The organism is Planosporangium mesophilum (assembly GCF_016863255.1).
In the GTDB taxonomy this organism is placed as follows: domain Bacteria; phylum Actinomycetota; class Actinomycetes; order Mycobacteriales; family Micromonosporaceae; genus Planosporangium; species Planosporangium mesophilum.
This window is the reverse complement of sequence record NZ_BOON01000024.1, coordinates 56,930-170,570: the sequence shown is the minus strand read 5'-3', so window position 1 is coordinate 170,570 and position 113,641 is coordinate 56,930. Positions and strand designations below refer to the sequence as shown.

The following is a 113,641-nucleotide window of genomic DNA, read 5'->3' as shown; positions in this document are numbered from 1 at the left end:
CGGCCGTGACCGGCGACCCGTCGGCGTGGTGGGACAGCCCGGGTGCCCGGGCGACGGCGGTGACCGCGAGCGGGTAGGCGATGCCGAGCAGCGCGGTGAGCACGAGCAGCGCCCGCAGCGCGGCCAGGTGCGCCGACAGCCAGTGCGGAAGTCGCATCGTCAGATCCCCGGGATGAGCTGGATGATCAGGTCGATGAGTTTGATGCCGATGAACGGCGCGACGATGCCGCCGAGGCCGTAGACGAGCAGGTTGCGCCGCAGCAGCGCGGCCGCGCTGCTCGGCGTGTAGCGCACCCCCCGCAACGCCAGCGGGATCAACGCCACGATGATCAGCGCGTTGAAGATGACCGCGGACAGGATCGCCGAGGTCGGGCTGTGCAGCCGCATGATGTCGAGCGCCGCCAGGCCCGGGTACACGGCCACGAACATCGCCGGGATGATCGCGAAGTACTTGGCGATGTCGTTGGCGATCGAGAACGTCGTCAACGCCCCCCGGGTGATCAGCAACTGTTTGCCGATCTCGACGATCTCGATCAGCTTGGTGGGGTCGGAGTCGAGGTCGACCATGTTGCCGGCCTCCTTGGCCGCCGACGTACCGGTGTTCATGGCCACCCCGACGTCGGCCTGGGCGAGGGCGGGGGCGTCGTTGGTGCCGTCGCCGGTCATCGCGACCAGCTTGCCGCCCTCCTGCTCTCTCTTGATCAGCGCCATCTTGTCCTCGGGCTTGGCCTCGGCCAGGAAGTCGTCCACCCCGGCCTCCGCGGCGATCGCCCGCGCGGTCAGCGGATTGTCGCCAGTGATCATCACGGTGCGGATCCCCATCCGCCGCATCGCGTCGAACCGCTCCCGCATCCCGGTCTTGACCACGTCCTTGAGGTCGATGACGCCCAGAGCCCGCGCCGGTCGGTCCTGCCGCGCCTCGGCCACCACCAGCGGCGTACCGCCGCTGGCGCTGATCCCGTCGACCACCGTGGCCACGTGGTCGCTGGTGTGCCCGCCGTTGTCGCGTACCCACTTCAACACCGCGCCCGCAGCGCCCTTGCGGATCCGGCGAACCTGTCCATCCTCGTCGAGGTCCACACCCGACATCCGCGTGGCCGCGCGGAACGGTACCCAGGTCGCGCAGTGGATCTGCCGTTCGCGCAGCCCGTAGCGCTGCTTGGCGTACACCACGATCGAACGCCCCTCCGGGGTCTGGTCGGCGAGGCTGGACAGTTGGGCGGCGTCGGCGAGCACCTTCTCGTCCACGTCGTCCACGGGTGTGAACTCGTTGGCCTGCCGGTTGCCCAGGGTGACGGTGCCGGTCTTGTCCAGCAGCAGCGTGTTCACGTCCCCTGCCGCTTCCACAGCACGACCACTCGTGGCGAGGACGTTGCGCTGTATCAGCCGGTCCATGCCGGCGATGCCGATCGCCGACAGCAGCGCCCCGATCGTGGTGGGGATCAGGCATACCAGCAGTGACACCAGCACGATGCCGCTGACGCCGTGCCGGGTCAACGCCTCGGTGTCGGACGCGAACGCCTGGACGCTCTTGGAGTAGATCGCCAGCGGCTGGAGCGTCGCGACCGCAAGCAGGAAGATGATGCTCAGCGCGGCGAGCAGGATGTTCAGCGCGATCTCGTTCGGGGTCTTCTGCCGGTTGGCACCCTCGACCAGAGCGATCATCCGGTCGATGAAACTCTCCCCCGGCTTCTGCGTGATCCGCACGACGATGCGATCACTCAGGACCTTCGTGCCGCCGGTCACCGCCGACCGGTCCCCACCGGACTCCCGGATCACCGGCGCCGACTCGCCGGTGATCGCCGACTCGTCGACGCTGGCGATGCCCTCGACCACGTCCCCGTCACCGGGGATGACATCACCGGCCTCGACCACCACGATGTCGCCGGGGCGCAGCAGTTGCGCCGGTACGGCCTCCTCGTCGCCACGCCCGTCGCCGTTCCGCCCGTCACCGCTCCCCCCGTCGCCCGGCCTCCAGCCGCGCAGCCGCCGGGCGACCGTGGCGCGGTTGGCCCGGCGCAGCGTCTCCGCCTGCGCCTTGCCCCGCCCCTCGGCGACCGCCTCGGCCAGGTTGGCGAACACCACCGTCAGCCACAGCCAGCCGGTGGTCAACCACGCGAACACGGTCGGGTGGAGCATCGCCAGCACGGTGGTGAACACCGACCCGATCTCGACGATGAACATGACCGGCTTGCGCCGCAGCGTCGCCGGGTTGAGCTTGCGCAGCGCGTCCGGCAGGGATCTGATCAGTTGCCTAGGGTCGAGCAGTCCGCCGCGTACCCGGTCCGGACCGCGCGGGGGCGGCAGTTGGGCCACCGGTGGCACCTTCGGCGCCATGGTCGACATCTCGGCTGTACTCCCGGTTGTCATGCGCCCTCGTGTCACTGGCCCTCGTGTCACAGGCCCTCGGCGAGGGGACCGAGCGCGAGGGCGGGCAGATAGGTCAGCGCCACCAGTACCAGGACGACGCCGACGACCATGCCGACGAACAGGGGTTGATGGGTCTTGAGCGTGCCGGCTGACGGCGGTACCGGCTGTTGCGCCGCGAGCGAGCCGGCCAGGCCGAGCACGAGGAGGATCGGCAGCAGGCGGCCGACCAGCATCACGGCACCGAGGGTGGTGTTGTACCAGGAGGTGTCGGCGGTCAGGCCGGCGAACGCCGAGCCGTTGTTGTTGGCCGCCGAGGTGTACGCGTAGAGCACTTCCGACAGCCCGTGCGGCCCGGAGTTGAGCATCGACGCCCGCGCCCACGTCGACGCCATCGCGGCGCCGGTACCGACCAGCACCAGCGCCGGGGTGGTCAGGAAGTACAGCGAGGCGAGCTTGACCTCGCGGGCGCCGATCTTCTTGCCCAGGTACTCCGGGGTCCGCCCCACCATCAGCCCGGCCACGAAGACCGTGATCACGGCGAGAACCAGGATGCCGTACAGGCCCGACCCGGTCCCGCCTGGCGCGACCTCGCCCAGCATCATGTTCGCCAGCGGAATCGCGCCGCCCAGAGCGGTGTACGAGTCGTGCACCGAGTCCACCGCGCCGGTCGACGTCAACGTGGTGGCTGCCGCGAACGTCGCCGACTGCGGAACGCCGAAGCGCACCTCCACCCCCTCGGCCGCCGCGCCCACCGCCTGCGGCACGGTCCCGCGGTGGGCCACCTGGAAGGCGTTGACCGCGACGACGCTGCCGATCGCGAGGATCGCCATGATGACCGCGATCGCGAGGCCCTGCCGGTTGTCACCCACCATCCGACCGAACGCCCGCGGCAGCGAGAACGCGACGACCATCAGCAGGAAGACCTGGAGCCAGTTGGTCCAGGCGGTCGGGTTCTCGAACGGATGGGCGCTGTTGGCGTTGTAGAAGCCGCCGCCGTTCGTACCGAACTCCTTGATGACCTCCTGGCTCGCCACCGGGCCGCCGGGGACGTGCTGCGTCGCGCCGGCGAGGGTGTGCGCGTCTCGGCCGGCCGACAGGTTCTGCACCGCGCCGGCGGCGACGAACAGCAGCGCGCCGATCACCGCGACCGGGAGCAGCACCCGCAGGCAGACGCGTACCAGGTCGACCCAGAAGTTGCCCACCAGGGTCGTGCGGCTTCGGGCGAAGCCGCGCACCAGCGCCGCCGCGACCGCGATGCCGACCGCCGCCGAGGCGAAGTTCTGCACCGTCAGGCCGGCCATCTGCACCAGGTGTCCCATCGTCGACTCAGCCGCGTACGACTGCCAGTCGGTGTTGGTGGTGAAGCTGACCGCCGTGTTCCAGGCCTGGTCGGGCCGGACCGGCGGCCGCCCGAGCGACAGCCACAGGTGGTTCTGCAGCCGCAGGAAGACGTACAGGAACAGCACCGACACCGCCGAGAAGGCCAGCACTGCGCGCGCGTACCCGCTCCAGGTCTGCTCGCCGTCGGGGTTGACGCCGACCACCCGGTAGACGCCGCGCTCCACCCGCGAGTGCCGGGCTCCGGTGAGGACCCGGTACAGGTAGTCGCCCACCGGCGCGTAGGCCGCGGCGAGCGCGACCATCAGGGAGGCGATGAACAGCACGCCCGCGCTCGTCGGGCTCATCTAGAACCGCTCCGGAAACAGCAGAGCCAGCACGAGGTACCCCACCAGCGCGACCGCGAGCACCAGACCGACGATGTTCTCCGGGGTCACAGCCGCTCCAACGCCCGTACCACGACGGCCAGGCCGGCGAACACGACCACGGTCAGCAACACGAACACCACGTCAGTCACCGCACCGCTCCTCCCCGGGGCGCCATGGGCGCTCCATGCGGCACAACTCACCGCACCGGTTGACGGGAAACCCGAAGACGCGCGTTTCTACCCGGCAGCGGCTCCGCGTCACGCGTTTCGCCGGCCACGATGCTGGGGCACGTGCATGATGGCTGTGCGGATCATGTGCCAGCGGATCTCATGTAACGGATCTCATGTATGGGAGGCTCCGATGCGCCGCCGACGCGACGAGAACGCCCGTCACGGCGTATCCGCACGACGGCGCGTCGCAACCTCGGGAGCGCTCGGGCTCGGCGCGGGCCTCGTGTCGATCGCCGTCCTGCCGTGGCAACTGGCTCCGCTGGTCGCCTGGGACGTCGCCGCGGTGACCTTCGTGTGCTGGGTCTGGGCCACCATCTGGAGGCTCGACGCGCGCGAGACCGCCCGCCACGCCGGGCGCGAAGACCCCACCCGCGCCGCCGCCGATGTACTGCTGCTGGCCGCCGCCATCGCCAGCCTCATCGCGATCGGCTACGTCATCGTGGCTGCCGGCCCGGGCGGGGGCCTGCGGGAGGGCCTACAGGTGGGCTTCGGCGTCGGGAGCGTGCTGCTGTCCTGGTCGGTGATCCACACGGTGTTCGCGCTCCGGTACGCCAGGATGTACTACGTCGACTCCGACGGCGGGGTCGACTCCGCCGTCGGGGTCGACTCCGACGGCGGGGTCGACCCCGACGGCGGAGTCGACTTCCACGAGGAGGCCGCGCCGCGCTACTCCGACTTCGCCTACCTGGCCTTCACCATCGGCATGACCTTCCAGGTCTCCGACACGGAACTGAACACCTCCGTTTTCCGCGCGACGGTACTCAAGCACGCCCTACTGTCGTACCTGTTCGGCACCGTCATCATGGCGTTGACGATCAACCTGGTGGCCGGACTGAGTAGATGAGGCTCAGCCGCCAACCGGCAGTCGGAGATCCGGGCTCAGACGCCGGCTCAGACTCCGGCCGGTGACGCCGACTTTTCGACGGCCACCGGCCGCAAGCCCTCCAGCCCCACCGGCAGCGGCTCCGTGTGCAGCACGCCGAGGCGCTGCGTCGCCCGGGTGAGCGCCACGTACAGGTCGCTGAGGCCGCGGGGCGACTCGGCCAGGATCCGGGCCGGCTCGACCACGACGACGGAGTCGAACTCCAGCCCCTTGGCCTGACGCACGGTCAGGACGACCACCCGGCTGGACAGGTCGGGCTGCTCCCCGACCGCCGCCTCGGGCACGGCCTTGGTCACGGCGGCGCCCAGCTCCTCCTCCTGACCGGCGGCGACGATCACCCCGATCCTGCCGTCGTCGACCTCGGCGACCTCGCGCAGGACGACGTCCACCAGCCCCTCGGCGAGGTGCTCCGGCTCCACCCGCGCGGCCCACGGCTCGACGCCGGTCGACCGTACCGAACGGGGCGGCCGCAGGGCCGGGTCGATCGCGGCCAGCAGCCCGCCGCCGACCGCCATGATCTCGGCCGGGGTGCGGTAGTTGACGGTCAGCTCCTCCAGGCGCCAGCGGTGGTCCACGTACGGCTCCAGCACCTGGGCCCAGGACGACGTGCCGGCCAGGTCGCCGGTCTGTGCCACGTCCCCGACGACCGTCATGGAGCGGCTCGGGCACCGGCGCATCAGCAGCCGCCAGGCCATCGGTGACAGCTCCTGCGCCTCGTCCACGACGATGTGCCCGAAGGCCCAGGTACGGTCGGCGGCGGCCCGCTCGGCCGGGGTCAGCCTCGCCTCCTCCCCGTGCCGCTCGGCGAGCCGCTCGGCCTCCAGCAGGTCGGTCGCGGCGAGGATCTCCGACTCGGCCTCGTCCTCGAACTCGTAGGAAGCCGAGCCGGACATGATCTCCAGGGCACCCTCGGCGTACGCGATCCGCTCCCGGCGCCGCTTCTCAGCGAGCGCGTCGACCGGCTTGTCGTGCGCGCCGAGCAGCTCGGCCGCCTCGTCGAGCAGCGGTACGTCGGCCGGGGTCCACCCGCCGCCCGGCTCGCGCAGCAGCAGGGCCCGCTCGGCGTCGGACAGGTCCGGCGCGGCGGTGGCGAGCCGGTCGGCCGAGGCGTACAGGTCGCTGAGCAGGTCCTGCGGGGTGAGGATCGGCCACATCCAGTCGAGCGCCGCCTTGACCTCGGGCTCCTCGCGCAGCTCCCGGCGGATCTCGGCGAGGTCGGCCTCCTCCAGGATCTGCGGGTCGCCCGGTGCGTCGTCGTCGCCCAGCGGGTCGTCGGCGTACGGGTCGGTGCCGATCTTCTCGGCCAGTTGGAGGGAGAGCGCGTGGATGACCTCGGTGTCGAAGATCGGCCGGGCCAGGTTGTGCAGCTTGCCGGTCCTCCGCGCCGCCGCCCGGGCGTCCTCGCAGATCGCCCGGTCCAGCCGCAGCATGTCCTGGTCGATGGTGAGGTCGATGTACTTCTCGGGCACCTGCTGCCGGTCGCGGATCGCGGCGGCCAGCACGTCGGTCATCTCCAGGCGACCCTTGATCGCGGCGGCCTCGGGCGGCTCCGGGCGCCGGGCGGTGATGCCCGGGTACAGGTCACCGACGGTGCCGAGCAGCACGCCGGTCTCGGCCAGCGACGGCAGCACCTGGGAGATGTAGCGCAGGAAGGTCTCGTTCGGCCCGACGACCAGCACCACCCGCGTGGACAGCTGCTGCCGGTACGTGTAGAGCAGGTACGCGACCCGGTGCAGCGCGACGGCGGTCTTGCCGGTACCGGGGCCGCCCTGCACGACGAGGGCCCCGCCGAGGTCGTCGCGGATGACCCGGTCCTGCTCGGCCTGGATGGTCTCGACGATGTCGCGCATCCTGCCCGTACGACCGGCGTCCAGCGCGGCGAGCAACGCCGCCTCCCCGGTCACGTCCTCGTGAGCGGAGCGCCGGGTGGCGGTCAGGTCGAGCACCTCGTCGTCAAGGCCGACAACCTTGCGGTACCGGGTACGGATGTGCCGGCGGCGGGTGACGCCCTCCGGGGACGCCGCGGTGGCCAGGTAGAACGGGCGGGCCGCGGGCGCCCGCCAATCCAGCAGCAGCGGCTCGTAGTCCCCGCTGTCGTCGAAGATCCCGATCCGGCCGATGTAGTGGCGCTCACCCCCGGAGAAGTCCAGCCGGCCGAAGCACAGGCCGTTCTCCACCGCGCTGAGCTGAGCCAACTGGTCGGTGTACAGGGTGATCGCGGTCTCGCGCTCCGCCCGCGCCTGCGGGGTGCCGCCGGTAGCCCGTAGCGACGCGTCGCGCCGGCGCGACGCCTGCTCACGCAGGTCGTCGAGGCGGCCGTACAGCATCGACACGTGCTCCTGCTCCCGGCCGCACTCGTCGGTCGAGCCGCCGTTGGAGGCGGCTCGGCTGCCGTCGGGGACGGCTTCGGTCAGCGTGCCGTCGGAGACGGTGCCGGCTCGATCGCTGTCGGAGACGGTCTCGGCTAGCTGGCCGTCGGAGACGCCGAAGCTTGACAAACTGACTCCCTGTCCGCTAATCTTTGAGTTCGAACGGCTGCGAAGTCGTTCTTTTTTTGTGCCCGAACCACTAAAGATAGCGTGTCTTCACGCGCGCGGGTCGCTCCATTGTCGCGCGCCGGCCACCCCGCGGGTCCGCCGGAAAAACGACTCAACCGGAAAGTCGACGGGTCAGACGCCGAACCGGCTCAGACGCGGCCCGGATCAGACGCGGCCCGGATCAGATCTGACCGGCGGTCCAGGCTCCCGGCGGTGGGCCGGTCCTGGCCGGCGCGTCGCCGTACCACTTGGCGTTCGCCTCGTAGCACTCCACTGACGCGGAGGGAAGGTCGAGCGAGCGCAGCAGGCGTGGGGCGTACCGGGGCTGCGACGTGAGCGCTTCGTAGCTGGACACCAGGTACGGCGCGTCAAGCTCGCGGATACCGGCGAAAATGTCGTGGTACGCGCGGCGGATGCTGGCCACGGCGGTCTCGGGATCGGCCGCGAGGCCGCGTGCCACCTGGCTGTCGATCATCGTGAACCAGTCTCGGGTCGTGACGACGACCCGCACGTCTTCGACGCCGAGGAGCGTCGCCAGCTCCGAGATCGTGAACCACCGGTGGCCGTGCGGCAGGCTGCGCCGGATCAGCGGCGGATGCCCGTCGAGCCGCAGCTCCGGGCCGTCGTCCCCACCGAGGATCTCCACCGACCGGCAGCCGGCCCGCCGCAGCAGCTCAGCGGTCAGTTTCGTACCGCTGGACTCCGGGCCGACCAGCAGGTAACCCGGCGTCATCCGCCGTACTCGCCGCCGCCCGTCCGGTCCGCGCCGGCGCCTTCCGCCGGGGCGCCGTCGGGTTCCTGGTCGCACCCTCCGACGATGGTGCCGCCGACGCTGCCGCCGGTCGTGGCGTCGCTGGTGGAGCCACCCACCGGGGTGCCCATCCCGCCGCTCGTCGCGTCACCTGTGGTCGGGTTGGCGACCTTGCCCGGGCCCTTCGGCTGCCGGTCGTGGTACGGGTGCGCGCTGGACTTGCCCGCGTGCCCGCCGGTGGTGGTCACCATCCCCGGCGTCTCCTGCGGGCCGCCGTCGCGGTAGATCTGAGGGTCGAGCGGGTGGTCGGCGACGTCCTGGCGGTCGGCCGCCTCCCGGGCCTGCCGCGCCTCGTCCTGCGGCTCGGTGATCTCGTCGAGATAACCGGGGCCGTAGAGCCCGCGTTCGTCCAGCGTCTGCTCGGTCTTCCTGCCAACCGGGCGCCGTTCCTGCGGGTCGTTCACGTTGATCACCTCACCGTGCTCGCACCGTGTCGAGCGGTGCCGTCTCACATCGGCGCTCTGTCGAGTCGGCGCCATGTCGAGTCGGCGCCGCGCCAATCGGCACCGGGTCGATCGGTGCCGTCTAAGACGTTGCCCACCGCGATCGACACGAAACCTGACCGCCCGTTCCGGCGAGCCGCGCCATTTATCGCGCGCGAAGGTGCGCGACTGGCGTACCGTCAAACGCACTGCGCATCGGTTGCGGTCGACCGCGATTCGACCGACGACACGGGCGGGGGGAATGGTGCGGTGGGGTCACTTCGAAAAACCAGTGTCTGGCTCGGGCTTGCCGAGGACAGCGAGGACGAGTTGGATCCGGACGTTGATCTGTACGACGACGGCCCGGTGGAGCACGAGGACCGGAGGTCGGGCCGGCGTGGTTCGGTCGACCTACGGATGGCGCGGCGTACCCGCGCGGCGCTGGTCGGCGACCTCGGCCCGGGTACGGTCGAGCCACTGCGCCCGGAGGCGACGGACAGCAGCTTCGAGATCGCCACTGTGCACGCCCACAGCTTCCACGACGCCCGTACCGTCGGCGAGTACTTCCGCCGCGACATCCCGGTGATCATCGACCTGTCCGGGCTCGACGACTCGGACGCGCGTCGCATCGTGGACTTCGCGGCCGGTCTGATCTTCGGCCGTCGGGGCGACATCCACCGGTTGGCGCGCGGGGTCTTCCTGCTGGCGCCCGCCGGCGTGGCCATCCTGACCGGCGGGCGGTCGCCGGCGGGGGGCGGCGAGCTCTTCGACCACTCCTGACGCCCGGGTCGGTGCAGACTCACCGTCCATGATGTTCAGACCGGTACCGTAGGTCCCGCAACCGGCAACGCGGACCACGTCACGCTCCGCGTACCCTGCGAACACTGTGGACGCTCGGGCGGTGCGTGGTGATGTCGGTGTGCGGCGATGTCGTACCGTCGGGACCATGTCGCTGCCTGACGCCCTCCTGGCCGCCCTTCGGGACTTCGCCGCGCGGATCGACGCGCTCGATCCGGCGGCGCCACTGGTGGGAGACCTCGAGGTACGCCTCGGCGGGCAGCAGGTGCGGCTGACGCTGCGCGCGCCGGTCGCCCGGGCGCTGGTGGAGGCGCTGCGCGCGTACCACGATCCGCGCGACCAGGGTCGCTGCGACCACTGCGGCGGCCGGCGGCTGGACGACAACTTCCTGTGCCGCGACTGCGGCCGACCCAATGGACTGTTCGGTCAGCTGCTCGCGGAGCGGGCCGCCCGGTACACCGAATCCGAGGCTATCGAGGCGCCGCCCGGTGGCCGGCACGCGCGCGACACGGCATGAGTACCGAGCGGGTCCGCGGGCGTGGCTGCGCGAGCGGGGAGCCAAGGCGATCGATCACCCCAGCGGCAGCGGCGGCGTCCCGCCGCGGTCCTTCGTGGACCTGGCATACGGGCGCCGTTCGCGCAGCTCGTTCACCAGGTTCCAAGCGGGCTGCGGGGCCTTGCTCGAAGGTGTGCGGGGCGTCCAGCCAGCCGACATTGAGCCGGTCGTGTCGGGGCCGGAATGTGAGCCATCCCCCGTCAAGCTCGATGACATCAGTCTTGCTGTAGGTGTAGCCGGTCAGGTCCGCGAAGTACGCCACTTGACGTTCGTACCAGAGCGGTCGGTACGCGGTCCCGGTCCCGGACGAGGCGCTGGTCGACTTCATCGGTTCGCTGCGCTATGTCGCCGAGGGTCCAGCTCTCGACCATCACCGGCTGGCTCCGACTCGCGCTGTAACCAGCTGTTTCAACCGCCCGGTTGACGACCGGGCGGCAAGCGTCTAGGTTGGCTTTCAACCAGGAAGTTGAAATGAGGAGTCGATGACCGCGGACACCCTGTCCAGGGTCTTCTCCGCCCTCGCCGATCCGACCCGTCGCGACATCGTGGCCCGGCTCGCCGAGGGTGACGCAACGGTGAACCAGCTGGCCGAGCCGTACCGGATGTCGCTGCAGGCCGTTTACAAGCACCTGCGCGTGCTCGAGGACGCCGGGCTGGTGAGCCGGCCGCAGGGACCGCAGCCTCGCTCGGTGCACCTGGAGACGCAGGTCTTCGACGTGATGGACGCCTGGATCGAGCGTTACCGGCGCCGGGCCGAGCAGCGGTACCGCCGCCTCGACGCCGTTCTGGCGGCGATGAACGCGACAGACAACGAAACCGAGAGCGAGAGCAGAACCGACGAGGAGGAAGCCGGCCATGACCGAGACCACAGGAACAACCATCGAGGCTGACCCGAAGCTTCCGGTCATCCGTATCACCCGCGACTTCACCGCAACGCCCGAACAGCTGTTCCGCGCCCACACCGACCCCGCACTGTTCGCCCAGTGGATCGGTCCGGACGGTCACGACACCCGGATCGAGCACTGGGAGGCGCGCACCGGCGGCAACTGGCGGTTCGTCTCGGCGCACGACGGCGCCGAGTACGGGTTCCGCGGCTGTTTCCACGAGGTACGTCCGGACCGGATCGTGCAGACCTTCACGTACGAGGGGGAGCCGGACGGCGTCGCACTGGAGACGTTGTGGTTCGAGGACCTCGGCAACGGCCGCACCCGCCTGCACGCGCAGTCGCTGGTCGACAGCTTCGAAGGCCGCGACGCCTGGCTGGCCGGCGGCATGGAGACCGGCGTCAACCAGGGTTACGCGAAGCTCGAAGGGATGATCGCCGATGGCGCTGTCTGATCACCCCGCCGAACGGCACCGGCAGGTAGCCCGGACGTTCACCGACCGGGTCCGCGGCACCCGGTCCTGGGATGCCCCGGCCCCGGTCGACGGGTGGGTCGCCCGCGACGTCGTACGGCATCTGACCACGTGGCTGCCCGCGTTCCTCTCCGCCGGCGCGGCTGTCGAACTGCCCAGCGGACCGCCCGTGGACGAGGACCCGGTCACCGCCTGGCAGGTCCACTGCGACGCCGTGCAAGCCCGTACTGGACGACCCGGCGACCGCGGATCAGACCCTGACCAATCCCCATATCGGCACGCTGCCGCTCGACCGCGCGATCGACCAGTTCTACACCTCGGACCTGTTCATGCACACCTGGGATCTGGCCCGTGCGACTGGCCAGGACGACCGGCTGGACCCCGACTTCTGCCGCCGGCTGTTGTCCGGGATGGAGCCCCTGGAACAAATCATCCGCTCCTCGGGACAGTACGGCGCCAGGGTCGAGGTGCCCGGCGACGCGGACCCGCAGACCGGACTGCTGGGCTTCATCGGCCGCGATCCTTTGTGGACAGCAAACGGAGCGTCACGACTGTGAACCACGGATGCCAGGCCGGCGCTGCCGCCGCGCCTGGCATCCGTGGTCGCTCCGAGTCGGAGTGGTCCGCCTGAGTAAGCGGTCGATGCTGCACAGCACGCAGTCACCGGAGCCGCCGCCGGCCGGTTCGAGCAAGAGCCTCGCGGCGGCCGGCGAGTCGAAGGCGTTGCTCATGACCGAAGCTGGTCTTGCCCGCAGCGGTCAGCCGATCGATCTTCACCCGAAGCGTCCGTCCCCGCAGGCCGGGATGCGAGACCGAGAGGCGCACCTGGCGCCACCGGATCCCATCGACCGAAACTACCCCGCGCGGATGAACCGGCAGGGTCTGCCAGCAGGCCTGTTCCCGGCGGGGCCACCGGCCCGTGCCAGATAACAGGCCGGCATGCGGTTGGCGGTCTGGTGCTGGGTATGACCGACCCGAGGGTGCCGGGTGGCTTCGACAACCGGTTACGCAGGGAAAACAGCGACGTGTCGGGGCGGCTCGGACGAAGACAAAGCGACCTTGACGGTGCTGGTGATCTGACTCGTCCAAAATGTGGGTCGTGTACGCGTGATCATCACCGATGGTGTGAGACAGCCTCGGCCGGCAAGGCCGGCCCGGGCTTCGAACGACGGGACCGAGGCGGTCACCGTGCGTTCGCCGGCTCGTGGTCAATGACCCGAGTATCCGGCGGCCCACCCCACCAGTTGGCGCCCCTATCGCCATGACGTTCGACACGTCCGGCGCCGCCACGCGGACGTCTCGCCGAGATCGTAGGCGTGCCCGGTCACGCCGGGCCGGGCGAGGGCTCACCGGCCGTACGGGCCTGGAGATCGGCAAGCGCCGGCCTGGGTCGCGCTTCGGAGGAACGTCGTGCTCGGTCTTGAACTCGTCGTCGTCCTCGGGGTCGCCGTGCTGCTGGGCGGGATGGCCGCGCACCGGCTTGGCGTTCCCGCTCCGGTGTTCTGGCTGCTCTCCGGTGTGCTGCTGGGGTTCGTGCCCGCGCTCCACGCCATCAGCCTGCCGCCGGTGGTGGTGCTGCTGCTGTTCCTGCCGGCGCTGCTGTACTGGGAGAGCCTGACCACATCGCTCCGCGAGATCCGCAGCAACCTGGTCCTCGTCGCGCTGGTCACCATCGGCCTGGTCGTCGCGACCGCCGCCGCCGTGGCGGCGGTCGCCCACGCCCTCGGCCTACCGTGGCGGCCCGCCTGGGTACTCGGCGGCGCGGTAGCACCCACGGACGCCGCCGCCGTCGCCGCGCTCGCCCGGAATCTTCCCCGGCGGCTGATGCACATCCTCAGCGCGGAGAGCCTGATCAACGACGGCACCGCGCTGGTCATCTACGGCATCGCGGTCTCGGCCACCGTCAGCGAGCAGCGGCTGCGCCCGGTCCATGTGCTGGGGCTGTTCCTGCTGTCGTACGCGGGAGGCGCGGCAGCCGGGTTGGTCACCGCCTGGCTGTCGCTGCGGGTGCGCCGCCTGCTCGACGCCCCACTGCTGGAGAACACCGTCAGCCTGCTGACCCCGTTCACCGCCTTCCTGCTGGCCGAACTGGTCCACGCTTCCGGAGTGCTCGCCGTCGTCGTCTGCGGACTCGTCCTCAGCCGGATCGGTCCTCTGGTCGTCCGCGCCGACACCCGCGTGCAGTCGTTCGCGTTCTGGAGACTGTCGAGCTTCGCGCTCAACGCCACCCTGTTCGTCCTCGTGGGGCTGCAACTGCCGACCGTGCTGCGGGACCTCACGAGCGTCCACCTGCGCAGTGCCGTCACCGCCGTGGCCGCCGTCTCGGCGGTGATCCTCGGGGTCCGAGTCGCGTGCCTGCTCGTCTCGGGACACCTCCAGCGATGGCTGGACCGGCTCACCGGGCGGCCCGCGCGGGAGATCTACGCCGGCGACTGGCTGATCGGCTCCATGTCGGGCTTCCGCGGTGCGGTGTCACTGGCCGCTGCCCTCGCCGTACCCGAGCGGGTGGCCTCCGGCGCGCCGTTCCCGGCCCGAGACGAGATCATTTTTGTGACGGCCGGAGTCATCGTGGTCAGCCTCCTGCTGCAGGGCCCGGCGTTGCCGCTCGTGGTGCGCTGGACCCGGTTGGTGGCCGACACCAGCGTCGAGGAGGAGCGCCACCTGGCCGAGACCGTGGCCACCGAGGAGGCCCTCGCCGCGATGGGCAAGATCGCCGCCGACCGCGGCATCGACCCGCGGGTCGTGGACCGGATGCGCGCCGAGTACGAGAAGCATCTCAAGGTGCTGCGCGCACACGGCGACGAGGCCGATCCCAACCCGGGCCGCCGGGCCGAGTCTGATTTCCGGTCCCTACGTCTCGGACTGCTCGACCGCAAGCGGCAGACCATCGTGCGGCTGCGCGATGAGGAGCGCATCGACGACACCGCGCTCCGGCAGATCCAGGCGCAGCTCGACGCCGAGGAGGTACGGCTCTCCCGGCGCGACCTCCCGGACTGATCCCTTGCGCTGCGCCCCTCTCGCGGCGCATGGGCGGATCAGCCGCCGTACATGGCCGCTCGCGTCGCCGCGTACGCGATCCGGACCCGCTCCCCCGCCTCCGCGTCGTCCTGCCCGAACTCCACAGCGGACTCCTCAGCGCTGGACTCGTCCGCGCGCCAGGTCGGCGGCTCGGCGCTCCCGGACAGCGCCCACGCCGCCTGCCGGGCGGCGCCGAGCGCCACGTACTCGCCCGGCTCGGGTACCACGACCGGCGCGCCGAACACGGTCGGCGCGATGGCGCGCACTGCGCGGGAGCGCGACGCCCCACCGATCAGCAGGACCCGGCGCACCTCGACGCCGAACACGCGCAGCGCCGCCAGTCCGTCGGCCAGGCCGCACAGCATGCCTTCGACCGCCGCGCGGGCCAGGTTCGCCGGCGTCATGTTGGTCCGTCGGAGCCCGGCGAGGGTACCGGTGGCGTCCGGCAGGTTGGGCGTACGCTCCCCCTCCAGGTACGGCAGCAGGACCAGCCCGTCGGCACCGGCCGGGGCTTCGAGCGCCAGCCGGTCCAGCCCGGCCAGGTCGGTGTCGAGCATCGCCGCCGTCGCGGTGAGCACCCGCGCCGCGTTGAGTGTGCAGACCAGCGGCAGGTACCCGCCGGTGGCGTCGGCGAAGCCGGCGACCGTACCGGAGGCGTCGGCGACCGGCGCGCCGTGTACGGCGAACGCGGTCCCACTGGTACCCAGGGATACGACGACGTCGCCGGGGCGGGCGTCCAGGCCGAGGGCGGCCGCCATGTTGTCACCGGTACCGGCGGACAGCAGCACCCCGGTCCGGGTCTCGCCGGCCGCCTCGGCCGGGCCCAGCACCCGGGGCAGCCGCGGCACCCGGCCGAACGCCCGCTCCAGGATGTCCTCGCGGTACTCGCCCGTCGCGGGCGACCAGTACCCGGTGCCGGAGGCGTCGCCCCGGTCGGTGGCCGGGGTCGACCCCGGCGCCAGCAGCCGCCAGGTCAGCCAGTCGTGGGGCAGCATCACGTCGGTGACCCGCGCGGCCAGGTCCGGCTCGTGCTCGGCAAGCCAGCGCAGCTTCGTGACGGTGAAGCTGGCGACCGGTACCGAGCCGACCGCCTCCGCCCACGCCGCCGGTCCACCGAGGTCACGGATGAGCTCCTCGCCGGCGGCCGCCGAGCGGGTGTCGTTCCACAGCAGCGCGGGCCGCACGACCTCCCCTGCCTCGTCCAGGGCGACGAGGCCGTGCTGCTGGGCGCCGACACCGATCGCGGCGACGTCGTCGAGCAGCCCGCCCGCGCTCGCCGCCGAGAAGGCCTCCCACCAGGCGTCCGGGTGTACCTCGGTCCCGTCCGGGTGGGGCGCGCTGGCCTCGCCGACGACCTTCCCGGTGTCGGCGTCACAGACCACGATCTTGGTCGACTGGGTGGAGGAATCGATGCCGGCGACTTTCGTCATGCCGACAGGTTAACCGGTACCCCGCCGTTCGCGATCACGTCGCGGTACCAGTACGCGCTGTCCTTGAGGGTGCGCCGCTGGGTGGCGTAGTCGACGTGGACGATCCCGAACCGCTTCGAGTACCCCCACGCCCACTCGAAGTTGTCCAGCAGCGACCAGACGAAGTAGCCCCGCAGGTCCACGCCGTCGCGCAGCGACTCGTGCGCGGCGGTGAGGTGCTCGCGCAGGTACGCCACCCGGTCCGGGTCATGTACCTCACCGGTCGGGTCCGGCTCGTCCGGGTAGGCCGCGCCGTTCTCGGTGATGACGATCGGGACATCGCCGTAGTCGGCCCGGATCCGCCCCAGCAGCTCGCGCAGCCCGGTCGCGTCGACCGACCAGCCCATGTCGGTGAGTGGACCCGGCGCCTGGTGGAAGCGCACGTGCTCGCTGCCCGGCCACGCCGACGCCGGACGCACCGCCTCGGGTGAGCCGACCGGGACCGGTCCGGGCGCCTCACCGGCGCCGACCACCATCGGCTGGTAGTAGTTGACGCCCAGCAGGTCGATCGGCGTGGCGATGATCCCCAGATCCCCGTCCCGCACGAAGCCCCAGTCGGTCAGGTGCGCGGTGTCGGCCCGCACGTCGGCCGGGTACTCCCCGCGCAGCACCGGGTCGAGCCAGATCCGGTTCATCAGACCGTCGATGCGGCGGGCCGCGTCGACGTCGTCCGCCCCCGTACTGACCGGGCGTACCGCGGTCGGGTTGATCACCAAGGACACCTGGGCGTCGGGGCGCAGCCCGCCCTCCCGCAGCGCCCGTACCCCGAGGCCGTGCCCCAGCAGCAGGTGGTGGGCGGCGGCCAGGGCGGCGGCCGGCTCGGTACGCCCCGGAGCGTGCTCGCCGGAGGCGTACCCGAGAAACGCCGAGCACCACGGCTCGTTGAGCGTGGCCCAGAGCGTGACCCGGTCGCCGAGGTGGCGGGCGACCAGCGCGGCGTAGTCGGCGAACCGGTACGCGGTGTCCCGGTTGGGCCAGCCGCCGCCGTCCTCCAGCTCCTGCGGCAGGTCCCAGTGGTACAGGGTGGCGACCGGTTTGATCCCGGCGCCGAGCAGGTCGTCCACGAGCCGGTCGTAGAAGCCCATGCCGGCGGGGTTGACCGGGCCGCTGCCGGCCGGCCGTACCCGTGGCCAGCTGATCGAGAAGCGGTAGGCGTTCAGGCCCAGCGCTCGCATGATGACGATGTCCTGGGCGTGCCGGTGGTAGTGGTCGGCCGCCACCGCACCGGTGTCCCCGTTCAGGACCTTACCCGGCGTGGCCGAGAAGGTGTCCCAGATCGACGGGGTACGCCCGTCCTCCGTCGCCGCGCCCTCGATCTGGTACGCGGCCGTCGCCGCGCCCCAGAGGAAGCCGGGTGGGAACTCAAGCCGCTCGATCGCCTCCGACGAGCCGGCCACGGACGCCTGCGCGCTCAACGCTTCACCGTCCCCCGCATGATTTTCTAGAGAATAATCCCGAACGTACCCACTCCGCAGCGCGGAGAGCGGTGCCGGGCGCGCCCGACCGGCCGGGGGCCGCCGTCGGGCGTCCGGCACGGCACGATGGAGGGAGCAGCCATCGCTGAGCGGGAGGACAGCATGAGCCTTGGGGCGCCCGGCCGCGAGCGGCCGACCCTGGAGAGCGTTGCCAGCCGGGCCGGGGTGTCGCGGGCGACGGCCTCCCGGGTCGTGAACGGCTCCCCGACCGTCGCACCGCACATCCGCGAGGCGGTCCTGCGCGCCGTCTCCGACCTCGGGTACGTGCCCAACCAGGCGGCCCGCAGCCTGGTCACCCAGCGCACCGACTCGATCGCCCTGGTACTGACCGAGTCCGCCGGCCGGGTCTTCTCCGACGACCCGTTCTTCCCCACCATCGTGCAGGGCGTGAGCCAGGTGCTCGACGCCGCCGGCAAGCAGCTCGTCCTGATGATGGTCAACTCCGCGGCGAGCCACGACCGGGTGGAGCAGTACGCGATCGGCGGCCACGTCGACGGCGTCATGGTCGCCTCCATGCACGGCGCCGACCCGCTGCCCGGCACGCTCGCCCGGCGGGGCATCCCGGTGGTGGTCAACGGCCGGCCCCTGGGCGGAACGACCGTGCCGTACGTGGACGTCGCCAACGCCGACGGTGCCCGGCTCGCGGTACGCCACCTCGTCGGCTCCGGCCGGCGGCGCATCGCCACCATCGCCGGACCGCAGGACATGGTCGGCGGGGTCGACCGGCTCAGCGGGTACCGCGCGGAGCTGCGGGACTCCGACCGCCGCTCGATCATCGCCATCGGCGACTTCACCCGCGAATCGGGTACCGAGGCCATGCGCCAACTACTCGCCGACGACCCGTCCCTGGACGCGGTCTTCGTCGCCTCCGATCTGATGGCGGAGGGGGCGATGCGGGCGCTGCGCCAGGCCGGCCGGCGGGTACCCGACGACGTGGCGGTGGTCGGCTTCGACGACACCGAGATCGCCCGCTACACCGAGCCGCCGCTGACCACGGTCCGCCAGCCGATCATGGACATCGGCCGTACGATGGCCCGCCAGCTGCTGCGGCTCGCCGGCGGGGAGACGATCGAGCGGGCCACGCTGCTCCCCACCGAACTGGTCGTGCGCGAGTCCGCCTGACGACGGTCGGCCTACCAACCGGCCAAAACCCCTCAGCACCGGACGGTACGGGCCGAAGAGACGCCTGGGATCGTAACTGTCCACATTGACGCGCATGCGTCGTGTCATTGGAGGAGTATGAGCAGGCTCGGGAATCGGGACCCATTCCTGACCTGTCTCGCGGTGGTGACAGGCGGTCTGGTCAGCAGCTACCTACTCGATCTCGGCGGAGCGACCTTCCAGGTCGCCAGCGCCTGGCTCGCCGTCGCCGTCTGTGCCTCCCTGATGGCCTACTACGCCTACCGGACGAGCCGACTCATGGACCGCGCCGACCCCGCGCGGCGGTTCTGGACGGCTTTCGGCCTCGCCGGCGCGGTGTGGGCCGCCGGCGAGTGGGCCCAGGTGTTCGCCGTCGCGGTCGACCCCACCTCGGCCGCAGCCCAGACCGGGACCGGGTTGGCCCGGACCGTCGCGCTCGCGGCCGGTTGCGTCATGTTGAGCGCCGCGGTGCTCACGTACCCGATTCCGCGCCGGTCGGCCCGCGAGCGCATCTGCTACTGGCTCGACCTCGCGATCCTGATCATGGCGGCCGGAACCTACGGTCTCTACCTGACCATGTCCGGTGTCCAGCTCGATCGGGGCAACCTGATCCACGAACTCGGCGCCGTGGCCGTCGGCCCGATGACCGCCATGCTGGCGGCGTTCGCGGTCGGCAGGCTGTTCATGAGCGGTACTTCCCCGTTCAGCTGGCATGTCGGGGTGATGGCACCGATCGCGGCGGTCGTCGAGGGCGTCGCCAGGGCGGTCGGCCCCGCGCTGGCCCGCGCCGACCAGGCACGATGGATCTTCGCGTCGGCGCTCGTCGCCCACGCGCTGCTGCTGACGGTCGCCTGGGTGCAGCACCAGCGGTACCTGCTCGGCCCCGGCATGCGGCGCGGCGCGCGCAAGCGGCCGTACAGTCGCCTGCCGTACTTCGCCGTCGCCGCCACGTACGGACTGCTGGCCGTCACTCTGGCCGTCAACGGGCTCGACCTGCGGGCATGGATCGCGCTGGCCGGCGCGATCATCTGCAACGGCCTCGTGATGGCCCGTCAGCTCGTCGCGTTCGCCGACAACGCGGACCTGCTGGCGGAGCGCGACGCCCTGGCGACGCGGCTGCGCGAGATCGCGTTCTCCGACAGCCTGACCGGCCTGGCGAACCGGGCGATGTTCCTCGACCGGCTCGGTGAGGCCATGGAGCGGGTCCGCCGGGACGGCGAGATCTCCGTCCTGCTCGTGGACCTCGACGATTTCAAACCGGTCAACGACCGCTTCGGGCATGCGGCCGGCGACGCCGTCCTGGTCGAGGTCGCGGCGCGGTTACGCGGCTGCGTACGGTCGACCGACGTGGTGGCCCGGCTCGGCGGCGACGAGTTCGCGGTCCTGCTCGAGCAGGCATCGCCCGACGGGCTCTCCGCGACGGCCGCGCGCATCGTACGGGCGATCGACGCGCCGTGCCGGGTGGCCGGGACCGAAGTCCGGGTCGGGGCCAGTGTGGGCGTCGCGTCGGCTCGGGCCGAGAACGGAGACGACGCCGGCGCCCTGCTGCAGCGGGCCGACGAGGCGATGTACGCGGCCAAGGTCCGCGGCAAGGGTGGGTTTCAGATCGCGACGGCGCCGGCCGCCTGAGCGACGGGCATCGGGCATCGGGCATCGGGCATCGGGCATCGGGCAGATCTCAGCCCAAGGGCGGGAACACCGGCTGGCGCCGCTCCACGAAGGCGGCCAGCCCCTCCCGTACGTCCGGGGAGTACCGCGACCTGCGCTCCCAGGGCTCGATCGCGGCCTGCGGATCGGCACCGGCGGCCACCGCGTTCACCACGTCCTTGACCGCACCGAGCGTCTGCGGCGAGCGCCCGGCGATGGTCCGCGCGAACGCGAGCGCCCGCTCGGCCAGCCCGCCGTCGGCCACCACCTCGTCGACCAGGCCGAACTGGGCGGCCCGGTCGGCGCTGACGAGGTCGGCGGAGAACAGCAGATACTTCGCCCGCGCCGGCCCGACCAGCCGTACCAGCCGGGCGGCCGGCACCGCCGGGTACACCACGCCCAGCTTCGCCGGCGTGATCCCGAGCCGGGCCCCGGAGTCCGCGAGGCGCAGGTCGCAGGCGACGGCGAGCTGGCATCCGCCCCCGACGCACGCCCCGGCGATGGCCGCGATCGTCGGCCGGGGGAACGCGGCGAGGGCCTCCTCGGCGGCGACGTTCGTCGCGTGGTACGCGTCCGCGCGCTCCGGATCGCCGTACACGTGCAGCAGCTCGGCGATGTCCGCCCCGGCCGAGAAGGTGCCGCCCGACCCGGTCAGCATCAGTACCCGTACCCGAGGATCGTGGGCCAGCCCGCCGAGCAGGCCCGGCAGGGCGCGCCACATCGCCAGCGTCACGGCGTTGCGCTTTTCCGGCCGGTCGATCGTCAGGACGGCCACGCCGTCGACGCCCACGGCCGCCCGCAGGCCGTCGACGCCCGACTCGATCTCGGCGCGGCCGTCACTCAAGCATGTACTGATCACCGCGCCAGCGTACGAGAGCGGCACGGGTGGCCGGCACGGCCGCGCGGTGGATGTCGGCTACGGCACCGGGTCAGCTACGGGACCACCGTGGCGAGCTCCTTGGGCATGCTCGCCCTGATGTCCGCCCACTCCCCCTCGGTGCCGTAGAGCTTCAAGGCCCGCAGCACCGTGGAGCACAGTGGCTGGATGCCGCCCTTCACCTCGTACGGGAACTCCTGCCGGACCCGGCCCAGGAACTCGTCCCGCCCCATCCGCACGGGCACGTGCGAGGGGTCCCAGCCCTCGTAGTACAGGCCCCGGACCAGCATCGGTAGCTGCGCCGCGAACTGTGCGGCCTCCTCGACCGTCATGCGGTCGCGAAGGGCGTGCAGGACTCCGCGGAGCGCGGCATATGACTGGTTGCGGCGGTCCTTGGGCCACCCGTACTCCTGCTCGATCTCCTTGAGAAGCCGATTGGTCTTGTCAACGGTCGTGTCGAACGAGTGATACCCAGTGGTACCGGCCATCTCGACTCGTCCCTCCTGTGCTTGCCTTGCTATGCGGTTGTTCGATCGGCGCGGTTGTTCGATCGGCGCGGTTGTTCGATCGGCGGCCGTGCGACCGGCGATGCTGCTGTCGCGACCTGGATGTCGGTGTGGTCGTCGATGTCGGCGTAGTCGTACCGGCCGGCGCCGAGAGATCCGTTCCCGTGCCCGTTACGCGTCACCGCCATCACTGTCCCCGTCCTGCCACCGGGGCCACCGTTGCTGGTGCGATTCCCGCACTGGGCGGCCCTACCCCTCGCCGTGCGCTTCATGCCTCGGCCTGCCCGAGCCCCGGGGCTCCGGCCCCGCCCCGGGGGCTTGGTCGTCAAGGATTAGTGATCGCACACCGGGGCAGCCAGATGTGTACGACAGCCGGCGGAAGGAAGAGCAGCCATGAAGAAGATCATGGAGATTGAGCCGGCCCAGCCGGGCTGGTACGCGCGCTGGCGACTGGCCCCCGAGACCACCCGGACGTCGCCGCTGACGGTGTGGGCGGTAGTGGAGGACGACGCCACCGGCCAGCGGCAGGTCGTCGGCATCGACGCTCTCGGCCAGTGGCAGGGCAGCCTCAACAACGAGGCCGGCTGGGACTTCGTCCGCTACGTCTTCCAGCCGGTCGACGCCGGTCAGCCCGACGACCTGTTCAACCCGGTACACACCCGGTCGGAGCGGATACCGCACCCCCAGCGGTAGACGCGGACTCAGCGCGAGTAGTACTCGACCACCATCGTCTCGTCGCAGACGACGGGGATCTCCGTGCGCTGCGGATCGCGGGTGAGGGTGGTACGCAACTCCGGCAGTTGGACCTCGAGGTACGGCGGTACCGCTGCGGGCGCGTGTGCCCCCGCCGCGGCGAGCTGAAACGGTGCCTTGTCGCGGCTGGCCTGGCGCACCTCAACGGTCTGGCCCGGCGCCACCCGGTACGACGGTGCGGTGACCCGCTGGCCGTCGACGGCGATGTGCCCGTGCGTGACCATCTGCCGGGCCTGGTAGATCGTACGGGCGAAGCCCGAGCGCAGCACGACCGAATCGAGCCTGCGCTCCAGCAACTCGATCAGGTTCTCGCCGGTCTTGCCGGGCCGGCGCATCGCCTCGTGCAGGATCCGCCGTAGTTGCCGCTCGCGGATGTCGTACTGGTGGCGCAGCCGCTGCTTCTGCAGCAGCCGCAGCCGGTAGTCACTGGGGTTACGACGCCGTCGTCCGTGTACCCCGGGCGGGTACGGACGGCGTTCGAAGTAGCGGGTCGCTTTGGGCGTGAGCGGGATACCGAGGGCCCGCGATATTCGCACCTTGGGCCGGGTTGCCATCCCCAGGCCCTACCCTCCCGACCCCGTTCCCACCCACTCGGGGACAGGTTAGGGGCGCCCGGATTCGGGCAGTGCAACGTGCATGACCGCCACGGAGATCCGGAGCCAGCCCTGGCTCCACGTAGACGGACGGGAGATCCAGGCGTTCGGTACCGTGCGGCAGTTCCCGGTCGCGTTACCGAGCGAGACTCGCAGGCAGTCCTGCGAGGTGCTGAACCGGATCCTGGCGGACAGCCAGATTCTGTACGCCTTGTACAAGAAGCATCACTGGCTGGTACGTGGCGTCACGTTCTACCAACTGCACCTCCTGCTCGACAAGCACGCCGGCAAGCAGCGTGAGCTCGTGGACGAGCTGGCCGAACGGGTACAGACGCTGGGCGGGGTCGCCGTCGGCGACCCGCGCAAGGCGACGGAGATCACCCGGATCCCGCGGGCCCCGGACGGCGCGGAGGAGGTACCGGCGATGCTGTCCCGCCTACTGGAGGCCCACGAGATCATCCTGAAGGAGGCGCACGACGCCGCGGCCCGGGTGGCCGAGCTGGGCGACGACGGCACCAACGACCTGTTGGTGTCGGGCGTGATCCGGACCGGCGAGCTACAGGCGTGGTTCCTCGCCGAACACCTGGTCGACACGCCTCTGGTCCACGCCGATATCCCGTAAGGACAGACGTCCCGTAACCGAGCGGACCGCAGCACAGTGGATTACGACGACTTCATCTCACTGGTCGAACAGACCATCGGCACCGATCGGGAGACCGCGGAGCGGGCGGCCCAGGCAACCCTCGCCACCCTCGGCGAGCACCTCGGCCGCGACGTGTGCCGGCAGCTCGTCCCCCAGTTGCCGCCGGCGCTGGGCGGCTGGCTGTTCTCGGAGGGTGCCGCGCAGGGCTTCGAGGTCACCGAGTTCCTGCGCCGGATCGCCGAGCGCGAGCGTACGGACACCGCGACCGCCGAGCGGCATGCCCGCGCGGTCCTCATGGCGCTCGGCCGGGCACTGACCGATGACGCGTACGCCCACATGGTGAGCCGACTCTCCAACGACTACGTGCCGCTGCTGCCCAAGGGGCCGACGGCCGGCGGAGCCGCCTCGCTGAGCGCGTTCCTGGGCGGCGTCTCGGCGCGCGCCGGCGTGGACACCGACACCGCCCGCCGGATCACCGACGTCGTCCTCCAGACGCTCGGCGAGCGCATCGGCCCCGGCGAGGTCGACGACCTGCTGACCCAGTTGCCGGTCGGGCTGCACACGGCGCTCAAACGCGGCGCGTTCGCCGCGAACGACCGGACCCGCAGCCTGTCGGCGGACGAGTTCCTCAACCGGATCGCCGAGCGCCTCGGCATCCCTCCGGACACGCCTGGGCTTCCCCCGGCGCGGGCGCGCGAGTACACGCGAGCCGTCTTCAACACGCTGCGCCAGACGGTGCGTGAGGAATTCTTCGACGTCACCGACCAGCTCCCGAACGAGTACTGGGACCTGGTCGCCCGCCGGACCTGACCACTGTCGAGCGCGGCGGACGCTCCCGAACCCTCAGCAAGTTCACAGCCACGACCACAGCAAGCTCTCAGCCGGCGACCTCATGATGATGGGCATGGCTGGAAAGCGGCTCGCAGCGGCGGGCATCCTCGCCGCGGCAGTGGCCGCGACCGCCGCCGTATGGGTGTCGCAGTACGCGCCGCTGCCGTCCCAGCTTCGTGCGATGCGGCACGCGCACCCCGCCGCCGCGACGGTCACCGTCGCGCAGGCACGCATCTCAGCCGCCTTCCCGACCTCGCGGCCGATCGCGCAGCTACCGGACGCACTGCCGGTCACCGGGCTCGTCGTCCTCGCACTGATGCTGATCGGCGCGGTCGCACGGCAACGCCGCGCGGCCGTACCCGTGCCGGTGCGACCGATCCGACGTGGACGGGCGCCGCCCCCGTCCGCTCGGCTCCGGCACACCGCACGCACCCGCGATCACTGACATCACTTCTCTGACACTCCTCTCCTGGAGGCGGCCAATGTCCAGCATCACCATGCCCAAGCCCAGCCCGTACGCCGACGTCGCAGACCAGCTACCCCGGCTGCGCGGCATGCTCGAGGAGCACCGGCGTTTCCGGCTCGACCAGCTCGCCCAGCTCACCACGCAGCACCCGGCCGGCGGCCGTCACGTCGACACCCTCGACGCGAGTGCGGACATCGCGCGCGTCGAGGTGTCCGCGGCCGTCGAGGCGGCCGCGCGGCAGGCGCTCGACGACATCGACGGGGCCCTGACGAGGATGAACCTCGGGCGGTACGGCTGCTGCGCCCGGTGCCACGCGCCGATCCCGCTCGAGCGGCTGCTCGCCATCCCCCAGGCGTCGCTGTGCATGGACTGCCAGCGGCGTGCGGAGCATCGCAGGTAACAGCGGGGAGTTCTCGCGAGGGGCCGTCGGGTGAAAACCCGGCGGCCCCTCGCACATTCAGATCTCCGTCGCCTCAGATGGGGATCGACGACCAGGCCGGATCCCGGCCGAACGCGGCGAGCAGCACGTCCTGCTGCCCCACCGGCTCCGGCAGTGCGACCGGCGGGCCGATCACGCCGGCGCGCCGGTACATCTCGGCCCGCCCCGAGAACCAGTCGGAGCAGATCCGCACCAGCTCGGAGTCGAGATGACGGTCGACGCCGATCGCGGCGGCGAGGTCCCAGGCGTGGATGAGGTGGTCGGCGAAGAGTTGCCGCACGTACTCGTCGGCGGGCGTCGGCCCGTACGAGAGGTGGACGCTGCGGTCGAGCGCGCCGGGCGCGGTGACGGCGGCCTGGGCCTGCTTGGCCGCCTCGGTGACGATCCCGACCGGGTCGGTGCCGAGGAGGTCGCCGTCGAAGCGGTCGCCCACCTCTGCGATCGTGGCACCGGCGAGCAGTTCGACGGTCCAGCGGTCCTGGCCGACCAGGTGGTTGACCAGGGCCCGGACGTCCCAGCCCGGGCAGGGGCTGGACTCCGGCCACTGCTCGGGACGCACCTGGTGCACCCGGTCGATGAAGTCCGTGAGGCTGTGTCGGTACACGTCGACAAGGTCCATGCCGACCCCCTGGAGAGGACGCGCTGGTCAGTGCGTCCGCAGTCGCCGAGGTGACACGCGACTGCGGCGGTGGCTCCACGCTCTCGCCTTCGGGCGGCCGCCACACAGACGAGTTGCACGATCCCTGTTGACCGGGATCCCGACAGGACCAGGGCGGCCGACCGGACGACGTAGTTAACTGTACGCGCGTCCGCATGATCACGGAGAGTTGACGCGGCCGACTTTCCGTGACCGTCGATCTCCCATGAGCGCCGGCCTCCGATGAGTACGGTGAGCCCGCCCGCCGGGCATACGATTCGATGTATGGACAATCGTGAATCAGAGGAAGTACCTCGGGCTACGCCCACCCGGCGTGCGTTCCTGGCCGCCGGTACCGCCGCGGCGGTGGTGGCACCGCTGGTCGGCGGGGCGGCAGCGACGGCCAACCCGGCCGCGACGTCGGACCCGGCCGGCCCGAGCGCGGCCCGGGGACCCGGGCGGCCGGCCACCCCGCAGCCACCCGACCGCGAACTACGCGCCCTGCTCGGCGAGCTGGACCAGCGCCGGATCGAGGCGACCGTGCGCCGACTCGTCTCGTTCGGTACCCGGCACACGCTGTCCACTCAGGATGACCCGAACCGCGGCATCGGCGCCGCCCGGGACTGGATCTACGCGCAGTTGCAGAGCTACGCCGCGGCGTCCGGTGGCCGGATGACGGTCGAGCTCCAGTCGTACGTCCAGGAGCCGGCGCCCCGCATCCCGCAGCCGACCCGGATCACCAACGTGATCGCCACCCTGCGCGGCGACACCGCCCCCAACCGGGTGTACGTCGTCTCCGGCCACTACGACTCGCGCGTCACCGACGTCATGAACGCCACCAGCGACGCGCCCGGCGCCGACGACGACGCGTCCGGGGTGGCCGCCGTCATGGAACTGGCCCGGGTGATGGGGACCCGGCGCACCGAGGCGACCATCATGTTCGTCGCGGTGGCCGGCGAGGAGCAGGGCCTGTACGGGTCGACATACCTGGCCAAGCAGCTCAAGGCCGCCGGCGTCGACGTGCAGGGCATGTTCAGCAACGACATCATCGGCGCCAGTACCGGGCATGACGGCACCCCGCCCGACCCGTACACGGTCCGGCTGTTCGTCGAGGGCGTCCCGACCTCGGAGACGGCCGCCCAGGCCGCGATCCGCCAGTCGATCGGCGGCGAGAACGACGGCCCGTCCCGCCAACTGGCCCGCTTCGTCTCCGAGGTCGCGTCCAACGACCAGACCGGAATGAACGTACGGGTGATCTGGCGGCGCGACCGGTTCCTGCGCGGCAGCGACCACATCCCGTTCCTGCGCGAGGGCTACCCGGCGGGCCGGTTCACCGAGGGCCGGGAGAACTTCGCCCACCAGCACCAGGACACGCGGGTGGAGAACGGGGTCCAGTACGGCGACCTGCCCGAGTTCTGCGACTTCGGGTACATCACCCGCGTGGCGAAGGTGAACGCGGCGGCGCTGTGGTCGCTCGCCCAGGGGCCCGGCACGCCGCGGGAGGTGAAGATCGACACCGCTGGCCTGACCAACGACACGACGCTGCGGTGGCAGCGCGGCACCGAGCCCGACCTGGCCGGGTACGAGGTGGTGTGGCGGGAGAGCACCGCTCCGAACTGGACACACGTCGTCGCGGTCGGGGACGTCACGTCGGCCACGGTCGACCTGTCCAAGGACAACGTGCAGTTCGGGGTACGGGCGGTCGACAAGGACGGGCACCGCGGCCCGGCCGCCTCGCCCCAGCCGTCCAACTGACGCAGCCGTCCAACTGATAGGGATCAGGAGACAATCGTATGAGACGGACACGCTCGGTCGCGGTGGCGACCGCCGCGGTGCTGGCCCTCGTCCTCTCCCCCGGTGCCTCGGCCCGCGCCGAGACCGCCGATGGACCGGCGCCCGGTGCGCCGGGCGCCCCCGCGACCTGGACCCCCGCGAACAAGGCCGGGTTCGGCACCGCGTACGGCGCGGCGGCGAGCAAGACCTGGTTCACGCTGTCGGCCGCCGGCGGGCTGAGCGAGGTGTACTACCCCGACCTCAGCACCCCGAGCGCGCGGCGGCTCGAGTTCGTCGTCGTGGAGCCGGGCGGCCGGGCGGTCAAGGTCGCCGACGCGGCCGACCATGCCACGACGGTCGACGACGCCCACGGCCTGACGTACCGGCAGACCGACACCGACCGGGCCGGGCGCTGGCGGCTGGACACCACGTACGTCACCGACCCGGCGCGGTCCACGGTCGCCGTACGGGTGGACTTCACGTCGACCGACCGCCGGGCGCGTCAGCTCTACGTGCTCTACGACCCGGCGCTGTCCAACAATGGCTCCGACGACACCGGCGCCACCTCGGGTCGCGCCCTGCTGGCGAGCGACGCCACGACAGCGAGCGCCCTGGTCGCCGCCCCGGACTTCACGGCCATCTCCAGCGGGTACCTCGGTACCAGCGACGGATGGACCGATCTGGCAGCCGACGGGCGCCTGGACCACGCGTACGACCGCGCAGCCACCCCCGGCAACGTGGTGCAGACCGGCCGTACGGCGCTGACCGGCCTGCCCGGCGCCCGCCACCTCGAACTCGCGCTCGGCTTCGGGTCGGACACCGGCGCCGCGCTGCGCGCCGGTACCGCGACGCTGCGCGGCGGCTTCGAGCGGGCCGCGGCCGGCTACGGCCAGGGCTGGCAGCGGTACCTCCGGTCGCTGAACGCCACCCCCGCCAGCCTGCGTACGACCCGGGAACGCCAGCTCTACCGGGTGTCGGCGATGGTCCTGGCGGCGAGCGAGGACAAGGCCAACCCGGGCGCGTACATCGCGTCCCCGTCGATGCCGTGGGTCTGGGGCGACTCGGTCGTCTCCGACGTGTACCACGCGGTGTGGTCGCGTGACCTGTACGAGGTGGCGACCGGACTGATCGCCGTCGGCGACCGGGCCGGCGCCAACCGGGCGCTGGACTTCCTGTTCACCGTCCAGCAGAAGCCCGACGGCTCGTTCCCGCAGAACAGCACGGTCGACGGTCGGCCGGTCTGGGGCAACCTGCAGCTCGACGAGGTCGCGTACCCGATCGTCCTGGCCGAGCAGCTCGGCCGCACCGACGCAGCGACCTGGACCCACGTCAAGGCCGCGGCCGACTTCCTGGTCGCCTTCTCCCGGGACGGGAACTCCGCTCCCTGGACGCCGCAGGAGCGGTGGGAGAACCAGAGCGGCTACTCCCCGGCGACGATCGCCAGCGAGATCGCGGGTCTGGTCTGCGCGGCGCGGATCGCGCACGCCAACGGCGACACCGCCGCGGAGCAGCGGTACCTTCAGACCGCAGACGCCTGGCAGCGCCGCGTGGAGTCCTGGACGGTCACCAGCACCGGACCGTACTCGTCCAAGCCGTACTACCTGCGCCTGACCAAGGACGGCAACCCGAACGCCGGCACCACGTACTCGATCGGTGACGGCGGGCCGTCCGCAGTGGACCAGCGCGCCGTGGTCGACCCGAGCTTCCTGGAGCTGGTACGCCTCGGGGTGAAGCCGGCGCGCGACACCACGGTCGTCAACAGCCTCGCCGTCGTCGACGAGCAGCTCTCCTTCGACACCCCGCGCGGCCGTTTCTGGCACCGGTTCTCGTTCGACGGGTACGGCGAGACGCTCACCGGCGAGCCGTGGAACTACAACTTCCCGGCCGACTCGCGGGCCACCCGCGGCCGGGGCTGGCCGATCTTCAACGGGGAGCGCGGCGAGTACGCCATCGCCGCCGGCGACCTGGCCGGTGCCCGGTCCCACCTCGCGACGATCGCGCGTACCGCCAACTCCGGCGCGATGCTGCCGGAACAGGTCTGGGACGACAACCCGCCGTCGGGCGCCCCGGGCTTCACCCCCGGCGCCCCGACGTTCTCCGCCACGCCGCTGATCTGGACCCACGCCCAGTACGTGCGGCTGGCGCAGGACGTCTCCGCGGGGCGGGTCAGCGAGCAGCCGCGCACGGTGGCCTGCCGGTACGTCGGCCGGTGTGACTGACCGATCGACGGCAGGTGGCAGTGGCCCGGGAGATGACCTCCCGGGCCACGGTCGTGTCAGGGATTGACCCGCTCGAGCACGCCGTCAAGATCCACCTGGGACACCTCGAAGATCGGGCTGATGGCGGTGACCGTGGCGTACCCCTCGATCAGCAGCGCCGCGTCGGTACCCGGCTCGTGCAGGGACGTCTCGTCCACGACCTCCATCCGCACGTAGCCGCTGTCGACCTCGAAGTTGGTCTGCACCATGCCGAACGAGGCCAGGCTCGCGTGCCGCAGCCCCCGCACCTCGTCGGCGGGGATGTCGGGCGTGTTGAGGTTGAGCACCACCGGTACGGTCACCCGGCGGAGTACGGGTATCAGGTCGCGCACGAACCGCGCGGACGACTCCCAGTGCGGCGTCCCGGCCGGGGCCAGGCCCACGTCCAGCGACACGGCCAGCGCCGGCCGGCCGTTGGCCGCCCCGGTCAGCGCGGCGCCGACCGTACCGGAGTGCAGGATCGCGTGGCCGGTGTTGGCGCCGCGGTTGATGCCGGACAGCACCAGCTCCGGCGGCTCACCGAAGGCGCCACGGGTGGCGATCAAGGTGATGAGCGCCGGTGGCGCCGCGACCGCGTACGTCTCCACTGCGGGCAGGTCGGGCAGCTCGCGCTCCTCCAGGTACACCCGCCCGTCCTTCTCGTGCGCCGTGATGGACGCCGAACTGCCGGACGCCTCCGCGATCGGCGCGGCCAGTAGCACCTCCAGACCGGCGTCCCGGACGGCGGTGGCCAGGCACGCGATGCCCGGCGAGTCGATTCCGTCGTCGTTGGTGACCAGTACCCGTGTCATCTCGGTCGGATCCGTTCCGCCAGCTCTTCCGGGGTAGCCCGCAGGTGCGGGCCCTCCCAGGTGCCCCGCTCCGCGCCGGTCTCGCGTACCGGCTGCAGCCGGACCCGTTCCCGCAGCTCCATGATCGCCTCACGCTGCCCGCTGCCGAGGCCGTGGCGCGTGACGTTGAGCGTGCCGGCGGCGACACCGGTGCGGATCGCGTCGGCGAGGTCCTCGTGCTGGGCGATGCTGGCCACGATCGCCGCGATCGTCGAGTCGCCCGCGCCCTTCGTGTCGACCGCCTCCAGCAGGGGCGCCACCACCTCGTACACCTCGTCGCCGATCAACGCCAGGGCCGGGTGCTGTCCCCGGGTCACGATCACCGTCTCGACGCCCTCGCGGCGCAGCGCGGACGCGGCGCGTACCAGCTCATCGAGGGTGTCCGCGCCGGCGTCGCCGTCGATCAGGAGCTCCTCGTGACTGACCTTGATCAGCCGCACCCCGCCGGCCGCCGCCGCGTGCAGGTGCGCGCCGCGCAGGTCGGCGACGACCAAACAGCCGTTGGCGCTCAGGTCGGCCGCGAGCCGCCGGTACACCTCCGGCTCGACCACCGGCGGATGGCCCGGCCCACCCAGCAGGCATACGCCGGCGCGCAGCCCCTCGGCCAGCGCCAGGCCGTACAGCTCGTCCACCTCGTGCCGGCTCAGCGGCTCACCCGGCATCTCCGCCACGTCGATCCGGTCCCCGCCGCGCCGGTCGTGGACGTACGCGCCGGTGCGCGACTCGCCGTCCACCGCCCGTACCTCGAGGTCGGTGTCGGCGAGCAGGTCACGCGTGACCTGGCCGGTCTCACCGCCGAAGACCGCGCACAGCACCACCCGCGTATCCATCGCCCGCAGCATCCTGGCCTGCCACACGCCCTGGCCGCCCGGGTGCAGGTGGATGTCGGGCGCTCCGGCGAGCAACTCGATGGTTACCGTCAGTCGCGGCGCCGGGACGAAGACCATGACGTGACCGACCACGTCGAGGTCCTGCCCACCCGGTTGGTGAACTAACCCGCGGTCTCCGCCGATTACGGCCGGCGGGGTCCGACGTCGCGGTCCACAACACTTCATGGTCCACAACACTTCATGGTCCCCGGCACTTCATGGTTCACCGCCGGACGGTGATCCGGACGGTGATCCGGACGGTGATCCGGACGCCGGCGCGACGACCGGCACCAGCGCCGCCGGGACCAACCGCCGTCGTGTCCTGACGCCGCCGGCCGACAGCCGGCCGGACAGAGAGTCCGGTGTGGCGACAGCGGACGGCGACGGACTCCGTCCACCCATTGACGGATGCCGCCGTTTCGCTGCGACCACCAGGCCGACGTCACCCGTACGAGTGGCGCCAGTCGGGACGCCGGGACCGATTACAGGACGTAACGCCGTCCACGGTCGAGGGTGGACAAGTCGGACCGAAGCGCGGAGTACAACGACGCCACCGGCGTGGTGGCGTGCGACCACGGACTCCCAGACATAGGGTGAAACAGGCCGGAATCGGGCGGTACCAATGGTTCCTCGCGGGAGTACCCGCGTGTCCCACAACCGCCGGGGCCACCCATTGTTCGTAACTGTCCGTATACATTTTTCACGATGTGCACGACCAGAAATGAAGAACATCACGAATTTGGCCGAATGCTTGGCGGTGACGCGGAGGCCATGCCTACCGTCGGCTACGTCCGCGATCGCGGGCCCCACGGTCGGTAACGCCGAGTCCTGCCGCCGACCGCTGGGCACCGTCAATCAGGCAGGAGCGGGGGACCCACACGTTCCTCGGTACGCACGATCCTCGTTGCGTACCTCGGGGTGAAGCCGCCCAGCGGCCGGGCTCCTCGGCCCGAACCCGACAGCTCACCTCGTAGGCGTGGAGGTTTTTACATGGCACATAACCGGTACCACGCGCGCCATCAGCAGCCGTCTGCCGCACGGCGGTTGACCGGGCGCCTCGCGCTCGGCGCCGTCACCGCGGGCGCTGCCGGAGCGGCGTCCCTGCTGGGTCCGGCTACGGCCGCCAGCGCTGCCTCGAGCGTCAACTGGGACGCCGTTGCCCAGTGCGAATCAAGCGGTAACTGGCACATCAACACCGGCAACGGCTACTACGGTGGTCTGCAGTTCTCGCAGGGCACCTGGGCCGGTTACGGCGGCAAGCAGTACGCCGCCCGCGCCGACCTGGCCAGCCGGGAGCAGCAGATCGCCGTCGCCGAGAAGGTCCGGCAGGGGCAGGGCATGGGTGCCTGGCCCGTCTGCGGCTCGCGCGGTAGCTCCACCAAGCAGTACACGCCGAAGAAGTCCACCCCGAAGACCCAGTCGGGCGGACAGGCACAGGAGCAGACCGCGAAGACCGAGCCGGCTCAGCAGGCCCAGCCGGCGCAGGCCACCGGTCGTACCTACCAGGTGCAGACCGGCGACACACTGTCCACGATCGCCGAGCGGCAGGGCATCGCCGGTGGATGGCAGGCGTTGTACGAGCTCAACCGTCAACTGCTGGGCGGCGACCCGAACCTGATCCTGCCGGGTCAGCAGCTCGCCCTCTGATACGGGTACGGGGTGCCCGTCGCGAACCACGCGGTGGGCGCCCCACCTATCACTCCGGTGTCGGCACGTGGTCGGGCAGCAGGCCCTCAGATGTGAGGTCGGCCCACAGCGCCGCCGGGATCGGGTACTCGAACAGCGCGATGTTCTCGTCGACCTCCTCCGGCGAGCGTGCGCCGATGACCACGCTGGTCACCGCCGGGTGGCCGAGCGGGAACTGGATCGCGGCGGCCGGCAACGGCACCCCGTGACGGTCGCACACCTCCCGGATGGCCAGCGCCTTCGCCAGTACCGGCGCGGGCGCGGGGGCGTAATTGTAGGTCGCCCCGGGCTGCGGATCGGCCAGCAGGCCGGAGTTGTAGACGCCACCGGCGAGGACCGCGATCCCCCGCTTGGCGCACAGCGGCAGCAGTTCGTTCAGGCCCGACTGGTCGAGCAGGGTGTACCGGCCGGCCAGCAGGAAGCAGTCGAAGCCGGGGGCGTCGGCCTCGCGGGCGAAGCGGGCCAGCATCGGCGCCTGGTTCATGCCGGCTCCGACCGCCCCGATCACACCGGCCTCGCGGAGGTCGGCCAGGGCGCGGTAGGCGCCGGTGAGCGCGGCGTCGAAGTGGTTGTCGGGGTCGTGGATGTGCAGCACGTCGACCCGGTCGAGGCCGAGCCGTTCGAGGCTGGCCGAAAGCGACGCGCGCACCGCCGGGTAGGAGAAGTCGAACCGGGGCGCAACGCCGTCGGCCACCTCCGCCCAGACGTCGTCGGTGTCGGGGCCGTCGGGCTCCAGCAGCCGGCCGATCTTGGTGGACAGGACGTACCCGTCGCGCGGGCGGCGGGCCAGCGCCGCGCCGGCCCGGCGCTCGGACAGCCCGTACCCGTACAGCGGCGCGGTGTCGAACAGCCGCAGCCCCCGCTGCCACGCCCGGTCGACGGTGGCGACCGCCCGGGTATCGCCCACGGGTTCGTAGAGGCCGCCGATCGGGGCGAGCCCCAGCCCCAGTCGGGTCACCACGAGGTCGGTGCGGCCGAGCGTCACCGGTTCGGTTGCGCGCATCAATAGATCCTTCGATGGATGGCGCCCGCGGTCAAGTACGGTCGTCTCATGACCGGCCTGCGGATCGTTGACGCCGTCGATCGTTTCGACTCCGACCTGTTCGTCGGGCGGGCGCACGAGATCCTGGCCGGCCTCGTCGCCGACGGCGCGGCGCTGGGCTGGGTCGAACCCCCGTCCGCCGACGAGGTCACGGCGCTGCTCGCCGAGGTCGGGCTCGCCGCCCTGGCCGGTGACGCGGCACTGCGGGCCGCGTACGACGGCTCGGACCTGGTCGGGGTCGGGTACTGGCGCCGCTACGCCCGGCCGACCCACCAGCCGCACGCCGACCTGGAGAAGGTCGCCGTCGACGGGGCCGCGCAGGGCCGTGGCGTGGGACGGGCGCTGACGGCGGCGCTGGTGGACGCGGCGCGCGAACGGGGCATCGAGGTGCTCACGCTGGACGCGCGCGGTGACAACGACCGGGCGCTGACGCTGTACCGGAGCCTGGGCTTCGTGGAGTACGGGCGGCTGGCGGACTTCGTGGCGGTCGGCGAGCACCGGTACGACAAGGTCTTCTGCGCGCTGGACCTTCGCGGGGGCTCCTGAGACAGTGCCGGACATGACGAGCATGACCGGGCGCCGGGGCGGTAGCCCCCGTAACGCCATCACCGGCAGTGCACCGCACCGCGTGTACAGCGTCGTGGTCTTCGTCGTCCTCGCCTCGCTGGACAACGTGGCGATCGGCCTGGTGCCGCCGCTGGTCAGCCCGATCAGCCGAAACCTCGGCAGCAGCGAGAGCGGCATCGGCCTGGTCACCGCGGTCAGCTTCCTGGTCACCGCGCTCGCCGGGGTGTTCTGGGCGTACCGGGGCGACCGGTCCAACCGCAAGCCGCTGCTGATGATCGGCACACTGCTGTGGGCCGCCGGGCTGGCCGGTACCGCCCTGGCGGACGGCTGGGTGGCCTTCTTCGCCGCCCAGCTGGTGGCCAGCCTCGGGCTCGGCGCGGTCGGCTCGGTGGGCTACTCGGTCGTCACCGACCTGATCTCACCCCGCCGCCGCGGCCTGGTCATGAGCCTGTGGGGCCTGTCGCAGGGCGTGGGTACGCTCGCCGGCACGCTGCTGGGCGGGGTGCTCGGCGGCGCCGACTGGCGTCGGCCCTTCTGGCTGCTCGCCGGGGTCGGAGTCGCCGCGACGCTCGCCTACCTGTTCACGTACGACATCCGGCGCGGGCAGAGCGAGCCGGAACTGGCCCGCGTCTTCGAGGCGGGCGGCGACTACTCCTACCGGATCGGCCGGGACGACCTGCCGGCGATCCTGCGCCGGCGCAGCAACGTCTGGCTGGTCCTGCAGGGGCTCACCGCGCAGGTGACGTTCGGTTCGCTGGTGTGGCTGCCGCGCCTGCTGCAGTCGAAGGCGGAGGCCCAGGGGTACCCGGAGGCCACCGCGATCCTCATCGGCAGCCTGTTCGCCATCCTGTTCCAGCTCGGCGGGGTGCTGTCGATCGTCGGCGGTCTGGTGGGTGACCGGCTGCAGCGGCGTACGCTGCGCGGCCGCGCGCTCGTCGCGGCGACCGGCATCCTCGCCGGCGTCCCGCTGTACGTCCTGCTCTTCTACGCCCCGCTGCGGATCGACGCGCCGACCGACGCGGGCGGCGCCATGGTCGCCCGGGCCGTCCTCGCCAGCATCGTCACCGAGCCGGCGATGGCGCTGACGTTCCTCACCGCGCTGGTCGCGCTGGCGCTGACGTCGGCGAACTCGCCGAACTGGTTCGCGCTGATCGCCGACGTCAACCCACCCGAGCACCGGGCGACCGTGTACAGCGCGGGCAACCTCGTCAACGGCGTCGGCCGGGCCGCCGGCAACGGCCTGGTCGGGGTGGTGTTCCGGTCGCTGTCGACCGCGCTGCCGCCGCCGGGCAACTACGCCACCGGGCTCGCTCTCTTCCAGCTGTTCTTCGTACCGACCGCGCTGATGTACTACCTGGCGTCGCGTACCTCACCGGGTGACATCACCGCGGTACGGCGGCTGCTGGCCGAGCGTGCCGAGCCGAGCCGGCAACCCGCGCCGGAATCCTCGTCACTGTGACACCGTCACTTCGACACCGTCACTTCGACACCATCACCTCGACCCGGTTGCGGCCATGCTGCTTCGCCACGTACAGCGCGCTGTCGGCGCGCTCCAGCAGTTGGCTGAGGTCCTGCTCGCCACTGTCCACATGGGCCACTCCGACGCTGATGGTGACCGGCAGCGGACCGGCCTCGGTCTCGACCGGCCGCTCACAGATGGCGGTCCGCAGCCGCTCGGCCAGCAGCGTGGCGCCACCGCCGGTCTCGGGCGTGACGAGTACGAACTCCTCACCGCCGTACCGGCCCACCACGTCGGTGTCGCGGGTACTCTCGCGCAGGCGGGCGGCGATCGTACGGATCACCTCGTCACCGACCGGGTGCCCGTACGTGTCGTTGATCCGCTTGAAGTGGTCGACGTCGAGCATGATGACGGCGATCGGGCGGCGGTGGCGCTGCGCGAGCTGCAACTGCCGTCCCGCCTCGGCGAAGAAGTGGTTGCGGTTGTACAACCCGGTCAGGCCGTCGATCGTCGCCATCCGCCGCACCTGGCTGAACAGCCGGGCGTTCTCGTACGCGATCATGCCCTGTCCGACGAGCGCCGCCGCCACCTGCACCTGGGCGTCCTCCGGCACCTCGGTACGGGCCGAGCCGACCAGCAGGGTGCCGAGTGACTCGTCGCGCGAGATCAGCGGGATCGCAAGCCACGAGCGGGGCCGGCCGAGCAGCGCGCCGAGCGGTCCGTTCCACCCGGTGTCACCCGCCGCGACGTACGGGCCGGTCAGGTGCGCGAGGTCGGCCAGCGCGGTGTCGTTGTCAGCGCTGAAGGTCCGGCCCGCCGCGGCGGACAGCTGCTCCGAGCCGAAGCCCACGACCAGGGCGACCCGGTCGCCGGTCGGCCGCAGCAACGCCGCGGCGTCGCCCGGCAGCAGGCGGGTCACCGCCCGCAACAGGTGGTGCATCACCTCGTCCGGGTCCAGCGTGGCGCTCAGCTCACCCATGGCCGCGCGCAACGTCTCCGCGACGTCCCGCTGGCGGCGCGCCGTCTGGGCGACAACCTCCAACTGGGCGGCGCGGGCGGTCTCCAGCGACACACCTACGTGGTGGGTGACGGCGGTCAGGATGTCGACGTCCTCGGCGGTGAAGATGCCCTTGGCCACCCGGCTGTCGAGGTAGACCACGCCGAGTACCCGCCCGTCGAACTGCAGCGGCGCGATCATGATGCTGCGCAGCCCGTGGACGAGCGCGCTCCGCGAACCGAGGGCCACGCCCTCCTCGCTGCCGGTCACCACAAGCGCCTCGCCGGTGTCGCGGACCCGTTCGACCAGCGTGGAGCTGTACCCGGTGAGCTGGTCGATGTCGCGACCGCCGGCGTCCCGGCCCAGGTGCGGCACGAGCCGGTCGCGTTCGGCGTCGACCAGGAACAGGTACGCGCGCTCGGCGCCGAGGATCTTCAACGTCTCGTCGAGCGCGACCCGGGCCAGCTCGCGCGGGTCCAGTACGGTCGCGGCGGCGAGGCTGACCTGTTGCAGGGCGGCCAGGCGCCGCCCGTTCAGGGCCCCGCCGTTGCCGCTGCTCGTCTTCGTGGCCGCGCCGCTGGGCGCGGACGCCGCGTCGTTGACGGCGAACTCGATGCGCACCCAGCGGGCCCGGTAGAGCCACTGCTGCTGGGTGGCGATCATCAGGGCGTACCGGGCATGCTGCGCGGCCAGCTCCGGCTCGTCGAGCAGCCCGTAGGCGCGGGCGCGTACCCGCGCCGTCTCGTACGCGATCATCGGCGCGTACAGCCGAAGCTCGCGCGTCTCGGCGCGCAGCAGGTCGCGCAGCGCCTGCTCGGGACGTCCCCGGAGGACCGCGAGATCGGCCCGGCCGACCTGCACGTACGCGCGCAGGATCGAGTTGTTGGCGCCCTTCGCCAGGTCCTTGAGCGCCTGCTCGGCCTCGGCGAGCAGGCGGGCGCGCTCGTCTTCGGCCGCGGTGGGAGCCGCCTTGCGACAGCGGGCGAGCCTGCCCATCGCCAGGGCGAGGTAGACCAGGCGCTGCTCGGAGAGCATGTCTCCGGGGCGCAGCCCGAGGCGCGCGAACCGCTTCGCCGCCACCTCGAACGGCTCACCGACCTCGTCCTGCTCGACCGCCGTGAACAGCTCGACGGTACGCAGGTTGATCTGCTGGGCGAGGTTGTGGGGGTTGATCTCGAGGAACCGGTCCAGCGACTCCACCCCGGTCGCCGCCTCGTCCGGCCGGCCGAACTGCGCCGGTACGGTCGCGGCCGCCATGCAGAACGCCGCGCCCTCGGCCTCGCCGCCGGACGCCAGCCGGGCGCGGCCGCGCTCGTACCAGACCTGGGCCTCCCGGGTCTGCCCCTTCACGACCAGCCGGACGCAGAGCGCCGCGACAGCGGTCAGGTAGTCGCCGAGGTCGAGCCAGCGCTCGTGCGCGACGAGGATGCGCTGCCACACCAGCTCACCCCCCTCGGCCTGGCCCATGACCGCGCCGGCGCCGCGCTTCCACTCGACGTAGCCGACCAGGGCCGGGTCGCCGATCTCGGCCGCGACGGCGGCGGAACGGTCGAAGAGCCGCTCGGCCAGGCGGTGCCGGCCGGCGATGTTGGCGACCAGCCCGAACCCGGACATGTGCCGGGTGTACTCGACGCCGGGGCCGAGGCGGTTGATGGCGTACAGCGAGCGGAACGACACGATCGCGCGCCGCTTCAGCCGCATGCCCAGCGTGGAGGCGTAGGAGCCGACGTCGTAGAAGACCGCCTGCAGCCGGTACCGTTCCCGCTTCTCGCCCGAGACCGTACCGAAGCCGATCTTGGTCAGCCCGATCACCAGTCCGGCCAGGAACGACATCAGCGTGGTGACGACCAGCGCGAACCGGCCGCGCGGGATCGGACTGCCCAACTCTGCCATGCCCCGGCACACCGTGTCCCAGGCCCGGTCCGGGTCCCAGGCGCTGGCGTGCACGTAGGCGAGCTGGGCGAGGAGGTCGGCGCGGCGCAGCCGGTCGGACTCCGCGGCCAGCGCCCGCTCCAGGTGTTCGAGGGCCTCCACGAACCGGCCGGCGCGGGTACAGGCGACGCCGAGAGCGCGGTGGAAGTCGGTGCCCGGGGCGAAACCGCCGACTGCGGCCGCGGCCGCGGCCGCTTCGAGGAAGTCCAGGGCCTCCGCCGGCGCGTGGGCCGCGAGCGCGAGCCGGCCCGCCGCCGCTCCCGTCGCGAAGACCTTCTCCGGCGTACGGTCGGACTCGCCCCTGGCGTAGTGGCGCGCCATCGCGTAGACCCGCTCGGGGTTGTTCGACCCCGCGCTTTCCCGTGCTTCCGCGTCGGCTGCCTCCGCGTCCAGTGCCTCCGCGTCCAGCGCCTCGGCGATGCGCTGGTGGAGGCGGCGCAGTTCGGCCGGGTCCAGCCGGGCCAGCAGCGCCTCGCGGATCCGGTCGTGCAGGAACGCGTACCCGCCGTCGACCGCGGTGAGCAGCCGGCGTGCCTCCGCCTCGGCCAGCTCGTCCAGCGCCTGGTCAAGGTCGGACTCGCAGACCCGCGCGACGAGGCTGACGCTGAACCGCACGCCGAGGGCGGCGCCCACGGTCAGCAGCCGCCGGGTCTCGGCGCTGAAGCCGTCCATGCGGCGCAGCACCAGGTCGAGGGCGTCGCCGGACAGTTCGAGCCGGTCCAGCCCGGCCAGGTCCAGCCGCCAGCCGTCCCACGACGGGGTCATCAGGCCGGCATCGATGACGGCCCGCACGTACTCCACGATCGTGAACGGGTTGCCGCCGACCCGCGTCACGAGCTGGTTGATCACGCGCCGGTCGACCCGCATGGCGCCCAGGTGTGCGGCCACGAGGTCAGCGACGGTCCGGTCGCTCAGGTCCTCGAGGGAGACGACCGTGTCGAGCGCCTCTGCCATCTCGGCGCGGAACACGTCGACCGCCGGGCGGTTGTCGGCGTCGTCGCGGGCCGTCGCGACCACCAGCAGTGGCACGTCGGACAGGCGTACCGCGATCTGCTGCAGCACCCTGCGGGTCGCTGCGTCGAGCCACTGGACGTCGTCGAGGTGCAGCACCGCGCCGCCGGCCGCCTCCGCCAGGTGGATCAGGAAGGCCGCCACCGCGTTGGTGAACTGCTCGTGACGGTCGTCGCCGCTGTCCAGCTCCGGGGCCGGCGCGAGCGCCCCGAGCATCGGCGAGAGCGCCTTGAGCAGGGCCCCGCCGGGGCCGACCGCCAGCCGGAGTCGCGCCAGCTCGTCGTCGCGTTCGTCCTGCGGCAGCTGGTCGATGTCACGCAGGTACTGCTCCACCGCGGCGCGCAGCGGCGCGAGGGGCACCGGATCGTCGGGTACGCACTTGCCGTGCAGCACCAGGCGCCCGTCGGCGCGCACCATGGTCGCCACCTCGCGGACCAGCCGGCTCTTGCCACCGCCCGGCTGGCCCTGCACCAGGGCCACGCCACCGCGGCGACTCCGGGCCTTGCGCCAGCGGCCGGTCAGCACCGCCATCTCATGATCCCGGCCGACGAGTGTGTCCTGGCCCCTGATCACCATGGTCCGGCCCTCTACGGTGCCGACGGCGAAGACCGAGCGGGGTTCGGCGCGCAGCCGCTCCAGATCGGCCAGCAGGCTCTCGCCGTTCGGGTACCGGTCGTCGGGGTCCTTCGCGAGCAGCTTGTGAATGATCGCGGCAAAGGTCTGCGACACGTCCGGACGGGCCGTCCGCAGGTCCGGCGCCGGCGTCGTCGCGTGCAGCCGGATCAGCTCTCCGGCGTCGTCGGACTGGAACGGCGGCGCGCCGGTCAGGCACTCGTACAGCACCGCGCCCAGCGCGTACAGGTCGGACCGGCCGTCCACCGGGCGCTTGAGCATGCCGCTCTGTTCCGGCGCGCTGTAGATCAGGGTGCCGGCGACCGCGCCGCCCTGCGCGCCGTCGCGCGCGGCCAGGCCGAAGTCGATCAGCCGGGCGGTACCGTCCGGGGTGATCATCACGTTGTCCGGCTTGACGTCGCGATGGACCAGGCCGGACCGGTGGGCCGCGGCGAGGGGTCCGACCACGTCGATGGCCAGGCGTAGGGTACGCGCCTCGTCGAAGCGGCCGGCGCGCAGCGCGTGCGACAGCGGGTCGCCCTCGATCAGTTCGAGGATCAGGTACGGGCCGGCGTCGGCCAGCCCGACCTCGAAGATACGCGGCAGCAGCGGGTGGTCGACGCAGCCCAGCAGCGCGGCCTCCCGCCGGACCGCGGCAAGGGCCCGATCGGCGTCCACGCCGGGCGCGCCGAGCAGCTTGAGGGCGTACTCGACGCCGTGCCTGCGCACGCGGTACACGACCGTCTCGGCGCCACGGCCAAGCTCGGAGATCACCTCGACGTCAGGGAAGCTGACGTCGGGGAAGGTACCGCGCGCCGTCCCCAGGTTCATGCTCACGTGTCGCCCGTCCCGTCACGGCCGAACAGCACGCTGTCGGCCACCTTGTCACCGTTCATCGGCTGGCCGCCCGGCGACCAAAGGAAAGTGATCGTACCTATCTGCAAGCAAGCAATTTCGGACGGTAACGGCGAGCCGTGGGACACTGGACGTACAGCCGAGGGCGCCTTCCCCCGTCCGGCCGACATGCCGACGCCTTCCCCCGTCCGGCGAACACGCCATGGAGGGAGAACCGTGATGGCTGTCCCCGACGCCGTACACGAACTGGTCGAGTGGGAGATCGAGGTCGCCTACCACCAGGGGTACCGGGCCGCGCTCGCGGACGTCGCGGCGGGCCACGCCGAACTGGACGCGACCTGGCGGCCGGCCGGACGTCGCGGGTACGAGCGCCGGGTGGCGGAGCGGCTCGCCGAGATGCACCGCCACGCGCAGCGGCTGCGTGCGGAGCTTGTTCGTGCCGACCGCGCCCGCGCGGCCCGTGTTGTCCGCCGCCGCCGCGGTGATCTCGGCGACCTCAGTGGCCTTGCTGATCTCGGTGCCCCGACCGCCGACTGGCCGGAGGTCGCCGCGCCCGGCCGCCCGAGGGCCACGGCGAGATCCGGTTACGCGGTGGCTTAGCGCTTTCGCGGTGGCTTAGCGCTTTCGCGGCGGCCCGGCGCACCGCGGTGGCTCAGCGGTTGCCGATCCGGCTCGCCGCTATCGGCCGGCCATGCCTGTGCGGGCGGACCCGCCGTACTGGCGACGGATCAGCTCGGTCACCAGTCGCTCGATGTGCGGCTGTACCGCGTGCCGCTCCGCCTCCAAGGCGGTGACCAGGGCACTACAAGGAAACTCGCGGCTGCCGCAGCGGCAGCCGAACACCGGTGGGATGCCCAGCCACCAGAACCACGGCCGGTGCGTGATCTTGATGCGCTCGATGTCGCTCCAGTCCATGACCACCTGCCCCCCTTCGGCGGAGATCGCGGCCTCAACGTTCAATGCTGGCTTTTCGCCGGAATCAGCACGCCACGACGCCCCTCGATGTAGCGTCACGCTTGCAACGCGCACCGTGAATCTCCCGAGGGTCTTCAAAGGTCTTCAATACCGGTGTGGACGGCGGATCATGACTAGAACTGGCGCACAGTTGCGGGTAGCCCGGAACGCGGCCGGAGTGAGCCTGCGGGCGATGGCCGCCCGGACGAACTTCAGCAAGGGGCACCTGTCCAACATCGAAGCCGGTCGCCGGACGGTGACACCGGACGTGGTGTTGGCGTACGAGCGCGTGCTTGGGGATGACGTGGACCGCAGGGGACTGCTCACCGGCCTGGCCGCTACCGCCGTCGGGTCGACCGCCGTGGCCGAGCTGATCAGGAGAGGGTTCACGGCGGCGCTGCACGCAGACGCGTCGGTCGACACCTGGCTGGAGCGGGTGGAGAGCTACGGCCACCAGTACATGACCTGCGGCGCCGCCCACCTGCAGCGGAAACTGGCCGCCGACCTGGTCGTGTTGCAGCAGCACTTGGAGCAACCCGCGCTGTGGGCGGCCGCGGCCCGCCTGCTGACCACGTTCGGCAAGACCAGCGGGGACGTCGACGAGGCGGTCTCCTGGTACCGCCTGGCGAACCTGGTGGCGGACCGCTCGGAGGTGAACTGCGTTCGGGTCTGGGTACGGGGCCGGGCCGCGCTGGCCCTCGCGTACGAGGGTGCCCGGCTCCCCGTCGCCACCGAGATGGCCCGGCAGGCCCTGGACATCGACGACCGCCCCTCACCGGGTCGGCTGAGCGCGCTGGTGGCGCGGGCGCAGGCGGCAGCCGTCCAGGGCGACCGGGCGAACGCCCTGCGCCTGCTCGACGACGCCAGACGCGTCTTCGACGTCGTCGGATCCGGCGACCTGATCTCCGACTTCGCGGTACCCGAGTGGCGTTTCCACACGTTCGCGTCGATGCTGCTGAGCCGGCTGGGCGACCCGCGTGCCGTCGGCGAACAGGACGCGGCCGACCGTACCCGCCCGAGGGAACTGGCCCGCTTCGCGACCCACATCGAGCTTCACCGCGGGCTCATGGTGGCCAGGGCGGGTGACGTCGAGATCGGCAAGGCGTACGCCCGGGCGGCGCTGAACCGGTTGCCCGCCGACGAGCACTCCCAGAGCCTGAAGCTGCTGCTGGCGGAGGTGGAAGGGGTCCAGCCGACCCGGCAAGATCCTGCGTCCGGCTCGAGTAAGTAGGCTGGGGCGATGGCCCGTACCTATGCCTCGAACACGCCCGTCGACCGCGCCGGGCTACGAGAGTTCCTCGCGTCCCGCCACCGCGGCGTGCTCATCACGCAGCGCCGCGACGGCCGGCCCCAGTCCTCACCGGTCACCTGCGGCGTCGACGCCGAGGGCCGGATCGTCATCTCCACCTACCCCCAGCGCGCGAAGGTCACCAACGTGCGAAGGAACCCGCAGGTCTCGATGTGCGTCATGTCCGACGACTTCAACGGGCCATGGGTGCACGTCGACGGCACCGCCGAGGTCCTGGACCTACCAGAGGCGCTCGACCCGCTCGTCGACTACTTCCGCTCGATCTCCGGCGAGCACCCGGACTGGGACGAGTACCGGGAAGCCATGGTCAAGCAGGGCAAGAGCCTGATCCGCATGACGGTCGACGACTGGGGACCGATCGCGACGGGCGGCTTCCCGCCACCGGCGGAGTAGTCATCGAGTGAGGAAGGCGCGGAGCCGGGCCACCCACTCGGCCCGCTTCTCGAAGTGCGCGGCGTGTCCGGCGCCGTCGATGAGCGCCAGTTCGCTGTGCGGCACCGCGGCGTGCAGCCGGTGCGCCACCTGCACCGGGAAGCCCAGCTCCTGGGCGCCGTGCAGGATCAGGGTCGGCCGGTCGAGCTCACGCAGCACCCGCTCGGGGTCGGCCGGGCGAGGTGAGCGCAGCCGGCCGGCCGGCCAGGCCGGGTTCCACTCGCCGGAGAACCGCACGCCGGCCAGCACCGCACGCCACTCGTCGAGCAGGCCGAGGTCCCAGAGCGACATCGGGGCGCTGAGCATGGCGTCGCGGCGGGTGCACTCCGCGGCGTCGATCGACTCGTCGGTGAAGATCCCCGCGGTCAAAGCGTCGATCTCCGCTGCCCGCCGGCGGTACTCCGCGTTCTCTGCCAGGTATCCGTGGATGTCGGGGTAGGCGGTGGTCGAGGCGAGGACGAGCCGGTCGATCAGCTGCGGATACCGCTCGGCGAGGAGCATCGCGAGCTGCCCGCCGTAGGAGAATCCGAGCAGGTCCACCTGGCTGGCGCCGAGCCACTCGATCAGCCGGGCGGTGTCCTCGACACACAGGTCCGGCTGGTAGGCGTCGTCGGGCAGGTCGCGGCTGCTGCGACCGCAACCGCGCAGGTCGAACAGCACGACCTGACGCAGGTCGGTGAGGTCGTCCATGGCGGGCAGCAGGTAGGAGTGGTCCCAGCACGGACCACCATGGATGCCCAGGAGAACGGGCGCGTCCGGGGCGCCGTGGCGGCGTACGAACAGCGAGACGCCGCCCAGGTCGACGGTCCGCTCCTCGAAGACGCGCGCTGCGGCACCGGTCACCGGGCGAGTGTCTGCCATCGCGCACCCGGACGGCACCCTCGCGGGCGAATGTAGGGCATCTTGCAGGGTTTTGGACGCGTCCATGTAACGATCATTCGGAGGATCTTCCCAGGGTTGTCACACCCCGTATACGTTGCTTGCCACCTGCGGACGACGAGCAACTCGGGCGTCCTGAACCACCGTCCTGGGAGAGTCGCCGATGCTCGGGTTCCTGCTGCGCAGGTTCGCGAACTACCTGGTACTGATCGTGATCGCGACCAGCTTTGGTTATCTGCTCGCGGCTTCCACGCTCAACCCGCGCGCGAAGTACGACACGATGCAGCCGCGTCCGCCGGAGGCGTCGATCAGCCAGACGCTGAGCAACCTGAACATGAACCCGGCCGACCCGAAGCTGGACCGGCTCGGCCGCTGGGCGAAGGGCATCGTCACCGGGGGCGACTTCGGCAAGACCATCGACAACAAGCCCATCAACGAGGAGTTCGGCCGGCGGATCTGGGTCAGCCTGCGGCTGCTGCTGATCGGCACGATCCTCGGCTCGGTCGTCGGGGTCGCCGTCGGCGCCTACAGCGCCATCAACCAGTACCGATGGTCCGACCATACGATCACGTTCCTGTCCTTCGTGGTCATCTCCATCCCGGTCTTCGTGCTCGCCGTCGCGCTGAAGCAGCCCGCGATCGGGTTCAACGGCCTGTTCGGCACCGACGTCCTGTTCATCCAGGGTGAGTACCAGGCGGGCGGCGGCGGATGGTCGGGGGCGGCGATCCTCGACCGGATCCAGCACCTCGTCGTGCCGACCCTGTCGCTCGCACTGGGCCTCGTCGCGTTCTACAGCCGGTACCAGCGCGCGACGATGCTCGACGTCCTCGGCAGCGACTTCCTGCGCACCGCCCGCGCGAAGGGGCTGCGCCGGCGCCAGGCACTGGTCAAGCACGGGCTGCGCACCGCGTTGATCCCGATGATGACCTTCTTCTCCTACCAGTTCGTCCTCATGTTCGTGGGCGCCATCTTCACCGAGAAGATCTTCGGCTGGCACGGCATGGGCGAGTGGTTCATCGATGCGATCGGCAAGAACGACATCAACTCGGTCGGTGCGGTCGTCTTCTTCTCGGCGATCCTCGTACTGATCGCCGGGATGCTCGCCGACCTCGCGTACGCCGCCCTCGACCCACGCGTACGCGCCAACTAGGAGAAGCGATGAGCATTGATCCCAAGGTGGTCGTGGAGACCGCCCCGACACCTGTCGAGGACGGCCCGGCCGAGCAGGCGTCACTGTCGCGCGGCCGGCTCGTGCTGCGCCGGTTCCTGCGCAAGCGGCTGGCCATCGCCGGGCTGGTCGTCCTGGTACTGCTGTTCCTGCTGGCGTTCCTCGGCCCGTACCTGAGCCCCTGGAGCTACGAGCAGAAGGACTTCGAGTCGTTCCTGTCCCCGCCGTCTGCCGGCCACTGGTTCGGCACCAACCAGACCGGCGCGGACCTGTTCGCACAGACGCTGCGCGGCATGCAGAAATCGTTGATCATCGGCCTGTTGGCGGCGTTGATCGCGACGGGCGTCGCCGCCCTCGTCGGGGCCAGCGCGGGGTACTTCGGCGGCTGGGTGGACCGGGCCCTGATGTGGTTCGTCGACCTGCTCCTGGTCCTGCCGTCGTTCCTGATCCTCGCGCTGCTGTCGCCCCAGTTCCGGGGCAAGAGCTGGCTGCTGTTCGTCGTCCTGCTGGCCGGGTTCGCCTGGATGATCACGTCGCGGGTGGTCCGGAGCATGACGCTGTCGCTCAAGGAACGCGAGTACGTGGAGGCCGCGCGCTTCATGGGCGTGCCGGCGTACAAGATCATCCTTCGGCACATCCTGCCGAACATGTCGTCGCTGCTGATCGTCGACGCCACGGTCAACGTGGGCGTCGCGATCATCGGCGAGGCCAGCCTGGCGTTCTTCGGCTTCGGTATCCAGCCGCCGGACATCTCGCTCGGCACGCTGATCGCCGAGGGCAGCGTCGCGTTCCTCACCGACAGTTGGCTGTTCCTGTTCCCGTCCGGCTTCCTGGTCGCCATCGTCCTCGCGGTCAACCTCATCGGTGACGGGCTGCGGGACGCCTTCGACCCGACGTCGAACGCATCCCGAGGCTCGCACTGATGACCAGCCCCACGCATCACGGCAAGGAGACATGGTGACCGCCGTCCGCAACGAACCGGCCTTCCGGGACGCGACCGCCGACCCCGAGGTCGTACTCGAGGTCACCGATCTTCACGTCACCTTCCCCACCGACAGCGGGGACGTCACCGCGGTCCGGGGACTGTCCTACGACGTACGGGCGGGTGAGGTTCTCGGCATCGTCGGCGAGTCCGGCTCCGGCAAGTCCGTCTCGTCCCTGGCCGTGATGGGCCTGCTCCCCCGCAACGCGCGTATCAGCGGCTCGGCCCGGTACCGGGGCAGGGAACTGCTGGGGCTCGACGACCGGGCCGCCTCCGGCATCCGCGGTAAAGAGATCGCGATGGTCTTCCAGGACCCGCTCTCGGCGCTCACCCCGGTGTACACGGTCGGCGACCAGATCGCCGAGGCGCTGCGCATCCACTCCGACATCGGCAAGGAGGCCGCCGCCCGGCGCTCGGTCGAACTGCTCGACCTGGTCGGGATCCCCAACCCGAAGCAGCGGGCGCTGGCGTTCCCGCACGAGTTCTCCGGCGGGATGCGGCAGCGGGCGATGATCGCCATGGCGATCGCCAACGACCCGGACCTGATCATCGCCGACGAGCCGACCACGGCGCTCGACGTCACGATCCAGGCGCAGATCCTCGAGGTACTCAAGACCGCACAGCAGGCGACCGGCGCGGCGATCGTCCTCATCACCCACGACCTCGGGGTGGTGGCCGGCTTCGCCGACCGGCTGCTGGTCATGTACGCCGGCAAGGCCGTCGAGACCGGCTCGACCGAGGAGGTCTTCTACCAGGGGCGGATGCCGTACACGCTGGGCCTGCTCGGATCGATCCCCCGCCTCGACGCCGGCGGGCGGCAGCCGCTGACCCCGGTGGAGGGCAACCCGCCGTCGCTGGCGAGCCTTCCGCCCGGCTGCCCGTTCGTGCCCCGTTGCCCGATGGCGATCGACATCTGCTCGCAGACCGAGCCGCCCCTGCTGCGCATGCCCAACTCGGGCGACCGGCACTTCTCGGCCTGCCACCGCAGCGACGAGATCGAACGTTCCAACCTGACCAGCACCGACATCTTCCCGGCCGTGGTGGCGCCGGAGTCCGTGGCGGAACGCACGCCCCGCGAGCAGCGGCCGACTGTCCTGGAGGTCACCGACCTGGTCAAGCACTACCCCCTCACCAAGGGCCACGTCTTCCGCCGCCGGATCGGCACCGTCAAGGCGGTGGACGGCATCAGCTTCGACATCCGCGAGGGCGAGACCCTCGGGCTCGTCGGCGAGTCCGGCTGCGGCAAGACGACCACGCTGACCGAGCTGCTGCGCATGGCGCGACCGCAGGACGGCACGGTGGTCGTGCTCGGCAAGGACACCGCGACCATGTCCGGCCGCGACCGGTTCGCGATCCGCCGGGACGTGCAGATCGTCTTCCAGGACCCGTTCGCGTCCCTCGATCCGCGCATGCCGGTCGGCGACATCCTGGCCGAACCGTTGCTGACCCACGGCGTACCGGAGGCCGAACGGCGTCAGGAGGTACGGGCGCTGCTGAAGCTGGTGGGCCTGGCACCGGAGCACGCCGACCGGTACCCGCACGAGTTCTCCGGCGGGCAGCGCCAGCGCATCGGCATCGCCCGGGCGCTGGCGCTCAAGCCCAGACTGGTCGTGCTCGACGAGCCGGTCTCGGCCCTCGACGTGTCGATCCAGGCCGGTGTCATCAACCTGCTCGAACGGCTCAAGGTCGAGCTGGGGCTGTCATATCTGTTCGTGGCCCACGACCTGTCGGTGGTGCGCCACATCGCCGACCGCGTGGCGGTCATGTACCTGGGCAAGATCGTCGAGAGTGGACCGGTGGACCGGGTGTTCGACGCGCCGTCGCACCCGTACACGCAGGCCCTGCTTTCGGCGATCCCGTTGCCGGACCCGATCAAGGAACGGCAGCGTAGGCGGATCATCCTCGAGGGCGACCTGCCCAGCCCGGCGGATCCGCCGTCGGGCTGCCGGTTCCGCACCCGCTGCCAACTGTTCGCCGGTCTTGACGAGGGCCGTCGGCAGAAGTGCCTTGAACAGCACCCCCCGTCGCTGCCTCAGGGCGACGGGGACCACCTCGCCGCGTGTCACTACGCACGCGTGGTGGACGTGCTGTGACCCAACCAGTATCGAGAATCCATGGAGGAATCGTGAGGCGTAGAGCAGTCCTCGCCACGCTGACGGCCCTGGCGCTGTCCGGCGGCCTGGCGGCGTGCGGCAGCGGCGGAGGCGGTTCGGCCGCCAAGAACCAGCCGCCGGCGAAGGCCGGCGTGAACGACATCGCGGCGACCCCGCGCGACCAGGTGAAGGAGGGCGGCCAGCTGGTCTGGCCGCTCGGCGGCTTCCCGCCGAACTTCAACTACTTCCAGCTCGACGGCACCCTCAGGGACAACTCGGATGTCATGAAGGCCGTGCTGCCGATGCTCTACGTGGTCGACGCGGGCGGCAACCCGATCTGGAACAAGGACTACCTCGCCGAGGAGCCGAAACTCCAGACCGACCCGAAGCAGGTCGTCACCTACAAGCTCAACCCCAAGGCGGCGTGGAACGACGGCACGCCGATCACCTGGGAAGACATCCAGTGGCAGTGGAAGGCCTCGAGCGGCCAGAACAAGGAGTACAACATCTCGTCCGCCAACGGCTGGCAGGACATCGAGAGCGTGGAGAAGGGCAAGGACGACCGTGAGGCCGTCGTGACCTTCAAGAACAAGTACGCCGACTGGCAGGGGCTGCTGAACAACCCGCTCTACCCCAAGTCGACCAACCAGGACCCGAAGGTCTTCAACGAGGGCTGGATCGAGAAGATGCCGGCCGGGGCCGGCCCGTTCAAGTTCGAGTCGCTCGACAAGACGGCCAAGACCATCACCCTCGTGCGCAACGAGAAGTGGTGGGGCAACAAGGCGAAGCTCGACAAGATCGTCTACAAGGAGGTCGACGACAACGCGACCGCCGACGCCCTGGCCAACGGCGAGGTCGACTTCATGGAGATCGGCGCCAACGTCAACAACTACAAGCGCGCCAAGACGATGGCAGACAAGGTCGACCTGCGCCGCGCCGGTGGCCCGAACTTCCGTCACATCACCATCAACGGCTCCAAGCCGCAACTGGCCGACAAGAAGGTGCGCCAGGCCCTCGCGCTGGCCATCAACCGGCAGACCATCGGTAAGGCGCTGCTGCAGCCGCTGGAGATGGAGCCGAGCGTCCTCAACAACCACATCTTCATGACCAACCACTCGGCGTACAAGGACAACGCCGGTGAGCTGGGCAAGTACAACCTGGAGAAGGCCAAGTCGATGCTCGACGAGGCCGGTTGGAAGGTCGACGGGGCCGTCCGCAAGAAGGACGGCGCGTCGCTGGAGATCAACTTCGTGATCCCGGCCAACGTCCAGGCGAGCAAGCAGGAGTCCGAGCTCATCCAGGCGATGCTCAAGGAGGTCGGCGTCACCGTCAACATCAAGGCGGTGCCCTCGGCGGAGTTCTTCGACAAGTACATCACGCCGGGTGACTACGACATGACGGTCTTCTCCTGGATCGGCACCGCGTTCCCGGTCAGCTCGGCCGAGTCGATCTACAAGAAGCCGGTCAAGGACGAGAAGGGCGAGCTGAAGGTCGAGCAGAACTACTCGCGCATCGGCACCGACGAGATCGACGCGCTGTTCAAGCAGGCCAACGCCGAGCTGAACAAGGACAAGAACCACGAGCTGGGCAACAAGATCGACGCCAAGATCTGGGACGAGGTCTTCTCGCTGCCCATGTACCAGCGTCCGGACCTCTGGGCGGTCAAGAAGGGCCTCGTCAACTTCGGCGCCTTCGCGTTCGCCGACCCGGTCTACGAGGACATGGGCTACAAGAAGTGACCTGAGCGGTCCACGGGGCCCCGCACAGCCGACCGGCTGTGCGGGGCTCTTCGCGTACGGGCCGGGCCAGCGAGCGTCCAACCGCGCGGCCAGGTGCGCCGGGGCGACCACCCGGTACGCGTCGAGCTAGCCGTCCACCTCGCCGGCGACGACCCGGCGGTCGTCGGGCAGGCGCCGGGTGGCGCCGCTGCGGTCCAGCATCTCCAGTAGCGGCACGGCGACCCGCCGGCTCGTGCCGAGCGCCTGGCGGGCGTCGCTGAGCGTGAACGGCTGGGACACCCGCGACAGGACCGCCACGGCCTCGTCGAGCGCGCCGGGCAGCAGGACCACGCCGTCGGCGACGCGTACCAGGGCTCCGGCGCGTACCGCCGCGGCCAGCTCGCGCGGCCCGAGGCCGAGCTCGGCCAACCGGGCCGCCTCCGGGGCGCGGAACGGGTCGCCCTCGAGATCGGCGCGGACCCGGTCGACCGCGTCGGCGACCGGCCCCGGCAGGCTGCTCCCCTGCCCGGCCTGCGCGATCCGGCCCGACCGCGCCGTGAGCGGCGGCGCCACGAGCGCGTCGACGAGGGCCCGGTCGGGCAGGCCGAGGGCGTGTCGCAGCGCGTCGACCGGCGCGCCGGTTTCCAGCGGATGGTCCCGGGCGTAGTCGGCCACCTCCTCGGCAAGCCGCTTGCGCAGCGCCGACCAGTGGTCGGGGTCGGCCAGCCAGTCCCCGGCGACCGGGGTACCAGCCGCCGGCACGCCCATCCGTTCCAGCTCGGGCCGGCGTACCAGGCCCCGGCGGCGCAGCTCGTCGCTTTGCGACGGTACGCCGTCCATCGTGGACAGCTCGCGGGCGCGGGCGGCGGCGGCGCCCCGACGGCGCAGCGGCGGCGGGGACACGTCGAGGACCGTCACGCCACCGGCGACGTGGTGGCGGCCCGGGTCGCGCAGCAGGGCACGGTCGCCGACCCGCAGCGGCAGCGCGGCGTCCAGTCGCAGCCGGGCGGTGTCCACGCCCAGCGGCCGGATCCGTACGGCCACCGCCGCGGAGCCGACGTGCAGCGTCAGCGTGGACGGCAGGTCGGCGACCGGGTCGCCGGCCAGCCGCACGTCGACGACGTCGGTGCGGTGGAACCGCCCTGGCGTGACGAGCGCGTCCCCGCGGCCCACCTCGTCGCGCTCGATCCCGCGCAGGTTCACCGCGACGCGCGCCACGGCGGCCGCCTCCGCCACCGGGGCGCCCAGCGACTGCAGGCCGCGTACCCGTACCGGCCGACCGCTGGCGGCGAGTTCCAGCTCGTCGTTCGGTCGCAGCCGGCCGGCGCCGAGCGTGCCGGTGACGACCGTGCCGGCGCCCCGGATCGTGAACGAACGGTCGACCCACAACCGTACCGGCGCGTCCCGGTCGGGCGCGGGCAGCCGGGCCACCAGGGCGTCCAGGGCGGCGCGCAGATCGTCGAGGCCGGCGCCGGTGACCGCGCTGACGGCGACGGCGTCGACGGCGCCGAGCGAGGTCGCCGCGATCTGTTCCTGCGCCTCGGCCGTGGCCAACGCCGGGTCGAACAGGTCGCTACGGGTGACGACGAGGAGGCCGTGGCTCACCCCGAGGGCGTTGAGCGCGGCGAGGTGCTCGGCGGACTGCGGCATCCACCCCTCGTCGGCGGCGACCACGACGAGCGCCGCCGGAACCGGCCCGATGCCGGCCAGCATGTTCGGGACGAACCGCTCGTGACCGGGTACGTCGACGAACGCGACCACCTCACCGGAGCCCAGGGTGGTCCAGGCGAAGCCGAGGTCGATGGTCATGCCCCGGCGGCGCTCCTCGGCCCACCGGTCGGGCTCCATCCCGGTCAGCGCCCGGACCAGGGTGGACTTGCCGTGGTCGACGTGGCCGGCGGTGGCTATGACGTGCATGACTACGCCTGCCCGACCGCGGCCCGTCTGACCGCCGACGCCACCTCCGAGTCGCGCTCCGGCGGTACGCAGCGCAGGTCGAGCAGCAGCCGACCGCGCTCGACGCGGCCGAGGACGGGCGGCTGGCCGGTGCGCAGCGGCAGCGCGAGCCGCTCCGGCAGGGACACCGCCCACGACTCCAGTTCCAGCCCGGGCGCTCCCCCGCCACCGACGACGGCCGCCGTCGCGACGACGTCCGCGTCGAGGTCACCCAGGGATTCCCGCAACCGCTCCACCCGTACCCTCAACCGCGCCGGATCCGCCCGCAGGGCGACCCAGGTCGGTGGCGTGGGTCCGCGCAGCGTGGCTTCGAGGGCGGCGAGGGTGAGCTTGTCGACCCGCAGCGCCCGGGCGAGCGGGTGGCGACGCAGCCGCTCCACCAGGTCGGCGTCGCCGAGCAGCAGGCCGGCCTGGGGACCGCCGAGCAACTTGTCGCCGCTGGCCGTGACGAGGGCCGCGCCGGCTCGCAGGCTGGTCGCGGCGTCCGGCTCGTCGGGCAGCAGCGGGTCGGGGGCGAGCAGCCCCGAGCCGATGTCGACGACGACCGGCACACCGAGCCCGGCCAGGTCCGCGACCGGTACCGAGGAGGTGAAACCGTGTACCACGAAGTTGGACGGGTGCACCTTGAGGACGAACCCGGTGTCGGGCCCGACCGCTGCCGCGTAGTCGGCGAGCGCGCTGCGGTTGGTCGTACCCACCTCCCGCAGCCGGGCGCCGGTGGACTCCAGCAGGTCGGGCAGGCGGAACCCGTCGCCGATCTCGACGAGTTCGCCGCGGCTGACGATGATCTCCCTGCCGGCGGCGAGGACGGTCGCGGCGAGGACGAGCGCCGCGGCGCCGTTGTTGACGACGTGGACGCCCGTCGCGTCGGGGACGGCGGCGCGCAGCGCGTCGAGCGTGCCCCGGCCGCGGCGGGCCCGCCGGCCGGTGCTGAGGTCGAGCTCCACGTCGGTGTGGCCGGCGGCGGCGGCGAGCGCGTCGACGGCCGCGTCCGACAGCGGCGCCCGGCCGAGGTTGGTGTGCAGCACGACGCCGGTGGCGTTGAGGACGGTACGCAGGCTCGTCGGACCCGCCGGCAGGGCGGCGGCCGCGGCGTCGGCGACGTGCTCGGGAGCGATCTCACCCCGGCGGGCCCGCTCCTGCGCCGCGTTCACGAGCGCCTTGACCTGAGCGTGGCCGAGCGTCGCGGCGGCGGCGGCGAGGCGGGCATCGGCGAGGACGACATCGGTACGGGGTACGAGCCGGCGCGGGTCCACCGTCACGCCCGGCGAGCTGGTCGGCGGAGACGGCTTTTGCACAGCCCAGACACTACACAGCTCAGGAACGACATCGCTCGGGGACGACATCGCTCAGGGACGACATCGCCGGGTGGGAACGGCTCGCCGTCACGCCCCGGTCACCACATCGGATGGCCCAACAGCACGGTGGCCCTACGGCACGGTGCCCCTGAAGAACACGGTGGCCCGCGGCGTCGGCCGCGGGCCACCGTGTCAGGAGCCGGTGATCAGCGCTTCGGCTTGTAGGCCCGGACCCGGTCGGCCCGGGTGGCCTTGCGGGTGGAGTTGGCGCTCACCGAGGCCGAAGACGCGGGCGTGAACGGCCGCAGCGACGGGTTGATGTTGTACAGGCTCGCCACGACGAACCCGGTCACATCGAAGATGAGGTGGGTGGTGCAGGACGCGTAGATCTGGATCACGTCGCTCTGATTGGGGTCCTGGGTCGATGACTCGCCGAGCGCGCACACGATGGCGTTCGACAGCGGCCAGCCCTTGAGGAAGTTGATCGACGACGTGTTCGGACGGGTGACGCCCGCCGGCGCGATCGTGACGAAGCCGTTCGCCTCCGGGCCCTGCACGGTCGCGTTGCCGAGCACCGCCCAGCCGTAGTTGACGAACGGGGTCAGGTTCAGCAGCAGCGTCTGGCCGGCCCGAAGCCCGGAGGGGCCGAGCACGTCGGGGTTGAGAATGAGCTCCCGGCCGTTTCCGCTGACGCCGCCGAGGCCACGGGTGTCCAGCGCCCGGAAGGGCGTGACCGGCCAGGTCTGCGTCGCGGTGTAACTGGTGTTGACCAGGGTGGCGATGTCCGCGGTCGCCTGGAACTCCAGCTCGCCGCCGGCGGTGGCGTTGAACGAGCCCGGCGCCACGTCCGCCGGCATGTATTTGCTGGACGGCGCGAGCCGCAGCGACGGGCCGTTCGCGCTGTTGGTCAGCTCGAGGGTGGCGCCCGTGGCGGAACTGTTCTTGATGACGGTGGTCTCGGCACCCCCGTCGTTGATGACAGCCGCGCCGAGCTTCACCGCCTCGCCGGGAGCCGCCTGGGCCGGGCTGGCGGTGAGTGCGCTTGCCACCCCGGCCGCCCCCACGCCGGCCGCCACAGCGCTCGCGCTACGCAGCAGTCGACGACGGTCGAGCGCCGACTTGGTCTCTTCTTCCACTCAGGGATCCTCCGTGATCAATCTGGGGTCTGTAGGGAGCAGACCGGAGGGGATCTTGCCATCACGGGCCACCCGTTCGCACCCCCCTATCGGGTGCCACTGCGGCACCCATCGGTGTCGATTCGGCGAGGACATCAACGGACGGTGGCGACCCCATGCGTTCTCAGTCATGACAGCGGACGGTCGCATTGATGTCAGACTGTTCTCGTGACAATGGAGGGCGCCGACCCGGCTGGTCGGGCGGTCGCGGACGAGCGCGACCGGCTCGCGGTCGCCCGGCTGCTCCGCTTCTTCCACCCTCGGACCGGCAAGTGGACGACCCCGACCGGTGAGGCGTGGCAGCCGGCCCTGGCCATCGACGCGGTGGTCAACACGTACGAGCGCACACGCGACGTCGCCTACCTGAACGTCATCGAGAAGTCGTTCGCCCGCTACCGGGGCCGGCGGTCGCACTTCTACGACGACGACGGGTGGTACCTCAACGCCTGGCTGCGCGCGTACGACGTCACCGGCGACGCCAAGTACCTCGACGAGGCCGAGGCGCTCTTCGCCAAGATGACCGAGGCCTGGGACGGCGTGTGCGGCGGCGGCCTGTGGTGGAACGCCGACCGCGGGTACAAGAACGCCATCACCAACGAACTGTTCCTGCTCGCCGCCGCGCGGCTGCACCGGCGGGCCGGCGCACCGACCGGCGAGGGCCGCTACCTCGACTGGGCGCTACGCGAGTGGAACTGGTTCGACGCGAGCGGGATGATCAACTCCTATCATCAGGTCAACGACGGCCTCGACGCGTCCTGCGCCAACAACGGCGGTACCACCTGGACATACAACCAGGGCGTCATCCTCGGCGGCCTGGTGGAACTGTGGCGCATCACCGGCGACCGGAGCCACCTCGCCCGCGCCCGGCAGATCGCGGACGCCGCCGTCGCCACGCTCGTCCACGAGGATCCGACGGGCTCGACCGGCTCGATCCTGGCCGAGCCCGGCGAGCCGGCACGCTGCGTCGGGGACGCCCAAGTCTTCAAGGGCATCTTCGTCCAGAACCTCGCGCGGCTCCACGGCGCCGATCCGGACGGCGGGCCCGCGTACCAGAGGTTCCTGAACACGAACGCCGACGCGGTGTGGCGGGCGCGCCAGCGGCTGCGCCGGGGCGTCGGGCCGTACTGGACACAGCGGCGCGGCAGGGTCAACGCGGCCACCCAGGCCGCGGCGGCGTTGCTGGTCGGCGGCGTGGCGCTGCTGCACGCCGGCGGCGAGACCGACGAGGTACCACCGACCGAGGGCACGGTGTACGAGGTACCCCCGCAGCCGGACGGGCGGGACGTCACCGTCACCGTGGACGCCGCGGCCACGCGCGACCACATCCTGACGTTCCGGTACGCGGCCGCCCGCGACACGGTCCGCCACCTGAGCGTGAACGGGGTGCGGCACGCCGCGCGGATGCTCTTCATCGGGACCGGCGACGGAACCGTCAGTTACACCGTGCCGCTGACCCGCGGTACGAACACGGTCTCGCTCAACAGGCCCTGGAGCCTGTGGCGGCGTAACCGGTTGAGCCTGGAGAGCCTGCTGGTCAGGTGACCAGGCGCAACCCTCCGGGCGGGCCCGTGCCGATGGCCGGACCCGCCCGTACCGGTCGTCAGCCGGTGATCCCGGACTTCAGCTTGTTCATCATCTCGGCGAAGTCGAAGGTCTCCGCGGCCGGCGGAGCCTCGACGGTGACCGGCTTGTTGTAGTCGGTGTAGTCCACGGTCAGGTCGGTGGTGGTACCCAGGACGCTGCGACTGCGGCGCAGGTTGTACTGCTCGTCCACCCACAGGTCGACCTTGGCCTCCTTGACGCTCTTCTCGTTCAGCGTCTTCTCGACCTGCGAACGAATCGACGGGTCGAGTTGGCCGAGGTAGGTGGAGACCGGCATGGTCCCCGCGTAGTGGATCGTCTTCGCGCCGTTCACCGTCTCCTCGCCGACCGCGGTGACCGAGCCGCTGTCGACGAGCATCTGGACCTGCTTGGCCGGATTCATGTGGTCGAGTTGGCGGGCGACCTCACCGGCCGCCTGCTGGCCACTGGCTGCTGCGAGGTCCAGCTTCATCCAGCTCTTACCGTCCATGTCGGCCCGGTCCTTGGCGGGGATCTGGACGTAGAACGTGGTACCGAGCATCCGGATGGTCCCTGGGCCGTCCGTCGCATCCTCGATGACGAGCTCTGCCTTGAGCGGCCCGCCCAGCGCCACCACGCCGCGACCCTTGAGCGGCTCGCCGTCGGCCGTCCCGCTCATGGTCAGCGCGACCGAGGTGGCCTTGCCGCTGTTGTCCGCGGCCTTCTGTATCGAGCCCTTGGCGTCGCTGCGCATCAGCGCCAGCGTGTCCGCCTTGCCGTCCGCGTTTCCGCCGGCCTTCGACGAGTCCGGCCCGCAGCCCGCCAGCGCGAACGCGCCCAGTGACAGCAATACCAGAGCCGTCCTTCTCGTACCCCGCACGAGACCACTCCCCTTGGGTCTAATAGGTCGAACCGGCGGGACAGTACCGCACCGGCACCACGGCGAGAGGGCCCCGTCGGCGCCTGGAGTGCGACCACTCGTACAGATGGTGATGAATCCCGCGATGTACTCGCATTCTCCTGATGAGGGCGAATGGCCCTGTCGACGACAGGACTTTCGGCCCTGCCGGCCTCGGGACCTCCGGAGTGTGCTTGGAGCAGGCCTACGGGACGAGCGGGAGAGCCCAACTGGTGGACAGTTGAGCTGAGAGGCCGATGAGCCGACGTGCCATCCGGCGATCCCATGCACCTGATCCGGACAATACCGGCGGAGGAAGATTCGCCTCGTAGGTCGTCACGTGCACTCGTACACAGTGGACCGCCACCGACATTCCACATATCCGCGCGCCTGACGAGCGGCATCCGATGGGGCGCCCGTCCCCGGGCCCGGGACGTTCGCCCCTGCCGACCCTGCCGCATCCGCCACAGGCTGGAGGTGTCACGGAGGTGTGTCATGGTCACCCGGGCGCGGCGGCCGGTGCTCGTCGGCATCGACTCGTGCGACGGCGCCGATCCAGGGGACGGTGCCGACCCACGGGCCGATCTACCGGACAGAGCCCATCTACAGGACAGAGCCGATCTACAGGACGGCATGGTCGCCGCCGAGACGGCCGCCGCCGAGGCGTACCGGTTCCACCTCCCCCTGCGACTGGCCTGCTGCCGGTACCCGGCCGCGAGTTCCCGGTCGATCCTCGCGCAGACGGTCGAACGCCTGCGCGAGCGCTTCCCCACCCTGGTGATGACCACCACCGCGTACCCCGCCGCGAACCGCGGCGCCCTCGCCGACGTCCTCGTCGAGCAGTCCTACGACGCCGCCCTGGTCGTCGTCGGTCCCCGGCACACGGGCGGCTACGACAACCTCCTGGGCCGGTGGTTGAACGACCGGGTCGTGACCCACTCGCACTGCCCGGTACTCGTCGCGCACGCCCGCGTCGCCTGCGACCATGCCGCCTGCGACCATGCCGACTGCGACCATGGGACGGATGCGCACCGGCCGATCCTCGTGGGGCTCGACGGCTCCGAACACAGCGACGCCGCCGTACCGCTCGCGTTCGAACAGGCGATGCTGCGCGGGGTGCCGGTACGGGCGGTGAACGTGCACTGCATCGGCCCGCGGGCAGCGGCCGAGACGGACGAGGGCGGCAAGTACACCGTCGGGACGGCGCAGGCCTGCTCGGCCGAGCTCATCGCGGAGGCTCTGGACGGCTGGCCCGACCGGTACCCGGAGGTGGCGGTGGTGTCCGAGCCGATGTACGCCCCGGACGTGGTGTCCGCGTTCGTGGCCGCCTCCGCCTCCGCGCCCCTGGTGGTGGTCGGCTGCCGGGGCCGCACCGCGTGTACCAGCCTGCTACCCGGCTCGGTCAGCCGAGCACTGATCCACCGGGCACAGTGCCCGGTGCTCGTGGCACACGCCCATGCCCACCCCCGGCCGAATCCGCGCCGGACGGTGGCGGCCGGCGCGGGGTTCGCGACGGACCGCAGACGCACCCGACTGTCGGCCGTGGCACCCCCGGCCCCGTACCCGCACGGGTCACACCATGCGGCGTCGCATCTCGCGGAGTCACATCTCGCGGTCGGGTGGCACAACCAGTGGACGGCGTAGCGCGTCCCGTGCCGCGAGATCGGCCATCGCCGACCGGTACTGCGCCGGCGACAGTCGGCCCATGAGCAGGGCCGCGACGAGTACGGCCTCCGCCCGGTCACTGTTGGCGGTACCCGTGGCGACCACGGCGGCGGCGTCCGCCCCCTCCGACGACAGCCGCCGGGCGGCACGCCGGGCCCGTGACCGGGCGAACCAGCGGCCGACGGACGGTGCGACGTCGACGGTCGCCAGCAGCAGCGCGAGCACGATCAAGAAGACGACGAACACCACGTCGATCACCTCCCCCGGCGTCCCGGGTCCTGAACCACCCTTGTCCGCAGGATCTACGGGCGGAAGAGCCGAAGGTCCCGTCCGTACCGGCGTTCGGCGGAGAAACCCCTTCGGTCGAGAGACCGCGCACGTGGCAGCGCACCGAGACGGGGAGGCGTCATGCGGAGGATCCTCGACGACGGACCATCGGGATCGTGATCGGCGCGGCGACCGGCAGGGGTCAGTGGCCGTTGGCGGGGAAGGCTGCCGCGACGCCGTCCACGGCGAGCCGCACCCGCTCCCCTGCCGCGGGGGTACGGGTACCCATGACGCGGGCGACCACCTCCGGGCCGGACGGTTCCAGCTGAAGCCGTACGGTCGCGTCGTGGCCGAAGTAGGCGACCTCTCCGACGCGGGCGAGCACGCCCTCAGCGGCAGGCACCGCGTCGGAGCCGGCCAGGATCCGGATCTGCTCGGGCCGGATGAGCAGGTGCGCGGCGCCCTCGACGGCGCCGGGCGCGACGGCGACGGCACCCAGCGCGCAGTCCGCCGTCCCGCCCCGGACCGTCCCCGGCAGCAGCACCGCGGCGCCGACGAACGCGGCCACCGCCGGGTCGGCGGGGCTGGCGTAGACGACGTCCGGGGCGGCCGCCTGGACCAGCCGGCCGCTCCGCATGACAGCGACCTGGTCGGCCAGGGACAGCGCCTCGTCCTGGTCGTGGGTGACCAGGACGGCGGTGGCGTTCGCGGCCCGCAGCGCCTGCGCCACAGCGCGGGCGGTACCCAGCCGCAGCGCGGCGTCCAGCGACGAGAACGGCTCGTCGAGCAGGACGATGGACGGCTTCGGCGCGAGCGCCCGGGCCAGCGCGACCCGCTGCTGCTGGCCGCCGGAGAGTTCGTGCGGGTACCGCGTGGCGACGTCACGGCCGAGTTCGACGAGGTCGAGCAGTTCGGCCAGGCGTTCGCCGGAGCGGCGGGCGGCCCGGGGCAGGCCGAACGTGATGTTGGCGGCGACGTCGAGGTGCGGGAAGAGGGCGCCCTCCTGGGGTACGTACCCGACCTGCCGGCGCTGCGGCGGTACGAAGACTCCGGGGCCGGCCACCTGCTGGTCACCGAAGGCGATGGTGCCGCCGTCCGGGGCGGCGAAGCCGGCGATCAACCGCAGCAGCGTGGTCTTGCCGCAGCCGGACGGGCCGAGCACCGCCGTGAAGCTCTGGGCGGGTACGTCGAGGTCGACCCCGGTCAGCGCGGAGACGGGACCGAAGCTCTTGGTGACCTGACGGATGGCCAGTGCGGTCATGAGGTGTTCCTCGTGCGTCGGGTGAGCAGGTAGGTGGCCGGCGCCGAGATGGCCACCATGAGGGCGGCGTACGGAGCGGCGGCGCCGTAGGCGATGTCGCTGGAGTGGCTCCAGAACTCGGTGGCCAGGGTCCGCGTTCCGATCGGCGCCAGCAGCAGCGTAGCGGTGAGCTCGGTGACGACCGCGAGGAACACCAGCGCGGCGCCGGCGCCGACACCCGGCGCGATGAGGGGCAGGATCACCCGCCGCAGCGTCGTCGCGCCCCGGGTACCCAGGGAGTGCGCGACGTCCTCGAGGACCGGCGGCGCCTGGGCGATCGCCGCCCGGGCGCTCACCATCGCCCGCGGCAGGAAGAGGATGGCGTACCCGACCAGCAGGACCCCGGTCGTCTGATACGCCGACGGCACGAACCGGATCGACACCGTGATCAGCGCCAGCGCGACGACGATGCCGGGCAGGGCGTTCGCCACGTACGTGCTGCGCTCCAGCAGCGTGCTGACGCTCCCGCGGTACCGGACGGACAGCCACGCGACCGGAAGTGCGAGCGCCGTGGTGAGCAGCGCCGCCAGCAGCCCCAGGCCGATGGACGTGGCGGCGGTCGTCACCAGGGACGCGACCGGGAAGGCGGTGGACGCACCGACGACCAGCCAGTGCACCAGGCTGCCCATCGGTACCCCGAGGGCGAGCGCCACGACGGCGAACAGGGCCACCAGGGCGGGTGCGGTCCAGCCCCGCAGCCGTACGGGTTCGAGGCTCCGGGCGGCGCCGCGCCCCACCCGCGCGTACCGGCGCCGCCCGCGCAGCCGCAGCTCGGCCGTGAGCAGGAGCGCGCAGCACAGCACCAGGACGGTGGCCAGCATGTTGGCCGCCGGCGCGTTGAACGCCGACTCGTACTGGTCGAAGATCGCGGTGGTGAAGGTCGGGTACCGCAGCATCTGCAGCGCGCCGAACTCGGCGAGCAGGTGCAGCCCGACCAGCAGCGAGCCGCCGAGCACGGCCGGGCGCAGCTGCGGCAGCACCACCCGCAGGAAGGTGCGCCACGGTCCGTGGCCGAGGGCACGGGCGGTCTCCTCCAGCGCCGGGTCGAGGCCCCGCAGCGCCGCCGCCGCGGGCAGGAAGACCAGCGGGTAGTACGACACGGTGACGATGAGCAGGGCGCCCCAGTACCCCTCGACCGCCGGGGTGAGCGACACCCAACCGAAGCTGGTCACGAAGGCGGGGACTGCCAGCGGCGCGGCCAGCAGGGCGTTCCAGATCCGGCGGCCGGGCAGCGTGGTGCGCTCGACCAGCCAGGCCGCCCCGGTACCCAGGACGGCGGTGAGCACCATGCAGCCCAGCGTGAGTCGGGCCGTGTTGACCAGCAGCTCACCGATGCGGGGGCGTACCAGCAACCGCCACGCCTCGTCCCAGCCCGTACTGACCGTGTACCCGACGACGAAGGCCAGCGGGATGGCGGCGACGAGCGCGACGAGGACGCACGCGGCGAGCAGCAGGGGTGGGTACGCCGCGACGCGGCGCCCCACCCCGGCGGTACGGGTGGTGAGGATGCTCAGAGCAGACCCGCCTGCTGCATCAGCTCGACCACCTTCGGCCCGTTGAGCTTGGCGACGTCCAGCTCCGGCGCGTTGAGCTCACCGAGCGGCTTGAGCTTGGGGTTGGTGGGCACCTCGGCCGAGATGGAGTACTCCCCGGACTTGCCGTCGGCGAGGATCTTCTGGCCGTTCTTGCCGGTCAGGTACTTCACGAGCTGCCGGGCCTCGGCCTGGTGCTTGCTGGCCTTGAGCACGCCGGCGCCGGAGACGCTGACGAAGGCGCCGGGATCGGAGTTACCGAAGTAGTGCAGTTCGGTGTTGGCGCTGTTGGCGCCCGACTCGGCCCGGTCGTTGACCCAGTAGTAGTGGTAAATGACGCCGCCGGAGATCTCACCGTCGTTGACGGCCTTCATCACCGCACCGTTGCCCCGGTAGACCTTCGCGTTGGCCTTGAGCCCCTTGAGCCACTCGGCCGTCGCGGCCTCGCCCTTCACCGCGAGCACGGCACTCACGATCGCCTGGAAGTCAGCGCCGGCCGCGGCGACGCCGATCTTGCCCTTCCACTGCGGCTGCGTGATGTCCATGATGGACGCCGGCAACTGCTCCTTGGTGAGCTGCTTGGAGTTGTACGCGAACACCGTCGAGCGGGAGGCGAAGCCCATCCAGTTGCCGGTGGACGGCACATACTGCTTCGGTACCTGCGCCAGGGTCGCGTCGTCGAGCTTGGCGAAACCGCCCTTGCTGTCGACGAGCGTCATCGCCGGGGAGTTCTCGGTGACGAAAACGTCGGCCGGCGACGCGGCGCCCTCCTGGACGATCTGGTTGGCCATCTCCGAATCTTTGCCGTTCCGGAAGTTGACCTTGATGCCGGTCTCCTTGGTGAAGCCGTCGACCAGCTCTTTCATCATCGGCTCGTGCTGCGCGTTGTACAGGGTGAGCGTGGCCTTCTCCGGGGAGCCCGCCGACCCGGACTTGTCCGAGCCGCCGCACGCCGCCAGGCCCGGCGCAACCGCCAGGGCAGCCACAATCGCCAGTACCCGTCGTCTACCCTTGCGCATCGAGCTCCCTAAGTAAGGACAACCTTGGTTAGGAGAGCCTAAGCTAATGCTACCGAGCGTGTCCAGAAGCACCGACGATCGGGAGTGTGGCCGCCGTCGCATCCGAGATCGTCTTTTACCGTGATCCACGCCGGTGAGCCTGATAGGCTGCTGACCTGAAGGGGAGTAGTCCTTCGCCGGTCGTCGACATGCTGGAACCCTAGTGGGCTCCCGGTGGCCGGGCCCCGGCCCCCGGGGTGGACGAGACCTTCGACCCATAGGTGACGTGCGCGTCATGGCGGGGTCGAGGTCTCGGTACGGTTTCTCCGGGCACGGCTTCCCCGCGTGGTGCGGGAAAGAAGACCAGACCCGTGATCCATTTTGTACTGCTGATCGTCTGCGCGGCGGTGATCTACCTGTCGTGCGAGTGGTTCGTCAACGCCGTGGAGTGGCTCGGCCAGCGGCTCAAGGTGGGACCGCTCGCCGTCGGTACGATCCTGGCCGCGTTCGGTACCGCCCTGCCGGAGAGCGTCGTCACGTTCGTGGCCGTCGTCTTCGGCTCCGGCGAAGCCCAGAAGGACATCGGGGTGGGCGCCGCGATGGGCGGTCCGCTGGCGCTGGCGACCGTCGCGTACGGCGTGACCGGCGTGATGATGTGGACGCGACGGCGTAAGACGGCCGCCGCGAGGACCGCCGTACCGGCGATGGCCGGCACCACCGGGTCAACCGGCTCCGGCGGGTCGCCCGGCCCTGCCGGCGTTGCGGGTACCGGCGGGTCTCACCTCGGCGACGGCATCGGCGATCCCGGCAAGCTGGCCCGCGACCAGCGGTGGTTCCTGGCGATCTTCGTCGTGAAGGTGGCCCTCGGGCTGGTGGCGTTCGCGTTCAAGCCGTGGCTGGGGCTGCTGTTCTTCGCCGCCTATGCGGTGTACTTCTGGCGGGAGATGCGCGGCGGCGGCGAGCACGGCGACGGCGACGGCGAGGAGCTCGCACCGCTGCTGCTGCAGCGCCGCCGCGCCAAGCCCGCGACCTGGGCCGTGGTCACCCAGACCCTGGCCACCCTGGTGGTCATCTTCGGCGCGTCGCAGCTGTTCGTGCACCAGCTCGACGCCGTCGGGCCGATGCTCGGGCTGTCGGCGACGGTGACCGCGCTGCTGCTGTCGCCGATCGCCACCGAGCTGCCCGAGATCATGAACGCCATCATCTGGGTCCGCCAGGGCAAGACTCCCCTGGCCCTGGCGAACATCTCCGGCGCCATGATGATCCAGGCGACCGTGCCCAGCGGCCTGGGCCTGCTCTTCACCCCGTGGCGGTTCGACTCTCCGCTGCTGCTGTCCGGCATCGCCACGATGGTCGCGATCGGGTACCTGCTGGTGCTGCTGCGTACCCGGAAGTTCAACGCCTGGACCCTGTCCACGGCCGCGCTTTTCTACGCCGCCTTCGCCGCGTGCCTCGTACCGATCCTCACCTGAGGATCGACTGAAACGGCCCGGCGGCGCACGATGCGCCGCCGGGCCGTGACGCACCCGGTATGCGAGGTCAGTACGAGTAGCCCCGGTTGACCATCCACTGGGCCATGTTGATGGTGGTGACCCAGTAGCTGCTGTTGGCGGGGTTGGCCGGGTCGGCGATCTTCACGGCCCGACCGTCGTCCTTGTAGCCGACGACGGCCACGTAGTGGCCCCCGCCGTAGCTGTGCCCGCCACCGGCCATGTCCGTGGCCGAGCCGACGACGTTGGCCACCATGGCGTACCCGTTGCTGATGGCGTGGACGACGTCGGCCTGCAGCTGGTCCATCTGGGCCGGGGTGGCCGCGGGGCCGGGAATGGACCGGGTCTTGTAGAAGTCGGTACCGAGGATGCCGTTCAGCGCGCGCGTCGTGTCCTCGGCGGAGTCCGTCCCGCCCGTCGTGGTCCGCAACTCGCGGGCGGCCAGGTCCTGGCTGACGACCTTGCCGCGGGCGGTCAGGGCGATCCGCGTCGACGCCGGGCCGCAGTAGTAGAAGTTCGGCTGCGCCTCGTACTGGTAGGCCAGCTCCTTCATGGACGGCGGGGCCGGCGGGGCGGCCGGCGTCGGCGGGGCCGAGGGTGGGGCCGGCGGCGGTGCCGCCTGCGTCGCCGTTGCCGGCGCCGTCGGCGCCGGACGGGCCGGCTTCACCGTCTGGCCGGCGGTGCCCGGCGCGGGCGCCGCGGCGAGTCCGCCACGCCCGACCGTACCGGGATTGTCGCGGACCGTGTCCACCACGGAGACGCGGGCGGCGCTGGGCGCCGCGTGAACGGACGGTTCGCTCAACAGGATGCCGGTGGTGGCGGCCGCGGCGAGCACGGCGGCCGAGGTGACCAGCGCCCGAGGGACGCGGGGGGCTGCGGCGTGCCTGAACTTGTTGCGGGTACGTCGGGGCTTCAATTCAAGGTCTCCACGGGTGTGCCAGGTCTGCCGATCGGCATGCGCCGGTCGGCTGACCGTTTTTCAACGACGGGATCGCCGCGGTGACGGGTCGACCGGCAGAAACCGGAGGACGCGCGGTGCGGCGGCGTGAGGGATCACCGGCTGCCACGCTCGCGGCTACGGCTGCCGCGTCACGTGACGGCAGACCGGTCCGCTAGAGCGGGCGCAAGGCACTGCCGCGACGACGGCGACGGGCCAGATTGGTGACCGCCTCACCCGGAGGCTGTTGGTCCGAATGAGCGGACCAGGTCACGGACCCGTTTCGGACCGACCGGTCCAGGGCACATACGTGGTGCGATGGGAAACCCGCGAGAGTAATGGGGCGACGGGGTCTTGCACGGCATGTTCTCCTTACGCTGCCGCCTACCGGGTTAGCTGACGGATTCGGGCGGGAAAGGTCGCCCTACCGCAGGCCAGCGGCCCGCGGATTCACCCCAGAGTTGCGGTGGGTCCCCGGCTCGTGAACAGCACGACTCGACGGGTCCGCTCCGGCGCCACCTACGGTGACCACGAGACCGGATCGGACGCGATGACCATACGGGCAGGTATCGGACCTGCCAAGACCCTCTTCCTGTTACCAAGAGCACTTGCGCGATAACAGATTGATGATCAAGGATCCGCCCGGACCGCGTCGAGTGCCCCCGGAGAAAATTCTGGCCGCCGTGTCGATTCCGGTCGTCCTCGTTCGACGCTCTGGTAGATCGAAGGTTCAACACCAGGCCTAAGACGGTCCGGGAGGCACTCCCGACCGCCAACCAGGAGGAGACACGGCAATGCGCGTCATGGTGATGATCAGGGCGGACCGGGACAGCGAGGCGGGCGTCATGCCCAGCCAGGAGATCCTCGCCGCCATGGGTAAGTACAACGAAGAGCTGGTCAGGGCCGGCGTGATGATCGCCGGCGAGGGGCTGCACCCGAGCTCCAAGGGCGTTCGGATGACGTTCTCCGGCGGGACGGCGACCGTGACCGACGGGCCCTACGCCGAGGCGAAGGAGCTGATCGCCGGGTTCTGGCTGTGGCAGGTCAAGTCGATGGACGAGGCGATCGAATGGCTCAAGCGCTCGCCGTTCGACGGGGGCGCCGAGGTCGAGATCCGACCGGTGTTCGAAGCCGAGGACTTCGGCGAGGAGTTCACTCCCGAACTCCGGCAACAGGAGGAGCGCCTGCGCGCGCAGGTGGCCGACCAGCAGCGGTAGTTCACAGCGGTATTTCACAGCGCTGGTCGACGGCGGCGGTGTCGCGGCACACCGGCCCGGATGGTTGTATCGGTAGCCGTGACGGCTACCGATACCCATCGCGCGATCGACGCGGTCTGGCGGATCGAGTCGGCCAGGCTCACCGCCGGTCTCGCGCGGATGGTACGCGACATCGGCCTCGCCGAGGACCTGGCGCAGGACGCGCTCGTGGCCGCGCTCGAGCAGTGGCCGCAGTCAGGCGTCCCGAACAACCCGGGCGCCTGGCTCATGGCCGTCGCCAAGCGCCGCGCGATCGACGCGATGCGCCGGCAGGCCACGCTGGAGCGCAAGCAGGTGGAGGTCGGTCGCGACCTGGAGGCCCGGCTCGGCACCGACGAGCAGGACCTGGACGCCGCGATCGATGACGACATCGGCGACGACCTGCTGCGCCTCATCTTCACGGCCTGCCATCCCGTCCTCTCCGTCGAGGCGCGGGTCGCGCTCACGCTCCGGATGCTGGGCGGCCTGACGACCGACGAGATCGCGCGCGCCTTCCTGGTACCGGAGCCGACCGTCGCCCAGCGCATCGTCCGCGCCAAGCGGAGCCTGGCCGACAAGAAGGTCCCCTTCGAGGTCCCCAGCGGCGCCGACCGCGGCGACCGCCTGGCCTCGGTACTCGAGGTCGTCTACCTCGTCTTCAACGAGGGCTACTCGGCGACCGCTGGTGACGACTGGGTACGGCCGTCGCTGTGCGAGGAGGCCCTGCGTCTCGGTCGCATCCTGGCCGGGCTCGCGCCGGCCGAGCCCGAGGTACACGGCCTCGTCTCGCTCATGGAGATCCAGGCGTCGCGGCTGAGGGCACGGATCGGTCCGTCCGGCGAGCCCGTCCTGCTGCTCGACCAGGACCGTACACGCTGGGACCGGCTCCTCATCCGCCGCGGCCTCGCGGCGTTGGAGCGCGCCGAGCAGCTCGGCGGCGCGCTCGGCCGGTACGCGCTGCAGGCCGCGATAGCCGCCTGCCACGCCCGGGCGCTGACGCCGCAAGAGACGGACTGGGCCCGCATCGCCGCGCTCTACGCCGCACTCGGCCAGCTCTCCCCCTCGCCCATCGTCGAGCTGAACCGCGCCGTCGCGGTCTCGATGGCGTTCGGCCCGGCGGCGGGTCTGGAACTCGTCGACACGCTGGTCGCGGAGCCGGCGCTCAAGGGGTACCACCTGCTGCCGAGTGTGCGCGGCGACCTCCTGGCCAAGCTCGGCCGCTTCGACGAGGCGCGCGCCGACTTCGAGCGTGCGGCGTCGCTGACCCGTAACAACCGCGAACGCGTCCTGCTTGCCGAACGCGCCGCCGCGTGCACCCGTGGACACGCACCGTAAGCGGCCGGCACCGTGAGCGGCCGGCGCTGTGAGCGGCCGGCGCTGTGAGCGGCCGGCGTTTACAGGAGAGTCCGCCGACTGTCAGCGGCCGACCAGCTGAACATCAGCAGGGTCGCGTCGTCGTGCAGGGGTCCGACCTGGTGGTCGAGCACGTCGTGGGAGAGCCTCCGGAGGGTCTCGGGTACCGGTAGCCCGGCGGCCGTGTGGCACTCGGCGAGCTCGACCAGCCGGGACAGGCCGAACTCCTCGCCGTGCTCGTCGCGCGCCTCGGTGAAGCCGTCGGTGTAGCACAGCAGCCGGTCACCCGGCTCCAGCTCGTGTTGGCCGACCTCGGCGGTCGGGTCGGCGATACCGAGCGGTGTCCGCCTCCCCTGGTCCAGGAGGGCGACCGCCTTGCCGCCGCGCAGCAGTACCGGCGGTGGGTGGCCGGCGTTGAGGTAGCGCACGACGCCGGTGGCCAGGTCGACCTCCGCCAGCACGGCGGTGACGAACCGCTGGTCGCTGAAGTTGCCGATGATGGCCTCGTCGGCCGCACCGGCCATCCCTTCCAACGGCTGCCCGTCCACCCTCGCGGTACGCATCGCGGACATCGCGACGGCCGTGGTGAGGCCGGCGGTCAGGCCGTGACCGACGCCGTCCAGGACCGCCACCCGGGCGAGGTCGGCATCGACCGCGTAGTCGAAGGCGTCGCCGCCAGCCTCGTAGCACGGCTCCAGCACCGCCGAGATGACCATCCGCTCGGTCGCGAAGGTCAGCCGCGGCACGGTTCGCCACAACAACTCGGACGCGGTGGACAGGCGCCGGGAGCGTCTGGACTTCAGCAGGATGTCGCCGTACTCGGTCTTTGCCGCGACCAGGTGGCCGAGCAGCATCGCGACCAGCGTGACGCCTTCGCGCAGCTCGGGATCGTCAGGGTCGAGCCAGTCCGGCAGCGCCACCTCCAGGACCCCGAGCCGCTCGGTACCGTCCTGCAGCGGCATCCACAACCGCCGCGGTCGGTCGGGTACCGACACCGGGCTGATCATCATGAAGGCCTGCCCGGCCGGGCCGTCGTCGATCGGCAGGGACCGCGGTACGGGCTCGGTCGCCCCGGGCACCGCTCGCAGCGACCGCTGCTCAAGATCGACCAGGTACATGGTGAACTCGACCCCCAGCGGACGGACCGCGTCGTTCACCGCGCCTGCCAGGCCTCCGGGCAGCGCCACCTGAGCGGCGCGTAGCAGCTCGAGGACGGCGTCGCGCCACGCGTCCAACGGAGATCCCACCGTCATACCGTATGCCGACCCCTCCCGGCCGCCAACGATCGCCGCGCCTCGGTGCTGGCGCCCTCCCCGTACCCGGGGCCCGGTGGTGCCGGCTTGGGCGAGCGCCACCGGGGCTATGCTCATGCGGTCGGCCAGGGAGGACCAGATGGATACGCCTCGTGTGGGGATCGCTCCGGCCAGCTTGGATCTGGTTCGGTCCGATGACGGTCACGGCAACGCACGCCTGGTCACGACCGGCGAGGTCGACATCAGCAACCTGGAGCGGCTCCACGAGACCATCGCCGCCGTCCTCGCCGAGCCGGGTACCACCTCCCTGGTCATCGACGTCCAGCCGCTGGACTTCATCGACTCGACCGGCATCCAGGTCCTGTTGAGCGCGATGCGGACCGCGCAGCACCGTGGAATCACCTTCTCCGTGGCCAACGCACACGGCAAGGTGCTGCGGATTATGACGGTCCTCAATCTGTACGATCTCCTGTCCGCCGACGGACCGCGCACGACCTGACCGGGGCCGTCCGCCTCTGCCGTCTTTGTCGCGGCTCCCCTGCCTGCCTCCGCCTTGTGACGCGGCGCCCTTTTGTCTGCCGCCGCGGTGCGTGCCGCGACGCTCCACCGCCCGCCCTGGCGACGCACCGTTCGCTGTGGGTCGGACCACCGCCCGTACAGCATCCTAGGATCCTGAACTGGTTCGTCAAACGTTGATGGTGACTACCGCTGGGTGTCTGCGCGTGTACGTTCCGTTATAAGAGAGGCGAGTTGTGCCGAAGATCGACACATCCGGCACACTATGAACGTGGAGGTCGAGCGGCATACGGGCATCGGCGAGATTCTCGCCAAGGTACGGACCGGCACACGACGGATGACTCCTGAAGAGACGGAGGCGGCCGGACGCAGAGGGGCGCTGGTAGTCGACACCCGTACCGAGCACCAGCGCCAGGAGCAGGGCGAGATCCCGGGCTCACTGGTGATCGACCGTACGGTGCTCGAGTGGCGGCTGGACCCGCTGAGCGACGCGCGCATTCCGGAGGCCGTGGACCACGACCTGGAGATCATCGTCATCTGCCGGCAGGGCTACAGCTCAAGCCTGGCGGCCGCGAGCCTGCGGGCGATCGGCCTGTGGCGCGCCACGGACATGATCGGTGGAGTCGAGGCGTGGCAGCGCGCCGGCTTGCCGCTCACCTCGGGGCCGGCGGACGTACGCCACTGACATCTCCGCCGCAGTAACGCACCGTCGCTAGGCGACCCGCCGCCGGGGTTCCCGGCGGCGGTACGGGTCTTCCGGGCGCTGCCGCCCCGCCAGCGTCAGCGCGGCGAGCACGCCGGTCACGAACCCGAACACGTGCGCGAGGTAGGCGACGGAGCCCGCCCCGGAGACGGCGTACCCGGCCGAGTAGACCCACTGGATCACGAACCACAGGCCCAGTACCAGCCAGGCGGGCAGCCGCAACGGGATGAACAGCAGGACGGGCACCAGGCTCCAGACCCGGGCCCGCGGGAAGAGCACCAGATAGGCGCCGAGCACCCCGGAGACCGCCCCGGACGCGCCGACCAGCGGCGTGACCGCGTCGTGGCTGCCCAGTGCGAACCCGTAGGCGGCGACGTACCCGCACAACAGGTAGACCAGCAGGTACCGCAGCCGGCCGAACCGGTCCTCGACGTTGTTGCCGAACACCCACAGGAACAGCATGTTGCCGAGCAGGTGCAGCCAGCCGCCATGCAGGAACATCGAGTACAGCACCGACAACGCCGGTAGCTTGTGGTACGACGGTTCCGAGACCACGCAGCCGGGGCCGCCGGCACCGACGCCCACCTCGCCGGTCGGCACCTCGGGCAGTTGCCGGTTGCCGATCAACTCCCGGGGAATGGCGGCGTACCGGTCGTAGAAGGCCTCCTGCCGGCACAGCTCACCCAGGCTGCTGGACTCCACGCCGGTAGTGGTGGCTGCGGGCGTCAGCAGGAACACTCCGACGTTCGCGGCGATCAGCAGGTACGTGACCCAGGGCCTACGCCGGACCGGGTTCACGTCGTGGACGGGGATAACCACATCGACAACTGTACGCAATCGCGCATTGACGGGCATCGAATGAGATCGTAGCCTGGCCGTTCGCAGCCCGAACGCGTGTACGCAGAGCAGACGTATCCCCGCCCACAAGGAGGAGCGGCATGCCGGCCAGCCGCAAGCGCCACATCTCCGTGTCCCTCGCCCTCGCCCTGCTGACCGTTCCACTGTTGGCCGCCGCCGAACCGGCGACCGCCCGGCCAGCTCCGCCCCGGGCGGAGCGGGTCGCCACCGAGCTGCCGGTCGTCACCCCCCACCTCGCCTGTGAAGACCTCGCCGGCGTCGACGTGTCGACCGAGATCGGCGCGGGCATGGGCGTCACGTCGGCGGCGCTCGCCACGGCCGGCGCCGGGTACCAGGTCTGTGACGTCCGCGGGGTGATCGCTCCGCAGATCCAGTTCCAGGTGCAGCTGCCCACCCGTACGTACCGGCAGCGCTACCTGCAGGCCGGTTGCGGTGGGCTCTGCGGCACGCTGGCGGTCAACGTCCAGGCGGCGGCCGGCTGCGCGCCGGTCACCGACGGCGCGTTCGCGACCGCCTCGAACAACCAGGGCCACGTCGGCGGCGGCAGCGCCGACGGCGTGTTCGGCACCGACCCGCAACTGCGCGTCGACTTCGCCTACCGTGCCGACCACGTGACCGCACTGACGGCGAAGGCGCTCATCGCCAGGTTCTACGGCCAGCCCCCGAGGTACTCCTACTTCGACGGCTGCTCGCAGGGCGGCCACGAAGGGCTCACCGAGGCGCAGCGCTACCCCGACGACTTCGACGGCATCCTCGCCGGCGCACCCGCCTCCATCACCACCGAGCTCAACACCTTCAACCAGCCGTGGCTCGCCCGGGTGGACTTCGACGCCGCGGGGAAGGCGATCCTGCCGGCGAGCAAGCTTCCCGCCCTGCACGCGGCGGTGATGGACCGCTGCGACCGGCTCGACGGTCTGGTCGACGGCCAGCTCGACGATCCGCGCCGGTGCGACTTCGACCCGGCGGGCATCGCCTGCCGCGGCGCCGACACCCCGAACTGCCTGACCGCCGCCCAGGTGACCGTGGTGCGGAAGATCTACTCCGGCGCCGTGGACGGCCGGGGACAGCACCTGTACCCGGGCGGCCAGGCGTACGGCTCGGAGCTCGCCTGGGCCGGCTGGTTCATCCCCCAGGACGCCGACGCGCCGCAGAGCTCGACGATCGCATGGCGCATCGGCAACGCCTGGGTCAAGTACCTCGCGTTCACGCAGAACCCGCCGCTGTCGTCCACCCTCAACGACATCGCCTTCGACCGCGCCACCTTCGAACGGGTACGCCAGCTGTCCGGGCTGTACGACGCCATCGACCCGGACCTGACCGACTTCAGGCGCTCCGGCGGCAAGCTCGTACTCTGGCACGGCTGGTCCGACCAGGCCATCCCGGCCACCGGCACGGTCGCGTACTACCAGGCCGTCTCCGACCGGATGGGCGGGCTCGCGGCCACCCAGTCGTTCGCCCGGCTGTTCATGTTCCCCGGCATGTACCACTGCGCCGGCGGCACCGGGCCCAGCTCGTTCGACCTGCTCACCGGGCTGGTGAACTGGGTGGAGACCGGTACCGCGCCGACCAGCGTGGTGGCGGCGAAGGTGGACGGCGGCGCCGTCACCCGTACCCGCCCGGTCTTTCCCTATCCACTGGTCGCCCGGTATGACGGCTCGGGCAGCACCGACGACGCCGCCAACTTCGTACCGGTACCGCCGGAGCGCCCGAGCGACGACCACGTCCCCTGGATGGGCCGGTTCGACGGTACGCGCCGCTGACGGTCAGTCGTTGCCGGTCCAGTCGCCGGGCAGGCCGCGGACCGTGGCGCGGTCCCCGTGCGCGGTCAGGTTGACGGTGGCCGGCCCGAGCCGGAGGTTGGACAGGGTCACCCGGCCCCACCGTTCGGGCAGCCGCGGTGCGAGGCCGAGGGTCCGGTGCGGCACGTGCGGGTCCAACCCCAGCACGGCGCGTACCAGCAGCAGCGGCGCCGCGGTCGCCCAGGCCTGCGGTGAACACGAGGTCGGGTACGGCACCGGCGGGGCGAACTGGTCGCGGCCGAAGCCGCAGAACAGCTCGGGCAGCCGGCCGCCGAACCCGCCCGCGGCGTCCAGCACCCCGTCGGCCAGCCGGTGCGCCAGCTCGACCGCCCCGGGCACGTGTGCGTACCGCATCAGGCCGGCGACCGCGATGGCCGTGTCATGCGGCCAGACCGAGCCGTTGTGGTAGCTCATCGGGTTGTACGCGCCCATCGCGGCGGACAGGGTACGCAGCCCGTACCCGGTGTCCATGTCCACTCCGGACAGTCGCCTGACGAGGACCTCGGCGTGCTCGTCGCGGGCGATGCCGGTCCACAGGCAGTGCGCGGCGTTGCTCGTCAGGGCGTCCACCGGCCGCTTGTGCCGGTCCAGGGCGACGGCGTACCAGCCGCGATCGGGCAGCCAGTACCGCTCGGCGAAGGCGTCCCGCAGCTCCTTGGCCCGCCACCGGCACCGCTCGGCGCGGTCGGAGTCGCCGAACGCCTCAGCCAGCTCGGCGCGGGCCAGCAAGGCGGCGTAGCCGTAGCCCTGTACCTCGCACAGCGCCAGCGGGGCCTCGGCCAGGGTGCCGTCGGCGAAGTTCATCGCGTCGGAACTGTCCTTCCACCCCTGGTTGGCCAGCCCGCGGTCGGTCGCCCGCCGGTACTCGACGAACCCGTCGCCGTCGCGGTCGCCGTACCGGTCGATCCAGTCGAGGGCGGCGTCGGCGGCCGGCAGCAGCGCCCGGACCGTCGCCTCGTCGACGCCCCACCGCCAGCACTCCCCCAGCAGCATGACGAAGAGCGGGGTGGCGTCGACGCTGCCGTAGTAGTGGCTGCCGCCGAGGACCCGGTCGCTGTCGGGCCCGGCCCGCAGCTCGTGCAGGATCCGGCCGGGCTCGGAGTCGGTGGCCGGGTCGACGGTACGGGCCTGCGTGGCGGCGAGGGCCTGCAATGTACCGATGGCGAGGTTGACGTCGAGCGGCAGCGCCATCCATGCGGTCAGCAGGCTGTCCCGGCCGAACAGGGTCATGAACCACGGGGCGCCCGCGGCCACGAACGGCCGGCCGGTGTCCGGGTCGGTGATCTGGAGCGCGCCGAGGTCGGTTTCGGTGCGCCGCAGGACTTTGGCGAGTACCGGATCGTCGACGCTGACCTGCGCACTGGTGCGCCGCCAGGCGCGCAGCTTCTGCGCGGCGGCCGTGGCCTCCACCGGCTCGCCGCGCCGGAAGCCCGGTTCGATCCACCGGCCGGCGACCATCGGCTCCGCCACCACCTCGGCCGACCACCGCCCGCGGGCCGGGACGACGACCCGCCAGCTCAGGGCGCGGGGCGTCACGACCGGGTCGCCGGAGCCGGTGACGCGCAGCCCCCGGCCGGCGTCGGCGCGGGCGGTCAGCAGCAGTTCCTGCCCGGCGACGCGGACGTGGGCGCCGCGGACCTGGCTGTCATCGCCGGCCGTCCGGCCCTCCTTGACCGCGAACAGGTCGGAGAAGTCGCCGTCGACGAGCAGGGTGACGACCGCGGTGGTCGCCTCGCGGCCCAGGTTCTCCACGGTCAGCGTCTCGCGCAGGCCGTCGCCGACCAGCCGCTCGCGTACCAGCAGCAGGCTGCTGTCGGGGCGGCGCAGCACGAAGCGGGCGGTGAACGCGTCGGACGGGATCACGGCCAGCGGCTGCGGCGCGTACCCGTCCAGCCGCAACTCCCAGCGCGACAGCACGCGGGCGTCGCGGACGAACAGGCCGTGGGCGCCGCCCGGCCGCACGTCCCCGGACCGTTCGGAGAGGCAGAACGTGGAGCCCTCGACGAGCGTCACGGGTCCCCCGGTCAAGACCGGTTCACCGGCGTTGAGGACCTGTGGCGGGGCGGCCGCGGTAGTCGCGGGCACGGTGGTCGCGGCCTCGGTCATCCCGCAGCCACCTGCGCCCAGGCACGCGGCGCCGCGTCGGGCCCGGCCGTTCCGTCCACAGTCTCCTCCAGGCAGCAACTCGACGGTCTTCTGTCAGAAGTGCTACCCGGACGAAGATCAATGATCAAGTATCGACGCGCGGAAATCGACCAGATCATCAAGCGGTCGCACCGGGGACGTTGACCTCAACCACGGTTGAGGTTGCACGCTTGGTCCCCGACAGCCAAGTCGGCGGAGGGGGTCCGATGCGCGCGGTGTGGTTGACGGAGTTCGGTGGGCCGGGGGTGCTCGTCGAGGGCGACGCGCCCGATCCGGTCGCCGGACCCGGACAGGCACTGGTCGAGGTGGCCTACGCCAACATCACCTTCGTGGAGACCCAGTTCCGCGCGAGCGGTGCCGGACCGTTCCGGGCGGAGCTCCCGATGATCCCCGGCAACGGCGTGGGCGGTGTGGTCACCTCGGTCGGCGGCGAGGCCGACCGGTCCCTCGTCGGCAAGCGCGTCATCGGCAGTACCGGCGGCAGCGGCGGCTATGCCGAGCGCGTCGCGGTCGACGCGGGCGCGCTCATCGAGGTACCGGACGGCGTCGCGCTCGACACCGCGGTGGCGCTGCTGGCCGACGGGCGGACAGCGATGCTGCTGGTCCGGGCGGCCGGGCTGCGCGACGGGGACCGGGTACTGGTCGAAGCTGCGGCGGGCGGCGTGGGCACGCTGCTGGTACAGCTCGCCCGGGCCGCCGGCGCGACCGTCGTCGCGGCGGCCGGCGGTACGCGAAAGACCCGGGTGGCCGGCGACCTCGGCGCCGACGTGGTGGTCGACTACCTGGAGCCGGACTGGCCGGAGCGGGTACGGGAGGCCGCCGGCGGGGTGGACGTCGTCTTCGACGGGGTGGGTGGCGCGATCGGTCGATCCGCGTTCGAGCTGCTCGGCCGCGGCGGGCGGATGCTCAGTTTCGGGCTCGCGAGCGGCGAATGGGCGAGCATCTCCGACGAAGCCGCCACCGACCGCGGGGTGACGGTACTACGGGCGCAGGCCTCGCCCGCCGAGCTGCGCGCGTTCACCGAGAACGCGCTGGCCGCGGCGGCGGCCGGCCGGCTCCGGCCGGTGTTCGGGCAACGGTACCCGCTGGACCGGGCCGCCGACGCGCACGCGGTGATCGAGTCGCGCGCCACCGTGGGCAAGACCCTGCTGGAGGTGGCGTAGCCGCCTGATGCCGGCTCACGCTGCGGCGAGGGCGTGGAGCGTCTCGGCGGTCGCCGGGTCCGCGGGGAAGAACGCCTCGATGGCCAGTCCGGCGACGGTGATGTCCAGCGGCGTGCCGAACACCGTGGTGGTGCTGATGAACGACAGCTCCCGGTCACCGTGGCGGTACCGGAGCGGGATGACGACGCGCGGAGCCCCGTCACCCGCCGGTGGCGCGTGGTCGGTACCGGCGGGGTAGCCGCGAAGCTCCTCGTGCAGCTCGTACAGGGCCGCGTCGTTGGTGGTCACCGCTTGCTGGTGCAACCGGCTGAGCAGGTGCGCGCGCCACTCGGGCAGGTTGAGGATGCGCGGGGCCATCCCGTCGGGGTGCAGGCTCAGCCGCAGCACGTTGACCGGTGAAGCGAGCAGGTGCGGCGCGGCGCCGGCGGTGAGGACGGCGACGGCGGGGTTGGCCTCGACGAGGTTCCAGTGCCGGTCGAGGAGGACCGCGGGGTACGGCCCGTGCCCGTGCAGCAGCTGCCGCGCGGCGGTCAGTACCGGAGCCAGGTGCGGGTCACTCACCTCGTGGCTCGGGTAGGCGGGGGCGTAACCGCCGGCGAGCAGCATCGTGTTGCGCTCCGCCAGCGGCACGTCGAGCCGGTCCGCCAGCCGCAGGATGAGCTCCGGGCTCGGCCGGGACCGCCCGGTCTCCACGAAGCTCAGGTGCCGGGTCGATACCCCCGTCTCGATCGACAGGTCGAGCTGGCTCATCCCGCGACTCCGGCGCCAGTCGCGCAGCAACTCCCCTACCGGTCGTACCGGCCCGCTCATGGTCGTCACGCCACCGACCCTAGTGACGGTGCCGGCGCGCAGACCGGTGAGGCGGCGCACGGGGATCGGCTAATCAGGCCGAGGCGGCCTGCCGCGCGACCTGCTCCAACCGGTCGCGGTGCTGCTGCCAGTCGACCGGCGCCAGGTTGTCGTTGCCGTCGCGCAGTCCGGCGGCGCCGTCGATGAGTTCCCGGACGATGTCGGCGTGGCCGGCATGCCGGTTGGTCTCGGCGATCATGTGTACCAGGATCCGGTGCAGCGGGACCTCGCGACGCTCCGGTGGCCACCACGCGACCTGGCCGATCGCGTCCAGCGCCAGCGCCTCGATCGTGGCGTCGGAGTGCGCCCAGACCCGGCGGTACAGGCCGACGATCTGTTCCCGCGACTCCTCGGCGGTAGCCCACATGTCGGCGTTCGGCTCGGCGTCGTCGTCGAACCACGGCAGCGGCTCGTCGAACGGCCGGCCGAACGTGGCGCCGAAGTAGCCCGCTTCGACGCTGGCCACGTGCTTGACGATGCCGAGCAGGTTGGTGCCGGTCGGCACCAGGGGACGGCGGACGTCGTACTCCGACAGCCCGTCGAGCTTCCACAGCAGGGCCTCCCGGGCCTGCCGCAGGTAACGGTGGAGGTCCGCCTTCGGATCAGATTCGGTCATGGTCGGAAGCATCGCATCAACGGCCTTCCTCCCGTAGCCGATTACGACGACCGCTGCTCCGCCTCGACCAGCCGGGCGAGCTTCGCCAACGCCATGCGGGTACCCGTCTCGTTGTCGGCGGCGGGCACAGCGTCGGGAAGGCCGTCGTGTACGACGACAACCCCGGTCCCACCGTCCACGTCGGTCAGCGTGGTCGTCATCGTCATCGTGCCCTGGAACGCGGGGTCCGAGGTCTCGAACTCAAGCACCTCGACCACCTGCTCGTCCGGCACGAGCCTGCGGAAGTGGCCGTGGTACGTGTCGGTGTGCACCGCCGACTTGCCGACGCCGCCCGGCACCTCGTACGTGAGCGAGACGCGGAACGCGCCGCCCTCACGGCCGTCGAACTCGTGCATCTGGCTGCTCATCCCGTCCGGCACCCGCCACGTCGCGATCGCGTCCGGATCCAGCAGCGCCCGGTACACGGCTGGACGCGGCGCGTTCACGTGTTGGAAGACCCGTGTCGAGTACATGACTGTCACCTCGGCTCACCAGCAGATGCAGAACTCGTTGCCCTCGGGGTACGCCGCCCGACGCCTTCCCGTTCGATCACCTCCGAGCACCATTCTGGACTCGGGGGCGGACGTTTGCCATTGACATCGCCCATAGGCGCCATCACACGAGAGGGGTCCACAGTGGCCGAGATCGACGAGCAGCGTACGGTCGGAGCGGCTCCCCTGCCGGTGCGCTGGACCGCATGGTTGTTGTACGCGCTCGCCGCGTTCCAGGTCGTCGTCGCTGATGGCCGTGCTCTACCTGCTGCTCGCCCGTACGGTCCCGGCCGGCCGCGCTGTGGGTGCCGACCCGGTCGGAGGGCGTACTTCAACCGGACGCCCTCATAGTCGCGCAGGCTCCTCCGTCTTCGAAGACGGAGGAGCCTGCGCGAATGTCAGGGACGGTTGTCGAACAGCGCCAGTCCGGCGGCGGTGTTGGATGCCGGTACGAAGTAGTGCGAGTGCACCTTGCGCACCCGCTCGTTCATGGCGCCGCGCATGATCAGCCACATGATCATCTCGATGCCCTCGGAGCCGGCCTCGCGGATCAGCTCCTCCCGGCTGAGCGCCGCGAGCTTCGCCGGGTCGGACTCGATCGCCTCCATGAACATGCGGTCGAACTCGGCGTTGATGAATCCCGCGCGGGCCCCGGCGAGCTGGTGCGACATCCCGCCGGTACCGAGGATGCCGACCTTCACGTCCTTGCCGTAGCTCGCGATCGCCCGGCCGAGGGCCTGCCCCAGGGCGTAGCACCGGGCGGCGGTGGGCTGGGGGTACTGGATGACATTCACCAGCAGCGGTACCACCGGGCACGGCCAGGAGTCGCCGGGGTCCGGCGTCCAGACCGACAGCGGCACGGTGAACCCGTGGTCGACGTCGAGCTCCTGGAAGACGGTGAGGTCGAAGCCCTCGTCGACCAGGCTCTCCAGCAGGTGCAACGACAGCTCGGGGTCACCGATGACGTCGGGGACCGGGCGCCGGCCGAAACCCTCGTCGGCCACGTCGTACCGGTCGGCCGTCCCGATCCCGAAGGTGGGGACGATGTCGAGGTCGATGCCGTTGGCGTGGTCGTTGTAGATCACGATCGCGACGTCCGGCTTGTGCTCGGCCAGCCATTCGCGGGCCGGCCGGTAGCCGTCGAACAGCGCCTTCCAGTTCGGGTCCTCGGTCTTGCCGCGGTCCATCGCCGCGCCGATCGACGGCACGTGCGACGTCGCCAGACCCCAGATCACCTCAGCCACCGGAACGTCCTCCCGCCCGCATCGCCGCCACGAACTCCTCCTCGGTCATGCCGGTGAAGACCCCGCCGAGGTACTGCATGGACCTGCCGTCCATCATCGCCAACTTGTAGACGTAGAAGATGCTGCCGCCGAGGTCGATCATCGCCTGCCAGTCGCGGTCCAACACCGCCGTGCGCTGCTCGGGCGTGAGCCCGAACTGGTCGCAGTAGGCGCCCTCGTCGGCTCCGAACCGCTCCCGGTTCTCGGCGAACCGCAGGCTCATGAAGAGCTTGTTCATCCGGAAGCCGCGCCGGCTGGTCTGCCCGTCGAAGACCGGCGTACCCGCAACGTCGAACCTGCTCTCAGCTGCCATGGACGGCACTCCCCTGCTCGGGTACGGCGTGCTCGTGGTCGTCCAGCCACTCCCACAGTGTGCGCGGGTGGGCGCTGGTGGACGTCAGTCCGCACCAGCAGGTACCGAGCATCTCCCCGTCGTACTGCCGGAAGGTGATGCGCAGTTCACGCCCGGTCTCCGTGGCGGTCATTTCCGCTCCTGGGGATGGGTCGCCAGGGCCTCGACGGTGACGTCCAGCCACGGCGCCATGGGCAGCGACATGAGCGCGTCGTGCAGCGCGGCCGGGTCCTCGGCCTCGTAGAGCCCGACGGTCGCGTTGCGGCCCGGTACCCGCCAGAGCCGCTTGAGGATGCCGGCCGCGCGCAACTCCACGGCACGGGCCCGCTCGGCGGCCCGCAACTCCTCCCGCCGCTCGGCCGGCGTCTCCGGAGGCAGGCGGTTCTCGGACCGGACGAGGAACTCCACGATCTCTCCTAAGTGGTCTCAGACGAGGGAAAGCAGGACGTCGGCCAGCGGCTTCGGGGCGGTGACCATCGCCTCGTGCCCGGTGTCCAGGTCGTGCACCGGCCAGCCGCGCTCGCGCGCCCGCTCGGCCTGGCCGGCGAACACCCGCATCCAGGTGACGCACTCGATGAACGCCGCCGGTACGCCGTCGACCGCGCCGGTCAGCCGCAGCGGGTCGGTGTAGGTCTTCCACGGGTGCGGTGTGAGCTTGGGCGTCAGCCAGTCGATGTCGGCCTGCTCGGTCACCCCGAGCACCGACAGCTTGCGTACCGGTACCAGCCACCCGAAACCCTGCTCGGCAGCGGACTCGGCCCAGTGGTGCTCCACCGTCTCCGGCAGCAGGTCACGCGCGGCCTCACCGTCGGTGCCCACGAACGCGTCGAGGTAGACCCGGCGGGCGATCGCGTCCGGCCGCCGGTCGGCGACCCCGGTGACGATCTGGCCGGCGTAGCTGTGGCCGACCAGTACCACGTCGGTCAGGCCGAGGGTGTCGATGAGCCGGACCACGTCCTCGACGTGGGTGTCGAGCCCCACCTGCGGTGAGAGCAGGTGGGCCCGCTCCGACAGGCCGGTCAGCGTCGGCGCGTGGACCTCGTGCCCGGCCGCGCGCAGCAGCGGGGCGACCCGGTCCCAGCACCACCCGCCGTGCCAGGCCCCATGCACCAGGACGAACGTGCTCATGCCGGCACCTCGCTGCGCTCGGTGCCGCCATGAGGCACGAGGTGCGCTGAGCCCATGATTCGCTCGCTTCGCTCGCTCATGCGCCCGCCACCGCCGCCCGCGGCCGCGCCGGCGCGGCGGCCGCCGCCTCCGCCTTGGCCATCCGCTCCAGCAGGCGGCGGCCACGGATGCCCGCCACGTCGGAGCGGATCGACGACTCGAGCATGCCCGGGTCGGTCGCGACCATGACCTCCTGGATCTCCAGGGCGTCGACGTCCTCCTTCATGACTGCCAGCTGCTGCTTGAGCTGGAACGCCGACAGCTCGGCGTCGTCGATCTTGTAGTCGCGGCCCAGGGCGAAGAAGTCGTGCGTCTCGGTGTCCGTCGCCGGGGTCATGCCGTAGATGACCTTCATGTGGAAGCCCTCGGGCTCCTCGGTGCCGGTCGGGGCGATCCGGATGTTGAGGATGAAGATGCCGGGGGCGTAGAAGTCGCCGTCCTGCCAGCGGTCGATGTCGGTCGTCACGCCCATCGACGAGCGGTAGAACGGCGGCGCCTCGATCCCGATCATGTGCCGGATGAACGAGACCTTGTTGCCCTCGCTGGTCACGTCGATCGGGGTGGACGCGACGGCGGCGTTGCCGATGCTGCTCGGGTGCAGGAACGTCTCGTGGGTCAGGTCCAGCAGGTTCTCGACCAGGAGCACCTGGCGGGCCTTCAGCGGCACGACCCCGTGCACGTGGGTCCAGTTCTCGTCGGTCAGCCACGAGACGTCGGGGATGTCGTCCGGGTTGGCCTGCTCCGGGTCACCGGGCCAGATCCAGACGATGCCGTACCGCTCGACGACCGGGAACCGGTGCACCGAGGCCTTCGGGACGTCGGGCTGCTCGGCGACCCCGACGCAGGTACCGGAGCCGTCGATCTGGTACCCGTGGTAATTGCAGGTGATGACGTCGTCCTCCAGCCGGCCCAGCGACAGCGGGTAGCGGCGGTGGGGACAGCGGTCCTCGATGGCGTTCACGCTACCGTCGGAGAGGCGATAGAAGCACACCGGCCGATTGGCGATCCACCGCTGCATCAGCGTACGGCTGACCTCGTCGGACCACGCGCCGATGTACCAGCCGTTCATGACGATGGGGTTCGCTGCCATGACAGTTCTCCTCAGAGGTTGCCGGGCTCGGCGTCGTCCGCCGGCTCGTCGACGTAGGTGACGCCCAGGGCAGCGAGCTTCTCCCGCATGCCGTAGACGTCGAGGCCGAGGACGCCGGCCTGGAACTTCTCGCGCTTCTCCTGCTCCGCGGCCTCGCGGGCGAGCGACTTCTCCGCCACGCCAGGGGCGTCCGGGAGCGGGACGACGAGCACGCCGTCGTCGTCGGCGACGATCACGTCGCCCGGCCGTACCTGCGCGCCCGCGAGGACGACCGGCACGTTCACCGAGCCGGGGGTTGCCTTGACGGTGCCCTGGGCGGAGACGGCGCGCGACCACACGGGGAAGCCCATCGCGGTCAGGTCGGCGACGTCGCGGACACCGGCGTCGATGATCAGGCCGAGGACGCCGCGGGCGGCGAGCTGGGTGGCGAACAGCTCACCGAACATGCCGTCGGTCGACGGCGAGGTGGTGGTGACGACGAGGATGTCACCGGGGCCGCACTGCTCGATGCAGGCGTGGATCATCAGGTTGTCGCCGGGCTGGCTGAGTACGGTCACGGCGCGCCCGGCGATGCGCGCACCCGGGTAGATCGGCCGCAGCACCGGGTGGGTCAGGCCACGACGGCCCATCGCCTCGTGCGCGGTGGCGACACCGACGCGGCCGAGAACGCTCACGGCCTCGGGGTCGGGCCGCCGCTTGGTCCGTACGATCACGTGCTGGCTCATGCGGCCTTCCAGGTAGTGGTGGGCGGACGGTCTAGAGGTCGAGGACGAGGCGGGCGCCCCGGCAGCGGGAGACGCAGATCATCATCGTGTCGTTGGCGGCCCGCTCGTCCTCGGTGAGCAGCGAGTCGCGGTGGTCGGGCTCCCCCTCGAGTACCGGGGTCTCGCAGGTGCCGCAGATGCCCTCGGTGCACGACGACAGGACGTTGACCCCGGCATTCTCCACCGCCTCGAGGATGCTCAGCTCCGGCGGTACCGCGACGGTCAGGCCGGAGCGTTCGCAGACCACCTCGAACCCGGTATCCTCGCCGTCGACGACGGCCGGGGCGGCGGTGAACCGCTCGACGTGCAGCGAGCCGGCCGGCCACTCGCGGCAGCGCTCCGCCACCACGTCCAGCAGCGCGGTCGGGCCGCAGCAGTAGACCAGGGTGCCCTCGGCGGGCGCGCCCAGGATCGCGTCGAGGTCGAGCAGGCCGGTCTCGTCCTGCGGGTGGACCCGGACCCGGTCGCCGTAGCCGGCCAGCTCACCCAGGAAGGCCATGGAGGCGCGGGTACGACCGCCGTAGTGCAGTACCCAGTCGGCGCCGGCCGCCTCGGCCGCGCGCACCATCGGCACCAGCGGGGTGATGCCGATGCCGCCGGCCACGAAGACGTACCGCGCCGCGGGGTGCAGCGGGAAGTTGTTGCGGGGGCCGCGGATGCGCAGGCTCGTCCCGACGGTCAGCTCCTCGGCGATCCACCGGGAGCCACCGCGCCCGTCGATTTCGCGGAGGACGCCGATGCGCCAGCGGCTGGTGTCGGCGGGGTCGCCGCAGAGCGAGTACTGGCGGGTCAGCCCGCCCGGCAGCTCGACGTCGATGTGTGCGCCCGGCGTCCAGGACGGCAGGTCCGACCCGCCCGGGAGGGCGAGCTCCACACCGACGACCCCATCCGCCTCGTCGCGGCGCTCCACGACCACGACTTCGGCCTCGAAGTCGGAACTGGTGCGGGCCGCGGGGGCGGATGCGTCGAAAACGGTGGATGTCACGGCGCGGGACCTCCCTGGGTGGTTACCGGTAGGCGAGGGCGATCACACATGACCGCCGTCACACACAACGTACGAAGTACGCAAGGGGCAGGGATCGGCCCGATGTCAGCTCGTGGACAACCGTTGCGGCGGGGATCGCCTACGTCATCCGTCGCGGTCCCGTCACCGGGTCCCGCGCCGCCGCCGGTCAGGTCGGCGGGATGAGCCCTTCCCTGATGGCCAGAAGCGCGGCCTGCGTCCGCGAGGCGAGCTGGAGCTTGGTCAGGACGTTGCTGACGTGCGTGCGGGCCGTACGCTCGCTGATGACCAGGGTGTCGGCGATCTCCCGGTTGGACTTCCCCCGGGCGACCAGGACCAGGATCTCCCGCTCCCGCGCCGTCAGGGACGCCAGCCCGACCTGCGGGGCCGCGATCCGCTTCGTGAGCTGGCGGGCGACGGCCGAGTCCAGGTGGACCTCGCCGGCCGCCGCGGCCCGGATGGCGGTGGCCACCTCGTTCGGATCGGCGTCCTTGAGCAGGTACCCGGCCGCTCCGGCAGCCAGCGCGGCATGCACCCGCTCCACCTCGCCGAAGCTGGTGAGCACGACGACCTTCACGTCCGGATGGGCCCGGGTGATCACCTCGGTCGCCGCCACGCCGTCCATCCGGGGCATCCGCAGGTCCATCAGCACCACGTCGGGCATGGGGTCCCCCGTGGTATGCCACTGCCGGAGGAGGGCGACCGCCTGCTCGCCGTCGGCCGCCTCGCCGACCACGTGCAGGAACGGGATCGTATCGGCGTAGGCGAGCAGTCCGCGGCGGACGATGGCGTGATCGTCGACCACCATCACCCGGATGACCTCGTCCTGAGGTCGGTCGGTGCTCACCTGCTCGTCGTCTCCTCCACTGGCTGGTTGTGCCAGGCCGCTGCCGGCACCGTGACCTTAACGGTCCAGCCGCCGGTCGGGTGCGGGCCGGCGTACAACTGGCCGCCCCACCGCTCCGCCCGTTCCCGCATGGATACCAGCCCGAGCGTGGCCCGTGGCGCCCGGGTGGGCGCAGCCCGCTCCGGGCCGGGCTCCGGGCCGCAGCCGTCGTCGGTGACGTCGATGGACAGCACGCGGTCGGCCAGGGCGAAGCGGACCGCCACGGTGGAGGCCCGGGCGTGCTTGACGACGTTGTGCAGGGCCTCCTGGACGATGCGGTACAGGTCCTCCTGGATCTCGATCGCCAGGTCGAAGTCCAGCTCCTCGGGCGCCTGGACGTCGACCACCAGGGCGGTACGCGCCTGCAGGCTCGCCGCGTGGGCCCGGACGGCCTCCACCAGGCCCAGCTCGGCAAGCTCCAGCGGGTGCAGCTCGAAGACCAGCCCGCGCAGGTCGGCCAGCGCGGTCCGGGACAGGTCGGCCAGCTCCTGCGCCCGGCTGCGCATCCGCGCCGGGTCGGCGTCGGCGTTGTCGACCTGGCTGCGCAGCGCCTCGGCCTGCATGCGCATCGAGAACAACTGCTGTACGACCGAGTCGTGCAGGTCCCGGGCCAGCCGGCGGCGCTCGTCCGACTGGGCCTGGGAGCGGGTACGGGCCAGGTGCGCCGCGATGTCGATCGCGATGGCGGCGTGGTCGGCCATCGCCTCGAGGAAGGCCAGCGAGCTGGGGCCCGGGTCGTCCCCCGGTACGTAGTACGCGTTGATGACGCCGATGGTCCGGCCGCGCACGATCAGGGGCATGGAGGCGAAGCTGTCCCAGTTCGGGTAGTCCATGATCTCGTGCAGCGGCGCCCAGGTCGGGTCGGCCAGGATGGCGGGCTTCCGGTTGAGGACCACGACCGGTTCGCGGGTCTGGATGGCGTCCATGAAGCGGACGCGGGCGCCCAGCCGCCGGCAGGCGGACAGCCGCTGGACGAAGTCGGCGGCGTCCCCGAAGCCGGCCATGCCCAGTACCCGCAGTTCGTCGGAGGGGTTGTCGATCGCCAGGATCTGGACGGCGGCGATGTTCGCGGTCATCACGATCTCGTTCGCCACGGCGTCCAGGGTCCCCCGCAGCGAACCGGCGTCCGCGACGCTGGAGGCGGCGCGGGTGATGGCGGTGAGCCGCTCCTGCTGCCGCAGGACGTTGGTCACGTCGCTGAACCAGGCCGCGTAGGCACCGCCGGCCAGGGGGACGAGCCGGTACTCCAGGTCGCGCCGGCGCCCGTCCGGGGTCAGCCACACGGTGCGGCGGCGGTGGTCGCGCAGCCCGGCGAGGTCGGCGTCGCCCAGCGGGAACGGGGCCGGGTGCCCGATGAGGTCGTCGGCGGGCAGTCCCAGCACGTCGAGGGCGGCGGCGTTGAGCACGGTGAAGCGGCCGTGCCGGTCGAGCAGCGCCAGGCCGTCGGCGGACACGGCCACGAGGGCGCGCAGCACGGAGTCGGCGCCGAGACCCGGCACGGACGGTTCGTCGACACGGCATTTCACGTTGCTGCACACCTCTGCCTGGTCGCTAGGCCCGGAACCACCGTAAAGCCCGCGTTCGGCGCGAATCATATCCACCCGCCCCCCGACCGGTACCGGTGTTGCAGCGGCTCGGTGCGCCGCCGGGGGGTCGAACCCCGGCGGCACACCGAGCGGAGTGGCTGCGAGCTCACGTCACCGCGCCGGCTCCGTCGCGGGAACCCCGCCGTCGACCGGCTGGGCCGCGCCCGCTGCGGCCTCGCGGGCCTTGGCCTGGTTGCGCAGCCCGAGGGCGGCGAGCAGGCTCACCAGTGCCAGCGCGGACACGTAGAGCGCGATCGGCGTGGAGGACTTGTAGGCGCCGAACAGCGCGGTCGCCACCAACGGGGTGATCGCCCCGCCGATCATGCCGCCCAGCTGGTAGGAGATGGAGATACCGCTATACCGGGTGCGCACCTCGAAGATGTCGGTGAACAGGCCGCCCTGGGCGCCGGCCATGAGGCCCTGCACGATCGCGGCCACCATGAAGGCGATCAGCGCCAGGCCGGTGCTCTTGGTGTTGACCATCTCGAACATGGGCCACGGCCAGATCACCGCGGTCAGCGCGCCGAACAGGTACACCTTCTTGGAGCCGAACCGGTCCGCGAGCACCGCGGCGCCCACGATCGTGGCGCCCCACGCGGCGGTCGACAGCAGGATCAGCGTGAGCAGCGTGGACCGGCTGAAGCCCACCACCGTGGTGCCGTAGTTCAGCATGTACGCGATGACCGTGTAGCCGACCGCGGGCGGGGCGATGGAGGCCAGGCTGGCCAGCAGGAGCGTGCCCGACTGCCGGCGCACGAGGTCGGCGACGGGAACCTTGCTGGTCGCCTTGTCCTGCTTGACCGCCTGGAACTCGGGCGCGTCCTCCAGCTTGGAGCGGATCATGAAGCCGACGACGACCAGGACGATGCTGATGATGAAGGGGATGCGCCAGCCGTAGCTGAGGAAGTCCTCATTCGACATTCCCGACACAGCGAGGAAGGCGAGGTTGGACAGCAGCACGCCGGCGGGGAGGCCGAGCTGGGCGAAGCTGCCGTAGACCGCGCGGCGCCTCGGTGAGGCGTGCTCGGTGGCGATCAGGACCGCACCGCCCCACTCACCGCCCACACCGAAGCCCTGGATCAGGCGGAGCGCCACCAGCAGCACGGGCGCCCCGACGCCGATGGCCGCGTACGTGGGCAGCAGGCCGATGGCGAACGTGGCGCCACCGGTCATCAGCAGCGTGAGGATCAGCATCGACTTGCGGCCGATCCGGTCACCGAAGTGCCCGATGATCGCGGCGCCCAGCGGGCGGGCGACGAAGCCGACCGCGAAGGTCGCGAAGGCCGCCAGCGTGCCGGCGACCGGCGAGAACTTGGGGTAGAACAGGCTGCCGAACGCCAGCGCGGCGGCGGTGCCGAAGATGTAGTAGTCGTACCACTCGATCGCGGTACCGATGAAGCTCGCGGCGAAGATGCGCTTCGTCCGCGACTTATCGGCGGTTGCGGGTAAGGCCACGCGTCTTTTCTCCTCAGGAGGCCGGCTGGTATATGTAGCCGGGGCGGGGTGTGATGCCGGTCTCACGGCTATAGGGATACAAGCTGGTCAGCGGTCACCGCGCCCGAGCCCACCGACCCGACCGGGCCGCGTCGCTTGTACCGGACGGTCTACGTCATCTGTCGCATCACCGGCGCCAATCGCAGGTCAACGCCCCTTTCGGCCAGGTCCGCGATGCCGTCACCCGGTCGGGTGAACGTCGGTCGACGGCCGTACTACGTCAGATGTCGCGTCGCCGGTCTCCGGAGTGAACCTGCCGGTACGGGTCCGATGACTCGGGAGGTCACCCCGCGACCGGTCTACGGTGACCCAACACACAGTCGCGGCCGTTGCATGGCTCTGCGACGACCGAGAGGAGCGAGGCCACATGGTGTCCCTCGACCAGTTGCCCGAGATCAGGACCGACCTCTTCATCGACGGCGCCGTGCACACGTCCGACGACACGCTGCGGGTCATCGATCCGGCCGACGGGGTGTCCGTCGTCGGGTACGCGGCCGCCGCGAGCAGCAAGCAGGCCGAGGCCGCGGTGGCCGCCGCGCACCGGGCCTTCCCGGAGTGGGCGGCGCGCACCCCGCAGGAGCGGGCGGCACTGCTGACCAAGGCGATCGCACCGCTGGAGGCCGACCGCCCCGCGACGGCGGAGGTCCTGACCCGCGAGAACGGCAAGATCCGGATGGAGTCCTTCATCGACTCCATCGTCTTCGAGCACCGCTTCAACCTGGCGGTCGGCCTGACCGACGAGCTGGACCACGTGAGCCGGCTGGCGGGCCCGCCGTACCGGACCGAGGTCTCCTACCTGCCGCTGGGCGTGGTGACGATCATCGTCCCGTTCAACTGGCCGCTGGCGATCCTGGCCGCCTCGCTGCCCCAGGCGCTGCTGGCCGGCAACACCGTCGTGGTGAAGCCGCCACCCACCGCGCCGCTGGCCACCGTCCGCACGGTGCAACTGGTGGCCGAGGCGCTCCCGCCGGGCGTGCTCAACGTCGTCACCGGTACCGATGCCGAGGTCGGCCCCGTGCTGATCCAGGACGACCGGGTACGGAAGGTCTGCTTCACCGGCAGCGTCGGCGGCGGCAAGCGGATCATGGAGATGGCGGCCGCGTCCCTGACCCGGGTGGCGCTGGAGCTCGGCGGCAACGACCCGGCGATCGTCCTGGCCGACGCCGACCTCGGCCCCGAGGCGATGCAGCGGCTGTTCACCGGCACGTTCGACTCCACCGGCCAGATCTGCATGGCCTCGAAGCGGCTCTACGTGCACCGGTCGCGGTATGAGGAAGTGGTGGAGGGGCTGTCCGCGATCGCCGCCGCCACCCGCCTCGGGCACGGCCTCGACGAGGGCGTCACCATGGGCCCGCTGCACAGCCGGCGCCAGCTCGAGTACGTCCAGGAGCTCGTCGACCACGCCCGCCAGACCGGCGCCGAGGTGCGCGAGTTCGGCGAGCTGCCCGACCTCGGAGGCAACTTCATCCGCCCGTCGCTGGTGCTCGACCCCGCCGACGACGCCCGCGTGGTGGTCGAGGAGCAGTTCGGCCCGACCCTGCCGATCCTGCCGTTCGACGACGACAACGACGCGATCGCCCGCGCCAACGACACCTGGTCGGGTCTGTGCTCGTCGGTCTGGACGCAGGACCTCGACCGCGCCGCCGCGGTCGCCGCCCAGCTGCGGACCGGGTACACGTTCGTCAACTCGCACGGTGCCGCGCACCTCGACGAGCGGGCGCCGTTCGGTGGCTTCAACCAGAGCGGCATGGGCCGGGAGATGGGCATCGAGGGCATCCGCGAGTTCATGGACACCCACTCGGTCGGATTCCCGGCCTGACAGCGGTATTCACGAGAGCCCCGGCGGGTCGGCCGACCCGCCGGGGCTCTCGGCTGACGATTCGTCGCTACCGGGTTTGTCCGCAGTGCTGCGGCCTTCAGGCCGGGGGTGAAGCGGACTGTCCCGTGTAGCGGGGCAAGGAAAAGCCTGTTCGCGGTCACGGCGGACAGACGTCCATCGTCCAAGCATGGAGATCGAGAAGTGTCGTACCCCTGGTCGATACTGATCTCATGACGACCAAGAGGTTCCAGTACCGGGCGTACCCGACGCCCGCACAGGAGCCTGCCCTCGCGCGAGCGTTCGGGTGTGCGCGGGTCGTCTACAATGACGCGCTCCACGCCCGCGAGACCGCCCATGCGAATGGCCTGACGTACCCGAAACTCGCCGAACTGTCCCAGCGCTTGACTGAAGCGAAGAAGACCCCGGAGCGGGCCTGGTTGGGTGAGGTGTCGGCGGTCGTGTTGCAGCAGGCCCTCGCCGACGCGGACCGTGCCTACCGCAACTTCTTCCAGGCGGCCAAGAACCGCAAAGCCAACGGCGGCAAGGGCCGGTTCGTCGGTAAGCCCAGGTTCAAGAGCAAGAAGAACGCCCGGCAGGCTGTGCGATACACGCGTAACTCCCGGTTCAAGATCCGGGTCGTGAATCGGGAGCGGGCGCTGCTGACCCTGCCGGGTGTGCCTGGTGAGGTCATGTTCCGGCTTTCTCGCCGACTGCCGTCGAACCCGTCGAGCGTGACCGTGGTCGGTGAGGCTGACGGTCGGTACTACGTCTCGTTCGTCGTCGAGACCCCAGCCAAGCAGCCGCTGCCCGAATCGAGCCGGCACGTCGCGTTGGACCTTGGTTTGGTCGACTTCGCGGCCGTGGTCGCCACGGACGGCACACGCGACAAGATCGCCAACCCGAGGTTTCTGCGGGCCGCCCAGCGGCGGCTCGCTCATCATCAGCGCGCTCTCGCGCGGAAGGAGAAGGACAGTAAGAACCGGGCCAAGGCTCGGGCGAAGGTAACAGCAGCCCACCGCAAGGTGCGGGAGGCCCGGCTCGACCACGCGCACAACCTCGCTCTCCGGCTGGTTAGTGAAAACCAAACGATCACCGTAGAGGCATTGAACGTGCGCGGCCTGGCTCGCTCCGGCGCGAAAGGCCGCCGAGGTGCAGGGTTGCGCCGCTCCGTGCACGATGCGGGTTGGGGCCAGTTTCTGCGGGTCCTGACCGTCAAGGCCGCCGAGTACGGCCGGAGCGTGCTCGCGGTGGATCCGGCGTACACGTCGCAGTCGTGCGGGGTGTGCGGCCGGTTGGACGGTCCGAAGCCGCTGAGCGTGCGGGTATGGACCTGCGCCGGCTGCGGAACCACCTTGGATCGGGACTACAACGCTGCCACGAACATTCTTGTCGCCGCAGGGCAGACCACCGGCCTCGCGCCGGTTGCGGAGACGTTAAACGCCTGTGGAGGGGTTATGAGACCGCGGCTAGCCGCAGCAGACCCCGGTGAAGCAGGAACCCGTCCGTGGCCTCGCCGACTAACTCTGGCGAGCAACCACGGGAATCCCCGTCGTTCACGGCGGGGAGGATGTCAAGCTCGTGTCATGACGAATCAGCGCGAGCGGGTACAGGTCCGCTCCCTCGGCGCCTCGTAAGACATGGCCTGGTGGTGGCAGACCCTGCTCGGGGTTGCGGTCGCGCTGGTGCTCGCCTGGGCCGCGCTGGTCGTCGCGCTGCTCATCGCCAGACCGAAGGGCTCACTGCTCGGCGAGGCGATGCGGCTGCTGCCGGACCTGCTGCGGCTGCTGCGCCGGCTCACCGCCGACCGCCACCTGCCGCGTGACGTACGGCTCCGGTTGGCCCTGCTGATGGCGTACCTGGCCATCCCGATCGACGTCATCCCGGACTTCATCCCGGTTCTCGGCTATGCCGACGACGCCATCGTCGTGACCCTCGTGCTGCGCAGCACGGTCCGCCGGGCCGGGATCGACGCGGTCCGCGCGCACTGGCCCGGCAGCGACGACGGGTTCGCCGCCCTGTGCCGGCTCACCGGCCTCACCCGGTCACCCGGGCCCGAACCGGACTGAACGACGGTGGCCCCGCCCCGTCCGCACCAGCGGAGCGGGGCGGGGCCACCGAGGTGACTAGAAGTCGCCGCCGAAGTCCATGTCGCCGCCGTCGAAGACCTCGTCCATCATCTCGCTGGCGATGTAGCCGCCGACCATGCCGGCGGCGATGCCGCCGACGACCGCCCCGGCGCCCATGCCGCGGTGCCCGTGCCCGTGGCCCGACTTGCCGGGACCGTACCCGTGGCCGTACCCCTGCGGCGTGCCGAAGTGGCCGCCGCTGCGGGAGACCACGGCCTGCCGCAGCCAGCCGTCGATCTGCTCGGCCCAGTCGGTACGGTCGGCGTTCGCGTGCTCGACGCGCAGGTGGTGGAACACGTCGCGACCGGCGGTGAACAGCCCACCGCGCTTGTCGACCTCGATGATCACGTCGAGGGCGTGCGGGTTGGCCACGAAGGTCAGCTCAAGCTGGTTGAGGGCGTGGGAGTACTGCGGCGCCGCCCAGAACTCGATCTCCTGGTAGAACGGCAGGCTCTGCTGCACGCCCCGGATGTACCCGCGCTCCAGGTCCGCCGACCGGAACCGGAAGCCGAGCCGGCCCATCGCCTCCAGGACGGCCTCCTGGGCGGGTAGGGGCTGCACGAAGACGGGGTCGAGGTCGCCCTTGTCGACCGCGCGGGCGACCGCGACCTCGGTACGCAGGCCCATCGTCATGCCGTGCAGGCGCTGGCCGTACACGTCGGTGATCGGGGTTTCCCACGGCACGGGGAACTGGAACGGGATCGACTGCCGGGCACCGGCGGCCAGGCGCAGCGGGCCGGTCACCGGTACGCGGTGGAACTCCACGGTGCTGTTGTACTCGTGGTCACCGCTCTCCGTCTCGACCCGGGTGACCAGACCGACGGCGACGTGCTCGATGTCGACGTCGCTCTTGCCACCCTCCAGGTGGACCTGCCCCTGAAGCATGCCACCGGGACGGGTGTACGGGTCGGTGAGCACCGTGTCGACCGACGGGCCACCGACGCCGAGCGCGCCGAGCATCTTCTTGAATACCACCAACATCTCCTAACTGGGTCACGAGACCAGGCCAAGGGAAGGTACGTACAGGCGCCCACTCAGTGCGAGACGGTGGGCTCGGTCGCCATCTGGTGCAGGCGGCGGATCCGGTCCGCGGTCGGCGGATGGGTGCGGAACAACGCGGCCAGACCGCCACCGGCCAGCGGGTTGGCGATCATCAGGTGGGCGTGTGAGGCGTGCTGGGAATCGGCCGGCAGAGGTACCAGCCGCGCCCCGTGCTCGATCTTGTCCAACGCGCTGGCGAGGCCGAGCGGGTCGCCGGAGAGGCGAGCGCCGTCCGCGTCGGCCTGGAACTCGCGGCTGCGGCTGATGGCGAACTGGATCAGCCCGGCGGCGAGCGGGCCGAGGATGAGCATCGCGATGACCGCCAGCGGGTTGGGGCCGTCCTCGTCGTCGGAGGTGAACGGCAGGAACAGGGCGAGGTTCGCCACCGCGGTGATGATGCCGGCAAGCGCGGCGGCGACGCTGGAGATGAGGATGTCGCGGTTGTACACATGCGACAGTTCGTGGCCGAGCACCGCGCGCAGCTCACGGGGTGTGAGCAGGCCGAGGATGCCCTCGGTGACGCACACCGCCGCGTTGGCCGGGTTGCGGCCGGTGGCGAACGCGTTCGGCTGCGGGGTCGGGCTGACGTACAGGCGCGGCATCGGCTGGCCGGCCGTGGTGGCCAGCTCGCGCACCATCGCGTACAGCTCGGGCGCCTGCGCCTCGGTGACCGGCTGGGCGGCCATCGAGCGCAGCGCGAGCTTGTCCGACCAGAAGTAGGTGCCGGCGTTCATCGCCAGGGACAGCAGCACGGCGATGACCAGTCCGGCGCTGCCGCCGATCCAGTAGCCGGCGGCGATGATCAACGCGGTCAGCAGGCCGAGCAGCATGGCTGTCTTCAGCCCGTTGTAGTGGCGGTGCATGGTTACCTCACTTCCTCGCAGCCCGGGCGGTGGTCACCCGGGTGCGGTCGGTCTCGTCATCGAACTCGCCGATGACCTCCTCCAACAGGTCCTCCAGCGCCACCAGGCCGACGACCCGCCCACCCTCGGTGACGAAGGCGACCTGGGCGCGGTGCTGGCGCATGGCGGTGACCGCGGACGGCACGGTCGTGTCGGCAGCGAGGGTGTACGGGGTGGTCATCAGGTCGCCGGCGCGGGCGGGCCGCCCGGCGGTGGTGGCGCGCACGGCGTCGCGGACGTGTACCTGACCGACGATGCGGCCGCCGTCGTCGGTGACGGCGAGGCGGGACCGGCCGGTGTCCCGGCTGACCCGCTCCACCCGGCGCGCATCGGCGTCGCCTCCAACCGCGACGATCTGCCCACGCGGCGCCATCACCTGGCGAAGCGTCGTGTTCTGCAACTGGAGCAGCCGGGTCAGCAGGCGCTGCTCGCCGGCCGGCAGGAGCCCGTGCTCACGGGACTGCTCGAGCAGCATCCGCAGCTCGTCCGGTCCGTGCGCCTGGGCCACCGTGTCGACGGGGTCGACCCGTACCGCCCGCAGGGCGAGGTTCGCCGCGCCGTTGAGGACGGACAGCACGGGACGGGCCAGCCGGGCGAAGGCCCGGAACGGCAGGGCCAGCAGCAGGGCGGAGCGCTCCGGGTCGCTGATCGCCCACGACTTCGGCGCCATCTCCCCCACCACCATGTGGCAGAACACCACCAGCGCCAGGGCGACCACGAACGCGACCGCGTAGCTGAGCTCGGCCGGCAGGCCGGCCGCGGTCAGGACCGGGTCGAGCAGGTGCGCGATCGCCGGCTCGGCGAGCGCGCCGAGCCCTAGTGAGCACAGCGTGATGCCCAACTGCGCCCCGGCGAGCATCAGCGACAGCTCCCGGCTGCCGGCCAGCGCGGCCACGGCGGCCCGGCTGCCGTGCTCGGCCGCCTGTTCGAGGCGGTGGCGCTTGCTGGCCACCAGCGCGAACTCGGCGGCCACGAAGAAGCCGTTGGCGGCCAGCAGCACCAGCGAGATGGTCAACGCCCAGGTGGTACTCATGCCGCCACCGCCGTACTGGCGTGCTTGGTCACGGCCACCGCGACCGAGGCCGGCACGTGGCGGGCGACCGTCACGACCTCCAGGGCGACCTCGTCGGACACCCCGGGCAGCGTGATCCCGACCCGGTCACCGGGTTGAGGCACGCGTCCCAGTCGGGTCATGATCAGGCCGGCGACGGTGTCGTAGTGCTCGCCCTCGGGTAGCGGTACGCCGGTGGCGTCGACGACCTCGTCGACCCGCCAGCGGCCGGGGACCAGCCATGACCCGTCCGGGCGCCGCAGCGCACCGGGCTCGGCGTGGTCGTCCTCGTCGAGGATCTGCCCGACGAGCTCCTCGGCGACGTCCTCGAGCGTGATCACGCCGGCGAACGCGCCGTACTCGTCGAGGACGCACGCCAGTTGCCGGTGCTCGCCGCGCAGCCGATCGAGGACAGCCGGCAGCGGCAGCGTCTCGGGCAGCAGCAGGGCAGGCGTCGTCACCGCTGCGACGGGGATACCGGCGCGCTCGGACGGCGACAGGGCGAGGATGTCGCTGACCCCGACGACGCCGACGATGTCGTCCACGCCGTCGTCGCCCAGGACCGGGAACCGCGAGTGGCCGGTGTCGAGCAGCTCCACCACCCGGGTGGCCGGCTCGGTGGCGCGCACGGTCCGCACGTCGACCCGCGGGGTCATCACCTGCCCGGCGGTACGCTGCCGGAACTCCAGCCCGCGGGCCAGCAGTCGGGACGTTTCGTCGTCCAGGTGGCCGTCGGCGCGCGCGTCGGCGACGATGCGCTCCAGCTCCTCGGCGGTGGCTCCGGCCGGAAGCTCCTCCACGGGCTCCACACCGACGCGGCGCAGCAGCCGGGTGGCGGCGGCGTCGAACAGCCGGATGAGCGGGCCGGCGACCGCCAGGTACGCCAGCGTCGAGCGGCTCAGCGCCCGCGCGAGGGCCTCGGGCCTGGCGATCGCCAGGTTCTTGGGGGCCAGTTCGCCCAGCACCATCTGTACCACCGTGGCGAACAGCAGCGCCGCCGCCACCGAGAGCGGAAGGCTCACGGCCGTCGGTACTCCGGCGGTGTCGAGGAGGCCGGCGAGCCCGGCGCCCAGGTACGGCTCGGCGACGAAGCCGACCAGCAGCGCCGTCACGGTGATCCCCAGCTGCGCGCCGGAGAGCATGAACGACAGCCGACCGGACACCCGCAGCGCCCGCAGCGCCGGCTCGTCGCCGCCGTCGGCCAGTTGCTGAAGCTTGGCGCGGTCGACCGCGACGTAGGCGAACTCCTGGGCCACGAAGTAGCCCGTCGCCGCCGTCAACGCGACGATCAGGGCAAGACCCACGATGATCAACATGCCGGGACACCGTCCTCGGCCTTCACCGTGCCGACCACTGCCGGCCTCGATGGAATCCGCAGCCGGGCGTCACCCGGCGGGGTACTACAGCCTTCGCTGTCAGGTGAGCTGGTCACGCAACAACAGTAGCACGTGCGACTGTATGGTTTAGGGTGCAATGCTGTAGCCAAGGGGGTGCCTGATGTCCGACGAACTGCTCCGCATCGGCGAACTGGCGACCCGCGCCGACGTGAGCGCCCGGACCGTGGACTTCTACACCACCCTGGGCCTGCTCAGCCCGGCCGGCCGCACCGGCGGCAACTACCGCCTCTACTCCCCCGACGCGGTCGACCGCATCGCCGTCATCCGCCAACTGGAAGCCCACGGCGTCAGCCTGCACGACATCGCCGCCGCGATGCAGCGGGAACCGAGCGGCGACGCCGTCGCCGGCCTGCTCACCAAGCTCGGTCAGGATCTACAGAGCCTGCAGGAGGTCGCGCACAGCGCCGGCCCCGAGGCGCACGGCCTGCTCGCCGCGATCACCGCTCGGGCGCACTCCCTGATCACCACCGCCCTGGAGATCGCCGCCAACATGCCCCCGCCGGCCTGACGCCGCCGTCTCAGCGGTCGTACTTCAGCCGCGCCTGGCGGGGCACGTCACCGAACTTGCCGGCGTGGAAGTCGGCGAACGCCTGGGTGATCTCGGTGCGCTTGTTCATCACGAACGGGCCGCCCATGGCGACCGGCTCGCCGATCGGCTGGCCACTGTAGACCATCACCCTGCTCTGCCCGTCGCGGTCGGCGGCGGCCAACTGCAGGAGGCTGTCCGTCGCGGCGACGCCGCTCGGGTCAGACCATGCGGTCTGCCCGGCCCGTACGGTCCGGCCGGCGATGCCGACCTCTCCGGACACGACGTAGACGAAGGCCCGATGGTTGGCCGGCAGCGGGTACCCGGTGGACGCTCCGGGGTCGAGGGTGACGATCGCACCCTGCACCGGCCAGTGGTTGAGCGCCGGACCGGTGACGCCGGCGATCGTGCCGGAGACGACGTCGATCACCACACCCGGCAGCGTCAGCCGCGGCCGGTTGACCGCGAGTACGTCCTGGTAGCGGGTGTCGGCCAGCTTGGAACGGGCGGGCAGGTTCAGCCACAGCTGAAGCGTGTGCGCGTGCTCGTTGCGGAACGCCAGCTCCCGGTGGATGATGCCGCGCCCGGCCGTCATCCACTGCACGTCACCAGCCTGCAGCGCGCCGGCGTTGCCGAGGTTGTCGCCGTGTTCGAGGACGCCGTCGAGCACGGTGGTGACCGTCTCCAGGCCGCGGTGCGGGTGCCACTCGAACCCCGGCTCGGAGAACCAGTCCTCCGACAGCAGCAGGAACGGGTCGGTCAGCGACGGGTCGACCGGGGCGATGACCAGGGCCTTGTCGTCGACCTGGGCGTCCGGGCCGAAGTGCTGCTTGGTCGTCACCCGCGACACGGTGCGGCCCGGGGCGATTGTCGGAGTACCCATGATGCGCGGCCTTCCTGCTGGACGGCTGGGCCGCCCGACGGACGTGTTGCTGACGTATCAACAAACTAGCACGATGATGCTGACGTGTCAGCATTCACTCCGGTAGGATCATCACCGTGGCCGGGACGAGGTGGTTGGACGACGGCGAGGCGCGCATGTGGCGCGCGTTCTACGAGATGCGCCGCCACCTGGACAAGGCGATCGAGCGCCAGTTGGCCGACGCCGGGCTGTCCACTGCGGACTACGACCTGCTGGTACCGCTCTCCGAGGCGCCCGGCGACGGGCTGCGCGCACGTGACCTCGCCAACCATGTCGGCTGGGATCGCAGCCGGCTGTCCCACCAGCTTCGCCGCATGGAGCAGCGGGGGCTGCTCACCCGACGCGAGTGCCCCAGCGACGCGCGCGGCACGCTGATCACGTTGACGCCGGCCGGGAGGCGAGCCGTCGAGACGGCCGCGCCCGGGCACGTCGAGACCGTCCGCCGCCACTTCGTCGACCTGCTCAGCCCGGAGGAGATCGACACACTCACGGCGATCTCGACGCGCATCCGCGACAACGCCACAGACACCTGACCCGATCGGGCGCCCCGTTCAGTGGTGGGCGTGGTACGCGTGGACGACGGCGTGTCCGCGACCGCGGCCGATCAGCCACTTGTTGACCGGGGTGGTGAGCACGAACGCCACGACGAAGGAGAACGCCAGCGAGCCCCAGAACAACAGGCTGGTGAGTCCGGCGTCCATCGCGCCGGGAACGGCGATCATCACCGCGTTGTCGAGAACCTCCATGATGGCGATGGAGACCGTGTCGGCGGCCAGCGCGACGGTGAAAGCGGTCTTGAGACCCACCCCGGCGCGGAGCACCCCGCGCATGGTGAGCGCGTAGCCGAACACGAAGGCCAGCACCACGGACAGTACGACGATCGCGGCGTTGTGCAGACCCAGCGCGGTACCGATGACCATTCCGGCGACCTCACCGATGGCGCAGCCGGTGAGGCAGTGCAGCGTCGCCTGGGCGGCCATCGCCCAGGTCGCGACGGCCCGTGCCGGGTGGTGCGCGGCGTGGTCCATGGCGGCCTCCCGTTCGTCGGTGACCGCTACACCATACCCCTAGGGGGTATATATGCGTCGCGGTTGTGACCGGCGCGACGGTCCGACTTTCCGTGCTCGGCCGCTGCGACACCGACACCATCATCCGTACCGGTTCGGTGCACGCCCTACGCACGATGCTGTCCTGACCCGCGGCGGCTGGTCATAGCGCGAAGCGGCGCGGGCGGGTGCGCCGGGGCTCCTCCGGGTGGTGGCGACGCACTGGGACGGGGTTGCCGGCCTCGTCCAACTCGCCGGAGGGACGCAGGCGGCGCCCCTGATGCGCGGACCGCACCCACGGGCGCCCCAGGTCCTGCGCCCAGCCTCGCTGCGGCGGCCTAGAATCGTGATCTCTTTACCGTGTTCCACGGGAGGCGGCATGATGCGAGCCGAGCTGGGTCCTGTCCTGGTCACCGGCAGCACCGGCCGCGTCGGCCGGATGGTGGTTGATTACTTACTGGACGCGGGTGTGCCCACGCGTGCGCTCACGCGCCGGCCAGAGAAGGCGTCTTTCCCCGCGGCAGTGGAGGTCGTCGGGGGCGACTTTACTGTTCCCGACTCACTCGAGGAGGGGTTGCGCGACGTGGGAGCGGTGTTCCTTGTGTGGACACTGCCTTTCGCCACCGCTCCCGCCGTTATCGAGCGAATCGCCCGCCGCGTGCGGCGCGTCGTGTTTCTGTCCGCGCCTCACCGCACGCCGCATCCGTTCTTCCAGCAACCCAACCCCATGGCCAAGCTCCACGCGGACATCGAGCAGCTGATCGCCGACGCCGGGATGCTGTCGACGGTTATCCGGCCGGGAATGTTCGCCTCGAACACGCTCAACTGGTGGGCCCCGACGATCCGAAGCGGACACCCGGTCCGCTGGCCCTACGGCGCAGCCGAGACCGCGCCCGTCGACGACCGCGACGTCGCGGCGGTGGCTGCCCGTGTGCTCGCCGACGAAGGCTACGCCGGAGGCGACTACGTCCTCACCGGCCCCGAATCATTGAGTCAGGCCGAACAGGTTCGCATCATCGGTACCGCCATCGGCCGCGACATCGCATTCGAGGAGCTGTCACCCGACGAGTTCCGGCGCGAGACGGCGGCCACCTGGCCGCGCCCGGTCGTGGACATGCTACTGGCCGCCTGGGACGCGACGATGGGGCGCCCGGCCTACGTGACTTCTTCGATCTCCGACATCCTCCGAGCGCCGGCACGACCCTTTCACCAGTGGGCCACCGACCACGCCTCGGCGTTCATGTAGGGCATACCGCCGGTTCCCGTGGTTCGACCGACCGCCGTGCGTGCACTGTAGCGACAACGACCAGACTCCGTTGAGCGACGTGGCTGCGCCCCGAATGGGACGCACCCAGTGAGGCGGGTGCAAGGTCGCCGCCAGGTGAAGTGACCCCTACCGGCCGGACACCTCAAGGTCTACGCCAAGTGCATCGAGGGCGCTGATCTTTCAGGACGCCCCGTTGATCTACGTCCCGGCAGGTCTACGGGGCGACGTGCTGGTGGCGGAGGCGGACGGGAATCGAACCCGCCTGACCCGGATCCCGGGTCACATCGGTTTTGAAGACCGTGGGGGGCACCAGCCGCCCGAACGCCTCCCAAAGCCTCTGACCTGCGAAAACACCGCAGGCAAGGAAGCCAACGTCGTCCAGCCTACCAAGATCAACGACGTCATACCCACACGGGAGTGGATCACTCCCACGGTCTTTCAGTGTTCGTCGGTAGCCGCGCTCCTCGGACCCGCAGGCTGGCGGACGTCCTCCACGACGCACGGACCGTCCCCCCATGAGCAACAAGCACCGCCACGAGCCGACTCCACGGAACCCCCGGGCCGTCGCCAAGGGCGAGGACTTCGACGGTGCGGTCACCAGAAGGTACCGGCAAGGTTCGGATGGTCGGCGTGCCGCACCTCGCGCCGATCTGGTTCCTGGTCGACGCGCGCGGCGAGCGGAGCGCCGTCGAAGGCGAAATGGTGTGCCGGCTGCGCATGGAACACGTCAGCGGCGCTCTCGACATCGCGCTGTGACGGTCGCGGGGTCGCGGATGACGTCCGAACGTCTACCGGCGGCGCAGGACCCCGAAGACGGCACGACCGGGGCCGATCTCCGTCACGCCGACGAGTTCCCAGCCTTGCTGTCTCGAGCCGGTCGGCGGCTCCGAGGACCGCTGTCATTCGCTGGACGGCGCTGCCGTCCTCGGTGACGACACTGAGCAGCCGGTACGGGTAGCTACGTGGGTCGAAGGCGCCGGCAATGACCGCGTCGGCGGCTACATGGCGGCTCCAGTTGACCGTCTCGGGGGTTCCATGGAAGGCCATGCGGTCACCGTAGTCGACGTCGGCTGATGTCGTGGCGCCCCGATGGGGCGGCCGCGGGGTGGCGCGGAATCGGTACCCTCACGGTGTGATTCCGCTGTCTGGGCACGGTGTGTCGGGCCGGTACCGGCGCCTGTCGTATCGTCGGCGCGCCGTCGCGGCACTCGCTGTCCTGGTCGGCGCTGTCGTGGTCGCGGGCTGCTCGGGTGGCAGGCAGCCGCTGCCGCAGTCGACCGCCGACTCCCCACCCTCGGTGCCGACGGGTACGACCTCGGCCTCCGCCAGCGCCGGGCCGACGTACAACGCCATAGGGCTGGACGTATGCACCAAGACCGATTCGGCTCAGCTGGCCACCCTGTCACTCACCGTGGATCGCGCGGAGGCGAAGCAGCCCACGTCCGGGGCTGGCGATGCGTGCCAGTTCAGCATGCACACCGCCGACGGACACAAAGCAACCCTGTTGGTGGAGGCGTCCACGCCGCCGTCGATAGAGGAAGCTCAGCGTCTCTTCCGCTCCAAGGCCGCGGTGACGGTCATGTCGCCCGAGGGCCCGATCATGGGTCTCGGTGACGAAGCCGAGGCGTTCTCCAAGCAGTCGCAGCCGGGATACAAGTACTCCGAGTACCTGATGCATGCACGCAGCGGCAACCTGGTCGTCAAGGTCTGGCTGGCGGTGGGTGGCAACGAATTCACACCCAAGGCGACGCTGGCGGCCACGTGCCAGGCAATTGTCAAGGCAACGCTGAGCGCCGTGCCCCGGTCCTGACCACCACACGACGCCACCGTGGCGCTAGTTGCGGACCGCCTGGGGCCATCCCTGCGACGACAGCTTCGAGTGGTCGCCGACCTGCGTCGCGATGTCCCGTACATTGCCCAGCGCCTGCACGAAGCGCTGACCGACGGTGACAACGATGTTGAGGGTCTCTTCGAAGATGGTTCCCGCCATGCTGGCGAGCGCGTTGACGGCCTCGATGATGCCGAAGACGGAGGCCGCGTCGGCGGCGGCCTGGACGAACTTGCCGGCGAGCTTGGTGATGACCTTTGCCAGCTGCACCGCGAAGTCAACGTTCGTCGCGGCGATCTTGTACAGCCAGCCACTGATGAACTCGGCCTTGACGGCGACGTCGTCGATCGCGGCCCGCTGCTTGGCGGCCTTGTCCCGGTAGGCGTTGGCCGCGGGGCCGGTCCAGTTCGCGAGGTTTTCGTTGGCCGGGTCGCTGGCCGGCATGGACATCGCCGAGACCGGCGACTTGACCTGGCCGACCCAGTGGAAACTCGTCCGGATGAGCGAAAGGACCGGGATCTGGTGGTCGGCCGCGTGCTTTACGATCTTGAGGATCTCGTCGAGCGCGTGGTGGGCCTTGTCGAGTTGGTTCTTGACCCAGAAGGCCGCCGCCCCCAGCATCCAGCGATAGTGGTTGGACTGGTCGACGACCCTGTTGAAGGCGTCGACGGCCTTCTTCACAGCGTTGCCGATTTCATCGAAAGACTGGTTGAAAAGGGCGGTGAACTCGGCGTCCGATGCCATCGTCGATGATCCTCCGAAGGATTGGCGCGAATGACTACGCGCTGTAAATCTTATTGAGATCGAGCGTGACGACATTGTCCGCGTTGTCGTACGCGTCGGCGATCTTGTCGAGCGCACGGCCGATCTGCTCGAACTCGACGACCGCGCCGGTGAGGGCCTTCTCCATGAACTCCCGGTAGCTGCAGTAGGCGCTGTGGTGTTCGAGGATGTTGGCATCGCCGATGAAGAAGGCCTCGGGGGCTAGGGACATATCGTGCACAGCCTGCTTGACGGGTTCCATCTGATCGGCGAGGCTTCGCCATTTCTTGGCCTCGTCCCGCACCGACTCGGTGATGACTTTGACTTCTTCGGACATGCTGTGCGATCCCCTCGGGTCAGTGGCCGCTCTGCGCGGCACGCAACACGGCCAGCGCGTCCAGGCGAAGTTGTTCGGCCTCAGCCATGGCGATACGCGAGATATCACCCGTGATCTCGACGATGTCGCGGCCCCGCAGCCGTACCGTGAAACAGCCGCGAGGACTGGACAGGGTGGTGTCGCGGTGCGCGGCGGCGGCGCTGTCGGCCTCCAGAGCCGTCAATCGGCGCAGTTCGGCGTGGATCTCGTCGAGCATCGCCCAACTCGCGGCCAGCCAACGCTCCTCGTCGACCTCCGGGTCGGGCCGCGGCCAGTCTTCGTTACCGTCGGCCCTGGATGGCTGCCCGGCCAGTGCATGGTCGCCCGTCATCGCCGCCAGCCCGAGGGCGCTCACCGCCTTGGTCAACGCGGCGGTGTACGCCTCGAAGAGGGCACCGGCGAGGCCGCCAACCGCCAACCGGTCCCGCCAGTGGCGGCTGATGTCGACGCTTTCCAACTCGCCTCGACCATCGACGGTCACCCGGACCGAGTCCGACGCGTCGGCTCCCTCCTGGTACCGGGGTGGCGAGACGTCGCCTCCGGCCGCGCGCACTGCCTGCTCGGCCTCAGCGCGCAGCGCCTCCGAGTCCCCCAGACCGTCCAGACTGGCCAGCTTCAGGTCGTCGCGTCCGTCCCATGGTGACATGCTGGCGCTCCCCCGGTTGCTGAGTGAGCGTGGACCCACCCATGGCAATCAGCACGATGGTGTTACCGACCATCAAAGGTCGCGGATACCGCGCCGACGCCGCAGATTGTACGGGTCATGCACCGATCGTGGCGTGCGGATTCGCTGCTGGCCGGAGGCGACGAAACCGCACCTCGGCCGCTTCAGTCCACGTTCCCGGTGTCGCCGACCACCCACCCGAACTCCCCTTGCCGACATCCGACGTGCGAGAGTGAGAGCCATGCGCCTGACCCAGTACGCCCACGGTGGCGGCTGTGCCTGCAAGATCCCGCCCGGCGAGTTGGAGGCCGTCGTCGCCGGCCTCGTCGGCGACACTCCGCCGGACGGGCCCGGTGAGCTCCTCGTCGGGCTCGACGACGGAGACGACGCCGCGGTGGTACGGATCGCGAACGGTACGGCGATCGTCGCGACGGCCGACTTCTTCACCCCGGTCGTCGACGACGCCTACGACTGGGGTCGCATCGCCGCCGCCAACGCACTGTCCGATGTGTACGCCATGGGCGGCACCCCGGTCGTCGCCGTCAACCTGCTCGCGTGGCCGCGCGAGGTCCTCCCGCTGGAGCTGGCCGCCGAGGTGCTGCGCGGGGGTCTGGACGTGGCGCGGGAGGCCGGCTGTCACGTGGCCGGGGGCCACAGCGTGGACGACCCCGAGCCCAAGTACGGCATGGCCGTCACCGGGGTGGCCGACCCGGACCGGCTCATGCGCAACGACGCCGGCTCGCCGGGGCTGCCCCTGACGCTGACCAAGCCGCTCGGCATCGGGGTGCTCAACAGCCGGCACAAGGCGACCGGCGAGGTGTCCGCGCCCGCGGTCGCCGCCATGACCACACTCAACCGGGCCGCCGCCGCGGCCGCCGCAAAGGCGGGTGCTGTCTGCGCCACCGACGTGACCGGGTTCGGCCTGCTGGGCCACCTGCACAAGCTGGCCCGGGCGAGCGGGGTGACCGCGGTGATCGACAGCACGGCGGTGCCGTACCTCGACGGCGCGCGGGACGCCCTCGACGCCGGGTACGTCAGCGGCGGGACCCGCCGCAACCTCGACTGGGTACGCCCGTACCTGAGCGCGGACGGCGTGGCCGAGGACGAACTGCTGCTGCTGGCCGACGCGCAGACCTCGGGCGGGCTGCTGGTCGCCGGCGAGGTGCCCGGCTACCCGGTGATCGGCGAACTGGTCCCCCGCCGGGAGGGTGTCACCCTGTTCGTCCGCTGACTCTCATGATCCTGAAGGATCATGAGAGAACGACGCGCTGGCCGTTGCTGAGAGACGTCGCCCAGGTCGTCAGATACGGCTCGGGCAGCGCCTTGCCCGCGTTGGCGCCCCACACCTTCGCGAGTTCGGCGCGCACCTCGTCGACCGGCGCACCGGCACAGCGCTTCCGCAGCCGATCGAGCTCGGGCTGCATCACCGCGTTGAACCGGGCGATCGCGCGCCGGGCGCGCTGGTCGATCACGAACCGCGACATGCCAGCAGCGTACGGATCAGTGCCGCGCTACCGGGGTCACCCCGCCCCGGTACGGCGCCGGCTCCGTCGGCATCCGTGTGACGACCGGCAGCGCCACCGCCATCAGCGCGACGAGCGCGAGGACCGTGAACGGCAGCGTGTAGCTGTGCCCGCCCCGCTCGTACAGCAGCGCGGTGACCGTCGGCCCGACCACCCCGCCGATGCTCCACGCCACGATGATCGCGCCGTAGATCGCGCCGGCGTGCGTGGTACCGAAGTAGTCCGCCGCCGTGGCCGGCATGGTCCCGAACCCGCCGCCGTATGCGAGCACGATGAGCGCGGCGAACAGCGCGAACAGCGCCAGGGCGTGGGCGTGCGGCAACACGAGGAAGCAGACCCCCTGCAGGGTGAGCATGCCCACGAACGCCGTCATCCGGCCGATCCGGTCGGACAGCCAGGCCCACACCACCCGGCCGCCGGCGTTGAACAGCCCCAGCACGCCCACGATCGTCGCCGCGGTGGCCGCACTCGCCCCGGCGATGACGTGCGCGGCGTCGGCTGCCTGCGAGATGAGGCCGATTCCGCAGGCGACGTTCAGGGTCAGGATCGCGGTCAACAGGTACCACTGGGGGGTGCGCAACGCCTCGTTCAAGGTGTAGGAACGGTTGCCGGCGGCGGCCCGTCCGGTGGTCGGCGCGACGAAGCCCGGCACCCGGTACCCCGGCGGCGGATCACGGAACAACGACGCGCCGAGCAGGACCGCCACCAGGTACGCCGCGCCGAGCGGCAGGAAGACCTCGGTCTTGCGGGGGGCGGTGGCCAGCAGGTGCTTCGCGACCGGGGCGGTGATGACCGCGCCGAAGCCGAAGCCGGCGACCGCGATCCCCGTGATCAACCCGCGTTTGTCCGGGAACCACTTCGTCAGCATCGCGATCGGCGTGATGTACGCCGCGCCCATCCCGATGCCGCCCAGCACCCCGTACCCCAGGACGAGCAGCCACAACTGGCCGGGCGAGGTCACCAGGGACGCCAGCATCGTGCCGACCGCGTACAGCACGCCGCCGCCGAGCGCGACCGGGCGAGGACCGTATCGGTCCTGGATCCGGCCACCGATCATGCTGCCGATGAAGATGGTGCCGACCGCCACCTCGAACGGCAGCACGACCTGCGCCTTGCTCCAGTGGAACTGGTCCTGCAGGGGTTTGTTGAACACGCTCCACGCGTACAGCGCGCCCAGTGCCAACTGGACCAGCACGGCCGCGACGACGAGCGCCCAGCGCCGGCGGGTCAGGGTGACCTGGTCTGCGCCCGTCCGCAACGCTGTCATCGTGCCGTCCTCCGTCAGTCGGGCTCCGGCACGTTCACCTTCTCCACCTCGGCCACGCCCCGTGCCTCCAGCCGCTGCCGCTGCGGGACCACCGTGTACTTCGGGTCCTCGGCGGATGCCTTACCAGCTTCGAAGACACCAAACCGGGTCAGCAGCGACCCGACGACCAACGAGGCCCCGGAGAGCGCGGACAGCAGCCGGCTGCGCCGGCTCAGCAGGGCGCCGACCGCCCCGCCAACGGTGAACGCGCGGGCCGCCCGCAGCAACCGGCCCTGGCGCCCCAACTGGTAGGGCTCGCTCACGACCCCCATCGAGTGCTCGACCTGCCGCATCGCCGCCAGGTCCAGCGCCGCGCCGGCGACCGCGAGCCGCCGCACCGGACCGGTCTCCTCCAGCGGCGCCGCGATCAGCCCCACCCCCGACGCCGCCGCCGACGCGCTGCCGGCGAAGACGAACGGCAGGTACGGGTACGCCCGGTTCCAGGACGGCACGGCGGTGTGCGCCAGCAGCACCGCGGTGTACGTGGCCAGCGGTGGAGCCATGACGGCGGCCACCAGGTTGGCGCCCCGGCCGACCGGCGGCAGGATCCGCCGGGCCAGCCCGAGCAGCCCGCGCTCGGGCAGCAAGGGTGCCACCTCGGCGACGGCCGCGACCCCGGCGGCCGGGCCGAAGGTGGCCAGGATCCAGGTACCCACCGACATCGGCGAGGTCGGTTTGGCCACCCGCAGCATGTGGTGGAACCGCTCCGGGCGGCCCAGGTCGTTGATCAGGAAGTAGGTACTGGCACCGACCGCGGCGAGCGAGGTCAGCCGGCCCACCCGGCGCAGTACCGGCCGGCCGGTCAGGTCGGCGCCGGCCGCGATCATCGAGGAGCCGGCGGCGAGGCCGCCGGTGAACAGGTAGGCCGCGATGTCGTGGTGCCAGACCGGCGGCTTGAGGATCGGCCGGCCGTAGTACGACCGGAACTCGGCCTGCGGCACCATCGACCGCTCGCCGCCGCCACCGCCGCCGCGCCGTCCACCGCCACCGCGCCGGCCTTCCTTGAAGTCACGGAAACGGTCACCGACCGGCGGCCGGCCCGCCGGCTCGCGACTCGCGGCCCGGCGGTCCGCGCTACTCATCTCACCGGCGGTCACGACAACAACCCTCCCTGAAGCGCGGCGACGGTCGGGACGACCGCACCGCCGAACATGCCTACGGACCCCATGCCTACGGACCCGGGGACCACGCCCGCCGACGTACCGACGATCACGACCGACGGCCCACGAACGCGACCGCGGCGGCCGCGGCCATGGTCAGCGCGGCCATCCCGGCGCGCTTCCACATGGCGGGCGCGTCGCGGGTGGGCACCACCGGGTCCGGCGGCAGCCCGTACACCTCGGGCTCGTCCAGCAGCAGGAAGAACGCGCCGTCGCCGCCGACACCGTCCTCCGGGTCGTTGCCGTAGAGCCGGGCCGCCGTCTCGCCCTGCTCATGCAGCTTCTCGAGCCGGCGCGCCGCCCGCTCGCGCAGTTCGTCCAGCGGTCCGTACTGGATCGACTCGGTCGGGCACGCCTTGGCGCAGGCCGGCATCATGTCGTCCTTGAGCCGGTCGTAGCACAGCGTGCACTTCCACGCCCGGCCGTCGTCCTTGCGCTGGTCGATCACGCCGTACGGGCAGCCCGAGATGCAGTACCCGCAGCCGTTGCAGATGTCCTCCTGCACCACGACCGTGCCGAACTCGGTGCGGAACAGCGCCCCGGTCGGGCAGACGTCCAGGCAGCCGGCGTGGGTGCAGTGCTTGCAGACGTCGGACATCATCAGCCAGCGGAAGTCGGTGCGCTCACCACCCGGCAGCCGGCCGGGGAGCACGGACGACGGCATGCCGAGGAACTCGGTCGCCATCTCGACCGCGGCGCCCGGCTCGGGGCTGGGCGGCACGCCCGGCTCCGTGCCGGTCTCCTTGCCGGTGGTCGCCGCCCGCGCGGCCATCTCCGGTGCGGCCGTCCTGGAGGTCGGCAGCCCCTCGAAGGCCGGCGGCTCGTTGCCGGCCTGCCCGCCGACGGCGACCCCCCGGTCGGCCAGCTTCTCGCGGGACACCGGCTGCTCGATGAAGGCGACGTGGCGCCACGAGTTCGCGGTCAGGTCGCCGGTGTTGTCGAACGACATGCCGAGCAGGTCCAGGCCGGTCTCGGGAACGTTGTTCCACTCCTTGCAGGCCACCTCGCAGGCCTTGCATCCGATACACACGCTGGTGTCGGTGAAGAAGCCCATCCGCGGCGGGGCGTCCATGCCGTACCCCGCCTCCGGCGCGGGGTCGAGCGGCCCGTAGAGCCTGTTCTCCCGGATCACCCGCTCGTCGCGCAGCCCTCTGTTCTCAACTTCCATCGTCGGGCCTCCCGCGCCGGTGTGACTCGTGAACTGCGTCCGTGGTGATGATTGGCGTCTGGTGGTATTCGAGGTTTCCGGCCCGCCGCCGGTACTCGTTCAGATAATCCACGAGTTCCTTTCCGTGCGGCCGCCGCCCCGGTCGGACATCGCAGGTGCCGGCCTTGCCTTCCTGAATCAGGACATTCGGATCAAGGACCATTGTGAACAGGTCGTTGGCCGAGTCTCCCTTGGACCACCCCCCGGGTCCCCAGTGGTAGGGCAGCCAGATCTGGTGGACCGCCCGATTGCCCACCCGCAGCGGGGTGAGCCGGTCGGTGACCAGCACCTTCCCCTCGACCGCGCCGCGCGCGGTGACCACGTGGCCGAAGTCCAGATGGGTCAGTCCCCGCTCGGCGGCCAGTTCCGGCGACACCTCGAAGAACATCTCCGGCTGAAGCTCCGCCAGGTGCTCGACGTACCGGCTCATCCCGCCGGCCGTGTGGTGCTCGGTGAGCCGGGCGATGGTGAACACGTACGGGAACACGTCGGTGTGCGGCTCGGGCGGGCTCGGGTGGGTGATGTTCTCCGGCCGGTCGTACACCTTGCGGACCGGGTTGGCCTGCTGCCCGTACAGCGGGTTGCGCACCGGCGACTCCGGCGGCTCGTAGTGCGTCGGCAGCGGCCCGTCCAGCAGCCCCGACGGGGCGTACAGCCAGCCCTTCCCGTCGCCCTGCATGATGAACGGGTCATCGCCGGCGATCGCCTCCGTACCCTCGGCCTCGGGTCCCGGCCGGTAGGTCGGCGGCTTCGTCTTCTCGAAGTCGGGGTCGTCGTACCCGTCCCAGCAGCCCTTCGTCTCGTCCCACCAGAGGTAGGCCTTGCGCTCGCTCCACGGCCGGCCCTCCGGGTCGGCCGAGGCACGGTTGTACAGGATGCGCCGGTTGGACGGCCAGGCCCAGCCCCACTCGGGCGCCACCCAGGTCTGTTCCTTGCCTGGCCGGCGCCGGTTGGCCTGGTTGACCCCGTCGGCGAAGACTCCGCAGTAGATCCAGGCGCCGCAGACCGTCGAGCCGTCGTCGCGTAGCTGGCCGAACGTCCGCAGCGTGAGGCCGGTGTCGACGGCGTACCCGTTGATCTCGCGCAGCACCGCCTCGGCGCTCGGCTCCTCGTGCGGCCCGTGCGTCGGGTAGTTCCAGGCCAGGTCCAGGATCGGGCGGTCCCGGCGCAGCGGCGAGCCGGCCAGTTTCTCGCGGATGATGCGGCCCAGATGGAAGAAGAACCACAGGTCCGAGCGGGCGTCGCCCGGCGGGTCGAGCGCCTTCTCCCGCCACTGCAGCAGCCGCTGGGTCTGGGTGAAGGTGCCCTCCTTCTCCACATGGGACGCCGCCGGCATGAAGAACACCTCGGTGGGGCACTCCTCGGGGACGATCTCGCCGGTCTCGACCTCGACGCTGTTCTTCCAGAACGTGGCGCTCTCGATCTCGAACAGGTCGCGCACCACCAGCCAGTCCAGGTTGCCCATGCCCAGTCGCTGGGCCCGGCCGTTCATCGAGCCGACAGCGGGGTTCTGCCCCATCAGGAAGTACCCCTTGATCTTGCCGTCGATCATGTCGAGGACCTGCTTGTAGATGCCGTGGTCGCCGGTCAGGCGCGGCATGTACCCGTAGCAGAAGTCGTTGTCCGGCGTCGCCTTGTCGCCCCAGTACGCCTTGAGCAGGCTCGCGCAGTACGCCGGCGCCTTGTACCAGAATCCCTTCTGCTCCGGATGGCAGATGCTGGTGACCCAGTCGGAGTACGTGGGGTGCAGCACCGCGTTGGGCATCGGCAGGTAGCCGGGCAGCAGGTTGAACAGCGTCGGGATGTCCGTCGAGCCCTGGATGGAGGCGTGCCCGCGCAGCGCCATGACGCCGCCGCCCGGCCGCCCGACGTTGCCCAGCAGCAGCTGGATGATCGCACCGGTACGGATCGTCTGCGCGCCGGTGGTGTGCTGGGTCCAGCCGACCGCGTAGACCAGCGCGGTGGTGCGCTCCCGGCCCGAGTTCTCCGTCCAGGCCCGGGCGACGTCGAGGAACCTCTCCCGCGGTACGCCGCAGACCTTCTCCACCATCTCCGGCGTGTACCGGGAGAAGTGCCGCTTGAGGAGCTGGTACACGCAGCGCGGGTGCTGCAGCGTCTCGTCGCGGCGGACCCGGGCGGAGACGCCCGGCCCGTGCGACTCGTGCTGCATCGGCATCGCCGTCTCCCGCTCCATGGCCGGGTCGCGCGGCTCGACGGCGGCCTCATGGCCCTCGTACTGCCACGTCGTCGGGTCGTAGACGCCCAGCTCCGGGTCGTAGCCGGAGAACAGCCCGTCGAGGTCCTCGGTGTCGCAGAAGTCGTCGCTGACGATGGTCGCCGCGTTGGTGTAGGCGAGCACGTACTCCCGGAAGTCCAGCTCGTTGTCCAGGATGTACTTCACGATCCCGCCCATGAACGCGATGTCCGAGCCGGCGCGGATCGGCACGTACGTGTTGGCCACGGCACTGGTACGGGTGAACCGCGGGTCGACGTGGATGACTCTCGCGCCCCGCTCCTTCGCGGCCATGACCCACTGGAACCCGACCGGATGGCACTCGGCCATGTTCGAGCCCTGGATGATGATGCAGTCAGCGTTGGCGAGGTCCTGCTGGAAGTTGGTGGCGCCGCCGCGGCCGAGGCTGGTCCCCAGACCGGGGACGGTGGACGAGTGTCAAATCCGGGCCTGGTTCTCGATCTGGATCGCGCCCAGGGCGGTGAACAGCTTCTTGATGAGGTAGTTCTCCTCGTTGTCCAGCGTCGCGCCGCCCAGACCCGAGAAGCCCAGCGTGCGGTTGAGCGGCCGGCCGGAGTCGTCGACGTCCTCCCACCGGGCGGCCCGGGCGGCGATGACCCGGTCGGCGATCATGTCCATCGCCGTGTCGAGGTCCAGGTCCTCCCACTCGGTCGAGTACGGCCGGCGGTAGCGCACCCTGGTCTGACGGAACTTGCTGGTCACGAGGTTCTTGCTGGCCGCACCCTTGGGACACAGCCGTCCCCGGTTGATCGGCGAATCGGGGTCGCCCTCGATCTGGGTGACCCGGCCGTCCTTGACGTACACCCGCTGGCCGCAGCCGACCGCACAATAAGGACAGACCGACCTGGCCATCGAGTCCGCGGTCTCGGTACGCGGCCGCAGCTCCGCCGAGCGCGGCGACATCGCGGCGAGCCCGCGCCCCAGCGGGTCGGTACCGGTGAGCTGACGGTAGACCGGCCAGCCCTCGATCCAGGTGCGCACGCCCATGCAACATCACTACCACGCGCAATCGCGGGAAAACATGATCTAGAACGATCTTTCTGCGGCCGCCGCGCCTCCGACCGGTCACACCTCGGCGTGTCGACCGTCACCCGGCAAGCGGTGAACGGCTAGATACTCAACGTGACCGGCGCGTCGGGGTTGCGCTACGCGTG

Annotated in this window: 105 protein-coding genes, 1 tRNA gene, 1 pseudogene and 2 riboswitches (1 of these 109 only partly in view); of the genes and pseudogenes, 44 read left to right on the top strand and 63 right to left on the bottom strand. The window is 71.1% G+C overall.

Annotated elements, in window-relative coordinates:
• The 5 genes in view from Pme01_RS13550 to Pme01_RS31475 are tightly spaced (at most 59 nt apart) and all read right to left on the bottom strand, a layout consistent with a single transcriptional unit that may run on beyond the window.
• Nucleotides 1-157, bottom strand: the beginning of a protein-coding gene (locus Pme01_RS13550; RefSeq protein WP_168115743.1) for a potassium-transporting ATPase subunit C. It extends 713 nt beyond the left edge of the window; the window shows 157 of its 870 coding nt (coding positions 1-157); it begins with the start codon at nt 155-157; the stop codon falls past the left edge of the window.
• Between the two features lie 2 nt (nt 158-159).
• Nucleotides 160-2,337: a potassium-transporting ATPase subunit KdpB gene (gene kdpB, locus Pme01_RS13545; RefSeq protein WP_168115814.1), complete on the bottom strand. Its 2,178-nt coding sequence runs from the start codon at nt 2,335-2,337 to the stop codon at nt 160-162.
• 59 nt (nt 2,338-2,396) lie between these two features.
• A complete protein-coding gene (kdpA, locus tag Pme01_RS13540) occupies nt 2,397-4,055 on the bottom strand; it encodes a potassium-transporting ATPase subunit KdpA (RefSeq protein WP_168115742.1) in 1,659 nt (552 codons plus the stop codon).
• The gene (kdpF, locus tag Pme01_RS13535) at nt 4,056-4,145 is read right to left on the bottom strand and encodes a K(+)-transporting ATPase subunit F (RefSeq protein ID WP_168115741.1); all 90 of its coding nucleotides are present in this window, start codon (nt 4,143-4,145) and stop codon (nt 4,056-4,058) included.
• Nucleotides 4,142-4,276, bottom strand: a complete 135-nt coding sequence (locus tag Pme01_RS31475) for a hypothetical protein (protein WP_275408524.1) — start codon at nt 4,274-4,276, stop codon at nt 4,142-4,144. Before Pme01_RS31475 ends, kdpF begins: the two co-directional genes overlap by 4 nt.
• A 160-nt stretch (nt 4,277-4,436) precedes the next feature.
• Between Pme01_RS31475 and Pme01_RS13530 the strand changes: the two genes are divergently transcribed.
• Nucleotides 4,437-5,150, top strand: coding sequence for a DUF1345 domain-containing protein (locus Pme01_RS13530; protein WP_168115740.1), 714 nt, complete (start codon nt 4,437-4,439; stop codon nt 5,148-5,150).
• A 47-nt stretch (nt 5,151-5,197) separates the two neighbouring features.
• On the opposite strand, the gene Pme01_RS13525 is transcribed toward Pme01_RS13530, so the two are convergent.
• The 3 genes from Pme01_RS13525 to Pme01_RS13515 all read right to left on the bottom strand — a co-directional run bounded on the left by Pme01_RS13525 (nt 5,198) and on the right by Pme01_RS13515 (nt 8,941).
• Entirely contained in the window at nt 5,198-7,603 is a 2,406-nt protein-coding gene (locus Pme01_RS13525) for a HelD family protein (RefSeq protein ID WP_505868875.1), read from the bottom strand.
• Nucleotides 7,604-7,907: 304 nt separating this feature from the next.
• Nucleotides 7,908-8,459, bottom strand: a complete 552-nt coding sequence (locus Pme01_RS13520) for a hypothetical protein (RefSeq protein WP_168115739.1) — start codon at nt 8,457-8,459, stop codon at nt 7,908-7,910.
• Nucleotides 8,456-8,941, bottom strand: coding sequence for a hypothetical protein (locus Pme01_RS13515; protein WP_203935600.1), 486 nt, complete (start codon nt 8,939-8,941; stop codon nt 8,456-8,458). Before Pme01_RS13515 ends, Pme01_RS13520 begins: the two co-directional genes overlap by 4 nt.
• Before the next feature lie 288 nt (nt 8,942-9,229).
• Between Pme01_RS13515 and Pme01_RS13510 the strand changes: the two genes are divergently transcribed.
• Nucleotides 9,230-9,739 carry a cell division protein SepF gene (locus tag Pme01_RS13510; protein ID WP_168115738.1) on the top strand — a complete coding sequence of 170 codons (510 nt, stop codon included), beginning with the start codon at nt 9,230-9,232 and terminating at the stop codon, nt 9,737-9,739.
• 166 nt (nt 9,740-9,905) lie between these two features.
• Nucleotides 9,906-10,274, top strand: coding sequence for a hypothetical protein (locus Pme01_RS13505; protein ID WP_168115737.1), 369 nt, complete (start codon nt 9,906-9,908; stop codon nt 10,272-10,274).
• On the opposite strand, the gene Pme01_RS31975 is transcribed toward Pme01_RS13505, so the two are convergent.
• Entirely contained in the window at nt 10,228-10,641 is a 414-nt protein-coding gene (locus tag Pme01_RS31975) for a DUF7919 family protein (RefSeq protein ID WP_476742335.1), read from the bottom strand. The genes Pme01_RS13505 and Pme01_RS31975 overlap by 47 nt on opposite strands.
• 154 nt (nt 10,642-10,795) lie before the next feature.
• On the opposite strand from Pme01_RS31975, the gene Pme01_RS13500 reads away from it, so the two are divergent.
• From Pme01_RS13500 to Pme01_RS30935, 3 genes are all read left to right on the top strand, one after another.
• Entirely contained in the window at nt 10,796-11,203 is a 408-nt protein-coding gene (locus Pme01_RS13500) for an ArsR/SmtB family transcription factor (protein WP_168115736.1), read from the top strand.
• Complete coding sequence (locus Pme01_RS13495; RefSeq protein WP_168115735.1) at nt 11,169-11,651, top strand: SRPBCC family protein; 483 nt, start codon at nt 11,169-11,171, stop codon at nt 11,649-11,651. The genes Pme01_RS13500 and Pme01_RS13495 overlap by 35 nt, the downstream gene beginning before the upstream one ends.
• Before the next feature lie 347 nt (nt 11,652-11,998).
• A complete protein-coding gene (locus Pme01_RS30935; protein WP_239088207.1) occupies nt 11,999-12,226 on the top strand; it encodes a DinB family protein in 228 nt (75 codons plus the stop codon).
• A 66-nt stretch (nt 12,227-12,292) separates the two neighbouring features.
• Here the strand turns inward: Pme01_RS30935 and Pme01_RS31640 are convergent.
• A pseudogene (locus tag Pme01_RS31640) lies at nt 12,293-12,478 on the bottom strand (uridine kinase); the annotation flags it as partial.
• Nucleotides 12,479-13,079: 601 nt separating this feature from the next.
• Between Pme01_RS31640 and Pme01_RS13485 the strand changes: the two are divergent.
• Entirely contained in the window at nt 13,080-14,666 is a 1,587-nt protein-coding gene (locus Pme01_RS13485; protein ID WP_168115734.1) for a Na+/H+ antiporter, read from the top strand.
• 38 nt (nt 14,667-14,704) lie between these two features.
• Here Pme01_RS13485 and xylB read toward each other — a convergent pair whose 3' ends face one another.
• A complete protein-coding gene (gene xylB / locus Pme01_RS13480; protein WP_168115733.1) occupies nt 14,705-16,117 on the bottom strand; it encodes a xylulokinase in 1,413 nt (470 codons plus the stop codon).
• Nucleotides 16,114-17,571, bottom strand: a complete 1,458-nt coding sequence (locus Pme01_RS13475) for a GH1 family beta-glucosidase (protein ID WP_205864118.1) — start codon at nt 17,569-17,571, stop codon at nt 16,114-16,116. Before Pme01_RS13475 ends, xylB begins: the two co-directional genes overlap by 4 nt.
• 162 nt (nt 17,572-17,733) lie before the next feature.
• Here Pme01_RS13475 and Pme01_RS13470 point away from each other — a divergent pair, with 162 nt between their 5' ends.
• On the top strand, nt 17,734-18,753 hold the full coding sequence (locus Pme01_RS13470; RefSeq protein WP_203935599.1) for a LacI family DNA-binding transcriptional regulator: 1,020 nt from the start codon (nt 17,734-17,736) through the stop codon (nt 18,751-18,753).
• A gap of 162 nt (nt 18,754-18,915) precedes the next feature.
• Entirely contained in the window at nt 18,916-20,400 is a 1,485-nt protein-coding gene (locus Pme01_RS31470; RefSeq protein WP_168115731.1) for a GGDEF domain-containing protein, read from the top strand.
• Between the two features lie 49 nt (nt 20,401-20,449).
• Here the strand turns inward: Pme01_RS31470 and Pme01_RS13460 are convergent, their stop codons facing one another.
• Together Pme01_RS13460 and Pme01_RS13455 are read right to left on the bottom strand one after the other, a co-directional pair.
• On the bottom strand, nt 20,450-21,220 hold the full coding sequence (locus tag Pme01_RS13460) for an enoyl-CoA hydratase/isomerase family protein (protein ID WP_203935606.1): 771 nt from the start codon (nt 21,218-21,220) through the stop codon (nt 20,450-20,452).
• A 131-nt stretch (nt 21,221-21,351) separates the two neighbouring features.
• A complete protein-coding gene (locus Pme01_RS13455) occupies nt 21,352-21,783 on the bottom strand; it encodes a DUF2267 domain-containing protein (protein WP_168115730.1) in 432 nt (143 codons plus the stop codon).
• Between the two features lie 411 nt (nt 21,784-22,194).
• On the opposite strand from Pme01_RS13455, the gene Pme01_RS13450 reads away from it, so the two are divergent.
• A complete protein-coding gene (locus Pme01_RS13450; RefSeq protein WP_168115729.1) occupies nt 22,195-22,494 on the top strand; it encodes a hypothetical protein in 300 nt (99 codons plus the stop codon).
• A gap of 8 nt (nt 22,495-22,502) precedes the next feature.
• On the opposite strand, the gene rpsD is transcribed toward Pme01_RS13450, so the two are convergent.
• Nucleotides 22,503-23,108 (bottom strand): 30S ribosomal protein S4, encoded by a 606-nt coding sequence (rpsD, locus tag Pme01_RS13445; protein ID WP_168115728.1) that lies wholly within the window; start codon nt 23,106-23,108, stop codon nt 22,503-22,505.
• An 82-nt stretch (nt 23,109-23,190) separates the two neighbouring features.
• Here rpsD and Pme01_RS13440 point away from each other — a divergent pair, with 82 nt between their 5' ends.
• From Pme01_RS13440 to Pme01_RS13425, 4 genes are all read left to right on the top strand, one after another.
• The gene (locus Pme01_RS13440; RefSeq protein ID WP_168115727.1) at nt 23,191-23,769 is read left to right on the top strand and encodes a Dps family protein; all 579 of its coding nucleotides are present in this window, start codon (nt 23,191-23,193) and stop codon (nt 23,767-23,769) included.
• 36 nt (nt 23,770-23,805) lie between these two features.
• Entirely contained in the window at nt 23,806-24,600 is a 795-nt protein-coding gene (locus Pme01_RS13435) for a DUF2267 domain-containing protein (RefSeq protein ID WP_168115726.1), read from the top strand.
• Nucleotides 24,601-24,694: 94 nt separating this feature from the next.
• The gene (locus tag Pme01_RS13430; RefSeq protein WP_168115725.1) at nt 24,695-25,066 is read left to right on the top strand and encodes a hypothetical protein; all 372 of its coding nucleotides are present in this window, start codon (nt 24,695-24,697) and stop codon (nt 25,064-25,066) included.
• A 37-nt stretch (nt 25,067-25,103) separates the two neighbouring features.
• Nucleotides 25,104-25,487 carry a TraR/DksA family transcriptional regulator gene (locus Pme01_RS13425; RefSeq protein WP_168115724.1) on the top strand — a complete coding sequence of 128 codons (384 nt, stop codon included), beginning with the start codon at nt 25,104-25,106 and terminating at the stop codon, nt 25,485-25,487.
• 73 nt (nt 25,488-25,560) lie between these two features.
• Here the strand turns inward: Pme01_RS13425 and Pme01_RS13420 are convergent, their stop codons facing one another.
• Nucleotides 25,561-26,145, bottom strand: a complete 585-nt coding sequence (locus tag Pme01_RS13420; protein WP_168115723.1) for a TIGR03086 family metal-binding protein — start codon at nt 26,143-26,145, stop codon at nt 25,561-25,563.
• Between the two features lie 303 nt (nt 26,146-26,448).
• Here Pme01_RS13420 and Pme01_RS13415 point away from each other — a divergent pair, with 303 nt between their 5' ends.
• On the top strand, nt 26,449-27,918 hold the full coding sequence (locus tag Pme01_RS13415; protein WP_168115722.1) for a M28 family metallopeptidase: 1,470 nt from the start codon (nt 26,449-26,451) through the stop codon (nt 27,916-27,918).
• A 38-nt stretch (nt 27,919-27,956) separates the two neighbouring features.
• A complete protein-coding gene (locus Pme01_RS13410) occupies nt 27,957-30,155 on the top strand; it encodes a glycoside hydrolase family 15 protein (protein ID WP_168115721.1) in 2,199 nt (732 codons plus the stop codon).
• A 56-nt stretch (nt 30,156-30,211) separates the two neighbouring features.
• Here Pme01_RS13410 and surE read toward each other — a convergent pair whose 3' ends face one another.
• Both surE and Pme01_RS13400 read right to left on the bottom strand, forming a co-directional pair.
• Entirely contained in the window at nt 30,212-30,985 is a 774-nt protein-coding gene (surE, locus tag Pme01_RS13405) for a 5'/3'-nucleotidase SurE (RefSeq protein ID WP_168115720.1), read from the bottom strand.
• Nucleotides 30,982-31,986 carry a 1-phosphofructokinase family hexose kinase gene (locus Pme01_RS13400; protein WP_275408523.1) on the bottom strand — a complete coding sequence of 335 codons (1,005 nt, stop codon included), beginning with the start codon at nt 31,984-31,986 and terminating at the stop codon, nt 30,982-30,984. Before Pme01_RS13400 ends, surE begins: the two co-directional genes overlap by 4 nt.
• A gap of 716 nt (nt 31,987-32,702) precedes the next feature.
• Nucleotides 32,703-32,885, top strand: a riboswitch (cyclic di-AMP (ydaO/yuaA leader).
• Between Pme01_RS13400 and Pme01_RS13395 the strand changes: the two genes are divergently transcribed.
• Nucleotides 32,884-33,540, top strand: a complete 657-nt coding sequence (locus tag Pme01_RS13395) for a LysM peptidoglycan-binding domain-containing protein (RefSeq protein WP_168115719.1) — start codon at nt 32,884-32,886, stop codon at nt 33,538-33,540. It overlaps the preceding riboswitch by 2 nt.
• A gap of 49 nt (nt 33,541-33,589) precedes the next feature.
• Here Pme01_RS13395 and Pme01_RS13390 read toward each other — a convergent pair whose 3' ends face one another.
• Complete coding sequence (locus Pme01_RS13390; protein ID WP_168115718.1) at nt 33,590-34,582, bottom strand: aldo/keto reductase; 993 nt, start codon at nt 34,580-34,582, stop codon at nt 33,590-33,592.
• 48 nt (nt 34,583-34,630) lie between these two features.
• Here Pme01_RS13390 and Pme01_RS13385 point away from each other — a divergent pair, with 48 nt between their 5' ends.
• Together Pme01_RS13385 and Pme01_RS13380 are read left to right on the top strand one after the other, a co-directional pair.
• Nucleotides 34,631-35,167, top strand: coding sequence for a GNAT family N-acetyltransferase (locus Pme01_RS13385; protein ID WP_168115717.1), 537 nt, complete (start codon nt 34,631-34,633; stop codon nt 35,165-35,167).
• 22 nt (nt 35,168-35,189) lie between these two features.
• Nucleotides 35,190-36,647, top strand: coding sequence for an MFS transporter (locus Pme01_RS13380; RefSeq protein ID WP_239088213.1), 1,458 nt, complete (start codon nt 35,190-35,192; stop codon nt 36,645-36,647).
• Nucleotides 36,648-36,666: 19 nt separating this feature from the next.
• Here Pme01_RS13380 and Pme01_RS13375 read toward each other — a convergent pair whose 3' ends face one another.
• Nucleotides 36,667-42,030: a diguanylate cyclase gene (locus Pme01_RS13375; RefSeq protein ID WP_239088212.1), complete on the bottom strand. Its 5,364-nt coding sequence runs from the start codon at nt 42,028-42,030 to the stop codon at nt 36,667-36,669.
• Nucleotides 42,031-42,273: 243 nt separating this feature from the next.
• Between Pme01_RS13375 and Pme01_RS13370 the strand changes: the two genes are divergently transcribed.
• Complete coding sequence (locus Pme01_RS13370; RefSeq protein ID WP_168115714.1) at nt 42,274-42,654, top strand: hypothetical protein; 381 nt, start codon at nt 42,274-42,276, stop codon at nt 42,652-42,654.
• 78 nt (nt 42,655-42,732) lie between these two features.
• Here the strand turns inward: Pme01_RS13370 and Pme01_RS13365 are convergent, their stop codons facing one another.
• A complete protein-coding gene (locus Pme01_RS13365; protein WP_168115713.1) occupies nt 42,733-43,083 on the bottom strand; it encodes a hypothetical protein in 351 nt (116 codons plus the stop codon).
• A 55-nt stretch (nt 43,084-43,138) separates the two neighbouring features.
• Between Pme01_RS13365 and Pme01_RS13360 the strand changes: the two genes are divergently transcribed.
• Nucleotides 43,139-44,239 carry a helix-turn-helix domain-containing protein gene (locus tag Pme01_RS13360; RefSeq protein ID WP_168115712.1) on the top strand — a complete coding sequence of 367 codons (1,101 nt, stop codon included), beginning with the start codon at nt 43,139-43,141 and terminating at the stop codon, nt 44,237-44,239.
• A 9-nt stretch (nt 44,240-44,248) separates the two neighbouring features.
• Complete coding sequence (locus Pme01_RS13355; protein WP_168115711.1) at nt 44,249-44,710, top strand: PPOX class F420-dependent oxidoreductase; 462 nt, start codon at nt 44,249-44,251, stop codon at nt 44,708-44,710.
• On the opposite strand, the gene Pme01_RS13350 is transcribed toward Pme01_RS13355, so the two are convergent.
• Complete coding sequence (locus Pme01_RS13350; RefSeq protein WP_168115710.1) at nt 44,711-45,592, bottom strand: alpha/beta fold hydrolase; 882 nt, start codon at nt 45,590-45,592, stop codon at nt 44,711-44,713.
• A 199-nt stretch (nt 45,593-45,791) separates the two neighbouring features.
• Here Pme01_RS13350 and Pme01_RS13345 point away from each other — a divergent pair, with 199 nt between their 5' ends.
• From Pme01_RS13345 to Pme01_RS13330, 4 genes are read left to right on the top strand one after another with little or no spacing between them, the layout of a single operon-like run.
• A complete protein-coding gene (locus tag Pme01_RS13345) occupies nt 45,792-46,778 on the top strand; it encodes an ABC transporter permease (protein ID WP_168115709.1) in 987 nt (328 codons plus the stop codon).
• A gap of 8 nt (nt 46,779-46,786) precedes the next feature.
• Entirely contained in the window at nt 46,787-47,719 is a 933-nt protein-coding gene (locus Pme01_RS13340; RefSeq protein WP_168115708.1) for an ABC transporter permease, read from the top strand.
• Nucleotides 47,720-47,750: 31 nt separating this feature from the next.
• A complete protein-coding gene (locus Pme01_RS13335; protein ID WP_168115707.1) occupies nt 47,751-49,871 on the top strand; it encodes an ABC transporter ATP-binding protein in 2,121 nt (706 codons plus the stop codon).
• Nucleotides 49,872-49,903: 32 nt separating this feature from the next.
• On the top strand, nt 49,904-51,610 hold the full coding sequence (locus Pme01_RS13330; RefSeq protein WP_168115706.1) for an ABC transporter family substrate-binding protein: 1,707 nt from the start codon (nt 49,904-49,906) through the stop codon (nt 51,608-51,610).
• Between the two features lie 126 nt (nt 51,611-51,736).
• Here Pme01_RS13330 and selB read toward each other — a convergent pair whose 3' ends face one another.
• The 3 genes from selB to Pme01_RS13315 form a co-directional block, all read right to left on the bottom strand.
• Entirely contained in the window at nt 51,737-53,506 is a 1,770-nt protein-coding gene (gene selB, locus Pme01_RS13325; RefSeq protein ID WP_168115705.1) for a selenocysteine-specific translation elongation factor, read from the bottom strand.
• 2 nt (nt 53,507-53,508) lie between these two features.
• Complete coding sequence (gene selA, locus Pme01_RS13320) at nt 53,509-54,807, bottom strand: L-seryl-tRNA(Sec) selenium transferase (protein ID WP_239088211.1); 1,299 nt, start codon at nt 54,805-54,807, stop codon at nt 53,509-53,511.
• Nucleotides 54,808-55,049: 242 nt separating this feature from the next.
• Nucleotides 55,050-55,979 (bottom strand): hypothetical protein, encoded by a 930-nt coding sequence (locus Pme01_RS13315; RefSeq protein WP_168115703.1) that lies wholly within the window; start codon nt 55,977-55,979, stop codon nt 55,050-55,052.
• Between the two features lie 213 nt (nt 55,980-56,192).
• Here Pme01_RS13315 and Pme01_RS13310 point away from each other — a divergent pair, with 213 nt between their 5' ends.
• On the top strand, nt 56,193-57,560 hold the full coding sequence (locus Pme01_RS13310; RefSeq protein WP_239088210.1) for a glycoside hydrolase family 76 protein: 1,368 nt from the start codon (nt 56,193-56,195) through the stop codon (nt 57,558-57,560).
• A gap of 58 nt (nt 57,561-57,618) precedes the next feature.
• Here the strand turns inward: Pme01_RS13310 and Pme01_RS13305 are convergent, their stop codons facing one another.
• The gene (locus Pme01_RS13305; RefSeq protein ID WP_168115701.1) at nt 57,619-58,428 is read right to left on the bottom strand and encodes an SCO4651 family lipoprotein; all 810 of its coding nucleotides are present in this window, start codon (nt 58,426-58,428) and stop codon (nt 57,619-57,621) included.
• 543 nt (nt 58,429-58,971) lie between these two features.
• Here Pme01_RS13305 and Pme01_RS13300 point away from each other — a divergent pair.
• Entirely contained in the window at nt 58,972-60,120 is a 1,149-nt protein-coding gene (locus tag Pme01_RS13300) for a universal stress protein (RefSeq protein ID WP_168115700.1), read from the top strand.
• On the opposite strand, the gene Pme01_RS13295 is transcribed toward Pme01_RS13300, so the two are convergent.
• The 4 genes from Pme01_RS13295 to Pme01_RS13280 all read right to left on the bottom strand — a co-directional run bounded on the left by Pme01_RS13295 (nt 60,079) and on the right by Pme01_RS13280 (nt 64,259).
• Nucleotides 60,079-60,390 (bottom strand): hypothetical protein, encoded by a 312-nt coding sequence (locus tag Pme01_RS13295; RefSeq protein ID WP_168115699.1) that lies wholly within the window; start codon nt 60,388-60,390, stop codon nt 60,079-60,081. The two genes, Pme01_RS13300 and Pme01_RS13295, sit on opposite strands and share 42 nt — an antisense overlap.
• A gap of 220 nt (nt 60,391-60,610) precedes the next feature.
• Complete coding sequence (locus Pme01_RS13290) at nt 60,611-61,669, bottom strand: ABC transporter ATP-binding protein (protein WP_168115698.1); 1,059 nt, start codon at nt 61,667-61,669, stop codon at nt 60,611-60,613.
• Nucleotides 61,666-63,192, bottom strand: coding sequence for an ABC transporter permease (locus tag Pme01_RS13285; RefSeq protein WP_168115697.1), 1,527 nt, complete (start codon nt 63,190-63,192; stop codon nt 61,666-61,668). The genes Pme01_RS13290 and Pme01_RS13285 overlap by 4 nt, the downstream gene beginning before the upstream one ends.
• Nucleotides 63,193-63,218: 26 nt before the next feature.
• A complete protein-coding gene (locus tag Pme01_RS13280; protein ID WP_168115696.1) occupies nt 63,219-64,259 on the bottom strand; it encodes an iron ABC transporter substrate-binding protein in 1,041 nt (346 codons plus the stop codon).
• A 350-nt stretch (nt 64,260-64,609) separates the two neighbouring features.
• Here Pme01_RS13280 and Pme01_RS13275 point away from each other — a divergent pair, with 350 nt between their 5' ends.
• Nucleotides 64,610-65,710, top strand: coding sequence for a sodium:calcium antiporter (locus tag Pme01_RS13275; protein ID WP_168115695.1), 1,101 nt, complete (start codon nt 64,610-64,612; stop codon nt 65,708-65,710).
• Nucleotides 65,711-65,777: 67 nt separating this feature from the next.
• On the opposite strand, the gene Pme01_RS30925 is transcribed toward Pme01_RS13275, so the two are convergent.
• Nucleotides 65,778-66,644 (bottom strand): C39 family peptidase, encoded by an 867-nt coding sequence (locus Pme01_RS30925; RefSeq protein WP_239088205.1) that lies wholly within the window; start codon nt 66,642-66,644, stop codon nt 65,778-65,780.
• A 387-nt stretch (nt 66,645-67,031) separates the two neighbouring features.
• Nucleotides 67,032-67,176, bottom strand: a riboswitch (cyclic di-AMP (ydaO/yuaA leader).
• A gap of 283 nt (nt 67,177-67,459) precedes the next feature.
• Between Pme01_RS30925 and Pme01_RS13265 the strand changes: the two genes are divergently transcribed.
• Both Pme01_RS13265 and Pme01_RS13260 read left to right on the top strand, forming a co-directional pair.
• Nucleotides 67,460-67,882: a YciI family protein gene (locus Pme01_RS13265; protein ID WP_168115694.1), complete on the top strand. Its 423-nt coding sequence runs from the start codon at nt 67,460-67,462 to the stop codon at nt 67,880-67,882.
• A 78-nt stretch (nt 67,883-67,960) separates the two neighbouring features.
• Nucleotides 67,961-69,235, top strand: a complete 1,275-nt coding sequence (locus tag Pme01_RS13260) for an RNA polymerase sigma factor (protein WP_239088204.1) — start codon at nt 67,961-67,963, stop codon at nt 69,233-69,235.
• Between the two features lie 59 nt (nt 69,236-69,294).
• Here Pme01_RS13260 and Pme01_RS13255 read toward each other — a convergent pair whose 3' ends face one another.
• Entirely contained in the window at nt 69,295-70,500 is a 1,206-nt protein-coding gene (locus Pme01_RS13255) for a PP2C family protein-serine/threonine phosphatase (protein ID WP_203935598.1), read from the bottom strand.
• A 145-nt stretch (nt 70,501-70,645) separates the two neighbouring features.
• On the opposite strand from Pme01_RS13255, the gene Pme01_RS13250 reads away from it, so the two are divergent.
• Complete coding sequence (locus Pme01_RS13250) at nt 70,646-71,005, top strand: STAS domain-containing protein (RefSeq protein ID WP_168115691.1); 360 nt, start codon at nt 70,646-70,648, stop codon at nt 71,003-71,005.
• A gap of 282 nt (nt 71,006-71,287) precedes the next feature.
• Nucleotides 71,288-71,707: a rhodanese-like domain-containing protein gene (locus tag Pme01_RS13245; protein ID WP_168115690.1), complete on the top strand. Its 420-nt coding sequence runs from the start codon at nt 71,288-71,290 to the stop codon at nt 71,705-71,707.
• A 27-nt stretch (nt 71,708-71,734) separates the two neighbouring features.
• Here the strand turns inward: Pme01_RS13245 and Pme01_RS13240 are convergent, their stop codons facing one another.
• A complete protein-coding gene (locus tag Pme01_RS13240; RefSeq protein WP_168115689.1) occupies nt 71,735-72,544 on the bottom strand; it encodes a rhomboid family intramembrane serine protease in 810 nt (269 codons plus the stop codon).
• Nucleotides 72,545-72,663: 119 nt separating this feature from the next.
• On the opposite strand from Pme01_RS13240, the gene Pme01_RS13235 reads away from it, so the two are divergent.
• On the top strand, nt 72,664-74,343 hold the full coding sequence (locus tag Pme01_RS13235) for a tannase/feruloyl esterase family alpha/beta hydrolase (RefSeq protein WP_168115688.1): 1,680 nt from the start codon (nt 72,664-72,666) through the stop codon (nt 74,341-74,343).
• Between the two features lie 3 nt (nt 74,344-74,346).
• On the opposite strand, the gene Pme01_RS13230 is transcribed toward Pme01_RS13235, so the two are convergent.
• A complete protein-coding gene (locus tag Pme01_RS13230; protein ID WP_168115687.1) occupies nt 74,347-76,488 on the bottom strand; it encodes an amylo-alpha-1,6-glucosidase in 2,142 nt (713 codons plus the stop codon).
• 245 nt (nt 76,489-76,733) lie between these two features.
• Between Pme01_RS13230 and Pme01_RS13225 the strand changes: the two genes are divergently transcribed.
• Entirely contained in the window at nt 76,734-77,690 is a 957-nt protein-coding gene (locus tag Pme01_RS13225) for a zinc-binding dehydrogenase (RefSeq protein ID WP_168115686.1), read from the top strand.
• Between the two features lie 15 nt (nt 77,691-77,705).
• Here the strand turns inward: Pme01_RS13225 and Pme01_RS13220 are convergent, their stop codons facing one another.
• The 14 genes from Pme01_RS13220 to Pme01_RS13155 all read right to left on the bottom strand — a co-directional run bounded on the left by Pme01_RS13220 (nt 77,706) and on the right by Pme01_RS13155 (nt 89,271).
• Nucleotides 77,706-78,500 (bottom strand): helix-turn-helix domain-containing protein, encoded by a 795-nt coding sequence (locus tag Pme01_RS13220; RefSeq protein WP_168115808.1) that lies wholly within the window; start codon nt 78,498-78,500, stop codon nt 77,706-77,708.
• A gap of 73 nt (nt 78,501-78,573) precedes the next feature.
• Nucleotides 78,574-79,155 (bottom strand): DinB family protein, encoded by a 582-nt coding sequence (locus Pme01_RS13215; RefSeq protein ID WP_168115685.1) that lies wholly within the window; start codon nt 79,153-79,155, stop codon nt 78,574-78,576.
• 41 nt (nt 79,156-79,196) lie between these two features.
• Nucleotides 79,197-79,667, bottom strand: coding sequence for an SRPBCC domain-containing protein (locus tag Pme01_RS13210; protein ID WP_168115684.1), 471 nt, complete (start codon nt 79,665-79,667; stop codon nt 79,197-79,199).
• Between the two features lie 416 nt (nt 79,668-80,083).
• Nucleotides 80,084-80,929: a class III extradiol dioxygenase subunit beta gene (locus Pme01_RS13205; protein ID WP_168115683.1), complete on the bottom strand. Its 846-nt coding sequence runs from the start codon at nt 80,927-80,929 to the stop codon at nt 80,084-80,086.
• Nucleotides 80,922-81,281: a protocatechuate 4,5-dioxygenase subunit alpha gene (gene ligA / locus Pme01_RS13200; protein ID WP_168115682.1), complete on the bottom strand. Its 360-nt coding sequence runs from the start codon at nt 81,279-81,281 to the stop codon at nt 80,922-80,924. Before ligA ends, Pme01_RS13205 begins: the two co-directional genes overlap by 8 nt.
• On the bottom strand, nt 81,271-81,453 hold the full coding sequence (locus Pme01_RS13195) for a hypothetical protein (protein ID WP_168115681.1): 183 nt from the start codon (nt 81,451-81,453) through the stop codon (nt 81,271-81,273). The genes ligA and Pme01_RS13195 overlap by 11 nt, the downstream gene beginning before the upstream one ends.
• Nucleotides 81,450-81,728 carry a muconolactone Delta-isomerase family protein gene (locus Pme01_RS13190; RefSeq protein WP_168115680.1) on the bottom strand — a complete coding sequence of 93 codons (279 nt, stop codon included), beginning with the start codon at nt 81,726-81,728 and terminating at the stop codon, nt 81,450-81,452. Before Pme01_RS13190 ends, Pme01_RS13195 begins: the two co-directional genes overlap by 4 nt.
• Nucleotides 81,729-81,746: 18 nt before the next feature.
• Nucleotides 81,747-82,448, bottom strand: coding sequence for an alpha/beta fold hydrolase (locus Pme01_RS13185; protein WP_168115679.1), 702 nt, complete (start codon nt 82,446-82,448; stop codon nt 81,747-81,749).
• Nucleotides 82,449-82,524: 76 nt separating this feature from the next.
• A complete protein-coding gene (locus tag Pme01_RS13180) occupies nt 82,525-83,577 on the bottom strand; it encodes a Rieske 2Fe-2S domain-containing protein (protein ID WP_168115678.1) in 1,053 nt (350 codons plus the stop codon).
• Between the two features lie 11 nt (nt 83,578-83,588).
• Entirely contained in the window at nt 83,589-84,302 is a 714-nt protein-coding gene (locus tag Pme01_RS13175; protein WP_168115677.1) for a 4-carboxy-4-hydroxy-2-oxoadipate aldolase/oxaloacetate decarboxylase, read from the bottom strand.
• A gap of 31 nt (nt 84,303-84,333) precedes the next feature.
• Nucleotides 84,334-85,326, bottom strand: coding sequence for a PDR/VanB family oxidoreductase (locus tag Pme01_RS13170; protein ID WP_168115676.1), 993 nt, complete (start codon nt 85,324-85,326; stop codon nt 84,334-84,336).
• Between the two features lie 187 nt (nt 85,327-85,513).
• Nucleotides 85,514-86,191 carry a response regulator transcription factor gene (locus tag Pme01_RS13165; protein WP_239088203.1) on the bottom strand — a complete coding sequence of 226 codons (678 nt, stop codon included), beginning with the start codon at nt 86,189-86,191 and terminating at the stop codon, nt 85,514-85,516.
• Nucleotides 86,188-87,756 (bottom strand): sensor histidine kinase, encoded by a 1,569-nt coding sequence (locus tag Pme01_RS13160; RefSeq protein WP_168115675.1) that lies wholly within the window; start codon nt 87,754-87,756, stop codon nt 86,188-86,190. The genes Pme01_RS13165 and Pme01_RS13160 overlap by 4 nt, the downstream gene beginning before the upstream one ends.
• Nucleotides 87,757-87,927: 171 nt before the next feature.
• Nucleotides 87,928-89,271, bottom strand: coding sequence for an MFS transporter (locus tag Pme01_RS13155; protein ID WP_168115674.1), 1,344 nt, complete (start codon nt 89,269-89,271; stop codon nt 87,928-87,930).
• 406 nt (nt 89,272-89,677) lie between these two features.
• Between Pme01_RS13155 and Pme01_RS13150 the strand changes: the two genes are divergently transcribed.
• The 3 genes from Pme01_RS13150 (at nt 89,678) to Pme01_RS13140 (ending at nt 93,195) form a co-directional block, all read left to right on the top strand.
• Nucleotides 89,678-91,129: an aldehyde dehydrogenase family protein gene (locus Pme01_RS13150; protein WP_168115673.1), complete on the top strand. Its 1,452-nt coding sequence runs from the start codon at nt 89,678-89,680 to the stop codon at nt 91,127-91,129.
• Nucleotides 91,130-91,359: 230 nt separating this feature from the next.
• Nucleotides 91,360-92,763, top strand: coding sequence for an RNA-guided endonuclease InsQ/TnpB family protein (locus Pme01_RS13145; protein ID WP_203935597.1), 1,404 nt, complete (start codon nt 91,360-91,362; stop codon nt 92,761-92,763).
• A 3-nt stretch (nt 92,764-92,766) separates the two neighbouring features.
• Nucleotides 92,767-93,195: a YkvA family protein gene (locus Pme01_RS13140; RefSeq protein WP_168115672.1), complete on the top strand. Its 429-nt coding sequence runs from the start codon at nt 92,767-92,769 to the stop codon at nt 93,193-93,195.
• 57 nt (nt 93,196-93,252) lie between these two features.
• Here the strand turns inward: Pme01_RS13140 and Pme01_RS13135 are convergent, their stop codons facing one another.
• From Pme01_RS13135 to Pme01_RS13120, 4 genes are read right to left on the bottom strand one after another with little or no spacing between them, the layout of a single operon-like run.
• Nucleotides 93,253-94,236 carry a sporulation protein gene (locus tag Pme01_RS13135; RefSeq protein ID WP_168115671.1) on the bottom strand — a complete coding sequence of 328 codons (984 nt, stop codon included), beginning with the start codon at nt 94,234-94,236 and terminating at the stop codon, nt 93,253-93,255.
• 53 nt (nt 94,237-94,289) lie between these two features.
• A complete protein-coding gene (gene htpX, locus Pme01_RS13130) occupies nt 94,290-95,159 on the bottom strand; it encodes a zinc metalloprotease HtpX (protein ID WP_168115670.1) in 870 nt (289 codons plus the stop codon).
• A gap of 7 nt (nt 95,160-95,166) precedes the next feature.
• Nucleotides 95,167-96,231 (bottom strand): hemolysin family protein, encoded by a 1,065-nt coding sequence (locus tag Pme01_RS13125; protein WP_168115669.1) that lies wholly within the window; start codon nt 96,229-96,231, stop codon nt 95,167-95,169.
• Nucleotides 96,228-97,565 carry a hemolysin family protein gene (locus tag Pme01_RS13120; protein WP_168115668.1) on the bottom strand — a complete coding sequence of 446 codons (1,338 nt, stop codon included), beginning with the start codon at nt 97,563-97,565 and terminating at the stop codon, nt 96,228-96,230. The genes Pme01_RS13125 and Pme01_RS13120 overlap by 4 nt, the downstream gene beginning before the upstream one ends.
• A gap of 181 nt (nt 97,566-97,746) precedes the next feature.
• On the opposite strand from Pme01_RS13120, the gene Pme01_RS13115 reads away from it, so the two are divergent.
• Complete coding sequence (locus Pme01_RS13115; protein WP_168115667.1) at nt 97,747-98,154, top strand: MerR family transcriptional regulator; 408 nt, start codon at nt 97,747-97,749, stop codon at nt 98,152-98,154.
• 10 nt (nt 98,155-98,164) lie between these two features.
• Here Pme01_RS13115 and Pme01_RS13110 read toward each other — a convergent pair whose 3' ends face one another.
• Nucleotides 98,165-99,013: a pirin family protein gene (locus Pme01_RS13110; RefSeq protein WP_203935596.1), complete on the bottom strand. Its 849-nt coding sequence runs from the start codon at nt 99,011-99,013 to the stop codon at nt 98,165-98,167.
• Nucleotides 99,014-99,171: 158 nt separating this feature from the next.
• Here Pme01_RS13110 and Pme01_RS13105 point away from each other — a divergent pair, with 158 nt between their 5' ends.
• Nucleotides 99,172-99,627, top strand: a complete 456-nt coding sequence (locus Pme01_RS13105; protein ID WP_168115665.1) for a MarR family winged helix-turn-helix transcriptional regulator — start codon at nt 99,172-99,174, stop codon at nt 99,625-99,627.
• 18 nt (nt 99,628-99,645) lie between these two features.
• Here the strand turns inward: Pme01_RS13105 and Pme01_RS13100 are convergent, their stop codons facing one another.
• Nucleotides 99,646-100,122 carry a DUF4396 domain-containing protein gene (locus tag Pme01_RS13100; protein ID WP_168115664.1) on the bottom strand — a complete coding sequence of 159 codons (477 nt, stop codon included), beginning with the start codon at nt 100,120-100,122 and terminating at the stop codon, nt 99,646-99,648.
• 397 nt (nt 100,123-100,519) lie between these two features.
• Here Pme01_RS13100 and Pme01_RS13095 point away from each other — a divergent pair, with 397 nt between their 5' ends.
• Nucleotides 100,520-101,386 carry an NAD(P)H-binding protein gene (locus Pme01_RS13095; protein WP_168115663.1) on the top strand — a complete coding sequence of 289 codons (867 nt, stop codon included), beginning with the start codon at nt 100,520-100,522 and terminating at the stop codon, nt 101,384-101,386.
• A 254-nt stretch (nt 101,387-101,640) separates the two neighbouring features.
• Here Pme01_RS13095 and Pme01_RS13090 read toward each other — a convergent pair.
• A tRNA-Sec gene (locus tag Pme01_RS13090) sits at nt 101,641-101,736 on the bottom strand.
• A 259-nt stretch (nt 101,737-101,995) separates the two neighbouring features.
• Here Pme01_RS13090 and Pme01_RS13085 point away from each other — a divergent pair.
• Nucleotides 101,996-102,163 carry a hypothetical protein gene (locus Pme01_RS13085; protein WP_168115662.1) on the top strand — a complete coding sequence of 56 codons (168 nt, stop codon included), beginning with the start codon at nt 101,996-101,998 and terminating at the stop codon, nt 102,161-102,163.
• Nucleotides 102,164-102,563: 400 nt separating this feature from the next.
• The gene (locus tag Pme01_RS13080; RefSeq protein ID WP_168115661.1) at nt 102,564-103,217 is read left to right on the top strand and encodes a hypothetical protein; all 654 of its coding nucleotides are present in this window, start codon (nt 102,564-102,566) and stop codon (nt 103,215-103,217) included.
• Nucleotides 103,218-103,241: 24 nt separating this feature from the next.
• Here Pme01_RS13080 and Pme01_RS13075 read toward each other — a convergent pair whose 3' ends face one another.
• From Pme01_RS13075 to Pme01_RS13065, 3 genes are read right to left on the bottom strand one after another with little or no spacing between them, the layout of a single operon-like run.
• On the bottom strand, nt 103,242-104,054 hold the full coding sequence (locus tag Pme01_RS13075) for a hypothetical protein (RefSeq protein ID WP_239088202.1): 813 nt from the start codon (nt 104,052-104,054) through the stop codon (nt 103,242-103,244).
• Nucleotides 104,014-104,334: a hypothetical protein gene (locus Pme01_RS13070; protein WP_168115660.1), complete on the bottom strand. Its 321-nt coding sequence runs from the start codon at nt 104,332-104,334 to the stop codon at nt 104,014-104,016. Before Pme01_RS13070 ends, Pme01_RS13075 begins: the two co-directional genes overlap by 41 nt.
• 19 nt (nt 104,335-104,353) lie before the next feature.
• Nucleotides 104,354-105,019, bottom strand: coding sequence for a hypothetical protein (locus Pme01_RS13065; protein ID WP_168115659.1), 666 nt, complete (start codon nt 105,017-105,019; stop codon nt 104,354-104,356).
• Nucleotides 105,020-105,278: 259 nt separating this feature from the next.
• Here Pme01_RS13065 and selD point away from each other — a divergent pair, with 259 nt between their 5' ends.
• Nucleotides 105,279-106,268, top strand: a complete 990-nt coding sequence (gene selD / locus Pme01_RS13060) for a selenide, water dikinase SelD (protein WP_203935595.1) — start codon at nt 105,279-105,281, stop codon at nt 106,266-106,268.
• 19 nt (nt 106,269-106,287) lie between these two features.
• Here the strand turns inward: selD and Pme01_RS13055 are convergent, their stop codons facing one another.
• From Pme01_RS13055 to fdh, 5 genes are all read right to left on the bottom strand, one after another.
• On the bottom strand, nt 106,288-106,521 hold the full coding sequence (locus tag Pme01_RS13055) for a hypothetical protein (protein ID WP_168117582.1): 234 nt from the start codon (nt 106,519-106,521) through the stop codon (nt 106,288-106,290).
• Between the two features lie 16 nt (nt 106,522-106,537).
• On the bottom strand, nt 106,538-107,827 hold the full coding sequence (locus Pme01_RS13050; RefSeq protein WP_168117583.1) for an L-lactate MFS transporter: 1,290 nt from the start codon (nt 107,825-107,827) through the stop codon (nt 106,538-106,540).
• Nucleotides 107,828-107,841: 14 nt separating this feature from the next.
• Nucleotides 107,842-108,948: an NrfD/PsrC family molybdoenzyme membrane anchor subunit gene (nrfD, locus tag Pme01_RS13045; RefSeq protein ID WP_239088201.1), complete on the bottom strand. Its 1,107-nt coding sequence runs from the start codon at nt 108,946-108,948 to the stop codon at nt 107,842-107,844.
• Nucleotides 108,949-109,075: 127 nt separating this feature from the next.
• Nucleotides 109,076-110,194: a 4Fe-4S dicluster domain-containing protein gene (locus Pme01_RS13040; protein ID WP_168117584.1), complete on the bottom strand. Its 1,119-nt coding sequence runs from the start codon at nt 110,192-110,194 to the stop codon at nt 109,076-109,078.
• Nucleotides 110,184-113,474: a formate dehydrogenase gene (gene fdh, locus Pme01_RS13035; protein ID WP_205864400.1), complete on the bottom strand. Its 3,291-nt coding sequence runs from the start codon at nt 113,472-113,474 to the stop codon at nt 110,184-110,186. Before fdh ends, Pme01_RS13040 begins: the two co-directional genes overlap by 11 nt.
• Nucleotides 113,475-113,641 lie beyond the last annotated feature (167 nt).

Excerpts from the sequence above, each read along its gene's own strand:
- kdpB (WP_168115814.1), bottom strand. The coding sequence starts at position 2,337 with ATGGCGCCGAAGGTGCCACCGGTGGCCCAACTGCCGCCCCCGCGCGGT.
- kdpA (WP_168115742.1), bottom strand. The coding sequence starts at position 4,055 with ATGAGCCCGACGAGCGCGGGCGTGCTGTTCATCGCCTCCCTGATGGTC.
- Pme01_RS13530 (WP_168115740.1), top strand. The coding sequence starts at position 4,437 with ATGCGCCGCCGACGCGACGAGAACGCCCGTCACGGCGTATCCGCACGA.
- Pme01_RS13520 (WP_168115739.1), bottom strand. The coding sequence starts at position 8,459 with ATGACGCCGGGTTACCTGCTGGTCGGCCCGGAGTCCAGCGGTACGAAA.
- Pme01_RS13505 (WP_168115737.1), top strand. The coding sequence starts at position 9,906 with ATGTCGCTGCCTGACGCCCTCCTGGCCGCCCTTCGGGACTTCGCCGCG.
- Pme01_RS31975 (WP_476742335.1), bottom strand. The coding sequence starts at position 10,641 with ATGAAGTCGACCAGCGCCTCGTCCGGGACCGGGACCGCGTACCGACCG.
- Pme01_RS13500 (WP_168115736.1), top strand. The coding sequence starts at position 10,796 with ATGACCGCGGACACCCTGTCCAGGGTCTTCTCCGCCCTCGCCGATCCG.
- Pme01_RS13495 (WP_168115735.1), top strand. The coding sequence starts at position 11,169 with ATGACCGAGACCACAGGAACAACCATCGAGGCTGACCCGAAGCTTCCG.
- Pme01_RS30935 (WP_239088207.1), top strand. The coding sequence starts at position 11,999 with ATGCACACCTGGGATCTGGCCCGTGCGACTGGCCAGGACGACCGGCTG.
- xylB (WP_168115733.1), bottom strand. The coding sequence starts at position 16,117 with ATGACGAAAGTCGCCGGCATCGATTCCTCCACCCAGTCGACCAAGATC.
- Pme01_RS13470 (WP_203935599.1), top strand. The coding sequence starts at position 17,734 with ATGAGCCTTGGGGCGCCCGGCCGCGAGCGGCCGACCCTGGAGAGCGTT.
- Pme01_RS13455 (WP_168115730.1), bottom strand. The coding sequence starts at position 21,783 with ATGGCCGGTACCACTGGGTATCACTCGTTCGACACGACCGTTGACAAG.
- Pme01_RS13450 (WP_168115729.1), top strand. The coding sequence starts at position 22,195 with ATGAAGAAGATCATGGAGATTGAGCCGGCCCAGCCGGGCTGGTACGCG.
- rpsD (WP_168115728.1), bottom strand. The coding sequence starts at position 23,108 with ATGGCAACCCGGCCCAAGGTGCGAATATCGCGGGCCCTCGGTATCCCG.
- Pme01_RS13440 (WP_168115727.1), top strand. The coding sequence starts at position 23,191 with ATGACCGCCACGGAGATCCGGAGCCAGCCCTGGCTCCACGTAGACGGA.
- Pme01_RS13430 (WP_168115725.1), top strand. The coding sequence starts at position 24,695 with ATGGCTGGAAAGCGGCTCGCAGCGGCGGGCATCCTCGCCGCGGCAGTG.
- Pme01_RS13425 (WP_168115724.1), top strand. The coding sequence starts at position 25,104 with ATGTCCAGCATCACCATGCCCAAGCCCAGCCCGTACGCCGACGTCGCA.
- Pme01_RS13420 (WP_168115723.1), bottom strand. The coding sequence starts at position 26,145 with ATGGACCTTGTCGACGTGTACCGACACAGCCTCACGGACTTCATCGAC.
- Pme01_RS13415 (WP_168115722.1), top strand. The coding sequence starts at position 26,449 with ATGGACAATCGTGAATCAGAGGAAGTACCTCGGGCTACGCCCACCCGG.
- Pme01_RS13410 (WP_168115721.1), top strand. The coding sequence starts at position 27,957 with ATGAGACGGACACGCTCGGTCGCGGTGGCGACCGCCGCGGTGCTGGCC.
- surE (WP_168115720.1), bottom strand. The coding sequence starts at position 30,985 with ATGACACGGGTACTGGTCACCAACGACGACGGAATCGACTCGCCGGGC.
- Pme01_RS13395 (WP_168115719.1), top strand. The coding sequence starts at position 32,884 with ATGGCACATAACCGGTACCACGCGCGCCATCAGCAGCCGTCTGCCGCA.
- Pme01_RS13390 (WP_168115718.1), bottom strand. The coding sequence starts at position 34,582 with ATGCGCGCAACCGAACCGGTGACGCTCGGCCGCACCGACCTCGTGGTG.
- Pme01_RS13385 (WP_168115717.1), top strand. The coding sequence starts at position 34,631 with ATGACCGGCCTGCGGATCGTTGACGCCGTCGATCGTTTCGACTCCGAC.
- Pme01_RS13380 (WP_239088213.1), top strand. The coding sequence starts at position 35,190 with ATGACCGGGCGCCGGGGCGGTAGCCCCCGTAACGCCATCACCGGCAGT.
- Pme01_RS13375 (WP_239088212.1), bottom strand. The coding sequence starts at position 42,030 with ATGAACCTGGGGACGGCGCGCGGTACCTTCCCCGACGTCAGCTTCCCT.
- Pme01_RS13370 (WP_168115714.1), top strand. The coding sequence starts at position 42,274 with ATGGCTGTCCCCGACGCCGTACACGAACTGGTCGAGTGGGAGATCGAG.
- Pme01_RS13360 (WP_168115712.1), top strand. The coding sequence starts at position 43,139 with ATGACTAGAACTGGCGCACAGTTGCGGGTAGCCCGGAACGCGGCCGGA.
- Pme01_RS13355 (WP_168115711.1), top strand. The coding sequence starts at position 44,249 with ATGGCCCGTACCTATGCCTCGAACACGCCCGTCGACCGCGCCGGGCTA.
- Pme01_RS13345 (WP_168115709.1), top strand. The coding sequence starts at position 45,792 with ATGCTCGGGTTCCTGCTGCGCAGGTTCGCGAACTACCTGGTACTGATC.
- Pme01_RS13340 (WP_168115708.1), top strand. The coding sequence starts at position 46,787 with ATGAGCATTGATCCCAAGGTGGTCGTGGAGACCGCCCCGACACCTGTC.
- Pme01_RS13335 (WP_168115707.1), top strand. The coding sequence starts at position 47,751 with ATGGTGACCGCCGTCCGCAACGAACCGGCCTTCCGGGACGCGACCGCC.
- selB (WP_168115705.1), bottom strand. The coding sequence starts at position 53,506 with ATGCACGTCATAGCCACCGCCGGCCACGTCGACCACGGCAAGTCCACC.
- Pme01_RS13310 (WP_239088210.1), top strand. The coding sequence starts at position 56,193 with ATGGAGGGCGCCGACCCGGCTGGTCGGGCGGTCGCGGACGAGCGCGAC.
- Pme01_RS13300 (WP_168115700.1), top strand. The coding sequence starts at position 58,972 with ATGGTCACCCGGGCGCGGCGGCCGGTGCTCGTCGGCATCGACTCGTGC.
- Pme01_RS13290 (WP_168115698.1), bottom strand. The coding sequence starts at position 61,669 with ATGACCGCACTGGCCATCCGTCAGGTCACCAAGAGCTTCGGTCCCGTC.
- Pme01_RS13280 (WP_168115696.1), bottom strand. The coding sequence starts at position 64,259 with ATGCGCAAGGGTAGACGACGGGTACTGGCGATTGTGGCTGCCCTGGCG.
- Pme01_RS13265 (WP_168115694.1), top strand. The coding sequence starts at position 67,460 with ATGCGCGTCATGGTGATGATCAGGGCGGACCGGGACAGCGAGGCGGGC.
- Pme01_RS13250 (WP_168115691.1), top strand. The coding sequence starts at position 70,646 with ATGGATACGCCTCGTGTGGGGATCGCTCCGGCCAGCTTGGATCTGGTT.
- Pme01_RS13245 (WP_168115690.1), top strand. The coding sequence starts at position 71,288 with ATGAACGTGGAGGTCGAGCGGCATACGGGCATCGGCGAGATTCTCGCC.
- Pme01_RS13235 (WP_168115688.1), top strand. The coding sequence starts at position 72,664 with ATGCCGGCCAGCCGCAAGCGCCACATCTCCGTGTCCCTCGCCCTCGCC.
- Pme01_RS13230 (WP_168115687.1), bottom strand. The coding sequence starts at position 76,488 with ATGACCGAGGCCGCGACCACCGTGCCCGCGACTACCGCGGCCGCCCCG.
- Pme01_RS13225 (WP_168115686.1), top strand. The coding sequence starts at position 76,734 with ATGCGCGCGGTGTGGTTGACGGAGTTCGGTGGGCCGGGGGTGCTCGTC.
- Pme01_RS13220 (WP_168115808.1), bottom strand. The coding sequence starts at position 78,500 with ATGAGCGGGCCGGTACGACCGGTAGGGGAGTTGCTGCGCGACTGGCGC.
- Pme01_RS13215 (WP_168115685.1), bottom strand. The coding sequence starts at position 79,155 with ATGACCGAATCTGATCCGAAGGCGGACCTCCACCGTTACCTGCGGCAG.
- Pme01_RS13210 (WP_168115684.1), bottom strand. The coding sequence starts at position 79,667 with ATGTACTCGACACGGGTCTTCCAACACGTGAACGCGCCGCGTCCAGCC.
- ligA (WP_168115682.1), bottom strand. The coding sequence starts at position 81,281 with ATGGCAGCTGAGAGCAGGTTCGACGTTGCGGGTACGCCGGTCTTCGAC.
- Pme01_RS13195 (WP_168115681.1), bottom strand. The coding sequence starts at position 81,453 with ATGACCGCCACGGAGACCGGGCGTGAACTGCGCATCACCTTCCGGCAG.
- Pme01_RS13185 (WP_168115679.1), bottom strand. The coding sequence starts at position 82,448 with ATGAGCACGTTCGTCCTGGTGCATGGGGCCTGGCACGGCGGGTGGTGC.
- Pme01_RS13180 (WP_168115678.1), bottom strand. The coding sequence starts at position 83,577 with ATGGCAGCGAACCCCATCGTCATGAACGGCTGGTACATCGGCGCGTGG.
- Pme01_RS13175 (WP_168115677.1), bottom strand. The coding sequence starts at position 84,302 with ATGAGCCAGCACGTGATCGTACGGACCAAGCGGCGGCCCGACCCCGAG.
- Pme01_RS13150 (WP_168115673.1), top strand. The coding sequence starts at position 89,678 with ATGGTGTCCCTCGACCAGTTGCCCGAGATCAGGACCGACCTCTTCATC.
- Pme01_RS13145 (WP_203935597.1), top strand. The coding sequence starts at position 91,360 with ATGACGACCAAGAGGTTCCAGTACCGGGCGTACCCGACGCCCGCACAG.
- Pme01_RS13140 (WP_168115672.1), top strand. The coding sequence starts at position 92,767 with ATGGCCTGGTGGTGGCAGACCCTGCTCGGGGTTGCGGTCGCGCTGGTG.
- Pme01_RS13135 (WP_168115671.1), bottom strand. The coding sequence starts at position 94,236 with ATGTTGGTGGTATTCAAGAAGATGCTCGGCGCGCTCGGCGTCGGTGGC.
- htpX (WP_168115670.1), bottom strand. The coding sequence starts at position 95,159 with ATGCACCGCCACTACAACGGGCTGAAGACAGCCATGCTGCTCGGCCTG.
- Pme01_RS13125 (WP_168115669.1), bottom strand. The coding sequence starts at position 96,231 with ATGAGTACCACCTGGGCGTTGACCATCTCGCTGGTGCTGCTGGCCGCC.
- Pme01_RS13120 (WP_168115668.1), bottom strand. The coding sequence starts at position 97,565 with ATGTTGATCATCGTGGGTCTTGCCCTGATCGTCGCGTTGACGGCGGCG.
- Pme01_RS13115 (WP_168115667.1), top strand. The coding sequence starts at position 97,747 with ATGTCCGACGAACTGCTCCGCATCGGCGAACTGGCGACCCGCGCCGAC.
- Pme01_RS13100 (WP_168115664.1), bottom strand. The coding sequence starts at position 100,122 with ATGGACCACGCCGCGCACCACCCGGCACGGGCCGTCGCGACCTGGGCG.
- Pme01_RS13095 (WP_168115663.1), top strand. The coding sequence starts at position 100,520 with ATGATGCGAGCCGAGCTGGGTCCTGTCCTGGTCACCGGCAGCACCGGC.
- Pme01_RS13075 (WP_239088202.1), bottom strand. The coding sequence starts at position 104,054 with ATGTCGTCACGCTCGATCTCAATAAGATTTACAGCGCGTAGTCATTCG.
- Pme01_RS13070 (WP_168115660.1), bottom strand. The coding sequence starts at position 104,334 with ATGTCCGAAGAAGTCAAAGTCATCACCGAGTCGGTGCGGGACGAGGCC.
- Pme01_RS13065 (WP_168115659.1), bottom strand. The coding sequence starts at position 105,019 with ATGTCACCATGGGACGGACGCGACGACCTGAAGCTGGCCAGTCTGGAC.
- selD (WP_203935595.1), top strand. The coding sequence starts at position 105,279 with ATGCGCCTGACCCAGTACGCCCACGGTGGCGGCTGTGCCTGCAAGATC.
- Pme01_RS13055 (WP_168117582.1), bottom strand. The coding sequence starts at position 106,521 with ATGTCGCGGTTCGTGATCGACCAGCGCGCCCGGCGCGCGATCGCCCGG.
- Pme01_RS13050 (WP_168117583.1), bottom strand. The coding sequence starts at position 107,827 with ATGACAGCGTTGCGGACGGGCGCAGACCAGGTCACCCTGACCCGCCGG.
- nrfD (WP_239088201.1), bottom strand. The coding sequence starts at position 108,948 with ATGAGTAGCGCGGACCGCCGGGCCGCGAGTCGCGAGCCGGCGGGCCGG.
- Pme01_RS13040 (WP_168117584.1), bottom strand. The coding sequence starts at position 110,194 with ATGGAAGTTGAGAACAGAGGGCTGCGCGACGAGCGGGTGATCCGGGAG.